At 50.6% G+C, this 88,056-nt stretch carries 84 protein-coding genes, 1 tRNA gene, 4 pseudogenes and 1 other annotated feature (1 of these 90 cut by a window edge); of the genes and pseudogenes, 56 read left to right on the top strand and 33 right to left on the bottom strand.

The window, feature by feature from the left end; translation table 11 throughout:
• Positions 1-216: 216 nt before the first annotated feature.
• The 3 genes and pseudogenes from HEN21_RS11565 to HEN21_RS23065 form a co-directional block, all read left to right on the top strand.
• Positions 217-909 (top strand): FadR/GntR family transcriptional regulator, encoded by a 693-nt coding sequence (locus HEN21_RS11565; protein WP_001131157.1) that lies wholly within the window; start codon positions 217-219, stop codon positions 907-909.
• A gap of 27 nt (positions 910-936) precedes the next feature.
• Positions 937-1,065 (top strand): annotated as a pseudogene (locus tag HEN21_RS23070) (hypothetical protein); the annotation flags it as partial.
• Between the two features lie 4 nt (positions 1,066-1,069).
• Positions 1,070-1,189: pseudogene (locus HEN21_RS23065) on the top strand (hypothetical protein); the annotation flags it as partial.
• Here HEN21_RS23065 and rbsR read toward each other — a convergent pair.
• The 7 genes from rbsR to kup form a co-directional block, all read right to left on the bottom strand.
• Entirely contained in the window at positions 1,155-2,147 is a 993-nt protein-coding gene (gene rbsR, locus HEN21_RS11560; RefSeq protein ID WP_000224459.1) for a ribose operon transcriptional repressor RbsR, read from the bottom strand. The pseudogene HEN21_RS23065 and the gene rbsR sit on opposite strands and share 35 nt — an antisense overlap.
• 3 nt (positions 2,148-2,150) lie before the next feature.
• Complete coding sequence (rbsK, locus tag HEN21_RS11555; RefSeq protein ID WP_016159914.1) at positions 2,151-3,080, bottom strand: ribokinase; 930 nt, start codon at positions 3,078-3,080, stop codon at positions 2,151-2,153.
• Positions 3,081-3,205: 125 nt separating this feature from the next.
• On the bottom strand, positions 3,206-4,096 hold the full coding sequence (gene rbsB, locus HEN21_RS11550; protein ID WP_001056273.1) for a ribose ABC transporter substrate-binding protein RbsB: 891 nt from the start codon (positions 4,094-4,096) through the stop codon (positions 3,206-3,208).
• 24 nt (positions 4,097-4,120) lie between these two features.
• Positions 4,121-5,086: a ribose ABC transporter permease gene (gene rbsC / locus HEN21_RS11545; protein ID WP_000211858.1), complete on the bottom strand. Its 966-nt coding sequence runs from the start codon at positions 5,084-5,086 to the stop codon at positions 4,121-4,123.
• Positions 5,087-5,090: 4 nt separating this feature from the next.
• The gene (rbsA, locus tag HEN21_RS11540) at positions 5,091-6,596 is read right to left on the bottom strand and encodes a ribose ABC transporter ATP-binding protein RbsA (RefSeq protein ID WP_000387777.1); all 1,506 of its coding nucleotides are present in this window, start codon (positions 6,594-6,596) and stop codon (positions 5,091-5,093) included.
• A 7-nt stretch (positions 6,597-6,603) separates the two neighbouring features.
• Positions 6,604-7,023, bottom strand: a complete 420-nt coding sequence (gene rbsD / locus HEN21_RS11535; protein WP_016159916.1) for a D-ribose pyranase — start codon at positions 7,021-7,023, stop codon at positions 6,604-6,606.
• Between the two features lie 166 nt (positions 7,024-7,189).
• Complete coding sequence (gene kup / locus HEN21_RS11530; protein WP_000102310.1) at positions 7,190-9,058, bottom strand: low affinity potassium transporter Kup; 1,869 nt, start codon at positions 9,056-9,058, stop codon at positions 7,190-7,192.
• A 222-nt stretch (positions 9,059-9,280) separates the two neighbouring features.
• Between kup and ravA the strand changes: the two genes are divergently transcribed.
• Both ravA and viaA read left to right on the top strand, forming a co-directional pair.
• Positions 9,281-10,777 (top strand): ATPase RavA, encoded by a 1,497-nt coding sequence (gene ravA, locus HEN21_RS11525; RefSeq protein WP_010350991.1) that lies wholly within the window; start codon positions 9,281-9,283, stop codon positions 10,775-10,777.
• A complete protein-coding gene (gene viaA / locus HEN21_RS11520; protein ID WP_176252195.1) occupies positions 10,771-12,222 on the top strand; it encodes an ATPase RavA stimulator ViaA in 1,452 nt (483 codons plus the stop codon). Before ravA ends, viaA begins: the two co-directional genes overlap by 7 nt.
• A 4-nt stretch (positions 12,223-12,226) precedes the next feature.
• Here viaA and asnA read toward each other — a convergent pair whose 3' ends face one another.
• A complete protein-coding gene (gene asnA, locus HEN21_RS11515; RefSeq protein ID WP_000845136.1) occupies positions 12,227-13,219 on the bottom strand; it encodes an aspartate--ammonia ligase in 993 nt (330 codons plus the stop codon).
• Positions 13,220-13,370: 151 nt separating this feature from the next.
• Between asnA and asnC the strand changes: the two genes are divergently transcribed.
• The 24 genes from asnC (at position 13,371) to phoU (ending at position 38,701) form a co-directional block, all read left to right on the top strand.
• On the top strand, positions 13,371-13,829 hold the full coding sequence (gene asnC, locus HEN21_RS11510) for a transcriptional regulator AsnC (RefSeq protein WP_000432970.1): 459 nt from the start codon (positions 13,371-13,373) through the stop codon (positions 13,827-13,829).
• Positions 13,830-13,918: 89 nt separating this feature from the next.
• A complete protein-coding gene (mioC, locus tag HEN21_RS11505) occupies positions 13,919-14,362 on the top strand; it encodes an FMN-binding protein MioC (protein ID WP_000763736.1) in 444 nt (147 codons plus the stop codon).
• A 378-nt stretch (positions 14,363-14,740) separates the two neighbouring features.
• Complete coding sequence (gene mnmG / locus HEN21_RS11500; protein ID WP_176252194.1) at positions 14,741-16,630, top strand: tRNA uridine-5-carboxymethylaminomethyl(34) synthesis enzyme MnmG; 1,890 nt, start codon at positions 14,741-14,743, stop codon at positions 16,628-16,630.
• A 63-nt stretch (positions 16,631-16,693) separates the two neighbouring features.
• Entirely contained in the window at positions 16,694-17,317 is a 624-nt protein-coding gene (gene rsmG, locus HEN21_RS11495) for a 16S rRNA (guanine(527)-N(7))-methyltransferase RsmG (RefSeq protein WP_176252193.1), read from the top strand.
• 616 nt (positions 17,318-17,933) lie between these two features.
• Positions 17,934-18,314, top strand: a complete 381-nt coding sequence (atpI, locus tag HEN21_RS11490; RefSeq protein WP_000116663.1) for a F0F1 ATP synthase subunit I — start codon at positions 17,934-17,936, stop codon at positions 18,312-18,314.
• A gap of 8 nt (positions 18,315-18,322) precedes the next feature.
• Positions 18,323-19,138 carry a F0F1 ATP synthase subunit A gene (gene atpB, locus HEN21_RS11485; RefSeq protein WP_000135622.1) on the top strand — a complete coding sequence of 272 codons (816 nt, stop codon included), beginning with the start codon at positions 18,323-18,325 and terminating at the stop codon, positions 19,136-19,138.
• A 46-nt stretch (positions 19,139-19,184) separates the two neighbouring features.
• Positions 19,185-19,424: a F0F1 ATP synthase subunit C gene (gene atpE, locus HEN21_RS11480; protein WP_000429386.1), complete on the top strand. Its 240-nt coding sequence runs from the start codon at positions 19,185-19,187 to the stop codon at positions 19,422-19,424.
• Between the two features lie 61 nt (positions 19,425-19,485).
• Positions 19,486-19,956, top strand: a complete 471-nt coding sequence (atpF, locus tag HEN21_RS11475; RefSeq protein ID WP_001052219.1) for a F0F1 ATP synthase subunit B — start codon at positions 19,486-19,488, stop codon at positions 19,954-19,956.
• A 14-nt stretch (positions 19,957-19,970) separates the two neighbouring features.
• Positions 19,971-20,504, top strand: a complete 534-nt coding sequence (gene atpH / locus HEN21_RS11470) for a F0F1 ATP synthase subunit delta (protein ID WP_001288587.1) — start codon at positions 19,971-19,973, stop codon at positions 20,502-20,504.
• Positions 20,505-20,516: 12 nt separating this feature from the next.
• On the top strand, positions 20,517-22,058 hold the full coding sequence (gene atpA / locus HEN21_RS11465; RefSeq protein WP_001176745.1) for a F0F1 ATP synthase subunit alpha: 1,542 nt from the start codon (positions 20,517-20,519) through the stop codon (positions 22,056-22,058).
• Between the two features lie 50 nt (positions 22,059-22,108).
• Complete coding sequence (atpG, locus tag HEN21_RS11460) at positions 22,109-22,972, top strand: F0F1 ATP synthase subunit gamma (RefSeq protein WP_000896498.1); 864 nt, start codon at positions 22,109-22,111, stop codon at positions 22,970-22,972.
• A 26-nt stretch (positions 22,973-22,998) separates the two neighbouring features.
• Entirely contained in the window at positions 22,999-24,381 is a 1,383-nt protein-coding gene (gene atpD / locus HEN21_RS11455; RefSeq protein ID WP_000190506.1) for a F0F1 ATP synthase subunit beta, read from the top strand.
• Between the two features lie 20 nt (positions 24,382-24,401).
• Complete coding sequence (locus HEN21_RS11450) at positions 24,402-24,821, top strand: F0F1 ATP synthase subunit epsilon (protein ID WP_001251965.1); 420 nt, start codon at positions 24,402-24,404, stop codon at positions 24,819-24,821.
• Positions 24,822-25,226: 405 nt separating this feature from the next.
• Positions 25,227-26,597 (top strand): bifunctional UDP-N-acetylglucosamine diphosphorylase/glucosamine-1-phosphate N-acetyltransferase GlmU, encoded by a 1,371-nt coding sequence (glmU, locus tag HEN21_RS11445; protein ID WP_000933710.1) that lies wholly within the window; start codon positions 25,227-25,229, stop codon positions 26,595-26,597.
• 161 nt (positions 26,598-26,758) lie between these two features.
• Positions 26,759-28,588 (top strand): glutamine--fructose-6-phosphate transaminase (isomerizing), encoded by a 1,830-nt coding sequence (gene glmS, locus HEN21_RS11440; protein WP_000334113.1) that lies wholly within the window; start codon positions 26,759-26,761, stop codon positions 28,586-28,588.
• A gap of 305 nt (positions 28,589-28,893) precedes the next feature.
• On the top strand, positions 28,894-29,466 hold the full coding sequence (lpfA-O113, locus tag HEN21_RS11435) for a long polar fimbria major subunit LpfA-O113 (protein ID WP_000827799.1): 573 nt from the start codon (positions 28,894-28,896) through the stop codon (positions 29,464-29,466).
• A 46-nt stretch (positions 29,467-29,512) separates the two neighbouring features.
• Positions 29,513-30,244 (top strand): long polar fimbrial chaperone LpfB-O113, encoded by a 732-nt coding sequence (lpfB-O113, locus tag HEN21_RS11430; protein WP_000088107.1) that lies wholly within the window; start codon positions 29,513-29,515, stop codon positions 30,242-30,244.
• Positions 30,245-30,268: 24 nt separating this feature from the next.
• Positions 30,269-32,791, top strand: coding sequence for a long polar fimbrial usher protein LpfC-O113 (lpfC-O113, locus tag HEN21_RS11425; RefSeq protein ID WP_176252192.1), 2,523 nt, complete (start codon positions 30,269-30,271; stop codon positions 32,789-32,791).
• Positions 32,792-32,801: 10 nt separating this feature from the next.
• The gene (locus HEN21_RS11420) at positions 32,802-33,869 is read left to right on the top strand and encodes a fimbrial protein (RefSeq protein WP_176252191.1); all 1,068 of its coding nucleotides are present in this window, start codon (positions 32,802-32,804) and stop codon (positions 33,867-33,869) included.
• 246 nt (positions 33,870-34,115) lie between these two features.
• Positions 34,116-35,156, top strand: coding sequence for a phosphate ABC transporter substrate-binding protein PstS (gene pstS, locus HEN21_RS11415; RefSeq protein ID WP_176252190.1), 1,041 nt, complete (start codon positions 34,116-34,118; stop codon positions 35,154-35,156).
• Positions 35,157-35,241: 85 nt separating this feature from the next.
• Complete coding sequence (gene pstC, locus HEN21_RS11410; protein WP_000741620.1) at positions 35,242-36,201, top strand: phosphate ABC transporter permease PstC; 960 nt, start codon at positions 35,242-35,244, stop codon at positions 36,199-36,201.
• Complete coding sequence (pstA, locus tag HEN21_RS11405) at positions 36,201-37,091, top strand: phosphate ABC transporter permease PstA (RefSeq protein WP_001251991.1); 891 nt, start codon at positions 36,201-36,203, stop codon at positions 37,089-37,091. The genes pstC and pstA overlap by 1 nt, the downstream gene beginning before the upstream one ends.
• 90 nt (positions 37,092-37,181) lie before the next feature.
• Positions 37,182-37,955 carry a phosphate ABC transporter ATP-binding protein PstB gene (pstB, locus tag HEN21_RS11400; protein ID WP_000063120.1) on the top strand — a complete coding sequence of 258 codons (774 nt, stop codon included), beginning with the start codon at positions 37,182-37,184 and terminating at the stop codon, positions 37,953-37,955.
• A gap of 14 nt (positions 37,956-37,969) precedes the next feature.
• Entirely contained in the window at positions 37,970-38,701 is a 732-nt protein-coding gene (gene phoU / locus HEN21_RS11395) for a phosphate signaling complex protein PhoU (protein ID WP_000377802.1), read from the top strand.
• A 69-nt stretch (positions 38,702-38,770) separates the two neighbouring features.
• Here the strand turns inward: phoU and yieH are convergent, their stop codons facing one another.
• On the bottom strand, positions 38,771-39,436 hold the full coding sequence (gene yieH, locus HEN21_RS11390; RefSeq protein WP_000078046.1) for a 6-phosphogluconate phosphatase: 666 nt from the start codon (positions 39,434-39,436) through the stop codon (positions 38,771-38,773).
• A 166-nt stretch (positions 39,437-39,602) separates the two neighbouring features.
• Here yieH and adeP point away from each other — a divergent pair, with 166 nt between their 5' ends.
• Entirely contained in the window at positions 39,603-40,940 is a 1,338-nt protein-coding gene (gene adeP, locus HEN21_RS11385) for an adenine permease AdeP (RefSeq protein ID WP_010354153.1), read from the top strand.
• Between the two features lie 56 nt (positions 40,941-40,996).
• Here the strand turns inward: adeP and yieF are convergent, their stop codons facing one another.
• From yieF to HEN21_RS23430, 13 genes are all read right to left on the bottom strand, one after another.
• Positions 40,997-41,563, bottom strand: a complete 567-nt coding sequence (gene yieF, locus HEN21_RS11380; protein WP_001291116.1) for a class I chromate reductase YieF — start codon at positions 41,561-41,563, stop codon at positions 40,997-40,999.
• Positions 41,564-41,584: 21 nt separating this feature from the next.
• Positions 41,585-42,334, bottom strand: a complete 750-nt coding sequence (locus tag HEN21_RS11375) for a 4'-phosphopantetheinyl transferase family protein (RefSeq protein WP_010347267.1) — start codon at positions 42,332-42,334, stop codon at positions 41,585-41,587.
• Between the two features lie 156 nt (positions 42,335-42,490).
• Entirely contained in the window at positions 42,491-43,450 is a 960-nt protein-coding gene (gene yidZ / locus HEN21_RS11370) for an HTH-type transcriptional regulator YidZ (protein WP_000748494.1), read from the bottom strand.
• Positions 43,425-44,600: a multidrug efflux MFS transporter MdtL gene (gene mdtL / locus HEN21_RS11365; RefSeq protein ID WP_000085976.1), complete on the bottom strand. Its 1,176-nt coding sequence runs from the start codon at positions 44,598-44,600 to the stop codon at positions 43,425-43,427. Before mdtL ends, yidZ begins: the two co-directional genes overlap by 26 nt.
• A 134-nt stretch (positions 44,601-44,734) precedes the next feature.
• Entirely contained in the window at positions 44,735-45,982 is a 1,248-nt protein-coding gene (gene tnaB / locus HEN21_RS11360) for a low affinity tryptophan permease TnaB (protein WP_000138821.1), read from the bottom strand.
• 90 nt (positions 45,983-46,072) lie between these two features.
• Positions 46,073-47,488 carry a tryptophanase gene (gene tnaA, locus HEN21_RS11355; protein ID WP_010347274.1) on the bottom strand — a complete coding sequence of 472 codons (1,416 nt, stop codon included), beginning with the start codon at positions 47,486-47,488 and terminating at the stop codon, positions 46,073-46,075.
• A 220-nt stretch (positions 47,489-47,708) separates the two neighbouring features.
• Positions 47,709-47,783, bottom strand: a complete 75-nt coding sequence (gene tnaC, locus HEN21_RS11350) for a tryptophanase leader peptide (protein ID WP_032147965.1) — start codon at positions 47,781-47,783, stop codon at positions 47,709-47,711.
• Between the two features lie 241 nt (positions 47,784-48,024).
• Complete coding sequence (gene mnmE / locus HEN21_RS11345; protein ID WP_000019085.1) at positions 48,025-49,389, bottom strand: tRNA uridine-5-carboxymethylaminomethyl(34) synthesis GTPase MnmE; 1,365 nt, start codon at positions 49,387-49,389, stop codon at positions 48,025-48,027.
• A gap of 71 nt (positions 49,390-49,460) precedes the next feature.
• Positions 49,461-51,107, bottom strand: coding sequence for a membrane protein insertase YidC (gene yidC / locus HEN21_RS11340; protein WP_000378258.1), 1,647 nt, complete (start codon positions 51,105-51,107; stop codon positions 49,461-49,463).
• A gap of 2 nt (positions 51,108-51,109) precedes the next feature.
• Complete coding sequence (gene yidD, locus HEN21_RS11335; protein WP_001307474.1) at positions 51,110-51,367, bottom strand: membrane protein insertion efficiency factor YidD; 258 nt, start codon at positions 51,365-51,367, stop codon at positions 51,110-51,112.
• Positions 51,331-51,690: a ribonuclease P protein component gene (gene rnpA, locus HEN21_RS11330; RefSeq protein WP_000239730.1), complete on the bottom strand. Its 360-nt coding sequence runs from the start codon at positions 51,688-51,690 to the stop codon at positions 51,331-51,333. The genes yidD and rnpA overlap by 37 nt, the downstream gene beginning before the upstream one ends.
• Before the next feature lie 16 nt (positions 51,691-51,706).
• Positions 51,707-51,847 (bottom strand): 50S ribosomal protein L34, encoded by a 141-nt coding sequence (rpmH, locus tag HEN21_RS11325; RefSeq protein WP_000831330.1) that lies wholly within the window; start codon positions 51,845-51,847, stop codon positions 51,707-51,709.
• A 238-nt stretch (positions 51,848-52,085) separates the two neighbouring features.
• Positions 52,086-52,157 carry a hypothetical protein gene (locus HEN21_RS23430; protein WP_176252199.1) on the bottom strand — a complete coding sequence of 24 codons (72 nt, stop codon included), beginning with the start codon at positions 52,155-52,157 and terminating at the stop codon, positions 52,086-52,088.
• A gap of 296 nt (positions 52,158-52,453) precedes the next feature.
• Between HEN21_RS23430 and dnaA the strand changes: the two genes are divergently transcribed.
• The 6 genes from dnaA to yidA all read left to right on the top strand — a co-directional run bounded on the left by dnaA (position 52,454) and on the right by yidA (position 60,045).
• Entirely contained in the window at positions 52,454-53,854 is a 1,401-nt protein-coding gene (dnaA, locus tag HEN21_RS11315; protein ID WP_000059098.1) for a chromosomal replication initiator protein DnaA, read from the top strand.
• Between the two features lie 4 nt (positions 53,855-53,858).
• The gene (dnaN, locus tag HEN21_RS11310) at positions 53,859-54,959 is read left to right on the top strand and encodes a DNA polymerase III subunit beta (protein WP_000673456.1); all 1,101 of its coding nucleotides are present in this window, start codon (positions 53,859-53,861) and stop codon (positions 54,957-54,959) included.
• A complete protein-coding gene (gene recF / locus HEN21_RS11305; RefSeq protein WP_000060089.1) occupies positions 54,959-56,032 on the top strand; it encodes a DNA replication/repair protein RecF in 1,074 nt (357 codons plus the stop codon). The genes dnaN and recF overlap by 1 nt, the downstream gene beginning before the upstream one ends.
• A 28-nt stretch (positions 56,033-56,060) precedes the next feature.
• A complete protein-coding gene (gyrB, locus tag HEN21_RS11300) occupies positions 56,061-58,475 on the top strand; it encodes a DNA topoisomerase (ATP-hydrolyzing) subunit B (RefSeq protein ID WP_000072052.1) in 2,415 nt (804 codons plus the stop codon).
• Between the two features lie 244 nt (positions 58,476-58,719).
• Complete coding sequence (locus HEN21_RS11295) at positions 58,720-59,118, top strand: YidB family protein (RefSeq protein WP_000522201.1); 399 nt, start codon at positions 58,720-58,722, stop codon at positions 59,116-59,118.
• 114 nt (positions 59,119-59,232) lie between these two features.
• Positions 59,233-60,045: a sugar-phosphatase gene (yidA, locus tag HEN21_RS11290; protein ID WP_000985554.1), complete on the top strand. Its 813-nt coding sequence runs from the start codon at positions 59,233-59,235 to the stop codon at positions 60,043-60,045.
• A gap of 43 nt (positions 60,046-60,088) precedes the next feature.
• On the opposite strand, the pseudogene HEN21_RS11285 reads toward yidA, so the two are convergent.
• Positions 60,089-60,745, bottom strand: a pseudogene (locus HEN21_RS11285) (YidX family protein).
• 53 nt (positions 60,746-60,798) lie between these two features.
• Complete coding sequence (gene cbrA, locus HEN21_RS11280; RefSeq protein ID WP_176252189.1) at positions 60,799-61,902, bottom strand: colicin M resistance lipid reductase CbrA; 1,104 nt, start codon at positions 61,900-61,902, stop codon at positions 60,799-60,801.
• A gap of 100 nt (positions 61,903-62,002) precedes the next feature.
• Here cbrA and HEN21_RS11275 point away from each other — a divergent pair, with 100 nt between their 5' ends.
• Complete coding sequence (locus tag HEN21_RS11275; protein WP_203218741.1) at positions 62,003-63,217, top strand: DUF3748 domain-containing protein; 1,215 nt, start codon at positions 62,003-62,005, stop codon at positions 63,215-63,217.
• Here HEN21_RS11275 and HEN21_RS11270 read toward each other — a convergent pair whose 3' ends face one another.
• Complete coding sequence (locus HEN21_RS11270) at positions 63,218-63,550, bottom strand: YceK/YidQ family lipoprotein (RefSeq protein ID WP_064732606.1); 333 nt, start codon at positions 63,548-63,550, stop codon at positions 63,218-63,220.
• Between the two features lie 238 nt (positions 63,551-63,788).
• Positions 63,789-63,861 (top strand) — a sequence feature (ROSE (Repression Of Heat Shock gene Expression) occurs in the 5'-region of heat shock genes and acts as an RNA thermometer to modulate expression.).
• On the opposite strand from HEN21_RS11270, the gene ibpA reads away from it, so the two are divergent.
• Both ibpA and ibpB read left to right on the top strand, forming a co-directional pair.
• The gene (ibpA, locus tag HEN21_RS11265; RefSeq protein ID WP_001243437.1) at positions 63,855-64,268 is read left to right on the top strand and encodes a small heat shock chaperone IbpA; all 414 of its coding nucleotides are present in this window, start codon (positions 63,855-63,857) and stop codon (positions 64,266-64,268) included. Its footprint overlaps the feature before it by 7 nt.
• Before the next feature lie 111 nt (positions 64,269-64,379).
• Positions 64,380-64,808: a small heat shock chaperone IbpB gene (gene ibpB / locus HEN21_RS11260; protein WP_001243431.1), complete on the top strand. Its 429-nt coding sequence runs from the start codon at positions 64,380-64,382 to the stop codon at positions 64,806-64,808.
• Positions 64,809-64,812: 4 nt separating this feature from the next.
• Here ibpB and HEN21_RS11255 read toward each other — a convergent pair whose 3' ends face one another.
• A complete protein-coding gene (locus HEN21_RS11255) occupies positions 64,813-64,962 on the bottom strand; it encodes a hypothetical protein (RefSeq protein WP_024191190.1) in 150 nt (49 codons plus the stop codon).
• A 41-nt stretch (positions 64,963-65,003) separates the two neighbouring features.
• Here HEN21_RS11255 and HEN21_RS11250 point away from each other — a divergent pair, with 41 nt between their 5' ends.
• Positions 65,004-66,665, top strand: coding sequence for a putative transporter (locus tag HEN21_RS11250; protein ID WP_176252188.1), 1,662 nt, complete (start codon positions 65,004-65,006; stop codon positions 66,663-66,665).
• Positions 66,666-66,731: 66 nt separating this feature from the next.
• Here HEN21_RS11250 and yidI read toward each other — a convergent pair whose 3' ends face one another.
• Complete coding sequence (gene yidI, locus HEN21_RS11245; protein WP_176252187.1) at positions 66,732-67,181, bottom strand: protein YidI; 450 nt, start codon at positions 67,179-67,181, stop codon at positions 66,732-66,734.
• Between the two features lie 107 nt (positions 67,182-67,288).
• On the opposite strand from yidI, the gene HEN21_RS11240 reads away from it, so the two are divergent.
• From HEN21_RS11240 to HEN21_RS11230, 3 genes are read left to right on the top strand one after another with little or no spacing between them, the layout of a single operon-like run.
• The gene (locus HEN21_RS11240; protein WP_000703955.1) at positions 67,289-67,636 is read left to right on the top strand and encodes a YidH family protein; all 348 of its coding nucleotides are present in this window, start codon (positions 67,289-67,291) and stop codon (positions 67,634-67,636) included.
• Entirely contained in the window at positions 67,626-67,988 is a 363-nt protein-coding gene (locus HEN21_RS11235) for a DUF202 domain-containing protein (protein ID WP_001113439.1), read from the top strand. Before HEN21_RS11240 ends, HEN21_RS11235 begins: the two co-directional genes overlap by 11 nt.
• On the top strand, positions 67,985-68,482 hold the full coding sequence (locus HEN21_RS11230; RefSeq protein WP_176252186.1) for a radical SAM protein: 498 nt from the start codon (positions 67,985-67,987) through the stop codon (positions 68,480-68,482). The genes HEN21_RS11235 and HEN21_RS11230 overlap by 4 nt, the downstream gene beginning before the upstream one ends.
• Positions 68,483-68,488: 6 nt before the next feature.
• On the opposite strand, the gene emrD is transcribed toward HEN21_RS11230, so the two are convergent.
• Together emrD and tisB are read right to left on the bottom strand one after the other, a co-directional pair.
• Positions 68,489-69,673 (bottom strand): multidrug efflux MFS transporter EmrD, encoded by a 1,185-nt coding sequence (gene emrD / locus HEN21_RS11225; RefSeq protein ID WP_176252185.1) that lies wholly within the window; start codon positions 69,671-69,673, stop codon positions 68,489-68,491.
• Positions 69,674-69,955: 282 nt separating this feature from the next.
• Positions 69,956-70,045: a type I toxin-antitoxin system toxin TisB gene (gene tisB, locus HEN21_RS11220; protein ID WP_000060506.1), complete on the bottom strand. Its 90-nt coding sequence runs from the start codon at positions 70,043-70,045 to the stop codon at positions 69,956-69,958.
• Positions 70,046-70,608: 563 nt separating this feature from the next.
• Between tisB and ivbL the strand changes: the two genes are divergently transcribed.
• The 7 genes from ivbL to uhpT all read left to right on the top strand — a co-directional run bounded on the left by ivbL (position 70,609) and on the right by uhpT (position 77,889).
• On the top strand, positions 70,609-70,707 hold the full coding sequence (gene ivbL, locus HEN21_RS11215) for an ilvB operon leader peptide IvbL (RefSeq protein WP_016159932.1): 99 nt from the start codon (positions 70,609-70,611) through the stop codon (positions 70,705-70,707).
• 104 nt (positions 70,708-70,811) lie between these two features.
• A complete protein-coding gene (gene ilvB, locus HEN21_RS11210) occupies positions 70,812-72,500 on the top strand; it encodes an acetolactate synthase large subunit (protein ID WP_000168415.1) in 1,689 nt (562 codons plus the stop codon).
• A gap of 3 nt (positions 72,501-72,503) precedes the next feature.
• The gene (gene ilvN, locus HEN21_RS11205; protein ID WP_001181709.1) at positions 72,504-72,794 is read left to right on the top strand and encodes an acetolactate synthase small subunit; all 291 of its coding nucleotides are present in this window, start codon (positions 72,504-72,506) and stop codon (positions 72,792-72,794) included.
• Positions 72,795-72,867: 73 nt separating this feature from the next.
• A complete protein-coding gene (gene uhpA / locus HEN21_RS11200) occupies positions 72,868-73,458 on the top strand; it encodes a transcriptional regulator UhpA (RefSeq protein ID WP_000633679.1) in 591 nt (196 codons plus the stop codon).
• Positions 73,458-74,966 (top strand): signal transduction histidine-protein kinase/phosphatase UhpB, encoded by a 1,509-nt coding sequence (gene uhpB, locus HEN21_RS11195; RefSeq protein WP_010350494.1) that lies wholly within the window; start codon positions 73,458-73,460, stop codon positions 74,964-74,966. Before uhpA ends, uhpB begins: the two co-directional genes overlap by 1 nt.
• A gap of 9 nt (positions 74,967-74,975) precedes the next feature.
• Complete coding sequence (gene uhpC / locus HEN21_RS11190) at positions 74,976-76,295, top strand: MFS transporter family glucose-6-phosphate receptor UhpC (protein ID WP_176252197.1); 1,320 nt, start codon at positions 74,976-74,978, stop codon at positions 76,293-76,295.
• 202 nt (positions 76,296-76,497) lie between these two features.
• Complete coding sequence (gene uhpT / locus HEN21_RS11185; protein ID WP_000879190.1) at positions 76,498-77,889, top strand: hexose-6-phosphate:phosphate antiporter; 1,392 nt, start codon at positions 76,498-76,500, stop codon at positions 77,887-77,889.
• Between the two features lie 43 nt (positions 77,890-77,932).
• On the opposite strand, the gene adeD is transcribed toward uhpT, so the two are convergent.
• Complete coding sequence (adeD, locus tag HEN21_RS11180; RefSeq protein WP_176252184.1) at positions 77,933-79,699, bottom strand: adenine deaminase; 1,767 nt, start codon at positions 79,697-79,699, stop codon at positions 77,933-77,935.
• A 174-nt stretch (positions 79,700-79,873) separates the two neighbouring features.
• Between adeD and adeQ the strand changes: the two genes are divergently transcribed.
• From adeQ to nepI, 3 genes are all read left to right on the top strand, one after another.
• Positions 79,874-81,208 carry an adenine permease AdeQ gene (gene adeQ, locus HEN21_RS11175; protein ID WP_016231519.1) on the top strand — a complete coding sequence of 445 codons (1,335 nt, stop codon included), beginning with the start codon at positions 79,874-79,876 and terminating at the stop codon, positions 81,206-81,208.
• Positions 81,209-81,260: 52 nt separating this feature from the next.
• Positions 81,261-81,713 carry a DUF1198 domain-containing protein gene (locus HEN21_RS11170; RefSeq protein ID WP_010350501.1) on the top strand — a complete coding sequence of 151 codons (453 nt, stop codon included), beginning with the start codon at positions 81,261-81,263 and terminating at the stop codon, positions 81,711-81,713.
• A 210-nt stretch (positions 81,714-81,923) separates the two neighbouring features.
• Positions 81,924-83,114, top strand: a complete 1,191-nt coding sequence (gene nepI, locus HEN21_RS11165; protein ID WP_001289203.1) for a purine ribonucleoside efflux pump NepI — start codon at positions 81,924-81,926, stop codon at positions 83,112-83,114.
• Positions 83,115-83,155: 41 nt separating this feature from the next.
• Here the strand turns inward: nepI and yicS are convergent, their stop codons facing one another.
• Positions 83,156-83,449 carry a protein YicS gene (gene yicS / locus HEN21_RS11160; RefSeq protein WP_010350505.1) on the bottom strand — a complete coding sequence of 98 codons (294 nt, stop codon included), beginning with the start codon at positions 83,447-83,449 and terminating at the stop codon, positions 83,156-83,158.
• Between the two features lie 219 nt (positions 83,450-83,668).
• Between yicS and nlpA the strand changes: the two genes are divergently transcribed.
• On the top strand, positions 83,669-84,487 hold the full coding sequence (gene nlpA / locus HEN21_RS11155; RefSeq protein ID WP_000779442.1) for a lipoprotein NlpA: 819 nt from the start codon (positions 83,669-83,671) through the stop codon (positions 84,485-84,487).
• Between the two features lie 3 nt (positions 84,488-84,490).
• Here the strand turns inward: nlpA and HEN21_RS11150 are convergent.
• Positions 84,491-85,415, bottom strand: a pseudogene (locus HEN21_RS11150) (carboxylate/amino acid/amine transporter).
• Positions 85,416-85,898: 483 nt separating this feature from the next.
• Between HEN21_RS11150 and fliB the strand changes: the two are divergent.
• Complete coding sequence (gene fliB, locus HEN21_RS11145; RefSeq protein WP_176252183.1) at positions 85,899-87,116, top strand: flagellin lysine-N-methylase; 1,218 nt, start codon at positions 85,899-85,901, stop codon at positions 87,114-87,116.
• 162 nt (positions 87,117-87,278) lie between these two features.
• Here the strand turns inward: fliB and HEN21_RS11140 are convergent.
• Positions 87,279-87,373, bottom strand: a tRNA-Sec gene (locus tag HEN21_RS11140).
• Between the two features lie 305 nt (positions 87,374-87,678).
• Here HEN21_RS11140 and yicI point away from each other — a divergent pair.
• Positions 87,679-88,056 carry the 5' end (the start) of an alpha-xylosidase gene (gene yicI, locus HEN21_RS11135; protein ID WP_176252182.1) on the top strand. Its footprint extends 1,941 nt past the window's final position, so 378 of the gene's 2,319 nt are visible here — the first part of the coding sequence; the start codon lies at positions 87,679-87,681; the stop codon falls past the right edge of the window.

Below are 88,056 nucleotides of genomic sequence, written 5' to 3'. Positions count from 1 at the left end.
GCGGCTTGTCTGCCGTTGTTCCGTGTCAGTGGTGGCGCATTATAGGGAGTTATTCTGAGCTGACAAGAGGAAATTTAAAATAATTTTCCGAATGCGCGTTTTTTCATCAAAACACCTGTTGGTGTGCCATAAAACAAGCAATTTGCCGTTTTTGCAACCGCAATCACACTTCCAGGTGGCATACTAAGGAGGAAAAAAAGAATAAGGAAGATGAGTATGCCATTAAGCGCACAACAGTTAGCTGCACAGAAAAACCTTTCGTATGTCCTGGCTGAGAAGCTGGCGCAACGGATCTTAAAAGGTGAATACGCACCTGGCACCATTCTGCCTGGTGAAATTGAGCTGGGTGAGCAATTTGGAGTGAGCCGTACTGCGGTACGCGAAGCGGTCAAGACGCTAACGGCAAAAGGAATGGTTTTGCCACGACCACGAATTGGTACGCGTGTCATGCCACAATCCAACTGGAATTTTCTTGATCAAGAGTTGCTCACCTGGTGGATGACTGAAGAGAACTTTCATCAAGTTATTGATCATTTTCTGGTTATGCGTATCTGTCTAGAGCCGCAAGCCTGCTTATTGGCAGCAACGGTAGGCACCGCAGAACAGAAGGCGCATCTCAATACATTAATGGCCGAAATGGTGGCGTTAAAAGAGCATTTCCGCCGGGAGCGTTGGATTGAGGTCGATATGGCCTGGCATGAACATATTTATGAAATGAGCGCCAATCCATTTTTGACATCTTTCGCTTCTCTATTTCATTCGGTTTATCACACTTACTTTACGTCAATAACCAGCGACACCGTGATAAAGCTGGATCTACACCAGGCTATTGTCGATGCAATAATCCAAAGCGATGGCGACGCTGCATTTAAAGCTTGTCAGGCGCTGCTACGCTCCCCTGATAAGTAACATAACAAACGGGGCGCTGAATACAGTATGGCGGGTTTGCCGTGCATTGCGGCAAGGGTCATCTTTATACAGACACTAAATCTCACCATCCTGAATACCACCTTATCCGCAACTACTGCCATCATCAGTCATACGCTGACGGTGGCAATGCTTATTCAGGGGAATTATTACTGTTGCTTCAGTAGCAGTGTTCATGCCTCTGAAAGCAACTGATGGTAATAATTTGATTAAAAGAAAGCGCAAATCTAAGCCGAGCCGCGCTCCATCAGAATCGGCGTAAGTTGTAGTCGTTGTTGCTGTAGATTTGGCTGTGCCATCCGGTGGATGAGTACATCAATCGCCAGCTCCCCCAGTTCATCTTTTGGTTGATGAATTGTAGTAAGCGGTGGCGTCATAAAGCTTGCCAGTTCAATATCGTCATAGCCAATCACCGCGATATCCTGCGGGACATATAACCCAGCCTGATATAGCGCCTGATAAACGCCGACTGCCATAGCGTCATTTCCAGTAAACACTGCCTGTGGGCGTAGCGGATGCGATAACAACTGCTGCATCGCGTCAAACCCGCCGTTAAATTCAAAATCGCCAGTGACTTCATAACCATCTGGAACGTCAAGGCCAGCACGCTTCATTGCCGCCCGATAACCTTCCAGCCGCAAACGTGCAGGCGTTTTATCCAACGGGCCGGTAATACAGGCAATTCGGGTATAACCTTTGTCGATTAGATATTGCGTCGCTAAATCACCGCCCAGCAACGAGTTATCCTGAATAAGATCGCTGTCGCCATCGAACGGCGCCCAGTCCATCATCACTGTAGGGATTGTTGGATAACGTTGCATTATTTCACGCGAAGGCTGGTGTGTTTCAGTACAGAGTAATAGCAAACCATCGACACGCTTTTGCATCAGCGTTTCCAGATTGCGATTCATTCGCTGCTCATCGCCTTCGGTATTACACAGAACAAGGCTATAACCGCGTTCGAAGCAACTGCGTTCAACGCCACGCACCAGTTCAGAATAGAAAGGATTGGTACTGGCAGTGATCAACATGCCAATGGTATGTGTTTGATTGAGCTTGAGGCTACGCGCCAGAGCTGATGGCGCGTAATTGAGTTCTTTAATCGCCGCTTCAACTTTGGCGGTAATCGCTTCACTGACGAAGCGATCTTTATTAATGACATGAGAAACTGTTGAGGTAGAAACGCCCGCCAGGCGGGCAACATCTTTCATTGTGGCCAAGCGTCACCTCTGCCTGTCTAAAAATGCTTCGATCTCTTCACGCCACGGTACTGACGGTTGTGCGCCTTTGCGCGTTACGGCAATCGCAGCGGCAGCATGGGCAAAACGAATCGCCTCAGGCAATGGTTTTTCTTCCAGCAACGCCGTGATTAACGCGCCGTTAAAGGTATCTCCGGCAGCAATGGTATCGACAGCCTGCACCCGGAATCCAGGAACGCGCTGACCTTCACCATTCACGCTAGCCCACACGCCACGACTCCCTAAGGTAATCAGCACGGTACGGATACCTTTCTCATGCAGTACCTGCGCAGCTTTCGCCGCATCTTCATCATTTGCAACACGAATACCGGTGAGCTTTTCTGCTTCCGTTTCGTTTGGCGTAATAATGTCCACCAGCGCCAGCAGTTCGTCAGGAAGTTCGCGAGCCGGAGCCGGGTTAAGCGCAACGATAGTCTTATTTTGATGGGCGATTTTCGCCGCTGCCATCACACTTTCGAGTGGTGATTCCAACTGCATTAATAATGCTGACGCGTTGGCAATACGCTCACGTTGCGCTTCCACCAGCGCCGGGGAAAGGGCAGCATTAGCGCCGGCATGAATACCGATGACATTCTCACCTTCGCCATTAACAAAAATCAGCGCCACACCTGTTGATTCGCCTTTGATCACGCTGACCGGAGAAATATCGATGTTATCAGTGGCGAGCTGCTGGCGAACACTCTCACCAATACTGTCATCCCCCGTGCAGGCAATAAACGCGATATTCGCACCGCTACGCCCTGCAGCCACAGCCTGATTCGCGCCTTTACCGCCGAATGCGACTTGATAGTGGTTACCGGTTACGGTTTCGCCTGGAGTAGGAAAAGATTGAAGATTAAGAATGTGGTCAGCATTAATGCTGCCAAGAACAACGAGGCTGCCTGCGTTTTGCATATTCGGGATGTCCATAAAATGCGCCACCGTGTTAGGGTGGCGCGTGCCCTGCTTTTCTTTATATTACACGTTCATCTGTCGATGACGTATTTATGTCACCATCAGGTCATACAACCTGATTAAAACTACTGCTTAACAACCAGTTTCAGATCAACCGGATACTTAGCCTGAACTTTCTCGCCTTTCAGCACTTTATCGGCGGTTTCGACGCCTTTAGCGCCAATCTGATCGGGTAGCTGAGCGATAGTCGCTGCTAGTTTGCCATCATTCACCGCTTTTTCGCCATCCGGTGTACCGTCAAATCCGACGACCATCACATCCGATTTACCGGCAGTTTGCAGCGCGCGCAGTGCGCCCAGCGCCATTTCATCATTCTGCGCGAACACAGCCTGCACATCCGGGTGAGCGGTCAGCAGGTTCTGCATGACGTTCAAACCTTTGGTGCGATCGAAGTCTGCCGGCTGGCTGGCGAGAACGTTAAACTTGTGAGCTGCAACGGCCTGCTGGAAACCTTCACCACGTTCACGAGCAGCGGATGTACCGGCAATGCCTTGCAGTTCGATAACTTTTGCACCTTCGCCAGCTTTCTTCGCGATGTAATCACCGGCAATTTTTCCGCCCAGTACGTTATCTGAAGCAATGTGGCTCACCACTTCACCTTTCGTTGCCTGGCGGTCAAGAGTGATAACCGGAATGTTCGCCTGGTTAGCCATCTTCACAGCATTACCTACTGCGTCGGAGTCCGTCGGGTTAATCAGCAGAATTTTGGTGCCGCGAACGGTTAAGTCCTGCACGTTCGCCAGCTCTTTCGCCGGGTTGTTCTGGGAGTCCAGCACCACCAGGTTATAACCGAGTTTATCCGCCTCTTTCTGCGCACCATCTTTCAGCGAAACAAAGAACGGGTTATTGAGCGTGGAAACCACCAGCGCAATGGTGTCTTTTGCCATCGCATTCGCACTGACGGTGGCGCTTAACGCAACAGCAGAAACCAGGGTAGCCAGTTTTTTCATGTTCATATTCAAGATGTCCTGTAGTCGTTATTACTGCTTTTTGTTGTCTACCAGCACCGCCAGCAAAATCACCACCGCTTTGACGATCATCTGGTAATAGGAGGAAACACCTAACAAATTCAAACCATTATTAAGGAAGCCAAGAATTAATGCGCCGATCAACGTCCCAACAATGCGACCTTTTCCGCCCGCCAGGCTCGTACCGCCCAGAACCACCGCAGCAATAGCATCCAGCTCATAGCCAGTACCCGCCGTGGGTTGTGCGGATGAGAGGCGCGCCACTTCAATGATCCCGGCCAGCGATGCCAGCAGACCACAAAGAGAATAGACGATGATTTTGATTTTATTGACGTTGATACCAGAAAGGCGCGTTGCCGCTTCGTTACCACCCAGCGCGTAGATGTAACGTCCCAGACGCGTGTGATGCAGCATGTACCAGGCCGCGAGGAAGACAATCCCCATGATCCAGACAGGCGTCGGAACACCCAGCGGACGACCAATACCAAACCAGCCGAACAGATCGGCGTTCTCAGTAAATCCGGTATTCACCGGGCTACCGTTGGTGTAAACCATGGTCACGCCGCGCAGTAAAAGCATCATAACCAGCGTAGCGATGAACGCCTGGACGCGACCTTTCGCCACAATTACCCCGGTTACCGCACCAATTGCGGCACCTAAGGCGAGAGCGGCTGCGACAGCCACCAGCGCATTGACTTCAATGCCGACGATAGATGCAGCAACTGCGCCGGTCAGCGCCAACAGAGAACCGACGGAAAGGTCGATGCCCGACGTCAGGATAACCAGCGTCATCCCAACCGCCATAATGGCGTTCACCGAGGTTTGCTGGAGAATATTGAATAAATTATTGATGGTGAAAAAGTTCGGGCTTAACGTCGAGACAATCGCGATCAGCACCAGCAGAGCGATAAGCGATTTCTGCTCCATCAGCCACGCTTTCGTGAAATAACGGCGACCAGAGACAGTCTGGGTTGTCATTTTTTTACTCCTGATTCACGCGATTAAGCTTGCCCACAGCGGCAGCCATTAACACTTCCTGGGTGGCCTGCTCACGAGTAAATTCCCCGCTGAGATGCCCTTCATGCATGACGATGATGCGATCACTCATGCCTAATACTTCTGGCATCTCCGATGACACCAGAATGATGCTCAAGCCATCGGCTTTGAACTGGTTAATCAGTTGATAGATCTCTTTTTTCGCGCCGACATCTACGCCACGGGTAGGCTCATCAAGGATCAACACTTTAGGGCGAGTCATCAGGCCACGAGCAATCGCCACTTTTTGCTGATTGCCACCGGAGAGCAAACCAATTGCCTGTTCCATCGACGGCGTCTTCACGTTGAACAGACGGATAAAATCACTGACCGCCTGCTGCTCATCCGCATGTTTCAGGCTACCACCAGTGCGACTGAAGTAGCGTAGCGCGGTCAGTGACATGTTCTCTTTTACTGACATCCCCAGCACTAAACCGTCGCGTTTACGGTCTTCAGAGATATACACAATGCCATTCGCCAGGCCATCCTGCGGCGAGCGGGTAACGACCTCATGCCCATCCAGGGTGACGTAACCGCTTGTGCGCGGCAGGGCGCCGTAGAGCACTTTCATCAGTTCGGTACGGCCTGCGCCCATCAAACCAGAGACGCCAAGAATTTCGCCTTTGCGTAAAGTAAAAGAGACATCGTTAACGCCGGGTCCGCAGAGATTATCGACTTTCAGTAAGACGTCCCCCGGCGCTTTGTCCAGGTGTGGATACTGATCTTCCAGCTTACGCCCCACCATCATCTCAATCAGTGAATCTTCAGTCAGTGATGCTACTTCGCGCTCGGCAATAAATTGCCCGTCACGAAAAACCGTAACGTCATCACAAATCTCGAAGATTTCTTTCATGCGGTGGGAAATATAAACAATGCCGCGCCCCTGCGATTTCAGTTCGCGGATAACGCGGAACAGGGATTCAGTTTCGGTATCGGTCAGCGCATCGGTCGGTTCATCCATAATGATGACTTTCGACTCAAAGCTCAGCACTTTGGCAATTTCCACCATCTGCTGGTCGCCAATAGAAAGATCGCCCACCAGCTTGTCGCTTTTAAAGCGCAGGTTAAGTTTGGCTAATAGTTTATCCGCTTCGGCATACATGGTTTTCCAGTCAATTTTGCCAAAGCGATTAACAAACTCACGACCGAGGAAAATGTTTTCTGCGATGGTCAACTGCGGGATCAGGTTCAGTTCCTGGTGGATAATCCCAATCCCGGCTTCCTGGGAGGATTTCGGCCCGGTAAAAGTAGTCTCTTTACCCAACCATAAAAGCGTACCAGCATCACGGGTATAGATACCGGTCAGCACTTTCATCATGGTGGATTTACCCGCGCCGTTTTCACCCACCAGTGCCATCACTCGACCGGGATAGACATTTAACGCGGCTCCCGAGAGAGCTTTTACGCCCGGGAACGCTTTATCGATGCCTTTAAGCTGTAGTAATGCTTCCATGGCGGCCTCAGAACGTCACGCCAGCACAGAGAATGATATTCGCATACGGAGAACATTCTCCGCTGCGAATTACCGCCTGACTTTCTGCGGTTTGTTGTTTGAATTGTTCATGCGTGGTGTAACGAATTTCAATGGTGTTTCCCTGGTGTTTTTGCAGCTGCTCAAGGTGAGTGAGCAACGTTTCGTGGAGTTGCGGATTATGTTGTTTGATCTCTTCCGCGATAATGGCTGCCTCGACCTGCATTTCACTTGTGACGACGCCCAGCACCTGCATAAAAGAAGGTACACCCTGGGTTAATGCCATATCGATACGCGTTGTCGTTTTAGGGATGGGTAAACCAGCATCACACACCACCAGCGTATCGGTATGCCCCAGGCGGGAGATCACCGACGAAATATCAGAATTAAGAACGGCGCCTTTTTTCATTTTTTTCTCCATCAGCGAAACGTTTCGCTGACCCGCAGTTTAATCCCGACTGATTAAGGAAAACCATCACGACGTTACGGAAATGTGATCAACATCGAAACGTTTTACATCGTGAGTAACCATGAAAACAAAAACGCCCCCTTATGGAGAAAGGAGGCGTCTGGAGTTAGATTTCGACCTGAGTACCCAGTTCGATAACCCTGTTTGGTGGAATTTCAAACTGATCTGGCGCGCGCAGCGCATTACGTTGCAACAGCAAGTATAGCTTGCCACGCAGACGCAAGTACCACGGGCGTTTGCCGAGGATTAACGACTCATGCGACATAAAGAAAGAGGTTTCCATCATCCGGCAACTTAACCCTTCCAGACCGCAACGGTGGAAAACTTCTTCCACGTTTGGCGTTTCTCGCCAACCATAACTTGCCACCACGCGCCAGAAAGTGGGCGACAATTGTTCAATCTGTACCCGACGGACGTTATGGACATATGGAGCGTCTTCAGTACGCAGAGTTAACAGAATAACCCGCTCATGCAACACCTTGTTATGTTTAAGGTTATGCATCAACGCAAAGGGAATGACATTAATTGCACGCGACATATACACAGCGGTTCCGGGAACGCGAACAGGCGGTGATTTCTCCAGTGAAGCAATCATCGCTTCCAGAGAGTTACCATGTTCGTGCATCCGACGCAGCAGGCGGAAACGCTCGCTCTTCCAGGTCGTCATCACGATAAACATCACCGTGCCGAGGCTCAGAGGCAACCAACCGCCGGAAAGCAGTTTATCGAGGTTAGCGGTAAACAGAGGGATATCGACACACAGGAAAGCAATCAGGATCAGCGCAACAAAATACTTATTCCAGTGCCAGTTCTGACGCGCCACGGTAGTTGAAAGAATAGACGTCAGTACCATCGTTCCGGTCACCGCAATCCCGTACGCCGCCGCCAGGTTGCTGGAGTGCTCAAAGCTGACAATGACAATCACGACTGCGACATAGAGCATCCAGTTCACAAACGGAATGTAGATTTGCCCTGACTCCATTTCTGAAGTGTGAATGATGCGCATCGGTGACAGATATCCCAGACGTACCGCCTGACGCGTCAATGAGAAGACACCTGAGATAACCGCCTGCGAGGCAATCACCGTTGCCAATGCGGCGATTATCAGTAGCGGGATCAGCGCCCAGTCCGGAGCCAACAGGAAAAACGGGTTCTTAATCGCTTCCGGGTGTTTTAACAGCAGCGCCCCCTGCCCAAAGTAGTTAAGGGTCAAAGACGGCAATACGACGGTGAACCACGCCAGGCGAATAGGGAACTTACCAAAGTGCCCCATATCGGCATACAGCGCCTCGACACCGGTAATCGACAGTACCACCGCGCCTAACGCAATAAAGGAAACGGTTTTATATTCAAGGAAGAAATGCACCGCCCACATCGGATTCAGCGCATGTAACACTTCCGGGTTGGCAATAATGCTACGTAACCCCAGCCCTGCCAGAATCAAAAACCAGGTAAGCATGATAGGCGCAAAAAGCTTACCGACCATAGCAGTGCCATGTTTTTGAATCATAAACAGTAAAGTGAGAACGATGATTGAGAGGGGAACTATCCAGGTGTCCAGCTGCGGAGCGACGATTTCCAGACCTTCTATAGCGGACATCACCGAAATGGCAGGCGTTATGACAACTTCACCATAGAAGAAACTGCCGCCGATTAGCCCCATAATCACCAGCATTGACGTCGTTCGCGCCGACGTATTGCGCCCGGCAAGCGACATCAACGTCAGGATCCCCCCTTCACCGGCGTTATCTGCACGCATGACGAAGGTGAGATATTTTATGGAAACCACAAAGATTAGCAGCCAGAAGATCAGCGATAAAAAACCAAACACGGCATCGCGTTCAACGCCAAAACCAAACTGGCCGGACAAACATTCACGAAGTGTATATAACGGGCTGGTACCAATATCGCCGTAGACAACTCCAATCGCCGCGAGGGTAATCGCGGGCAACGATTGCTTATTATCAGTGCTCATAGACTAGTCTTTCGTTGAAATATGAAATGTGTGCGTAGTCCCTTGGCCCACAAAAAAGCGCACAGTATGCACGATTAACGGCAAAATCGTACTCCTAAATGCGGCCACATTAACCTGGCTCAAAGAAAAATAGCCCTCCTTTGAGACTATTTTTGCCACCAGCAAGAAACGTCTATACTCGCAGTTTACGCAGAACTTTTGACGAAAGGACGCCACTTCATTATGGCTCACCCTCATTTATTAGCGGAAAGAATTTCCCGTCTGAGCAGTTCGCTGGAAAAAGGGCTTTATGAACGTAGCCACGCCATCCGCCTGTGTTTGTTAGCGGCATTAAGTGGTGAAAGCGTATTCCTGCTTGGCCCGCCAGGTATTGCTAAAAGTTTAATCGCCCGGCGCTTAAAATTCGCTTTCCAGAATGCGCGCGCGTTTGAATATCTGATGACCCGCTTCTCCACACCGGAAGAAGTTTTTGGCCCCCTTTCTATTCAGGCGTTAAAAGATGAAGGTCGTTATGAGCGTTTAACCAGCGGCTACCTGCCGGAAGCGGAAATCGTCTTTCTTGATGAGATCTGGAAAGCCGGGCCAGCGATTCTTAATACCCTACTAACCGCTATTAATGAACGCCACTTCCGCAACGGCGCACATGTTGAAAAAATCCCTATGCGTCTGCTGGTGGCAGCATCCAACGAACTGCCAGAAGCAGACAGCAGCCTGGAAGCGTTATATGACCGTATGCTGATTCGTCTGTGGTTAGATAAAGTGCAGGATAAAACGAATTTTCGCTCCATGCTGACCAGCCAACAGGATGAAAACGACAATCCCGTTCCGCCATCCTTGCAGGTCACGGATGAAGAATACGAACGCTGGCAGAAAGAGATTGGTGAAATTACGCTGCCCGATCATGTATTTGAGCTGATTTTTATGCTGCGTCAGCAACTGGATAAATTACCGGATGCGCCTTATGTCTCCGACCGTCGCTGGAAAAAAGCGATCCGCTTATTGCAGGCCAGCGCCTTTTTTAGCGGTCGCAGCGCGGTTGCCCCGATTGATCTCATCTTGCTGAAAGATTGCCTGTGGTATGACGCCCAAAGTCTGAATTTAATTCAACAACAAATTGACGTATTGATGACCAGTCATGCGTGGCAGCAACAGGAAATGCTGACGCGACTGAGCGCAATTGTGCAGCGTCGCCTGCAACTTCAGCAACAACAAAGCGATAAAACAGCCTTTACGGTGATTCGTCAGGGTGGCATGTTCAGCCGTCGCCCGCAGTATCAACTTCCAGCCAACATAACCGCCTCCACACTGACCCTGTTGCTGCAAAAACCATTAAAATTGCATGATATGGAAGTTGTTCATATCGCTTTTGAGCGTAGCGCGCTGGAACTGTGGCTGAACAAAGGCGGCGAGATTCGCGGCAAATTAAATGGTATCGGTTTTGCCCAGAAGCTAAATATGGAAGTTGATAGCGCCCAACATCTGGTGGTACGCGATGTGAGTTTGCAGGAGGCGACTCTGGCGCTGCCCGGCGCATCGGCAGAGGGGCTACCCAGCGAAATAAAACAACAACTAGAAGATCTTGAAAGCGACTGGCGCAAGCAACACGCCTTATTCAGCGAACAGCAAAAATGTCTGTTTATCCATAGCGACTGGTTAGGTCGCATTGAAGCCAGCCTACAGGATGTCGGCACCCAGATTCGCCAGGCGCAACAATGCTAACACTGGATACGCTCAATGTGATGCTGGCCGTCAGCGAAGAGGGATTGATCGAAGAGATGATCATCGCTCTGTTGGCCTCGCCGCAGTTGGCGGTCTTCTTTGAAAAATTCCCACGACTGAAGGCGGCAATCACTGATGATATTCCCCGCTGGCGCGAGGTGCTGCGCAGTCGGCTGAAAGATGCCAGAGTTCCGCAGGAGCTCACGGAAGAGGTCATGTGCTATCAGCAAAGCCAGCTTCTTTCCACGCCGCAATTTATTGTGCAACTACCGCAGATACTGGATTTACTGCATCGACTGAATTCCCCGTGGGCCGAACAAGCCCAGCAGTTGGTTGATGCCAACAGCACGATCACTCCAGCATTACACACGCTTTTTCTCCAGCGTTGGCGCTTAAGTCTGATAGTGCAAGCGACGACGTTAAATCAACAGTTATTAGAAGAAGAACGCGAACAACTGTTGAGTGAAGTTCAGGAACGCATGACGCTAAGTGGGCAGCTTGAACCGATTCTGGCAGAAAACAACACCGCAGCCGGTCGTCTGTGGGATATGAGCGCCGGTCAGCTTAAACGCGGCGACTATCAGTTAATTGTAAAATACGGTGAATTTCTTAACGAACAGCCGGAACTGAAGCGCCTGGCGGAACAGCTGGGGCGTTCGCGGGAAGCCAAATCAATACCCCGCAACGATGCGCAGATGGAAACCTTCCGCACCATGGTGCGCGAACCGGCGACCGTTCCTGAGCAGGTTGATGGTCTGCAACAAAGCGATGATATTTTACGCCTTCTACCGCCAGAACTGGCGACGCTTGGGATAACTGAACTGGAGTATGAATTTTACCGTCGGCTGGTGGAAAAGCAGTTACTCACCTATCGCCTGCACGGTGAGTCGTGGCGTGAAAAAGTTATCGAACGCCCGGTGGTACATAAAGATTACGACGAACAGCCGCGCGGACCGTTTATTATCTGCGTGGATACTTCTGGCTCAATGGGCGGCTTTAATGAACAGTGTGCGAAAGCGTTCTGCCTGGCATTAATGCGCATTGCCCTCGCTGAAAACCGGCGCTGCTTTATTATGTTATTTTCCACTGAGATCGTCCGTTATGAGCTTTCAGGCTCACAAGGCATCGAACAAGCGATTCGCTTTTTAAGTCAGCAGTTTCGTGGCGGCACCGATCTTGCCAGTTGTTTTCGCGCCACTATGGAACGCTTGCAAAGTCGGGAATGGTTTGACGCCGATGCGGTGGTGATTTCTGATTTTATCGCCCAGCGGTTGCCTGACGACGTGACGAGTAAAGTGAAAGAGTTGCAGCGGGTACATCAGCATCGTTTTCATGCCGTGGCGATGTCGGCACACGGCAAACCCGGCATCATGCGCATTTTCGATCATATCTGGCGCTTTGATACCGGGATGCGTAGCCGCCTGCTGAGACGCTGGCGGCGATAAATTATTACAGCAGAGAAGGGACGCTCTCACGAACTGCCGCAGGCCAAACGCCACACTGAACCTGGCCGATATGCGGCAGTTGCAGCAGCAGCATGGTCAAACGAGACTGGCCGATACCGCCGCCGATAGTCTGCGGCATTTCACCGCGCAGCAGCGCCTGATGCCACTCTAGTTGCAGACGATCTTCATCACCAGTTAGCGCCAGTTGGTGCTTCAGCGTATCGGCATCCACGCGGATCCCCATAGAAGAAAGTTCAAACGCATCTTCCAGCACCGGGTTCCACACCAGAATATCGCCGTTCAGACCTGCATGGCCCAGTTCTGACGGAGTGCTCCAGTCATCATAATCCGGTGCACGCACGTCGTGGCGATGACCATCACTCAGCTTGCCGCCAATCCCAACGAGGAATACCGCGCCAAGATCTTTCGCAATCGCCCGTTCACGCCCTTTGGCATCAAGATCCGGATAACGAGACAGTAATTCCTGGCTGTGTACGAAGTGGATCTGATCCGGCAGGAACGGTGCCAGGCCAAACTCCTCGCTAACAGCAGCTTCGGTTGCTTTAATTCCCGCCCAGATCGCCTCTACAGTACTTTTCAGAGTCGAGAATTGACGCTCGCCGTCGCCCATTACGCGTTCCCAGTCCCACTGGTCAACATAAACCGAGTGCAGCGGGGAAAGACGGTCTTCATCGGGGCGAAGGGCTTTCATGTGCGTGTACAGCCCTTCGCCCACGCTGAAGTCGTGTTGCCCTAACGTCTGACGTTTCCACTTCGCCAGTGAATGAACCACTTCGAACTGGGCATCAGGCAGAGCTTTCACTTTTACCTGCACCGCTTTTTCACAGCCCGACAAGTTATCCTGCGTGCCATCCCCCACACGACTAAGGATTGGCGCCTGGACTTCAATCAGTCCTAAGCGTTCTTCCAGTTGACGAGAAAAGTGAGATTTCACGAAGCTAATTTGACGTTGTTTGGCAATGTAAGCGGTTTTCATTTTTTATACTCCTGCGTCCTGTTGCTTATGATTAAGCAACAAAAACCAGCACACATGCAATAATCATTCAATAAAAAGCCTTACTCACTTTTGATTCATTAAAAAATAAGGCTAAAATAGAATGAATCATCAATATAAATAAGAAAATCCTATGGAAAATTATCTAATCGACAATCTGGACCGTGGCATCCTGGAAGCATTAATGGGCAATGCGCGCACCGCTTACGCTGAACTGGCGAAACAATTTGGCGTCAGCCCGGGGACGATTCACGTTCGTGTAGAGAAAATGAAGCAGGCGGGGATCATTACCGGTGCGCGTATCGACGTTAGCCCGAAACAGCTCGGTTATGATGTAGGTTGCTTTATCGGCATTATATTGAAGAGTGCCAAAGACTATCCTTCCGCTCTGGCAAAACTGGAAAGCCTCGACGAAGTCACCGAAGCCTACTACACCACCGGGCACTACAGCATCTTTATCAAAGTGATGTGCCGTTCGATCGATGCCCTCCAGCATGTACTTATCAACAAGATCCAAACAATTGATGAAATTCAGTCCACTGAAACACTGATCGTCCTGCAGAACCCGATCATGCGTACTATCAAGCCATGATCGGCTTTTTTAATCCCATACTTTTCCACAGGTAGATCCCAGCGCGTTCACAGCGTACAATACGCCACTCTTAATAAAGGTGGCGGTTTATGGCAGATATCACTCTTATCAGCGGCAGCACCCTCGGCGGTGCCGAATATGTAGCAGAACACCTGGCTGAAAAGCTGGAAGAGGCGGGTTTTACCACCGAAACGCTGCACGGTCCGCTGTTGGAAGATTTATCTGCTTCGGGGATCTGGCTGGTTATCAGTTCCACCCACGGTGCCGGAGACATTCCGGACAACCTTTCTCCTTTCTATGAAGCGTTGCTGGAACAAAAACCCGATCTTTCTGCGGTACGCTTTGGCGCAATCGGTATTGGCAGTCGTGAATACGACACTTTTTGTGGTGCGATCGATAAACTCGAGGCAGAACTCAAAAATTCCGGTGCGAAACAGATGGGCGAAACACTGAAGATCAACATCCTTGATCACGACATTCCGGAAGATCCGGCAGAAGAATGGCTGGGATCGTGGATTAATTTACTCAAATAAGTATACAGATCGTGCGATCTACTGTGGATAACTCTGTCAGGAAGCTTGGATCAACCGGTAGTTATCCAAAGAACAACTGTTGTTCAGTTTTTGAGTTGTGCATAACCCCTCATTCTGATCCCAGCTTATACGGCCCAGGATCACCGATCATTCACAGTTAATGATCCTTTCCAGGTTGTTGATCTTAAAAGTCGGATCCTTGTTATCCACAGGGCAGTGCGATCCTAATAAGAGATCACAATAGAACAGATCTCTAAATAAATAGATCTTCTTTTTAATACCCAGGATCCCAGGTCTTTCTCAAGCCGTCAAAGTTGAGTAGAATCCACGGCCCGGGCTTCAATCCATTTTCATACCGCGTTATGCGAGGCAATCACCATGTTTTATCCGGATCCTTTTGACGTCATCATCATTGGCGGGGGTCATGCAGGCACCGAGGCCGCGATGGCTGCGGCGCGTATGGGTCAACAGACTCTGCTTTTGACACACAATATCGACACCCTGGGGCAGATGAGCTGCAACCCGGCAATCGGCGGTATTGGGAAGGGACATCTGGTAAAAGAAGTGGATGCACTCGGCGGTCTGATGGCAAAAGCGATCGACCAGGCGGGTATTCAGTTTAGGATACTAAACGCCAGCAAAGGGCCGGCGGTTCGTGCAACCCGAGCACAGGCGGATCGTGTGCTCTACCGTCAGGCAGTACGCACTGCTCTTGAGAATCAACCGAACCTGATGATCTTCCAGCAGGCGGTTGAGGATCTTATTGTCGAAAACGATCGTGTGGTCGGTGCTGTCACCCAAATGGGGCTGAAATTCCGTGCTAAAGCAGTCGTGCTTACTGTCGGCACTTTTCTTGACGGTAAGATTCATATCGGCCTGGATAATTACAGTGGTGGTCGTGCTGGAGATCCGCCTTCCATTCCGCTCTCACGCCGTTTGCGTGAACTTCCACTGCGCGTTGGTCGTCTGAAAACCGGTACGCCGCCGCGTATTGACGCGCGCACCATCGATTTCAGTGTGCTGGCGCAACAGCATGGCGATAACCCAATGCCGGTGTTCTCGTTTATGGGCAACGCAGCGCAGCATCCACAGCAGGTGCCGTGCTATATCACCCATACCAACGAGAAAACGCATGATGTGATCCGCAGTAACCTCGATCGTAGTCCGATGTATGCCGGAGTGATCGAAGGTGTCGGCCCACGCTACTGTCCGTCGATCGAAGACAAGGTCATGCGCTTCGCTGACAGAAATCAGCATCAGATCTTCCTTGAGCCGGAAGGGCTAACCTCGAACGAAATTTATCCGAACGGCATATCCACCAGCCTGCCGTTCGATGTGCAGATGCAAATCGTCCGCTCCATGCAGGGGATGGAAAACGCGAAAATCGTGCGTCCGGGTTATGCCATTGAGTATGACTTTTTCGATCCGCGCGACCTGAAACCGACGCTGGAAAGCAAGTTTATTCAGGGGCTGTTCTTTGCTGGTCAGATTAACGGCACTACCGGTTACGAAGAAGCTGCAGCGCAAGGTTTGCTGGCCGGTCTTAACGCCGCTCGCCTGTCTGCTGACAAAGAAGGCTGGGCGCCTGCGCGATCCCAGGCTTACCTTGGCGTACTGGTCGATGACCTGTGCACTTTAGGAACCAAAGAACCGTACCGTATGTTTACCTCGCGCGCAGAATATCGACTGATGCTGCGTGAAGATAACGCAGACCTGCGTCTGACTGAAATTGGTCGTGAGCTGGGGCTGGTTGATGATGAACGTTGGGCGCGCTTTAACGAGAAGCTTGAGAACATCGAGCGTGAGCGTCAGCGTCTGAAATCGACCTGGGTAACGCCGTCTGCGGAAGCTGCAGCCGAAGTGAATGCTCACCTGACTGCACCGCTTTCCCGTGAAGCCAGTGGTGAAGATCTGCTGCGTCGTCCGGAAATGACCTATGACAAATTAACTACACTGACGCCGTTTTCTCCTGCGTTGACAGACGAACAGGCGGCGGAACAGGTTGAGATTCAGGTTAAATACGAAGGTTATATTGCGCGTCAGCAGGATGAGATCGAAAAGCAGCTGCGTAACGAGAATACCTTGCTGCCTGCGACGCTGGATTACCGCCAGGTATCCGGTCTTTCTAACGAAGTGATCGCCAAACTCAACGATCACAAACCGGCCTCTATCGGTCAGGCTTCGCGTATTTCTGGCGTCACGCCTGCGGCTATCTCCATTCTGCTGGTATGGCTGAAAAAACAGGGTATGCTGCGTCGTAGCGCATAACGCATTAAAAATGCCAGGTAAGCACCCGCTTACCTGGCAACGTATCAAGAACAGGTAATCACCGTGCTCAATAAACTCTCTTCACTGCTGAAAGACGCAGGAATTTCGCTTACCGATCACCAGAAAAATCAGCTCATTGCCTACGTAAATATGCTGCACAAATGGAACAAAGCGTACAACCTGACTTCGGTGCGCGATCCAAATGAGATGCTGGTACGCCATATTCTCGACAGCATTGTCGTTGCATCTTATCTGCAAGGTGAACGTTTTATTGATGTCGGCACCGGCCCGGGGCTGCCCGGCATTCCTCTCTCTATCGTACGCCCTGACGCTCACTTCACACTACTGGATAGCCTCGGTAAACGCGTGCGTTTCCTGCGTCAGGTTCAACATGAATTGAAACTTGAGAACATTGAGCCGGTACAGAGTAGGGTAGAAGAGTTTCCGTCAGAGCCACCGTTTGATGGTGTAATTAGCCGTGCTTTTGCCTCTCTGAACGATATGGTGAGCTGGTGCCACCATCTTCCAGGTGAGCAAGGCCGCTTCTATGCGCTGAAAGGACAAATGCCGGAAGATGAAATAGCCCTATTGCCTGCAGAATATCAGGTTGAATCAGTGGTTAAACTTCAGGTTCCGACTCTGGATGGCGAACGCCATTTGGTTGTGATTAAAGCAAATAAAATTTAATTTTTATCAAAAAAATCATAAAAAATTTATCGGTTTGACTGTTAACAACAACCAGGTTTTCTACTGATATAACTGGTTACATTTAACGCCACATTTACCATTTTGCATCAATGATCTAACGTGGCTTTTTTGGGTAAGCAGGAAATAAGTCATCGGTGAAAATATCAGTCTGCTAAAAATCGGCGCTAAGAACCATAATTCGCTGTTAAAATATTATTAAGAATGTCAATGCCTGGTTTTTGTTATGTAAATGCCATTTATGAAAACAGTATCTGTTTTTAGACTGAAATATCAGAAACTTGCAATGGCATCATTTGCCAAGTAAATAAATATGCTGTGCGCGAACATGCTCAATCTGTGATCTGAAGCACTCTTTACCACCAGTGTTTACGCGTTATTTACAGTTTTTCATGATCTGGCATGGTTAGCAGAAAAGTCGCAATTGTATGCACTGGAAAAATATTTAAACATTTATTCACCTTTTGGCTACTTATTGTTTGAAATCACGGGGGCGCACCGTATAATTTGACCGCTTTTTGATGCTTGACTCTAAGCCTTAAAGAAAGTTTTATACGACACGCGGCATACCTCGAAGGGAGCAGGAGTGAAAAACGTGATGTCTGTGTCGCTCTTGAGTCGAAACGTTGCTCGGAAGCTTCTGCTCGTTCAGTTACTGGCGGTGATAGCAAGTGGATTGCTGTTCAGCCTCAAAGACCCCTTCTGGGGCGTCTCTGCATTAAGCGGGGGCCTGGCAGTCTTTCTGCCTAACGTTTTGTTTATGATATTTGCCTGGCGTCACCAGGCGCATACACCAGCGAAAGGCCGGGTGGCCTGGACATTCGCATTTGGCGAAGCTTTCAAAGTTCTGGCGATGTTGGTGTTACTGGTGGTGGCGTTGGCGGTTTTAAAGGCGGTATTCTTGCCGCTGATCGTTACGTGGGTTTTGGTGCTGGTGGTTCAGATACTGGCACCGGCTGTAATTAACAACAAAGGGTAAAAGGCATCATGGCTTCAGAAAATATGACGCCGCAGGATTACATAGGACACCACCTGAATAACCTTCAGCTGGACCTGCGTACATTCTCGCTGGTGGATCCACAAAACCCCCCAGCCACCTTCTGGACAATCAATATTGACTCCATGTTCTTCTCGGTGGTGCTGGGTCTGTTGTTCCTGCTTATGTTCCGTAGCGTAGCCAAAAAGGCGACCAGCGGCGTACCAGGTAAGTTTCAGACCGCGATTGAGCTGGTAATCGGCTTTGTTAATGGTAGCGTGAAAGACATGTACCATGGCAAAAGCAAGCTGATTGCACCGCTGGCCCTGACGATCTTCGTTTGGGTATTCCTGATGAACCTGATGGACTTACTGCCTATCGATCTGCTGCCGTATATCGCAGAACACTGGATCGGTTTGCCGGCACTGCGTGTGGTTCCGTCTGCTGACGTGAACGTGACGCTGTCGATGGCACTGGGCGTATTTATCCTGATTCTGTTCTACAGCATCAAAATGAAAGGCATCGGCGGCTTCACGAAAGAGTTGACGCTGCAGCCGTTCAATCACTGGGCGTTCATCCCTGTCAACTTAATCCTTGAAGGGGTAAGCCTGCTGTCCAAACCAGTTTCACTCGGTTTGCGACTGTTCGGTAACATGTACGCAGGTGAGCTGATTTTCATTCTGATTGCTGGTCTGTTGCCGTGGTGGTCACAGTGGATCCTGAATGTGCCGTGGGCCATTTTCCACATCCTGATCATTACGCTGCAAGCCTTCATCTTCATGGTTCTGACGATCGTCTATCTGTCGATGGCGTCTGAAGAACATTAATTTACCAACACTACTACGTTTTAACTGAAACAAACTGGAGACTGTCATGGAAAACCTGAATATGGATCTGCTGTACATGGCTGCCGCTGTGATGATGGGTCTGGCGGCAATCGGTGCTGCGATCGGTATCGGCATCCTCGGGGGTAAATTCCTGGAAGGCGCAGCGCGTCAACCTGATCTGATTCCTCTGCTGCGTACTCAGTTCTTTATCGTTATGGGTCTGGTGGATGCTATCCCGATGATCGCTGTAGGTCTGGGTCTGTACGTGATGTTCGCTGTCGCGTAGTAAGCGTTGCTTTTATTTAAAGAGCAATATCAGAACGTTAACTAAATAGAGGCATTGTGCTGTGAATCTTAACGCAACAATCCTCGGCCAGGCCATCGCGTTTGTCCTGTTCGTTCTGTTCTGCATGAAGTACGTATGGCCGCCATTAATGGCAGCCATCGAAAAACGTCAAAAAGAAATTGCTGACGGCCTTGCTTCCGCAGAACGAGCACATAAGGACCTTGACCTTGCAAAGGCCAGCGCGACCGACCAGCTGAAAAAAGCGAAAGCGGAAGCCCAGGTAATCATCGAGCAGGCGAACAAACGCCGCTCGCAGATTCTGGACGAAGCGAAAGCTGAGGCAGAACAGGAACGTACTAAAATCGTGGCTCAGGCGCAGGCGGAAATTGAAGCCGAGCGTAAACGTGCCCGTGAAGAGCTGCGTAAGCAAGTTGCTATCCTGGCTGTTGCTGGCGCCGAGAAGATCATCGAACGTTCCGTGGATGAAGCTGCTAACAGCGACATCGTGGATAAACTTGTCGCTGAACTGTAAGGAGGGAGGGGCTGATGTCTGAATTTATTACGGTAGCTCGCCCCTACGCCAAAGCAGCTTTTGACTTTGCCGTCGAACACCAAAGTGTAGAACGCTGGCAGGACATGCTGGCGTTTGCCGCCGAGGTAACCAAAAACGAACAGATGGCAGAGCTTCTCTCTGGCGCGCTAGCGCCAGAAACGCTCGCCGAGTCGTTTATCGCAGTTTGTGGTGAGCAACTGGACGAAAATGGTCAGAACCTGATTCGGGTAATGGCTGAAAATGGTCGTCTTAACGCGCTCCCGGATGTTCTGGAGCAGTTTATTCACCTGCGTGCCGTGAGTGAGGCTACCGCTGAGGTAGACGTCATTTCCGCTGCTGCATTGAGTGAACAACAGCTCGCGAAAATTTCTGCTGCGATGGAAAAACGTCTGTCACGCAAAGTTAAGCTGAATTGCAAAATCGATAAGTCTGTAATGGCAGGCGTTATCATCCGAGCGGGTGATATGGTCATTGATGGCAGCGTACGCGGTCGTCTTGAGCGCCTTGCAGACGTCTTGCAGTCTTAAGGGGACTGGAGCATGCAACTGAATTCCACCGAAATCAGCGAACTGATCAAGCAGCGCATTGCTCAGTTCAATGTTGTGAGTGAAGCTCACAACGAAGGTACTATTGTTTCTGTAAGTGACGGTGTTATCCGCATCCACGGCCTGGCCGATTGTATGCAGGGTGAAATGATCTCCCTGCCGGGTAACCGTTACGCTATCGCACTGAACCTCGAGCGCGACTCTGTAGGTGCGGTAGTTATGGGTCCGTACGCTGACCTTGCCGAAGGCATGAAAGTTAAGTGTACTGGTCGTATCCTGGAAGTTCCGGTTGGCCGTGGCCTGCTGGGTCGTGTGGTTAACACTCTGGGTGCGCCAATCGACGGTAAAGGTCCTCTGGATCACGATGGCTTCTCTGCTGTAGAAGCAATCGCTCCGGGCGTTATCGAACGTCAGTCCGTAGATCAGCCGGTACAGACCGGTTATAAAGCCGTTGACTCCATGATCCCAATCGGTCGTGGTCAGCGTGAATTGATCATCGGTGACCGTCAGACCGGTAAAACCGCACTGGCTATCGATGCCATCATCAACCAGCGCGATTCCGGTATCAAATGTATCTATGTCGCTATCGGTCAGAAAGCGTCCACCATTTCTAACGTGGTACGTAAACTGGAAGAGCACGGCGCACTGGCTAACACCATCGTTGTGGTAGCAACCGCGTCTGAATCCGCAGCACTGCAATACCTGGCACCGTATGCCGGTTGCGCAATGGGCGAATACTTCCGTGACCGTGGCGAAGATGCGCTGATCATTTACGATGACCTGTCTAAACAGGCTGTTGCTTACCGTCAGATTTCCCTGCTGCTCCGTCGTCCGCCAGGACGTGAAGCATTCCCGGGCGACGTATTCTACCTCCACTCTCGTCTGCTGGAGCGTGCTGCGCGTGTTAACGCCGAATACGTTGAAGCCTTCACCAAAGGTGAAGTGAAAGGGAAAACCGGTTCTCTGACCGCGCTGCCGATTATCGAAACTCAGGCGGGTGACGTTTCTGCGTTCGTTCCGACCAACGTAATCTCCATTACCGATGGTCAGATCTTCCTGGAAACCAACCTGTTCAACGCCGGTATTCGTCCTGCGGTTAACCCGGGTATCTCCGTATCCCGTGTTGGTGGTGCAGCACAGACCAAGATCATGAAAAAACTGTCCGGTGGTATCCGTACCGCTCTGGCACAGTATCGTGAACTGGCAGCGTTCTCTCAGTTTGCATCCGACCTTGACGATGCAACACGTAAGCAGCTTGACCACGGTCAGAAAGTGACCGAACTGCTGAAACAGAAACAGTATGCGCCGATGTCTGTTGCGCAGCAGTCTCTGGTTCTGTTTGCAGCAGAACGTGGTTACCTGGCGGATGTTGAACTGTCGAAAATCGGCAGCTTCGAAGCCGCGCTGCTGGCTTACGTCGACCGTGATCACGCTCCGTTGATGCAAGAGATCAACCAGACCGGTGGCTACAACGACGAAATCGAAGGCAAGCTGAAAGGCATCCTCGATTCCTTCAAAGCAACCCAATCCTGGTAACGTCTGGCGGCTTGCCTTAGGGCAGGCCGCAAGGCATTGAGGAGAAGCTCATGGCCGGCGCAAAAGAGATACGTAGTAAGATCGCAAGCGTCCAGAACACGCAAAAGATCACTAAAGCGATGGAGATGGTCGCCGCTTCCAAAATGCGTAAATCGCAGGATCGCATGGCGGCCAGCCGTCCTTATGCAGAAACCATGCGCAAAGTGATTGGTCACCTTGCACACGGTAATCTGGAATATAAGCACCCTTACCTGGAAGACCGCGACGTTAAACGCGTGGGCTACCTGGTGGTGTCGACCGACCGTGGTTTGTGCGGTGGTTTGAACATTAACCTGTTCAAAAAACTGCTGGCGGAAATGAAGACCTGGACCGACAAAGGCGTTCAATGCGACCTCGCAATGATCGGCTCGAAAGGCGTGTCGTTCTTCAACTCCGTGGGCGGCAATGTAGTTGCCCAGGTCACCGGCATGGGGGATAACCCTTCCCTGTCCGAACTGATCGGTCCGGTAAAAGTGATGTTGCAGGCCTACGACGAAGGCCGTCTGGACAAGCTTTACATTGTCAGCAACAAATTTATTAACACCATGTCTCAGGTTCCGACCATCAGCCAGCTGCTGCCGTTACCGGCATCAGATGATGATGATCTGAAACATAAATCCTGGGATTACCTGTACGAACCCGATCCGAAGGCGTTGCTGGATACCCTGCTGCGTCGTTATGTCGAATCTCAGGTTTATCAGGGCGTGGTTGAAAACCTGGCCAGCGAGCAGGCCGCCCGTATGGTGGCGATGAAAGCCGCGACCGACAATGGCGGCAGCCTGATTAAAGAGCTGCAGTTGGTATACAACAAAGCTCGTCAGGCCAGCATTACTCAGGAACTCACCGAGATCGTCTCGGGGGCCGCCGCGGTTTAAACAGGTTATTTCGTAGAGGATTTAAGATGGCTACTGGAAAGATTGTCCAGGTAATCGGCGCCGTAGTTGACGTCGAATTCCCTCAGGATGCCGTACCGCGCGTGTACGATGCTCTTGAGGTGCAAAATGGTAATGAGCGTCTGGTGCTGGAAGTTCAGCAGCAGCTCGGCGGCGGTATCGTGCGTACCATCGCAATGGGTTCTTCCGACGGTCTGCGTCGCGGTCTGGATGTAAAAGACCTCGAACACCCGATCGAAGTCCCGGTAGGTAAAGCGACTCTGGGTCGTATCATGAACGTACTGGGTGAACCGGTCGACATGAAAGGCGAGATCGGTGAAGAAGAGCGTTGGGCGATTCACCGTGCAGCACCTTCCTACGAAGAGCTGTCAAACTCTCAGGAACTGCTGGAAACCGGTATCAAAGTTATCGACCTGATGTGTCCGTTTGCTAAGGGCGGTAAAGTTGGTCTGTTCGGTGGTGCGGGTGTAGGTAAAACCGTAAACATGATGGAGCTCATTCGTAACATCGCGATCGAGCACTCCGGTTACTCTGTGTTTGCGGGCGTAGGTGAACGTACTCGTGAGGGTAACGACTTCTACCACGAAATGACCGACTCCAACGTTATCGACAAAGTATCCCTGGTGTATGGCCAGATGAACGAGCCGCCGGGAAACCGTCTGCGCGTTGCTCTGACCGGTCTGACCATGGCTGAGAAATTCCGTGACGAAGGTCGTGACGTACTGCTGTTCGTTGACAACATCTATCGTTACACCCTGGCCGGTACGGAAGTATCCGCACTGCTGGGTCGTATGCCTTCAGCGGTAGGTTATCAGCCAACTCTGGCGGAAGAGATGGGCGTTCTGCAGGAACGTATCACCTCCACCAAAACCGGTTCTATCACCTCTGTACAGGCGGTATACGTACCTGCGGATGACTTGACTGACCCGTCTCCGGCAACCACCTTTGCGCACCTTGACGCAACCGTGGTACTGAGCCGTCAGATCGCGTCTCTGGGTATCTACCCGGCAGTTGACCCGCTGGACTCCACCAGCCGTCAGCTGGACCCGCTGGTGGTTGGTCAGGAACACTACGACACCGCTCGTGGCGTTCAGTCCATCCTGCAACGTTATCAGGAACTGAAAGACATCATCGCCATCCTGGGTATGGATGAACTGTCTGAAGAAGACAAACTGGTGGTAGCGCGCGCTCGTAAGATCCAGCGTTTCCTGTCCCAGCCGTTCTTCGTGGCAGAAGTATTCACCGGTTCTCCGGGTAAATACGTCTCCCTGAAAGACACCATCCGTGGCTTTAAAGGCATCATGGAAGGCGAATACGATCACCTGCCGGAGCAGGCGTTCTACATGGTCGGTTCCATCGAAGAAGCAGTGGAAAAAGCCAAAAAACTTTAACGCCTTAATCGGAGGGTGATATGGCAATGACTTACCACCTGGACGTCGTCAGCGCAGAGCAACAAATGTTCTCTGGTCTGGTCGAGAAAATCCAGGTAACGGGTAGCGAAGGTGAACTGGGGATCTACCCAGGGCACGCACCGCTGCTCACCGCCATTAAGCCTGGTATGATTCGCATCGTGAAACAGCACGGTCACGAAGAGTTTATCTATCTGTCTGGCGGCATTCTTGAAGTGCAGCCTGGCAACGTGACCGTTCTGGCCGACACCGCAATTCGCGGCCAGGATCTCGACGAAGCGCGAGCCATGGAAGCGAAACGTAAGGCTGAAGAGCACATTAGCAGCTCTCACGGCGACGTAGATTACGCTCAGGCGTCTGCGGAACTGGCCAAAGCGATCGCGCAGCTGCGCGTTATCGAGTTGACCAAAAAAGCGATGTAACACCGGCTTGAAAAGCACGAAAGCCAGTCTGGAAACAGGCTGGCTTTTTTATTGCGTGCGCCGCGCATATTTTCATCTGGATAGTAGTACAGCAGGATTTGTGCTGTGATCATTCATGTTCCGCGATTAACACTTTTTATATAAACCAGCGAAATTCTTTGCTGGTTTTCTCGTTTATTCATTGATCGAAATAAGAGCAAAAACATCATGTAGACACTTAAATGAAGGTGCTACCTTACTTTTATGCAGACAAAAGGCGCGCCAATGGTCGAAAATGGTGTTTTCGTCAGTAGGGATAATCCTTTATTGCACAATTTATCCTCTGTCCATTTCACGATGAAAAAAATGTAGTTTTTTCAAGGTGAAGCGGTTTAAATTCGTTCTCAAATCACAGTCAGGACGCGTATGTTGAATAATGCTATGAGCGTAGTGATCCTTGCAGCAGGCAAAGGCACTCGCATGTATTCCGATATTCCAAAAGTGCTGCATACCCTTGCCGGGAAAGCGATGGTTCAGCATGTCATTGATGCTGCGAATGAATTAGGCGCAGCGCACGTTCACCTGGTTTACGGTCACGGCGGCGATCTGCTTAAACAGTCGTTGAAAGATGACAATCTGAACTGGGTGCTTCAGGCTGAGCAGTTGGGTACTGGTCATGCAATGCAGCAGGCCGCACCTTTCTTTGCCGATGATGAAGACATTTTAATGCTCTACGGCGATGTACCGCTGATCTCGGTCGAAACACTCCAGCGCCTGCGTGATGCAAAACCGCAGGGTGGCATTGGTCTGCTGACAGTGAAACTGGATGACCCGACCGGTTATGGCCGCATTACCCGTGAGAATGGCAAAGTTACCGGCATTGTTGAGCATAAAGATGCTACCGACGAGCAGCGTCAAATCCAGGAGATCAACACCGGTATTCTGATCGCCAACGGTGCAGATATGAAACGCTGGCTGGCGAAGCTGACCAATAATAATGCACAGGGCGAGTACTACATTACCGATATTATTGCGCTGGCGTATCAGGAAGGGCGTGAAATTGTCGCTGTACATCCGCAGCGTTTAAGCGAAGTTGAAGGTGTAAATAACCGTCTGCAACTCTCCCGTCTGGAGCGCGTTTATCAGTCCGAACAGGCAGAAAAACTGCTGCTGGCGGGAGTTATGCTGCGCGATCCGGCGCGTTTTGATCTGCGCGGTACACTTACTCACGGGCGCGATGTTGAAATTGATACTAACGTTATCATCGAGGGTAATGTTACTCTCGGCAATCGCGTGAAAATTGGCACTGGTTGCGTGATTAAAAACAGCGTGATTGGTGATGATTGCGAAATCAGCCCATATACCGTGGTGGAAGACGCGAATCTGGCTGCGGCCTGTACCATTGGCCCGTTTGCCCGTCTGCGCCCCGGTGCAGAGCTGCTGGAAGGCGCACACGTCGGTAACTTCGTTGAGATGAAAAAAGCGCGTTTGGGTAAAGGCTCGAAAGCCGGTCATCTGACTTACCTGGGCGATGCGGAAATCGGCGATAACGTTAACATCGGCGCGGGAACCATTACCTGCAACTACGACGGTGCGAATAAATTTAAAACCATTATTGGCGACGATGTATTTGTCGGTTCTGACACCCAACTTGTTGCACCGGTAACGGTTGGTAAAGGCGCGACCATTGCTGCGGGTACTACTGTAACGCGCAATGTTGGTGAAAATGCCCTGGCAATCAGCCGTGTGCCGCAGGCACAAAAAGAAGGCTGGCGTCGTCCGGTTAAGAAAAAGTAATTCTGGCTGGGTAATCCGGCCATCAGGGATGAGGAGATAACATAATCTCCCGCCCACAAGCAGTAACTATAAAAATAACCCCACTCTCTACAAGGCTCGGGGCGCCCGAAAAATCGGGCATACAGGTTGACCGACAACGATATCAATCGGAATTAAAAACTATGTGTGGAATTGTTGGCGCGATCGCGCAACGTGATGTAGCTGAAATCCTTCTCGAAGGTTTACGTCGTCTGGAATACCGTGGTTATGACTCTGCCGGTCTGGCAGTTGTCGACGCAAACGGAAATATGACCCGCTTACGTCGTCTCGGTAAAGTCCAGATGCTGGCTCAGGCAGCGGAAGAACATCCTCTGCATGGCGGCACCGGTATTGCTCACACTCGCTGGGCAACCCACGGCGAACCTTCTGAAGCGAATGCGCATCCGCATGTTTCTGAACACATTGTGGTGGTGCATAACGGCATCATCGAAAACCATGAACCGCTGCGCGAAGCGTTAAAAGCGCGTGGCTATACCTTTGTTTCTGAAACTGACACCGAAGTTATTGCTCACCTGGTTAACTGGGAACTGAAACAGGGCGGCACCCTGCGTGAGGCCGTTCTGCGTGCTATCCCGCAACTGCGTGGCGCGTACGGTACGGTGATCATGGACACCCGCAACCCGGATACTTTGCTGGCGGCACGTTCCGGTAGCCCGCTGGTGATTGGCCTCGGTATGGGCGAAAACTTTATCGCTTCTGACCAGCTGGCGCTGTTGCCAGTGACTCGTCGCTTTATCTTCCTTGAAGAGGGCGATATTGCGGAAATCACTCGCCGTTCGGTAAACATCTTCGATAAATCTGGCGCGGAAGTAAAACGTCAGGATATCGAATCCAATCTGCAATATGACGCAGGCGATAAAGGTATTTACCGCCACTACATGCAGAAAGAGATCTACGAACAGCCAAACGCGATCAAAAACACTCTCGCCGGACGTATCAGCCACGGTCAGGTTGATCTAAGCGAGCTGGGCCCGAATGCCGATGAACTGCTGTCGAAGGTTGAGCATATTCAGATCCTCGCCTGTGGCACTTCTTACAACTCTGGTATGGTTTCCCGCTACTGGTTTGAATCGTTGGCAGGCATTCCGTGCGACGTCGAAATCGCCTCTGAATTCCGCTATCGCAAATCAGCCGTGCGTCGTAACAGTCTGATGATCACTCTGTCGCAGTCTGGTGAAACGGCAGATACTCTGGCTGGCCTGCGTCTGTCAAAAGAGCTGGGTTACCTTGGTTCGCTGGCGATCTGTAACGTTCCAGGCTCTTCTCTGGTGCGTGAATCCGATCTGGCGCTGATGACCAATGCCGGTACTGAAATTGGCGTGGCATCTACCAAAGCATTTACCACTCAGTTAACTGTGCTGTTGATGCTGGTGGCCAAACTGTCTCGCCTGAAAGGTCTGGATGCTTCCATTGAACATGACATCGTGCATGGTCTGCAGGCGCTGCCGAGCCGTATTGAGCAGATGCTGTCTCAGGACAAACGCATTGAAGCCCTGGCAGAAGATTTCTCTGACAAACATCACGCGCTGTTCCTGGGCCGTGGCGATCAGTACCCCATCGCGCTGGAAGGCGCATTGAAGCTGAAAGAGATCTCCTATATTCATGCTGAAGCCTACGCTGCGGGTGAACTGAAACACGGTCCGCTGGCGCTGATTGATGCAGATATGCCGGTTATCGTCGTTGCGCCAAACAACGAACTGTTGGAAAAACTGAAATCCAACATTGAAGAAGTTCGCGCGCGTGGCGGTCAGTTGTACGTTTTTGCCGATCAGGACGCTGGTTTTGTGAGCAGCGACAACATGCACATCATCGAGATGCCGCATGTGGAAGAGGTGATTGCACCAATCTTCTACACCGTTCCGCTGCAACTGCTGGCGTACCATGTCGCACTGATCAAAGGCACTGATGTTGACCAGCCGCGTAACCTGGCAAAATCGGTTACGGTTGAGTAATACTAACTGTTAAGTAAGCAAGGGCTGCCAGTGGGTGGCCCTTTTTCATATTTATTTTCAATAAACTTTCCATTTAGATAACTAAATAAATATATTCCTAATTTTTACCAATGTCCGCTTACGAACTTGATTTACTATTATTTTAATAATATTTATATAATAAATTTATATTCTCAGATTGATTTATAGATATTAATTTAGCTAAACCTGTGTCATTGATGTAATATGTGTGCGAATCATAAATACACTTATTAATATAAGTGTATGGTTCGGGTTGAAGGATATATTATATCAATGGAGTTTTTATGAAACGTAATATTATTGGTGGTGCATTCACGCTGGCATCTTTAATGCTGGCCGGACATGCGCTCGCAGAGGATGGTGTTGTTCACTTTGTTGGTGAAATTGTTGACAGTAGTTGTGAAGTTACCTCCGATACAGCGGATCAAACCGTTCCTCTTGGAAAAGTCAGTAAAAATGCATTTTCGGGTGTAGGCAGCATGGCATCGCCACAGCAGTTTAGTATTAAACTGGAGAAATGTCCGGCAACGTACACGCAGGCTGCGGTTCGTTTTGATGGTACAGAAGCACCTGGCGGCGATGGCGATCTGAAAGTGGGTACTCCGACTACAGCTGCCGATCCGGGTGATTATACCGGCACCGGGGCAGCGATTGTGGCCACTGGTGTTGGTATCCGTATCTTTAACCAGGCTGACAACTCTCAGGTCAAACTTTATAACGACTCAGCTTATACCACTATCGATGGTAACGGCGCTGCGGAAATGAAATTTATTGCACGCTATGTTGCAACAAATGCAGTCGTAACGGCGGGTACAGCGAACGCCGATTCACAATTTACTATCGAATATAAGAAATAATTTATCAGAGCCTTTTTATTCAGTTGGCTTTGGCCAGGGAGTTATTATGTCCAGAAAAAGTTGTTTAATCAGGCTCTTTAAAACAACCCTTTGGTACAAATTATTTATCGCGATTATATTAAGCCTTTTTTTAGGCCAGCCAGCATTAACCTATGCAGGCGTTGTCATTGGCGGTACGCGGGTTGTTTACATAAGTAATAATGCAGATAAATCTATTTCTGTATTCAGCAAGGAAGAAAAGATCCCTTATCTCATCCAGTCATGGGTGGATCCGTTTAATAAAGATGATAAAAGTAAAGCGCCCTTTACTGTTATACCTCCTGTATCCCGACTTGAACCCGGACAAGAAAAAGTATTACGTATTCTTCACATGAAGGGAATGTCATTACCCGACGACCGTGAATCCGTCTTCTGGCTGAATATCAAAAATATTCCGCCTGCAGCAACCAATAAAGCAGCGAACTCATTGGAAATTGCTGTTAAAACGCGTATCAAGCTGTTCTGGCGACCAGCAACTATTAGCCTTATTCCTGAAGATGCAGCGCCTAAGGTTAAGTGGCGTCGTGAAGGAAAAAATCTGATTGCTGAAAATCCAAACCCGATTCATATCAGTGTGATGGATGTCATTGTTGATGGCCATGATGTGCCTCTCAACATGATCCGTCCTTTCGAAACGCTCTCTTTACCGTTGCCTGCCAATTCTGCGGGTAACCAAATGACCTGGCGATTCATAAATGATTATGGCGCGATAAGCGAACCGCTAAAAAACGCGCTGTAAGCATGGCATAAGGATAGGCGTATTATGGTTACGACCAGAATAGCGGTTGGCCTGATGGCAGGGACGTGTCTGATATTCTCACATAGTCTGATGGCCCAGGTCAGCGTATTTAATCCGGCGCTACTGGAAATCGACCATCAATCCGGGGTCGACATTCGTCAGTTTAACCGGGCAAATATGATGCCTCCCGGCGTTTATAGCGTTGATATTTTTATCAACGGTAAAATGTTTGAACGTCAGGATGTGACATTTGTTCAGGATAATCCCGATGCTGATTTACACGCCTGCTTTGTCGCTATTAAAAAAACGCTGACCTCCTTTGGCGTAAAAGTTGATGCACTGAAATCGCTCAATGATGTGGATGAAACGGTCTGTATTGATCCTGAGCCACGCATTGAAGGCTCATCCTGGCAACTGGACAGCGATAAACTGCAACTGAATATCTCCATTCCCCAAATCTACATGGACGCGATGGCCTACGATTACATAAGCCCTACGCGTTGGGATGAAGGAATTAATGCACTCACCATCAACTACGATTTTTCCGGTTCACATACCCTGCGTTCGGATTATGGTTCTCAGGAGACGAATACCAGTTATCTCAACCTGCGCAACGGACTGAATATTGGGCCGTGGCGATTACGCAATTACAGTACCTTAAACACAACCGATGGTCGTGCGGATTACAACTCTATAAGCACCTGGATACAACGTAATATTGCCGCGTTACGAAGCCAGATTATGATCGGCGATACCTGGACGGCGAGCGATATTTTCGACAGTACGCAAATCCGTGGCGCACGTCTTTATACCGATAACGATATGTTGCCTGCCAGCCAGAATGGGTTTGCCCCTGTGGTACGTGGCATTGCCAAGTCCAACACCACGGTCATCATTCGTCAAAGTGGTTATGTGATTTACCAGTCTGCCGTTCCACAAGGTGCCTTTGAAATTACCGACCTGAACACTGCCAGTTCGGGGGGAGATTTGGACGTAACTATCAAGGAAGAAGATGGTAGCGAACAACGATTCACCCAACCTTACGCCACTTTGGCAATCCTTAAGCGTGAAGGTCAAACGGATGTCGATATCAGTGTGGGTGAATTACGTGATGAAGATGGATTTGCGCCAGATGTCATCCAGGCGCAGATCCTTCATGGCCTGCCGCACGGGGTTACGTTATATGGTGGTTTACAGGCTGCCGAGAATTATGGTTCAGCAGCGTTGGGGTTGGGTAAAGATCTTGGTTCTTTGGGCGCTATCTCGTTCGATGTGACTCATGCGCGTGCAAAATTTAGTCATGCTGATACGGAAACCGGACAGTCCTATCGCTTTCTGTATTCGAAACGTTTTGATGATACGGACACCAGTTTACGTCTGGTTGGCTATCGTTATTCCACCGAAGGCTACTATACCCTCAACGAATGGGCGTCACGGAGCAACAGTCCTGACGATTTCTGGCAAACAGGTAACCGCCGCAGTCGTGTGGAAGGAACGCTAACGCAGTCGCTGGGAAGAGATTACGGCAACGTATACCTGACACTAAGTCGTCAGCAGTACTGGCATACCGATGATGTTGAACGATTAATGCAATTTGGCTACAGCAGTAGCTGGAAGCGTCTCTCGTGGAATATATCCTGGAGTTATTCCAATACCGCTCGTCAGGGGACGAGTAATAATTATGCCAGTGATAACAGCAGTGAGCAGATCTACATGCTCTCTTTATCTGTGCCTTTATCTGGCTGGTGGGGAAATAGCTACGCTACGTATTCCGTTTCACAAAATGATAATTCCGGCAGTTCACATCAGATAGGAATAAGCGGAACAGCCCTGGAAAAAAATAATCTGTCCTGGAATTTAATGCAGTCTTATAACAGCCACGATGATGAAGTTGGCGGTAATATGTCGCTGTCTTATGACGGCACCTACGGTTCACTGAACGGCAGTTATAATTACAGCCAAAATTCCCAGCGACTCAATTATGGCATTAAGGGCGGTATTCTGGCACACAGCGAAGGGGTAACGTTAAGTCAGGAGTTAGGTGAAACCATCGCTCTGGTTAAAGCACCAGGCGCAGCCGGGCTGGAAATTGATAATATGCGCGGTGCCGCAACGGACTGGCGTGGCTACACGGTCAAGACACAACTAAATCCGTATGATGAAAACCGAGTGGCAATCAGTGATAACTATTTCTCGAAAGCAAATATCGAGCTTGATAATACCGTCGTGATGATGATTCCGACGCGTGGCGCAGTGGTTAAAGCAGAGTTTGTTACTCATGTGGGTTACCGTGTTTTATTCAGAGTCATGAATGTAAAAGGTAAGCCAGCACCATTTGGCGCGATGGCTTCAGTACAAAGTACGTCCTCTGCAAACTCAGGGATTGTGGGGGAGCATGGCGAGCTTTATCTCTCGGGACTTCCTGAAAAGGGGAAAGTAACATTATCCTGGGGCGAAAATGCGACCACAAAATGTACCTTCGATTACACACTCTCATTACCTGCAAGTGAAAGTGGATTAATTGAGCAAGACGTGACATGTCATTAAAAGGATTTTTATGAACAAGAATATTATACGATGGTGGCTGGCTGTTCTTATTATCACTTTTAGTGGCACAACTCTAGCTGCTCCTAAAGGTATCTGCACCCCAGATAATGGTGCTTTTCATAGTACGCTTGATTTTTCAGGCTACCTTATTACAGCAAACCAGAATAAGGTTGGGACGTTATTCAATACCACAGTGACTAATGGGGCTTCTTACCCGGGGCGCTGTCATTGTGATACAGGATCTATAGGTCGGTTTTCCTATATTTACTATACTGCCATAATTAATAATGCGTTAAGTTTCTCTGGTGTTCATTCAAATTTGAATTATTATAATCTTAATCCCAATCTTGATGTGGGGATTGCGATAGATATTCTCGGTGTAGGAATGGTTAATGCGCCATTTGAATATAAAGCTAATAAACCATCTTCTTATTATGATTGTGGTCGCGCAGCTCCTTTAAATATTTCCAGTGGTGCTAAAGCTCAAATTTATTTTTACATTAAAAAAACATTTGCAGGAAAGTTAATTATTCCTGAAACACATATATCTACGTTGTATGGAACTATAAGTCGTGATACTCCGGTTGATTATTCTCAACCGCTGGCAGACGTTTACATTCGTGGCGATATAACTGCGGCACAAACCTGCGAAATTAATAATTTACAGCCGATTTATTTTGATTTTAAAGAAATACCCGCCGCAGATTTTTCATCTGTTGCCGGGAATGCGGTAACAACGCATAAAATTACTAAAACCGTCACTATTGAGTGTGAAAACTTAGGATTACTGAATACAGACGATATCACCACATCATTTTATGCTACAGAATCCAGTACCGATAACTCAATGGTTGTAACGTCAAACCCCAACGTGGGGGTAAAAATCTACGATAAAAATAATAAGGAAATCAAAGTAAACGGAGGCGAATTGTCGACAGATATGGGTAAAACAACCGTCTATGGCGAGAAAGCTGGCAACGTCACTTTTTCTGCCGCACCTGCAAGCCTCACTGGAGCTCGCCCTGCGCCAGGAACATTTACCGCGACTGCAACCATAACAATTGAGATTGTTCGCTAACCGAACTGACAGCGGTGCTCCTCACACCGTTGTCATTTTACGTATTTTTGCCTGCATATTTTCATTCGACATGACAAAACGATGACATCGCCTTTCTTTTTTTATTCAAATAAATCAAATGTTTAAATAATAATTCTGATTTGTCATAAAACTGTCATAAACCTTACATATAACTGTCACCTGTTTGTCCTATTTTGCTTCTCGTAGCCAACAAACAATGCTTTATGAATCCTCCCAGGAGACATTATGAAAGTTATGCGTACCACCGTCGCAACTGTTGTCGCCGCGACCTTATCGATGAGTGCTTTCTCTGTGTTTGCAGAAGCAAGCCTGACAGGTGCAGGTGCAACCTTCCCTGCGCCGGTGTATGCCAAATGGGCTGACACTTACCAGAAAGAAACCGGTAATAAAGTTAACTACCAGGGTATCGGTTCTTCCGGTGGCGTAAAACAGATTATCGCTAACACCGTTGATTTCGGTGCTTCTGACGCGCCGCTGTCTGACGAAAAACTGGCTCAGGAAGGCCTGTTCCAGTTCCCGACCGTGATTGGCGGCGTGGTGCTGGCGGTTAACATTCCGGGGCTGAAGTCTGGCGAACTGGTGCTGGATGGTAAAACCCTCGGCGACATCTACTTGGGCAAAATTAAAAAGTGGGATGATGAAGCCATCGCCAAACTGAATCCGGGTCTGAAACTGCCTTCACAGAACATTGCTGTAGTACGCCGCGCAGATGGCTCCGGGACTTCCTTCGTCTTCACCAGCTACCTGGCGAAAGTGAACGAAGAGTGGAAAAACAACGTTGGTACTGGCTCTACCGTAAAATGGCCGATCGGTCTGGGCGGTAAAGGTAACGACGGTATCGCCGCGTTCGTTCAGCGTCTGCCGGGTGCAATTGGTTACGTTGAATATGCTTACGCGAAGCAGAACAACCTGGCGTATACCAAACTGATCTCCGCTGATGGCAAACCGGTTAGTCCGACCGAAGAAAATTTTGCCAATGCAGCAAAAGGCGCAGACTGGAGCAAAACCTTCGCTCAGGATCTGACCAACCAGAAAGGCGAAGATGCATGGCCGATCACCTCTACCACGTTCATACTGATCCACAAAGATCAGAAGAAACCTGAGCAGGGCACTGAAGTGCTGAAGTTCTTCGATTGGGCGTACAAAACCGGAGCGAAACAGGCTAATGACCTGGATTACGCCAGCCTGCCGGAGAGCGTTGTAGAACAGGTTCGCGCTGCGTGGAAGACCAATATTAAAGACAGTAGCGGTAAGCCGCTGTACTAATAAAACACCATGCCGGATAAGGCGCTAACGCCGCATCCGGCATTACAAAATGACTTTGTAAACGCGTTTAACTGAAGAGTAACTTATGGCTGCAACCAAGCCTGCTTTTAACCCACCGGGTAAAAAGGGCGACATAATTTTCAGCGTGCTGGTAAAACTGGCGGCGCTGATTGTGCTATTGATGTTGGGTGGCATTATTGTCTCTCTGATCATCTCCTCCTGGCCGAGCATTCAGAAATTTGGTCTGGCTTTCCTGTGGACCAAAGAGTGGGATGCGCCGAACGATATCTACGGGGCGCTGGTGCCGATCTACGGTACGCTGGTAACCTCGTTTATCGCGCTGCTGATCGCCGTTCCGGTGAGTTTCGGTATCGCCCTGTTCCTGACCGAGCTTGCGCCAGGCTGGCTGAAACGTCCGCTGGGGATCGCCATTGAGCTGCTGGCAGCCATTCCAAGTATCGTTTACGGCATGTGGGGCCTGTTTATCTTTGCGCCGCTGTTCGCCGTTTACTTCCAGGAGCCGGTCGGCAATATCATGTCGAATATCCCGATTGTTGGCGCGCTGTTCTCTGGCCCGGCATTTGGTATCGGTATCCTCGCGGCAGGCGTGATCCTCGCCATCATGATTATTCCGTACATTGCGGCGGTAATGCGCGATGTGTTCGAACAAACTCCGGTGATGATGAAAGAGTCGGCCTACGGTATCGGCTGCACCACCTGGGAAGTTATCTGGCGTATCGTTCTTCCGTTCACCAAAAATGGGGTTATCGGCGGCATTATGCTGGGACTGGGGCGCGCGCTCGGTGAAACCATGGCGGTGACCTTTATCATCGGTAACACCTACCAGCTCGACAGCGCCTCGCTGTACATGCCAGGTAACAGTATTACTTCCGCGCTGGCCAACGAATTTGCGGAAGCTGAATCTGGCCTGCACGTTGCCGCACTGATGGAACTGGGTCTCATCCTGTTTGTAATTACCTTCATCGTCCTGGCCGCATCGAAGTTTATGATTATGCGCCTGGCTAAGAATGAGGGGGCACGCTAATGGCTATGGTTGAAATGCAAACCACTGCGGCGCTGGCGGAATCCCGCCGCAAAATGCAGGCGCGTCGCCGCCTCAAAAACCGTATTGCGCTGACGCTCTCAATGGCGACGATGGCCTTCGGCCTGTTCTGGCTGATCTGGATTTTAATGTCCACCATCACTCGCGGTATCGACGGTATGTCGCTGGCGCTGTTCACTGAAATGACGCCACCGCCAAATACGGAAGGCGGTGGTCTGGCGAACGCCCTGGCAGGTAGTGGGCTGTTAATTTTGTGGGCCACGGTATTCGGTACGCCGCTGGGCATTATGGCGGGGATTTATCTGGCGGAATATGGTCGTAAATCCTGGCTGGCAGAAGTGATTCGCTTCATTAACGACATTCTGCTCTCCGCACCGTCGATTGTGGTTGGTCTGTTTGTTTACACCATCGTGGTGGCGCAGATGGAGCACTTCTCCGGCTGGGCGGGCGTAATTGCCCTGGCGCTGTTGCAGGTGCCGATTGTTATCCGTACCACCGAGAACATGCTGAAACTGGTGCCGGACAGCCTGCGTGAAGCGGCTTATGCGCTGGGTACGCCGAAGTGGAAGATGATCTCCGCGATTACGCTGAAAGCGTCGGTATCCGGGATCATGACCGGTATCCTGTTGGCGATTGCCCGTATTGCTGGTGAAACTGCGCCGCTGTTGTTTACCGCGCTCTCCAACCAGTTCTGGAGCACCGACATGATGCAGCCGATCGCCAACCTGCCGGTGACGATCTTTAAGTTTGCGATGAGCCCATTTGCGGAATGGCAGCAACTGGCCTGGGCCGGGGTATTGATCATCACCCTGTGCGTCCTGCTGCTGAACATTCTGGCGCGCGTTGTTTTTGCGAAGAATAAACACGGTTAACACTTTGCCGGATGCGGCGTGAGCGCCTTATCCGGCCTACGGTAAGCCTGATTAGCGAAGTGCATCAGGCACGATGAGGAAAAGATTGCAATGAGTATGGTTGAAACTGCCCCGAGTAAAATTCAGGTTCGTAATTTGAACTTCTACTACGGCAAATTCCATGCCCTGAAAAACATCAACCTGGATATCGCTAAAAACCAGGTTACGGCGTTTATCGGGCCGTCCGGCTGCGGTAAATCGACGCTGCTGCGTACCTTCAATAAAATGTTTGAACTGTACCCGGATCAGCGTGCGGAAGGTGAAATTCTGCTCGATGGCGACAACATCCTGACTAACACTCAGGATATCGCCCTACTTCGTGCGAAAGTGGGCATGGTGTTCCAGAAACCGACGCCGTTCCCGATGTCCATCTACGACAACATCGCTTTTGGTGTCCGTCTGTTTGAGAAGCTCTCTCGTGCCGACATGGACGAGCGCGTACAGTGGGCACTGACCAAGGCGGCATTGTGGAACGAAACCAAAGATAAATTGCACCAGAGCGGTTACTCTCTCTCTGGTGGTCAGCAACAGCGTCTGTGCATTGCACGTGGTATCGCCATTCGCCCGGAAGTGCTGCTGCTCGACGAACCGTGTTCGGCACTCGACCCTATCTCCACCGGGCGTATTGAAGAGCTGATCACCGAACTGAAGCAGGATTACACCGTGGTGATCGTCACCCACAACATGCAGCAGGCTGCGCGTTGTTCCGACCACACGGCATTTATGTATATGGGCGAATTGATTGAGTTCAGCAACACGGACGATCTGTTCACCAAGCCAGCGAAGAAACAAACAGAAGACTACATCACCGGTCGTTACGGTTGATTCAGGAGTGCGTTATGGACAGTCTCAATCTTAATAAACATATTTCCGGCCAGTTCAACGCCGAACTGGAAAGCATCCGCACGCAGGTGATGACCATGGGCGGCATGGTGGAGCAACAGCTTACTGATGCCATCACCGCCATGCACAACCAGGACAGCGATCTGGCGAAGCGCGTGATCGAAGGCGACAAAAACGTCAACATGATGGAAGTGGCAATCGATGAAGCCTGCGTGCGCATTATCGCTAAACGTCAGCCGACGGCGAGCGACCTGCGTCTGGTGATGGTAATTAGTAAAACCATTGCCGAGCTGGAGCGTATTGGTGACGTGGCGGATAAAATCTGCCGCACCGCGCTGGAGAAATTCTCCCAACAGCATCAGCCGTTGCTGGTAAGTCTGGAGTCTCTGGGGCGTCACACAATCCAGATGCTGCATGACGTGCTGGACGCGTTCGCGCGCATGGATATTGACGAAGCGGTACGAATTTATCGTGAAGATAAAAAAGTCGATCAGGAGTACGAAGGTATCGTGCGCCAGTTGATGACCTACATGATGGAAGATTCGCGCACCATTCCGAGCGTACTTACCGCGCTGTTTTGTGCGCGCTCCATTGAGCGTATCGGCGACCGTTGTCAGAATATCTGTGAATATATCTTCTACTACGTGAAAGGTCAGGATTTCCGTCACGTAGGTGGAGACGAGCTGGATAAACTGCTGGCAGAGAAAGATCCGAAAGCGTCACGCTAAGCGTATGCCGCATCCGGCAATCTGCGAGTACGTAATCTGACCGGTGAGATATATCACCGGTCTCTTTATTTACTGAGTGATATCCCAGCCACGCGCCTTCCACAGTTCCGGTAACTGCGAAAGATGGGTAAAGGTAGTGACTTTCGGATGAACGATCGGCTTATTGTGCGGGTCAGCGCAGAAGTAAAACACTTCCATACCGGCATCGATTCCTGACTGCGCACCGGCGCTGGAGTCATCAACCAGAATGCAGTTTTCAACGTTCACATTCATCGCTTTTGCAGCATGGAACATTAACGCCGGATCGGGCTTCCAGCGTTGGATGTCGTAACCGCTGAACAGTTTTTCCGGGAAATAGTGCAGCATATTGAGTTTGCCAAGCGAATGTTGCATTTTGCTGACCGGGCCGTTAGAGACGACGCACATCGGCACGTTAACGCTCGCCAGCAATTCGTTAGCACCAGCAATCACCTCCAGTTCGCTATCAAACAGACGCGCCACTTCCGCACGGTAAACGTGCTCGGCATCGGCACGAACTATTTCTACGCCCTGTTCTTTGCTAATGATGTCGATGATTTCGTAGAGTTTTACGCCTTTAAAACGGGTAAAAATTTCTTCCAGGTCAACGTGAATGCCAAATTCCCTGAACATTGTGACATAGGCGCGAGAGCAAATGACCTCGCTATCGACCAGCGTACCGTCACAGTCGAAAAATACCGCTTCTATCTGGGACATGTCTTTCCTTTATCGTTAGTTTAACGTTTTCGTCATGCAGATTGGCGTGACGCAATCGTTGCCGTATAAGCAAATACAATGAAAAAAAGTTATCTTCAGCCGTCCATATTGTCTCATTTTGGTATACGATAGCGACGGATTTTCCCTCCTTGTTCGGAAATAGATAATGAGTCAACAACACACAACCCAGGCTTCTGGCCAGGGGATGCTGGAACGCGTGTTTAAACTGCGCGAACATGGCACGACGGCACGGACCGAAGTGATCGCTGGTTTTACCACTTTCCTGACGATGGTTTACATCGTTTTTGTTAACCCGCAAATTCTCGGCGTCGCTGGCATGGATACCAGCGCCGTCTTCGTCACCACCTGTCTGATTGCTGCGTTCGGCAGTATTCTGATGGGGCTGTTTGCTAACCTGCCAGTCGCGCTGGCTCCCGCTATGGGTCTGAATGCGTTCTTCGCTTTTGTCGTTGTGCAGGCGATGGGCTTGCCATGGCAGGTCGGGATGGGCGCAATCTTCTGGGGCGCGATTGGTCTGCTGTTACTGACGATTTTCCGCGTTCGCTACTGGATGATTGCCAACATTCCGGTGAGTCTGCGTGTGGGGATCACCAGCGGTATCGGCCTGTTCATTGGTATGATGGGGCTGAAAAACGCAGGTGTTATTGTCGCTAACCCGGAAACGTTGGTTAGCATCGGTAACCTGACTTCTCACAGCGTGCTGCTAGGTATCCTCGGCTTCTTCATCATTGCTATTCTGGCCTCGCGCAACATTCACGCGGCGGTACTGGTTTCCATCGTGGTGACGACGCTTCTGGGCTGGATGCTGGGTGATGTGCACTACAACGGCATTGTCTCCGCACCGCCGAGCGTGATGACGGTAGTGGGTCATGTGGATTTGGCCGGGTCGTTTAACCTCGGACTGGCAGGGGTGATTTTCTCTTTCATGCTGGTCAACCTGTTTGACTCTTCCGGTACGTTGATTGGCGTGACCGATAAAGCGGGTCTGGCGGATGAGAAAGGTAAATTTCCGCGCATGAAGCAGGCGCTGTATGTCGACAGTATCTCTTCTGTTACCGGTTCATTTATCGGTACATCTTCCGTCACGGCGTACATTGAGTCTTCTTCCGGCGTTTCCGTTGGCGGTCGTACCGGTCTGACGGCAGTGGTTGTCGGCCTGCTATTCCTGCTGGTTATCTTCCTGTCACCGTTGGCGGGAATGGTGCCTGGCTATGCCGCTGCTGGCGCGCTGATCTACGTGGGCGTACTAATGACTTCAAGTCTTGCTCGCGTGAAATGGCAGGATCTTACTGAATCTGTTCCGGCGTTTATTACCGCCGTGATGATGCCGTTCAGCTTTTCTATTACCGAAGGTATCGCGCTGGGCTTCATTTCCTACTGCGTAATGAAAATCGGCACCGGACGTCTGCGTGATCTAAGTCCGTGCGTAATCATCGTTGCGCTGCTGTTTATCCTGAAGATTGTGTTTATCGACGCCCACTAAAATCGATAACTCGTTAAAAAAACCCGCCATGAGTTACCGCTGGCGGGTTTTTTTATTTAGAGTTTCACCCGCTGAATAAACTCGCCAAATGCGGTCAATTGCCCGGTCAGGTGATCCAGTGTTCCTTGATCAATCACTTCTCCGGTTTGCGGATCGACTTTGTTCTGAATCACACCGCCCATAAACTCTGGTTTGTTCATTACCATCGCGTCGAGAAAAACCAGAATCTGGCGCAGGTGATACTGACAGCGCGCGCCGCCAATCACGCCCATTGAGCTGGTCTGAATCAACACCGGTTTACCGGCCAGCGGTTGATCCGGCAGGCGAGATAGCCAGTCGATGGCATTTTTCAGTCCGCCCGGCACGGAGTAGTTATATTCCGGCGTGACGATCACTACGCCGTCAGCCTGACGGATCTGTTCCGCCAGAGCTTCAACTGTCGCTGGAAAACCTTCTTCCTGCTGTACGTCAGCGTCATACAGGGGAATGTCGGCAATGGAAGGTAACGCATTGACTTCCATACCCGCAGGGGCAATTTTCGGCAGTGTACGTGCAACCATGCCATTAAATGAGCCTTTGCGCAGGCTCCCCAGTAACGTAACCACCTTCAATTTTTCAGACATGATGACTCCTGTGGTTGTCTATCAATTTGGCGAAAAAGACTTCACGGTAGAGAGCTGGGCAAAACGCATCATCCGGCTGGTGGGGTTGTTGGCGCGACTGTGAATATCCGGCAGACTTTTCCAGCCTTGCTTACCATCTAACTCCCAGACACTGAGCTTCTCAATCGCTGGAGTGACCGCCACGGACCACACCAGCACGTCCTCTGCGTCGCATAACGCTTCTACATGATTTACATGGGCACATTTCAGGCGTCCGGCAATGGGCAGCAATTGCAGATCGCGCGGGTCGTCATTCAGTACATCACCGGTAAGTTTTAGCACGCTTCGGCGCAAAGTAATGAGTTGTGCTCGTGCTTCATTAGGATCGTTCTGCTTACTGATCCATAACGATTCATTGCTGGAAAAAATAGGGTTATCGGGGGCATGGGGACTATGAAACCCGCGTGTCGCGCGCTGTAGCTCCATATCGAGACCACACTCACCTTCGGTTGTTAACGCCACGCCGACCATATTTCCGGCATAGGATATTGAAAATGATGGCAAATTTTTATCGAGGAAAACCGGCTTTCCTTTAGCCTGGGTGACGATCTCTGGTAATTCGCTTATGCCATACAGCATAGACATCAGTTCTGCGAGTAAACCTCTGGACGCCAGAAAACGACTTTGACGATGAGGGGGTAGATTTCGGGCTTCTTGATGACACCGGGAGGGGAGACGAACAGATATCAGATGTCCTTCCGTTAAAATCCCTCGGGCAAAGTGAGTCGCCATTTTTCGCTCCATGCTTAATGGTCCATTATGAATACAAGAGTAATCATTTGCTGGAACTATGGACAGACTAAAGAGGCGAAAAGTTCGATTTGGATAAGTTTATTACATGTTTTTTACATTCCATCGTGAAATATGGTCGCGTTTTATACGATTTTATTATGCTATCGAGGCGTAAATATTTTTTATGGTTTCCCGTAACCAGACGATCTTTGGGTTATGGCTATTCCGTTTGTGCCACAGCAGAGTAAACGGTACTTCCAGCTTTTTTTGCTGGCTTTCGTCAAACGGGAGAGGAAGAGCAACCAACGGCAGTTGGTGGAGCTGATTGTAGTACTGACAGTAGCGCGGCGCGGTTGCCAGTAGCATATTGTCGGGCTGCGCCGCCATAAATAGCGCCTGCTCAAATTCTGGCAGACTCATGGCAATCGTACGTTCTCGGCCTAGCTCCTGTAACACATTGTCCAGCGCCCAGGTATCGCTCTGTTCCCAGCAAATACTGATATGCGGATAACGTAAAAAGGTATCCAGATCCCACGCTTCACGTAGTGCCGGATGATCTTTGCGTAGCCAGACGCAGGGTACATCACTAAACAGCACTTCATAATCAATGGATAACGGCAGTGAACTTAGTAGCTCCCGCGAACGGGGATGGCTTTCACGACCGGAAAAGCCGATATCCACTTCGCCACGGGTAATCGCATCCAGCGAATCGTAATCCCAGTTGCGTAATTTAATAGTCGCCTGCGGGTAACGTTGGTAGATCCGTTTCGACAGCGCATTAAGCATGATCATCATCAGCGGTGATTCTGCCGCCAGTTCAAACTTAAGACCGCGCGGCGTTTCGTGGTGTGGTTTATCCAGCAGCAGATTACTCATTTGCATCCATTCCGCCAGATTTTGCTCCATGCTGACCATTAGCGGTGTGGGCGATAGCCCCAGCGGTGAGTTCACAAAGAGCGGGTCGTCAAACCACGCTCTTAACTTTGCCAGCGACTTACTCACCGCCGAAGGCGTTACGTTCATCCGCTTCGCCGCTTTGGTTACGCTGCGCTCCTGCATCAGTAGTTGCAGGCAGAGCAGCAAATTAAGGTCAAGAGTGGTGATGGATTTCTTCATGAGCGGTAACGGGGCGTCCAGGAGTGACGAACATAATCAGCAACAGGCTCACTATGCTACAGGCAATCAGAATCCCGATCAGCATATTCCATGTACCGACACCGACCACCGCCGCCAGCCAAATCCACAGTGATGAACCGCAAACCTGCGCGATGCCTAAGGTCGAGCTGGCCACGCCTGCGCGCAACGAAAACGGGCCTAATGCCTGACTCATTGCCACGCCGAAGCCCACCGAAAAACCGGCGCAAATCAGCGTGATGCCAAACAGAGAAACCGCATGGGAAGGCGAAAATGCAAGGGTGATACCGGCTGCCAGGAATAATACTTGTGACGTGATCATCAGCGTTCGCGGCTTAAAAATTCCCAATGCAAACGGCGTGGAGAACGATACGGTCATGCTGACGCCTGCGGTCAGCGCCATAATGGTGGCGTATTCCCCGCGCTCAAAACCCATGATTTCCATCATCAATACAGGCGACGTATTCACGAAGGTGAGGATCACCGAAACGCTGAGGGTGGTGATAACAACACGGCTGAGGAAAAACCGATTAAGCAGCGACTCGCTATTTTCTCGTGGTTTGTCAGAAGCTGCGGGGGCGGCAGGGCACGTTTCTTTTAAGATAAACAAAGACAATATCAGTACCGCGATGCCCATCATTGCCATCGCCCAGAACAGACTCTGCCACGGGAATTTAAGCATAATCAGATGTCCGAGCACTGGCGCTAACACCGGAATGATGCAGGTAATGCCGTTGAGTAACGACAGCACTTTTGCCCGGCGTCGATCGTCCAGTGTGTCACGTAAAATGGCGAACGCCACCACGTAACAACAACCCGCGCCCAGCCCCTGCAGAAATCGCCCGGCAAGAAATAACGTGCTGGTTTCAGCCAGTGAACAGAACACCGAGGCGATAATAAATAGCGCCGCGCCGGGTATGGCGACCGGTTTTCTCCCTGAACGATCGGCCACTTTACCGGCAAATAACATCGCTGCCGCCATCCCCGCCAGATAAACGGAGAACGCAATATGCAACTGCGCTTCGCTGGCATTGAGGTCGGCGGCGATGCGCGGTAAACCAACGAGGTACATATCAATCCCTGCGGGATAAAGTAAAACCAGGGCAAAACTACAAATTAAGAAACGGGACATGAGCTAAAGCGTCCTGACGGAAAGGTGACGCAAAGCATACGTGGTGAAGGAAAATCAGGCGAGTTGCCATTTGGACATGAGTGATTTCCTGGCAGGCAAGAAGCCAGCGAATGTTCGCTGACTTCTTGAAGAGCTTAGCCAAATTTAGGTAACACGTTAAAGACGTTACCGAACCAGCACAAAATCACGGCTATGCCAAAGAGGATAACAATCGCTGGAATGAGATTGCCGCCCCAAACCGTGAACATCTGGTTGGGAAACTTCTTGCGGGCTTTGATTGCCAGTACCGCAGGGATAATGACCGCCCAGATGGTGGCGCACAGCCCGGCACCGCCGATCCCGTAAATAAAGCCGTTCGGGAAGACCAGATACAACAACGCTGGTGGCAGGAAGGTTAACAGCACGGTTTTGAAACGACCGGCGTGGGAGTTATCAATCTTAAACAGATCCGCCAGATAATCGAACAATCCCAGCGTGACGCCAAAGAACGAACTGGCGACAGCCAAGTTAGAGAACACCAGCAGGCAAAACTCGATAATGCCATGTTGTTTGGTGCCGAGGAACGATTTCACCAGTGAATCGACGTTGCCGCCGGAGGAGATAATCGCTTTAAAACTTTCACGCGGAATATTCCCCATCGTGCAATACAGCCAGAAGAGATAAATCACCAGTGCCAGCAGCGAACCGAAAACCACGCTTTTGATTAGCTTATCTTTGCGTTTGCCATAGCAAATAATCAGGCTGGGAATATTGCCGTGGAAACCAAATGACGCAAGGCACACTGGCAGAGCCATAAAAATGTACGGGAAGTAAGACGTCCCCGCAGTCGTGCTGGTGGCATCACGTAGAACGGAATAATCGACCTGGAAGAAGAAAGAGCCAAACACAATGACAAAGGAGATAATCTTCAGACCGAGGAACAATGAGGTAATACGGCTGGCGGCTAACGAACTTATCCATAATATGCTGGCGACGAAAATGGCCGTGCAGATCCCGACAATGCGAGGATTGGCATGGTAGCCCAAATTCATTGATATCGTTTCGCTAATGATCGCGCCGTTAGCAGAGATATAGGCGTAAGTGAGAATATAGAGAACGAAGGCAACGGTAATGCCGCTGATAATGTTCCAGGTGTTACCGATTAAATCTTTAGTGATGGTATTAAAACTGGAGCCGACGGGATAATTTAAATTTGCTTCTAATAATAGTAACCCAGAATGTAGCATTGAAAACCAGGCAATGATAAGGATAAAGGCACCCCAGAAAAACCAGGCGCCGGCAAGATCAACAGGTAAAGCAAACATACCTCCACCGATTACTGTACCTGCTATAACCATAACACCCCAAAATGCAGAGTGTTTTTTTTCTGCTTGTTCAGTCATGATGCCACCTTTAGAGGAAGGCTATTTTTGTTATTGAGGATGTAGGGAATGGAGTGGCTAACATCCTTATAGCCACTCTGAGTGTATTAATTAAACTTCTTTCAGTTTTGCGGTGAAGTGACGCAATACTTTCGGTTCGTAGGTAAAGGTCAATCCTTTAATATTGGCTGCATTTTCTTTCACATGTTTGAAGGCTTCAATAATAAAGTCCATATGTGTTTGAGTATAGGTTGCGCGTGGAATGGTTAAACGCAGCAATTCTGCCGGGCACGGCAGTTGTTTACCGGTTTTCGGATCGCGGCCTAACAGGAAAGACCCAATTTCTACCGCACGGATACCGGCGACTTTATACAGCTCGCACGCCAGCGCCTGTGCCGGGAACTGATCTGCCGGAATATGCGGCAACAGTTTACCGGCATCAACGAATGCCGCGTGACCGCCCGCTTGCTGGCAGACAACGCCAATCTCTTCCAGACCATCGACCAGATACTGCACCTGCGCAATACGATAAGCCAGCCAGTCATGATTCATGCCGTCATACAGACCTACCGCCAGACGCTCCATCGCGCCGCCTTCCAGCCCACCATAAGTCGGGAAGCCTTCCTGCACCACGCAAAGGGTTCTGCACTCGGTATAGACATCGAAGAAGCTGTCGTCTTTCACGCACAGCAGGCCGCCCATCGGCACCATCGCATCTTTCTTGGCGGACATTGCCAGCATATCGGCATATTTGTAGGTTTCGCGGGTAATCTGCTCGATAGTCCAGTCTTTGTATTCAGCTTCACGTTGCTTGATGAAATAGGCGTTTTCAGCAAAGCGCGCGGAGTCCATCACTACAGGAATGTCATATTTCTTCGCAATGCTGTACATCGCTTTCATATTTGCCAGAGATACCGGCTGACCGCCTGCGGAGTTACTGGTGATGGTAGCAACGATATACGGCACGTTATTCGGGCCAACTTCTTCAATACCGCGTTCTAAACCTTCGAGGTCAAAGTTACCTTTAAAGTCGTAACGCACGCCAGTATCGAAGGCTTCTTTGATATAGACGTTACGCACGGTACAGCCGTTAATCTGGCTATGGCCCTGAGTGGTGTCGAAGAAATAGTTAGAGAACGCCACCATTTTGCTGCGATCCAGACCTTTTTCCTGCTCGCGTTTTTTAATCAGTACCGGAATGTAGATTTGCTCTGCACCACGACCCTGGTGAGTTGGAATAGTGTATTGATAACCAAAGATATTCTTCACTGACTCGGCTAATGCGTAGTAGCTGCGGCTGCCGCTGTAGGCTTCGTCGCCGCGCATCATCGCTGCCTGCATACTTTGAGTTACCGCTCCGGTGCCACTGTCGGTCAGTAAGTCGATAAACACATCTTCGCTATCCAGCAGAAATGGGTTCATACCGGATTTAATAATCGCTTCTTCACGGTAAGCACGAGTGGTACGTTTTACTGGTTCAATAACACGAATGCGGAACGGTTCAGGGAGGTGTTTAAAGTTTTCCATTGCATAATCCTTCATTTATTTTAATTGCAGTGATCCCTGTGAATATTACATTTGCAATATCTATTAATTTTCCACATATATACAAGAACCGTTACTGCTTTAAGAAAGCAATTAAATCAGTAATAGCGTATATAAAAAAAGAAAATAAAGACGTAGCAAACTCATAGATCACATTGAATCTAATTCGGTTTGACTCTGATGATGGCTACAGAAGGGCAAATTAAGGGCGGTGATCGACAATTCTGTTGTCAATATTAAACCACTTTGAGGTCACACATATATGTAAGGTATTCATAATGTACTTATCCTCGAAAGACACAACGTTACAGTATAATACTCAAGATTTTTGTCTATTCTGAAATTGTTTAAATGTGAATCGAATCACAAACGGTTGCGAAACAATATTAAATGCTTTTTTAAGAAAATAAGTTACGTAAGAAGGCTAAGGTTTATAAAAAGGGTTGAGTAATAATAAGAGTGCTAACAAGAAAGCAAAGCCGCATCAGGCAATCTGGATGCGGCTTTGTAGGTATGGGTTACTTACCGATACAGAAGCTGGAGAAAATTCGCCCCAGCAGATCGTCAGAAGTAAATTCCCCGGTGATTTCGCTTAAGTTTTGCTGTGCCAGGCGTAGTTCTTCCGCAAGTAATTCACCCGCCCATGCACCTAACAGTTGCGCTTTGCCCTGTTGCAGATGCTCCGCCGCTTGTTCCAGCGACTGCAGGTGACGACGGCGCGCCAGGAAACCGCCTTCCATATTAGTGTCGAAACCCATGCTCTGTTTGAGATGGTTACGCAACACATCCACGCCTTCGCCAGTCCTTGCAGAGAGACGAATCAACGCGTGACCGTTCACTTCGCTCATTCCCAGCGTTTCGCCGGTGATATCAGCTTTATTGCGTACCACGGTGATCGGTAGTTTCGCAGGCAGACGGGCGATAAATTCCGGCCAGATTTCTGCCGGATCAACGGCGTCTGTCGTCGTGCCATCAACCATAAACAGCACGCGGTCGGCCTGTTCAATTTCCTGCCACGCTCGCTCGATACCAATACGTTCAACTTCATCGCTGGCTTCACGTAGCCCGGCGGTATCGATGATATGCAGTGGCATTCCGTCAATGTGGATATGCTCACGCAGCACGTCACGCGTGGTTCCGGCGATATCAGTCACTATCGCCGCTTCACGCCCTGCCAGCGCGTTTAACAGGCTCGATTTACCGGCGTTAGGACGCCCGGCAATCACCACCTTCATCCCTTCGCGCAGCAGACTGCCCTGACGTGCTTCTGCACGTACTGCATCGAGATCGGCAATCACGTCATTGAGCTGGGCTTCAATTTTACCGTCGGAGAGGAAATCGATCTCTTCATCGGGGAAATCAATCGCCGCTTCGACGTAAATGCGCAAGTGGGTGAGGGCTTCAACCAGATGATTGACCCGTGCGGAGAACGCGCCTTGCAGTGAGTTAAGCGCCGAACGAGCCGCCTGTTCTGAGCTGGCGTCGATAAGATCCGCAATCGCTTCGGCCTGGGCTAAATCGAGTTTATCGTTAAGAAACGCGCGTTCTGAAAACTCACCAGGGCGAGCAATCCGCAGTCCAGGAATGGTCAGAATACGTTTTAACAGCAGGTCGAGGATGACCGGACCGCCATGACCTTGCAGTTCCAGCACATCTTCACCGGTGAACGAGTTCGGGCCAGGGAACCATAGCGCGATGCCCTGATCCAGCACGCTGCCGTCGGCGTCTTTGAACGGAAGATAATCGGCGTAGCGCGGCTTAGGCAATTTACCCAGCACGGTTTCGGCAACTTCACGGGCTTTGAGGCCGGAGATGCGCAGGATGCCCACACCACCGCGTCCCGGTGGGGTTGCCTGGGCGACGATAGTGTCGTTATGGCTCATGGTTTATCTCATCAATACAAATAAAAAAGGCGGTCAACTGACCGCCCTTATTTTAGCGAAAACTCACCGAATCAGGATTTTTTCTTCTCGCGGCTATGCAGACCACGTTTTTCCAGACCACGGTAAATCAGCTGCTGCTGAATAATGGTTACCAGGTTGCTGACGATATAGTACAGCACCAGACCTGACGGGAACCACAGGAAGAACACGGTGAAGATGACCGGCATGAAGGTCATGATCTTCTGCTGCATCGGGTCGGTCACGGTGGTCGGCGACATCTTCTGAATGAAGAACATCGTTACGCCCATCAGGATCGGCAGGATGTAGTACGGGTCCTGTGCAGACAGGTCGTGGATCCACAGTGCAAACGGCGCCTGGCGCAGCTCAACGGAACCCATCAGCATGTAGTACAACGCCAGGAAGATTGGCATCTGGATCAGCAGCGGGAAGCAGCCGCCCAGCGGGTTAACCTTCTCAGCTTTATACAGCGCCATCATTTCCTGGCTGATACGCTGTTTGTCATCGCCCAGACGCTCACGCATTGCCTGAATCTTCGGCTGCAGCATACGCATCTTCGCCATGGAGGTGTACTGCGCTTTGGTCAGCGGGTACATGATGCCACGAACGATAAAGGTGATGATGATAATGGAGAAGCCCCAGTTACCCACAAAGCTATGTATCCATTTCAGCAGTTTGAACAGCGGCTGAGAGATGAACCACAACCAACCGTAATCAACGGTCAGATCCAGGTGCGGAGCAACGGCCGCCATTTTGTCCTGGATTTCCGGGCCAACCCACAGGGTGCTGTTCATCGCGCCAGTTTGACCTGGCTGAACCAGTACCGGCTGAGACTTATAGCCGATAGCGGCAATGCCGTTACCCAGATTAGCGGTATAGAAGTTGTTGGTGCCGTCGTTATGCGGGATCCATGCAGTTGCGAAATACTGTTGCAGCATCGCAACCCAACCACCTTTCGAAGAGATGTTCAGGTTTTCGTTGTCAGCAATAGTATCGAACTTGTATTTCTCGTACTTCTCGTCAGGCGTGGAGTACGCCGCGCCACGGAAGGTATGCAGCGCAAAGTTGCTGCTTCCGGTATCGAGATGCGGTGGCAGAGTGATGGATTGCTTCAACTGACCAAAAGTGGAGATCTCCAGCGGTTTTTCGCCAGCGTTCTGCACGTTGTAGTTGACGTTGACAGCGTAATCACCACGTTTCAGGACAAACGTTTTGGTAAACGTGTTGCCTGCCGCGTCGGTATACGTCATCGGCACCTGCAGTTCGTTTTGGCCTTCCGCCAGCACATAAGCGTCTTTTTCGACGTTATACAGCGGACGCGGGCCATTAGCCGGGTTATCCGGGCCATCACGACCGGTCAGACCGCTCTGTGCCTGATAAATAAACTGCGGTGAGGTTTCCAGCAGCTGGAACGGCTGGGTAGAGTTCAGTTCTTTCGGGTAAGCCGGCAGCAGGGCCTGCTCAACATCACCACCACGGGTGTTGATGGTCAGATCAAGCACGTCGGTTTTAACCGAAATCAGTTTCCCCTGGCCACTGGCCGGTACGCCCTGGTCGGCGGCGCTACCCGCTGCGGTGGTCGTTGTCTGCGTGGTCTGTTGAGCCTGAGGTTGCGGGTTTTTATCCTGCTCCCAGGCTTGCCAGATCATGAAAGACACGAACAGCAAAGCGATGACTAAAAGATTGCGTTGCGAATCCATCGTTAGTGTTCTCTGGTATCAAATGGTCCGGGCGGGACGGGATCGTCACCACCAGGGTGTAAAGGGTGGCATTTTAATACGCGTTTCACCGTCAACCAACTGCCTTTTATCACTCCAAACCTGCGCAATGCCTCAATTCCGTAGCTTGAACAGGTTGGAGTGAAACGACAATGCGGCCCGAGTAGCGGACTAATCAGGCGTTGGTAGACCCGAATGAGGGCTATCAGGACCCGCGAGCCAGGCGACAGTGGCGGCGCCATAATTTTTCCAACGCTTCCGAGAGAGCACGGTTATCGAGGTCGGCAACCCCTTTTTTCGCCACCACCACGAAATCCATAGCCGGGAGTTCATGTTGGCGTAGACGGAAGCTTTCACGCGTCAGACGTTTAATCCGATTGCGTTCATGCGCTCGTCGAACGTTTTTCTTGGCGACTGTAAGACCGATACGGGGATGCCCCAGCGAATTCAGGCGGCCGAGGATGGTGATTTGCGGCGTGCCAGCCCGTTGTGGCTGCTGGAAGACGAATGTGAATTGACTGGGAGTTAACAAGCGTAACTCCCTGGGAAATGCGAGCTTAACCACTCAGGGGTTAGCTTTATTACTTAGAAACGGTCAGACGAGCACGGCCTTTAGCACGACGACGTGCCAGTACCTGACGACCATTTTTAGTAGCCATACGAGCACGGAAGCCGTGAGAACGGTTGCGCTTCAGTACAGACGGTTGAAAAGTGCGTTTCATGGCGATTTCTACCTAAACTTGAATAAATTCAATGGCTTTATTGGATATCCGTCCGAAAATCGAACGATGGACACCGAAGCCATGGGTGATTAAAGAGGCCGGATTGTAATAATTGTACACTCCGGAGTCAATTCTCTTTCCTTATTTACCGCGCTTTTCCGCACCTTTTCACAGGGAAAAAGTGCAACTGTATACCGGTGAAAACCAGCATTGCGCGCCGGGTGGAGGATTATACGGGCTACCAGGTAAAGCGCAAGGATCGATCAGGATCTTTATTAGATCGATTAAGACTAATTTTGTTTATGGTCATTAAATTTTCCAATATGCGGCCTAAATCGTGCCCGCCTTGTGCCTGGATCGTTTACACTTAACGGGTTCTGGAAAGCCCTGTGGATAAATCGGGAAAATCTGTGAGAAACAGAAGATCTCTTGCGCAGTTTAGGCTATGATCCTCGGTCCCGATCGTTTTGCAGGATCTTGATCGGGCATATAACCGCAGACAGCGGTTCGTGCGTCACCCTCATGCAGGGTCTTTTCGACGTGCGTCAACAATCATGAATGTTTCAGCCTTAGTCATAATCGACTTTTGTTCGAGTGGAGTCCGCCGTGTCACTTTCGCTTTGGCAGCAGTGTCTTGCCCGATTGCAGGATGAGTTACCAGCCACAGAATTTAGTATGTGGATACGCCCATTGCAGGCGGAACTGAGCGATAACACGCTGGCCTTGTACGCGCCAAACCGTTTTGTCCTCGACTGGGTACGGGACAAGTACCTCAATAATATCAATGGACTGCTAACCAGTTTCTGCGGAGCGGATGCCCCACAGCTGCGTTTTGAAGTGGGCACAAAGCCCGTGACACAAACGCTGAAAGTCCCTGCCAGTAACACCGTTGCACCAGCTCAGGCCGCTCAGGTGCAACCGCAACGTGCTGCACCTGCGGCGCGCTCGGGTTGGGATAACGTTCCGGCTCCGGCAGAACCGACCTATCGTTCCAACGTTAACGTTAAACATACATTTGATAACTTCGTCGAAGGTAAATCTAACCAACTGGCGCGCGCGGCGGCTCGCCAGGTGGCAGACAATCCTGGCGGTGCCTATAACCCGCTGTTCCTTTATGGCGGCACGGGGCTGGGTAAAACTCACCTGCTCCATGCGGTGGGTAATGGCATTATGGCGCGCAAGCCCAATGCCAAAGTGGTTTATATGCACTCCGAACGTTTTGTGCAGGACATGGTAAAAGCTCTGCAAAACAACGCGATTGAAGAGTTTAAACGCTACTACCGTTCCGTAGATGCGCTGCTGATCGACGATATTCAGTTTTTTGCTAATAAAGAACGATCCCAGGAAGAGTTTTTCCACACCTTCAACGCCCTGCTTGAAGGTAATCAGCAGATCATTCTCACCTCGGATCGCTATCCGAAAGAGATCAACGGCGTTGAGGATCGTTTGAAATCCCGCTTTGGCTGGGGACTGACTGTGGCGATCGAACCGCCAGAGCTGGAAACTCGCGTGGCGATCCTGATGAAAAAGGCTGACGAAAACGACATTCGTTTGCCGGGCGAAGTGGCGTTCTTTATCGCCAAGCGTCTACGATCTAACGTACGTGAGCTGGAAGGGGCGCTGAACCGCGTCATTGCTAACGCTAACTTTACCGGACGGGCGATCACCATCGACTTCGTGCGTGAGGCGCTGCGCGACTTGCTGGCATTGCAGGAAAAACTGGTCACCATCGACAATATTCAGAAGACGGTGGCAGAGTACTACAAGATCAAAGTCGCAGATCTCCTTTCCAAGCGTCGATCTCGCTCGGTGGCGCGTCCGCGCCAGATGGCGATGGCGCTGGCGAAAGAGCTGACTAACCACAGTCTGCCAGAGATCGGCGATGCGTTTGGCGGTCGTGACCACACGACGGTGCTTCATGCCTGCCGTAAGATCGAGCAGTTGCGTGAAGAGAGCCATGATATCAAAGAAGATTTTTCAAATTTAATCAGAACATTGTCATCTTAATCCTATGAAATTTACCGTAGAACGTGAGCATTTATTAAAACCGCTACAACAGGTGAGCGGTCCGTTAGGTGGTCGTCCTACGCTGCCGATTCTCGGTAATCTGCTGTTACAGGTTGCTGACGGTACGTTGTCGCTGACCGGTACTGATCTCGAGATGGAAATGGTGGCACGTGTTGCGCTGATTCAGCCGCACGAACCAGGGGCGACGACCGTTCCGGCGCGCAAATTCTTTGATATCTGCCGTGGTCTGCCTGAAGGCGCGGAAATCGCCGTGCAACTGGAAGGTGAGCGGATGCTGGTACGCTCCGGGCGTAGCCGCTTTTCACTCTCTACCCTGCCAGCGGCGGATTTCCCGAACCTTGATGACTGGCAGAGCGAAGTTGAATTTACCCTGCCGCAGGCGACGATGAAGCGTCTGATTGAAGCGACCCAGTTTTCCATGGCCCATCAGGACGTTCGCTATTATTTAAACGGTATGCTGTTCGAAACCGAAGGCGAAGAGCTGCGCACCGTGGCGACCGACGGTCACCGTCTGGCGGTCTGCTCAATGCCGATTGGTCAGTCTTTGCCGAGTCATTCGGTGATTGTGCCGCGTAAAGGTGTGATTGAACTGATGCGTATGCTCGACGGCGGCGACAATCCGCTGCGCGTGCAAATTGGCAGCAACAACATTCGCGCTCACGTTGGCGACTTTATTTTCACCTCCAAACTGGTGGATGGTCGCTTCCCGGATTACCGTCGCGTTCTGCCGAAGAACCCGGACAAACATCTGGAAGCAGGCTGCGATCTCCTCAAGCAGGCTTTTGCTCGTGCGGCGATTCTCTCTAACGAGAAATTCCGTGGCGTGCGTCTGTATGTCAGTGAAAATCAGCTGAAAATCACCGCTAATAACCCAGAACAGGAAGAAGCGGAAGAGATCCTCGACGTCACCTACAGCGGCGCAGAGATGGAAATCGGCTTTAATGTCAGCTATGTGCTGGATGTTCTGAACGCGCTGAAATGCGAAAACGTGCGCATGATGCTGACTGATTCGGTTTCCAGTGTGCAGATTGAAGATGCCGCCAGCCAGAGCGCGGCTTATGTTGTCATGCCAATGAGACTGTAATGTCCCTCACCCGCTTGTTGATCCGCGATTTCCGCAATATCGAAAACGCGGATCTCGCTTTATCTCCCGGCTTTAACTTTCTGGTGGGTGCCAACGGCAGTGGCAAAACCAGCGTGCTGGAAGCCATCTATACGCTCGGTCACGGTCGGGCGTTTCGTAGTTTGCAGATTGGTCGCGTCATTCGCCATGAGCAGGAGGCGTTTATTCTCCACGGGCGATTACAGGGTGAAGAGCGTGAGACGGCAATTGGCTTAACCAAAGATAAACAGGGCGACAGCAAAGTCCGTATCGATGGTACTGACGGGCATAAAGTTGCGGAGCTGGCGCACCTGATGCCGATGCAACTGATAACGCCAGAAGGGTTTACTTTACTCAACGGCGGCCCCAAATACAGAAGAGCATTCCTCGACTGGGGATGCTTTCACAACGAACCCGGATTTTTCACCGCCTGGAGCAATCTCAAGCGTTTGCTCAAGCAGCGCAATGCGGCGCTGCGCCAGGTGACACGTTACGAACAGCTACGCCCGTGGGATAAAGAACTGATCCCGCTGGCGGAGCAAATCAGCACCTGGCGCGCGGAGTATAGCGCCGGTATCGCTGCCGATATGGCTGATACCTGTAAGCAATTTCTTCCTGAGTTTTCTCTGACTTTCTCTTTCCAGCGCGGCTGGGAGAAAGAGACAGAGTACGCTGAGGTGCTGGAACGTAATTTTGAACGCGATCGCCAGCTAACCTACACCGCGCACGGCCCGCACAAAGCGGACTTACGCATTCGCGCCGACGGTGCGCCGGTGGAAGATACCTTATCGCGTGGGCAGCTAAAGCTGCTGATGTGCGCCTTACGTCTGGCGCAAGGAGAGTTCCTCACCCGTGAAAGCGGGCGGCGGTGTCTCTACCTGATAGATGATTTTGCCTCTGAGCTTGATGATGAGCGTCGCGGACTGCTTGCCAGCCGCTTAAAAGCGACGCAATCACAGGTCTTTGTCAGTGCGATCAGTGCTGAACACGTTATAGACATGTCGGACGAAAATTCGAAGATGTTTACCGTGGAAAAGGGTAAAATAACGGATTAACCCAAGTATAAATGAGCGAGAAACGTTGATGTCGAATTCTTATGACTCCTCCAGTATCAAAGTCCTGAAAGGGCTGGATGCGGTGCGTAAGCGCCCTGGTATGTATATCGGCGACACGGATGACGGCACCGGTCTGCACCACATGGTATTCGAGGTGGTAGATAACGCTATCGACGAAGCGCTCGCGGGTCACTGTAAAGAAATTATCGTCACCATTCACGCCGATAACTCTGTCTCCGTACAGGATGACGGGCGCGGTATTCCGACCGGTATTCACCCGGAAGAGGGCGTATCGGCGGCGGAAGTGATCATGACCGTCCTGCACGCAGGCGGTAAATTTGACGATAACTCCTATAAAGTGTCCGGCGGTCTGCACGGCGTTGGTGTTTCGGTAGTAAACGCCCTGTCGCAAAAACTGGAGCTGGTTATCCAGCGTGAAGGTAAAATTCACCGTCAGATCTACGAGCACGGTGTACCGCAGGCACCGCTGGCGGTTACCGGCGATACCGATAAAACCGGCACTATGGTACGTTTCTGGCCAAGCCTCGAAACCTTCACCAATGTGACCGAGTTCGAATATGAAATCCTGGCGAAACGTCTGCGTGAGTTGTCGTTCCTCAACTCCGGCGTTTCCATTCGCCTGAAAGACAAGCGTGATGGTAAAGAAGACCACTTCCACTATGAAGGTGGTATCAAGGCGTTTGTCGAGTATCTGAACAAGAACAAAACGCCAATCCACCCGAATATCTTCTACTTCTCCACCGAAAAAGACGGTATCGGCGTCGAAGTGGCATTGCAGTGGAACGATGGCTTCCAGGAAAACATCTACTGCTTTACTAACAACATTCCGCAGCGTGACGGTGGTACTCACCTGGCAGGTTTCCGTGCGGCGATGACCCGTACCCTGAACGCCTACATGGACAAAGAAGGCTACAGCAAAAAAGCCAAAGTCAGCGCCACCGGCGACGATGCGCGTGAAGGGCTGATTGCGGTTGTGTCTGTGAAAGTACCAGACCCGAAATTCTCCTCCCAGACCAAAGACAAACTGGTTTCTTCTGAGGTGAAATCGGCGGTAGAACAGCAGATGAACGAACTGCTGGCAGAATACCTGCTGGAAAACCCAACTGACGCGAAAATCGTGGTCGGCAAAATCATTGATGCTGCCCGTGCGCGTGAAGCTGCGCGTCGCGCCCGTGAAATGACTCGTCGTAAAGGCGCGCTGGACTTAGCTGGCCTGCCGGGCAAACTGGCGGACTGCCAGGAGCGCGACCCGGCGCTTTCTGAACTGTACCTTGTGGAAGGGGACTCTGCGGGCGGCTCTGCGAAGCAGGGGCGTAACCGCAAGAACCAGGCGATTCTGCCGCTGAAGGGTAAAATCCTCAACGTTGAGAAAGCCCGTTTCGATAAGATGCTTGCTTCCCAGGAAGTGGCGACGCTTATCACCGCGCTTGGTTGTGGTATCGGTCGTGACGAATACAATCCTGACAAACTGCGTTATCACAGCATCATCATCATGACCGATGCGGACGTCGACGGCTCGCACATTCGTACATTGCTGTTGACCTTCTTCTATCGTCAGATGCCGGAAATCATCGAACGCGGTCATGTCTACATTGCTCAACCGCCGCTGTACAAAGTGAAGAAAGGCAAGCAAGAGCAGTACATTAAAGACGATGAAGCGATGGATCAGTACCAAATTTCTATCGCTCTGGATGGTGCATCTTTGCATACCAACGCCAGTGCACCAGCTTTAGCTGGCGAAGCGTTAGAAAAACTGGTGTCGGAGTACAATGCGGCGCAGAAAATGATCGTTCGCATGGAACGTCGCTATCCGAAAGCAATGCTGAAAGAGCTTATCTATCAGCCGACGCTGACGGAAGCGGATCTCTCTGACGAGCAGATTGTGACCCGCTGGGTGAACGCGCTGGTCAGCGAACTGAACGACAAAGAACAGCACGGCAGCCAGTGGAAGTTTGATGTCCACACCAATGCCGAGAAAAACCTGTTCGAGCCGATTGTTCGCGTGCGTACCCACGGCGTGGATACTGACTATCCGCTGGATCACGAGTTTATCACCGGCGGCGAATATCGTCGTATCTGCACGCTGGGCGAGAAACTGCGTGGCTTGCTGGAAGAAGATGCGTTTATTGAACGTGGTGAACGTCGTCAGCCGGTAGCCAGCTTCGAGCAGGCGCTGGACTGGCTGGTGAAAGAGTCCCGTCGCGGCCTCTCCATCCAGCGTTATAAAGGTCTGGGCGAGATGAACCCGGAACAGCTGTGGGAAACCACTATGGATCCGGAAAGCCGTCGTATGCTGCGCGTTACCGTTAAGGATGCGATTGCCGCCGACCAGCTGTTCACCACGCTGATGGGCGACGCCGTAGAACCGCGCCGTGCGTTTATCGAAGAAAACGCCCTGAAGGCGGCGAATATCGATATTTAATGGCATTAACAATGCGCGCGTGCCTGATGCGCTACGGTTATCAGGCCTACAGGATTTCTGCAATATATTGAATTTGCAATTTTTTGTAGGTCGGATAAGGCATTTACGCCACATCCGGTAAGAAGCTATAAGTAATAAAAAGGGTGGAGATAATCTCCGCTCTTTTTATTTCTGCAATCCGCAATTATCATCCCGCAGAACTATACTTTTTGAGTCAACACGTAACGCTTTACAGGTGAATATCATGGGGCTTTTTGATGAAGTTGTCGGTGCCTTTCTGAAAGGCGATGCGGGAAAATATCAGGCGATTTTAAGTTGGGTTGAGGAACAGGGAGGCATCCAGGTGCTGCTGGAAAAACTGCAAAGTGGCGGTTTAGGTGCCATTCTCTCAACCTGGTTGAGTAATCAACAAGGCAATCAGCCGGTGAGCGGCGAGCAACTGGAGTCGGCGCTCGGCACAAACGCGGTGTCCGATCTCGGGCAAAAACTCGGCGTAGATACCAGTGTTGCTTCCAACATGCTGGCGGAACAATTGCCGAAGATTATTGATGCCCTCTCGCCGCAGGGTGAAGTGTCACCACAAGCCAATAACGATCTGCTTTCCGCAGGTATGGAGTTACTGAAAGGGAAACTCTTCCGCTAAGCAAAAGGGGAGCACGCAACGCGCGTTGCATCCCCCTTTTCCCTCGGGTGTTGTACTGATTTTTGAGCGGAATCGCGTTAGCATGGGTCAGGAACCAATCTACCTGGGGAACTCATGGCTATCAAACTCATTGCTATCGATATGGATGGCACCCTTCTGCTGCCCGATCACACCATTTCTCCCGCTGTTAAAAACGCGATTGCCGCCGCTCGCGCCCGTGGCGTGAATGTTGTGCTGACAACAGGGCGTCCTTATGCTGGCGTTCACAACTACCTGAAAGAACTGCATATGGAACAGCCGGGCGACTACTGCATTACTTACAATGGCGCGCTGGTGCAGAAGGCCGCTGATGGTAGCACCGTAGCGCAAACCGCTCTCAGCTATGACGACTACCGTTTCCTGGAAAAACTCTCTCGTGAAGTCGGTTCTCACTTCCACGCGCTGGATCGCACCACGCTGTACACCGCCAACCGCGATATCAGTTACTACACGGTGCATGAGTCGTTTGTGGCCACCATTCCGCTGGTATTCTGCGAAGCGGAGAAAATGAACCCTGATACCCAGTTCCTGAAAGTGATGATGATTGATGAACCCGCCATCCTCGACCAGGCCATCGCGCGCATTCCGCAGGAAGTAAAAGAGAAATACACCGTGCTGAAAAGTGCACCGTACTTCCTCGAAATCCTCGATAAACGCGTCAATAAAGGCACCGGCGTGAAATCGCTGGCTGATGTGTTGGGCATTAAGCCGGAAGAAATTATGGCGATTGGCGATCAGGAAAACGACATCGCGATGATTGAATATGCAGGCATCGGTGTGGCGATGGATAACGCTATTCCTTCGGTGAAAGAAGCGGCGAACTTTGTCACCAAATCCAACCTGGAAGATGGCGTGGCGTTTGCAATAGAAAAGTATGTGCTGAATTAATCAATGGGCGGGCAAACAGCATAAATGTGTTTGCCCGCAGCGATTAACAATTTCTGGTCGTGCATAAAATCAGGAACTGGAGTGGTGAAGTCACAATATCCAGCGTAATGGTGACTGGCAGCAGCACATTAGCGAGTCCGCGCGGGACGCCATTTGTTGTTTTGTACTCATAAAATCCCACCGTAAAGGGCTGATGGAAAACCATCACGTTTGAGTAATCCGCTTTTTTATTTTTCTGGTGGATAGAGCCTTTCAGGCCGTCCAGCATCCATGTACAACGCTGAGAATCACACACAAAGCCATATTGTGTCGCCAGTGCTTTATCTTCCTCGTTATCCCAGTCGTAATAGAGCGTTATTGCACCAGAAAAATTCGTATCACTACTGCTTAAAATAAATTTCGCATTATCGGAAACGGTGATTCTTTCGCCATAAATTGCCGGATCGTTCAGCATTTTAACCACTTCACCGCCGCCGGTGGTCAACAGGTAGTCCAGCGATTCGCCAACAAAAACATAGCCTTTCGTTCCGTTACTGTCTTCAGCCAGCGATAACCCCTTAATCGTGTCTGACCGCCATTGCTGGGCATGTGGACGGCTTGCGGTATTGGAAACCACCCCCCAGGTGATACATCCGGTCAACGCAAATGCCAAAAAACACAAACCGGCAGCCTTAAAAAATCACTTAAAATTCAAACTCATGATTAATCCTTTAAACAACAATGAAACAGCTGAAAGCATACCTTTCTTTTCACTTATTTAGGATAAAGCATCCTGCTTTCAGAATAGTGCCCGGCGCAATTCATCTGCGGAATATGCGCCACACCACTGCGCATAATCCACTTTCTTAAGGCAGGTGCAGTCAGGCATCGGCTTTTTAATATCTTGCCGTAGAGTTTTAAACGCAATTTGCGGGTGGCGCACCAGTAGGCGGTATTGATCTTCTCTGGCTGCTTCAGTAATACCGAACGAAGAATGTCTGCGCTATCGAGCGCATAGCTAATCCCCTCCAGCGAGCTGGCGCTGATGAATCCCGCCGCTTCACCAATAAGAAAGGCGTTGTCCTTACCGCAGACAAAATCCTGCCAGCGTGAGGGAAATAACACCGTGCATTTTTCGCTTTTCACCGCTTTGCCAAACTGGAACTGAAAGGCGTTCATTTTTTCTTTCAGCGCCGCGAAACGCGCCTGACCGTCTTTCATCGGATAGGCTCCGCCAAAGATAAAATAACCGTCTTTGCTAATACTCCATGAATAACAGTCCGTTATCGCATTATCAAAGATACAGGAGTAGAACGGCACCGGATGTTTCTCTGCGAACCACTGCTGGATAGCGACATATTTACGAATCTGATGATCCGGGTAGAGATGTCGCCGCACCATCGAGTTGGCACCATCGGCACCGATCAGATAGCGGGCGGTAATATGCTGCTCCCAGCCGTCTGCGCGAAAAATGACATGCCATTTATCATCCTCACGCCAGATTTTTCGACACAGGCTGTCGTGGTAAACCTCAACGCTGGCGGGGATCAGTGACTTCATCCACAAGTCGAAAGCATGGCGATTAATATTGATATAGCTTCGCTGGTAGTTACGCGTGAGCGATGCGGCGACGTCGACGGTTTTGACGCTGAAAATCTGCGGATTGGCGATCACATCGACAGGAAGCGTCAGTCCATCGCGAATAAAAGAACGCTGTGCGTCCGGTGCCAACAGACCGCCACAAGGCTTGCTGAAACCTTCAGTACCGCACTGGTGCTTTTTATCCAGCGCGATGACCTGCATTTTGCCTGCTAACTGCCGCGCCAGCGCCGAACCTGCCGGGCCGAGGCCAATAATCGCCACGTCGAAATGTTCCATCTTTTTACTCACATTCATCACGATGGCAAAAGACTATTGTCTGAAAGTGAAGTCCTTGTGAAGTATGATGGCGGGAACCGTTTTGTATCAGGATCACGCCATGAAACAACTCACCAACGCTTCACGAAATCACTTGCTCACCAATACCAATACCTGGACACCCGACAGCCAGTGGCTGGTGTTTGATGTGCGCCCTTCTGGCGCGTCGTTTACCGGCGAGACCATTGAGCGCGTGAATATCCATACCGGCGAGGTCGAGGTTATCTACCGGGCGTCACAGGGCGCACACGTCGGCGTGGTGACCGTTCATCCGAAGTCAGAGAAATATGTCTTCATCCACGGCCCTGAAAATCCTGATGAAACATGGTATTACGATTTCCATCACCGTCGAGGTGTGATTGCTGAAGGCGGCAAAGTGAGTAATCTCGATGCAATGGATATTACCGTTCCGTACACTCCAGGGGCGCTACGCGGCGGCAGCCATGTGCATGTTTTTAGCCCGAACGGTGAAATGGTGAGTTTTACCTATAACGACCATGTAATGCATGAACTCAATCCGGCGCTGGATTTGCGAAACGTCGGGGTTGCCGTATCGTTTGGCCCGGTCAACGTACAAAAGCAGCATCCGCGTGAATACAGCGGTAGCCACTGGTGCGTGCTGGTGAGTAAAACTACGCCCACGCCGCAGCCTGGCAGTGATGAAATCAATCGCGCTTATGAAGAAGGATGGGTAGGAAACCACGCACTGGCGTTTATTGGCGACACGCTTTCGCAAAAGGGCGAGAAAGTGCCGGAGCTGTTTATTGTTGAGCTGCCGCAAGATGAAACAGGCTGGAAAGCAACAAGTGATGCGCCGTTAAGCGGAACGGAAACAACCCTGCCTGCGCCACCGCGCGGCGTCGTGCAGCGACGTTTAACCTTTACACACCATCGGACTTATCCGGGGTTAGTCAACGTCCCGCGCCACTGGGTACGCTGTAACCCGCAGGGAACGCAAATCGCGTTTTTAATGCGCGATGATTACGGCATTGTGCAACTGTGGCTTATCTCGCCAAAGGGCGGTGAGCCGCGCCAGTTAACTCATAACAAAACGGATATTCAGTCTGCATTTAACTGGCATCCGTCAGGAGAATGGTTGGGCTTTGTGCTGGATAATCGGATTGCTTGTGCCCATGCGCAAAGTGGCGAGGTTGAGTATTTAACTGATAATCACGCCAACCCACCTTCGGCAGACGCCGTGGTCTTCTCGCCGGACGGTAAATGGCTGGCGTGGATGGAAGCAGGTCAGCTGTGGATCACCGAAACGGGTCGCTAGTCAGTTCGCTGGCATTCTGGCTGGTGGAATGACGGCATTGATGGCTTGCGCATCGGCTTCGCTTTTTTCCACGCGCGAGCGCACCGAACTGTCTTTGCGGAACGCATCCCACGGCAGCAAAAGTGTGTCCATGACTGCGGTAAATGGCATATCGAGAATCGCCAGCGATTTGGTTCCCCAGTTTGTCGTGTCATCGCCAATCATGGTGACACTAGCGCGGGTGCCGGGATACGTTCCCTCCTTACCTCCGGTATGGGACATTACGCTGGAGCATCCTCCGAGTAATGTCATTCCGCTGCATATCATGGACGCTAACAACACATTTCTTATCATAATAAATTCATCTGTTAATCGTGGGTGTTGGCATGATGTGTTATAGCGATCCCTTGCCGAAAATAACATCATCATCATGTCGCACTGTGGCGGCTATCGCACTTTAACGTTTCGTGCTGTCCTCCAGTCTATGCAATAGACCACAAACTGCAAAAAAAAGTCCGTTGGAAAGGCTTGAAAAGTGCATATCCAGACCCATTTTTATACCGTAGCTGATGAGAACGCGCCTGATGGGTGTTCTGGCTACCCGACCTGTCCATTGTGGAAGGTCTTATATTCTCGCTGATTTCAGGAGCTATTGATTATGCGTAACTTTGATTTATCCCCGCTTTACCGTTCTGCTATTGGATTTGACCGTTTGTTTAACCACTTAGAAAACAACCAGAGCCAGAGTAATGGTGGCTACCCTCCGTATAACGTTGAACTGGTAGACGAAAACCATTACCGCATTGCTATCGCAGTCGCGGGTTTTGCTGAGAGTGAACTGGAAATTACCGCCCAGGACAATCTGCTGGTGGTGAAAGGTGCTCATGCTGACGAACAAAAAGAGCGCACCTATCTGTACCAGGGCATCGCTGAACGCAACTTTGAACGCAAATTCCAGTTAGCCGAGAACATTCATGTTCGTGGTGCTAACCTGGTAAATGGTCTGCTGTATATCGATCTCGAACGAGTAATCCCGGAAGCGAAAAAACCGCGCCGTATCGAAATCAACTAATTCCCTAAGGCCGCCAGGCGCGGCCTGACATTTCCATGCTCGCCGTCAGGGAGCATATGCGAATCTTCGGATTTGCAGGTACTTACTCGCTTCTTAGAAGGAGAAATGACTATGCGTAACTTCGATTTATCCCCACTGATGCGTCAATGGATCGGTTTTGACAAACTGGCCAACGCATTGCAAAACGCCGGTGAAAGCCAGAGCTTCCCGCCGTACAACATTGAGAAAAGCGACGATAACCACTACCGCATTACTCTGGCGTTGGCTGGTTTCCGTCAGGAAGATTTAGAGATTCAACTGGAAGGTACGCGCCTGAGCGTAAAAGGCACGCCTGAGCAGCCAAAAGAAGAGAAAAAATGGTTGCATCAAGGGCTTATGAATCAGCCATTTAGTCTGAGTTTTACGCTGGCTGAAAATATGGAAGTCTCTGGCGCAACCTTCGTTAATGGTTTGCTGCATATTGATTTAATTCGTAATGAGCCTGAACCCATCGCAGCGCAGCGTATCGCTATCAGCGAACGTCCCGCGTTAAATAGCTAATTAGCTATTCTTTTTGCCCCGCCAGTCTGGTGGGGCTTTTTTTATCTACCATCTCCAACTCTGTATTAATTTTCGCCAGGTTAAGATGTTCCGGCACTCTCTTTCCCGTGATAATGTGCGCCATAAGGCAAATCTGCTTCACCGATTCAGCCATAATCCCTGGTAATTAAAATGTTATTTCAAGAGAAATGGACGATGAGTGATATAGCATTAACAGTCAGTATTCTGGCTTTGGTGGCGGTTGTCGGTTTGTTTATCGGCAACGTCAAGTTTCGCGGCATAGGATTAGGCATTGGCGGCGTGCTGTTTGGTGGGATCATCGTCGGCCATTTCGTTTCTCAGGCTGGGATGACATTAAGTAGCGATATGCTGCATGTTATCCAGGAATTTGGCCTGATCCTGTTTGTTTATACCATCGGGATTCAGGTGGGGCCGGGCTTCTTTGCCTCATTGCGCGTCTCCGGGTTACGCCTCAACTTGTTTGCTGTTCTGATAGTCATTATCGGCGGTCTGGTTACCGCTATCCTGCATAAACTTTTCGATATTCCACTGCCTGTGGTGCTGGGGATTTTCTCTGGCGCGGTCACCAATACGCCAGCATTGGGGGCAGGTCAGCAAATCTTACGCGATCTCGGCACACCGATGGAGATGGTCGATCAGATGGGGATGAGTTACGCGATGGCGTATCCATTCGGCATTTGTGGGATTTTGTTCACCATGTGGATGCTGCGAGTTATTTTCCGCGTCAATGTTGAGACTGAGGCCCAGCAGCACGAGTCCACGCGAACCAACGGCGGTGCGCTAATCAGGACGATTAACATCCGTGTTGAGAACCCTAATTTGCATAATTTAGCCATTAAAGATGTGCCGATTCTTAATGGCAATAAAGTTATCTGCTCACGATTGAAACGAGAAGAAACCCTAAAAGTGCCTTCGCCAGAGACCGTTATTCAACTTGGCGATTTGCTGCATCTGGTGGGACAGCCTGCGGATTTGCATAATGCACAACTGGTGATTGGTCAGGAGGTGGATACTTCGCTATCAACGAAAGGCACCGATTTGCGCGTCGAACGCGTGGTGGTCACCAATGAAAATGTGCTCGGTAAACGTATTCGCGACCTGCACTTTAAAGAACGCTATGACGTTGTTATCTCGCGCCTGAACCGTGCCGGGGTTGAACTGGTCGCCAGTGGCGATATTAGCCTGCAATTTGGCGATATCCTCAACCTGGTGGGGCGGCCTTCTGCTATTGATGCCGTTGCCAATGTATTAGGTAATGCGCAGCAAAAACTGCAACAGGTTCAGATGTTACCGGTGTTTATTGGTATCGGTCTTGGCGTGTTGTTAGGCTCCATTCCCGTGTTTGTGCCTGGATTCCCGGCGGCATTGAAGCTGGGGCTGGCGGGGGGGCCGCTGATTATGGCGCTGATCCTTGGGCGTATCGGCAGTATCGGCAAGCTTTACTGGTTTATGCCACCAAGCGCCAACCTCGCGCTGCGGGAGCTGGGGATCGTACTGTTCCTCTCGGTAGTGGGTCTGAAATCCGGCGGCGATTTTGTCGATACCCTGGTCAATGGCGAGGGGCTAAGCTGGATTGGTTATGGTGCCCTGATCACCGCAATTCCGCTGATTACAGTCGGCATTCTGGCGCGGATGTTAGCCAAAATGAATTACCTGACCATGTGCGGGATGTTGGCTGGCTCTATGACCGATCCTCCGGCGCTGGCGTTTGCCAATAATCTTCATCCTACCAGCGGTGCGGCGGCACTCTCTTACGCCACGGTGTATCCGTTAGTCATGTTCCTGCGCATTATCACACCACAGTTACTTGCGGTGCTTTTCTGGAGTATCGGTTAATTCTTTTGCGGGTGGAGTTGCCGTAAACGGCACTCCACCCAGCATTTCAGAACATCACCGAGCCGCTTAAACCAGTGAACCGCCGGTCAGGAAGGAAAAGATCAGGAATATCAGCAGAAGACCGCAGATGATGCCGATACCAAAAAGCAAGGTATGGAAAGCCAGCGTCCCGCCGCCAAAAACCAGAGCGCCGCGAATGCCCCAGCGATTTTCCTTACGCATACCGCCAACAAATGCGCAGAGTAGCGCGGCAATGGCCAATGCGATGCCGCCTTGATCGAGGATTTTATCGATATCAGTCGTCTCTTTTTTCTCCACTGTCGTAATTTTTTCACCTTTTATTCCAGCGAGAAGACCTCTTTTAATTTCAGCCGTTTTGTCCGCCACGATGCTTTCAAGCGTTGGCGGCGGTGCGGAAAAAGGGCCGAAGGAAAAGTGGATAATGCCCATCATTAAAGCGATGGCACCGAACAGCATACCCAGTGAACTGATTTTATTTTGCGCTAAGATATCCATCTGACCTCCTTGTAGCGGATGGCAAAGCATATCAAGAAAACATCGACCGAAATTCCTAAAAATAGACGGATAAAACACCGCTATTGTGAAATTGCAAAGGAGCCACAATGAAAATATCCCGCCTCGGTGAAGCACCCGATTACCGCTTCTCGTTGGCTAATGAGCGTACATTTTTGGCGTGGATCCGTACTGCATTAGGGTTTCTGGCAGCAGGTGTGGGGCTGGATCAGCTTGCGCCGGATTTCGCCACGCCAGTCATTCGCGAGCTGCTGGCGTTATTGCTATGCTTATTTTCTGGCGGACTGGCAATGTATGGTTACTTGCGCTGGTTACGCAATGAAAAAGCGATGCGTCTGAAAGAAGATTTACCCTACACCAACAGCTTATTAATCATCAGCTTAATATTGATGATCGTGGCGGTGATCGTTATGGGACTGGTATTGTATGCCGGATAGCCGCAAAGCCAGACGGATTGCCGACCCTGGCCTTCAGCCGGAACGCACATCGCTGGCATGGTTTCGCACCATGCTGGGCTACGGCGCGTTGATGGCGCTGGCCATCAAACACAACTGGCATCAGTCAGGCATATTGTTCTGGATTTCTATTGGCATCCTCGCCTTTGTGGCACTAATCCTCTGGCGCTATACACGAAATCGTAATTTAATGGATGTGGCTAATAGCGATTTTTCCCAAATTTGCGTAATCCGTGACAAATTTATGATCTCCCTCGCGGTGTTATCTCTCGCAATACTGTTTGCTGTTACGCATATACACCAACTTATCGTATTAATTGAGAGAATCACATGACAGGAAGTCAGGTTATAGATGCTAAAGAGGACAGGCATAAACTGGTTGTAGAGTATAAAGATGCATTACAACCAGGTGATTTTTATCAGAATTTCAAACAGAGGGGCATCCGCGCCGTGCAACTCATTCCCCATATAGAATTTGATGACCGGGGCGAGCTGACGGCAGCGTCGGTGACAACCGAGTTATGGGGACAATTTTTAATCGCCCTGTTCGAGTGTTGGGTGCGGACAGATATCAGTCGTATATCAATCGAGCTTTTTGATGTCACGCTGCAAAAATGGTGCGGGAACGACAGCCAACAACCACGGCGGGGCTGTCAGGAGTGTGACTGGTATCTCCTGTGCCCTCATGCCAGGGATGGTCAGTCGGGCAAGGTACTTTGTGCTGGCTATCAGGCTTTTTATTCCCACTCCGCGCCGCACATGCGGGTAATGCGCGACTTGATAAAGCAGCATCGTTCTCCAGTGGAGTTGATGACGATGTTGTGGTGAGGTGAGTTAAACGGGCTGTCCCTGCTGCGACATCCGCGTCGCCAGCGGCAGCCAACACAGCACGATCAACAATCCCATTAAGGTCATCAATAACCCCAGGCTGCCCTGACCGGTTTGCGGCAACATCGCGGAGAGCGACGCCAGCACGCCGGAACCAATGTTTTGCAGACCACCGACCAGTGCGCCAGCCGTGCCCGCCAGGAAGGGGAAAGGCTCCATCGCGCCGCTGGTTGCCAGCGGAAATAGCATCCCGGCACCGAAAAAGAACAGTGCTGCGGGAACGAGCAGTGTCCAGACACTCATTACGCCAAACCAGCTAGGGATCCACATCATCAGTCCTGCCAGCAGGCAACAGATAACGGACTGCCACATCAACGAAGCGAACCGTTTATTCGGGCGTCCGGCAAACCATGCACCGAAAAATGCCGCCGGAATTGGCAGAATAAACAAAATACTGACCGTCATACTGCTCAGTCCTAATACTGCGCCCATCAGCACCCCAGAACAGGCTTCGAAGGCGGCAATCCCTGCCAGACCGCCAATCAGCATCAGTAAATAGCAGTTAAAACCGCCATTTCCAAAGAGCGTTTTGTAGCTGGTGAGCAGACGCGTACGCGGCGCATCGACAGGGCGCGTTTCTGGCATCCAGCGCGCCATACTGAAGGTCACGCCAGCACAAAGCACCAGTAAAAACAGGTAACAGGCTCGCCAGCTCCACATGGTATCCAGCAGGCCGCCAATTAATGGTGCGAGCAAAGGGCTGACCAGAATGCCCATATTTAACATGCTATTAGCGTGGCGTAGCTGTGTCCGTTCATACAAATCACGCGGCAATGTACGCGCCATCACACCACCGACACCGGTTCCCATCCCCTGCATTGCGCTGGCAGTAATCAATACCGTCAGGCTGGAGGTGGTGACCGCAACCAGCGTCGCTAACATAAAAATGGACATTCCGACGAGGATCACCGGCCGACGACCAACCCTGTCGGAAATTGGGCCATAAAATAGTTGTGAGACACCGTAGGTCAGCAGATAAGCGCCCATTACGCTCTGCACCGCCCCTTCACGGACGTTGAGATCGCGCGCCATATCGGCAATAGCAGGAATATAAATAGTTTGCGCCATCTGACCGACGGCCACGAGTAATACCAACATCAATAATAAATTGACGTTTCTATGCCTTTTCATTATCACAGACGCTTATAAAAATATATTTAGAATAAGTTACTACGCATTCGAATAAATGCGGGAGAGAAATCTATCACATTGATAAATGTTAGCCAGATATATATGAGGAATAGTAATAAGAAAAACGGCAGAATATATAAACAAAAGCGGCAATAAATGTTGCCGGAATAGGGATAAAACCTTAACGCCACATCCGCCAGCATCGCATCTGACACTCATTCGCAAGCAAAATATGAAAGGGGAGCGGTTTCCCGCCCCCCTTTAGTGCGGCTTGAATCTGAATTACTTAAGGTATTTCAGAACAGCATCAAGCAGTTGCAGTGCTGCAACAATGAGTTTGAGGATAAGAATGGCGATATCCACCAGGCTCATACGCGTCTCCTGTGGTTCAGGAGCACTACCAGCCGACGTACCTTTCCGCTGCCTGTGGTCGGCTGTTGTGCACGCGGTATCTCAAGGAGAAACGTTGTGCTGTTGACATAACACAGTGTGCTCACGCGGGGTTAAGGCACTGACGGCACCACCCGTTTCAGCCAGGACTTAGTGCGCCGGGTAACGATGCGGCCCCGCATAACACATTGCGTACAGTGATATTATAGAATTGCACTGTATAAATAAACAGTAATTTTTGGACAAAACGCAAACTGTGATCGATACTCAACTATGCGCTAAATAAGTCAAAATTCGTGCCGAAATTGCGTGTTCTACGCGGAACACGTATACTTTCAGTGTTGACATAATACAGTGTGCTTTGCGGTTACCAGCCGCGAGCGGCTGACGAAACCTCGCTCCGGCGGGGTTTTTTGTTACCCGCGACTTCAGTACAAAACGTGATCAATCCCTCAATTTTCCCTTGATGAAAAATTTTCCATTGTCTCCCCTGTAAACCTGTGCTTGTATAAATATTGTTAAACACAAAACCAACAAGGTCCCCAATGACTATTTCCATGCTCAACGCAAAACTACTACCAACTGCGCCATCCGCCGCAGTGGTCGTCGTGCGTGTGGTGGTGGTCGTCGGCAATGCGCCGTAGGGACTGGAACAACACACGATTCCAAAACCCCGCCGGCGCAAACCGGGCGGGGTTTTTCGTTTAAGCACCCCCGGAAAGTCGGCTCAAAAGAAAAGGACTGGAGCATGGCAAGTTCGGGCATAACATCGACACGCAAGCGTTTTACCGGCGCAGAATTTATCGTTCATTTTCTGGAACAGCAGGGCATTAAGATTGTGACGGGGATACCGGGCGGCTCGATTCTCCCTGTCTATGACGCCTTAAGCCAAAGCACGCAAATCCGCCATATTCTGGCTCGTCACGAACAGGGCGCGGGATTTATCGCCCAGGGGATGGCGCGTACCGACGGCAAACCAGCGGTTTGCATGGCCTGTAGTGGGCCGGGGGCGACTAATCTGGTGACCGCCATTGCCGATGCGCGGCTGGACTCCATCCCGCTGATTTGCATCACCGGTCAGGTTCCGGCCTCGATGATTGGCACCGACGCCTTTCAGGAAGTTGATACCTACGGCATCTCTATCCCCATCACCAAACATAACTATCTGGTCAGGCATATCGAAGAACTCCCGCAGGTCATGAGCGATGCCTTCCGCATTGCGCAATCAGGCCGTCCTGGCCCGGTGTGGATAGACATTCCTAAGGATGTGCAAACAGCGGTTTTTGAGATTGAAGAACAGCCGGCTATGGCAGAAAAAGCCGCCGCACCCGCCTTTAGCGAAGAGAGTATTTGTGATGCGGCAGCGATGATTAACGCTGCCAAACGTCCGATACTTTATCTGGGCGGCGGTGTGATCAACGCACCTGAGCGGGTGCGTGAACTGGCAGAGAAAGCGCAATTGCCCACCACTATGACCTTAATGGCGCTGGGCATGTTGCCAAAAGCGCATCCACTGTCGCTGGGTATGCTGGGGATGCACGGCGTGCGCAGCACCAACTATATCTTGCAGGAGGCGGATCTGCTGATTGTTCTCGGAGCACGTTTTGATGACCGGGCGATTGGCAAAACCGAGGAGTTCTGTCCGAACGCCAAAATCATCCATGTGGATATCGACCGCGCAGAGCTGGGTAAAGTGAAGCAACCGCATGTAGCGATTCAGGCGGATGTCGATGACGTGCTGGCGCAACTGATCCCGCAGGTGGAAGCCCAGCCGCGAGAAGAGTGGCATCAACTGGTGGCTGATTTACAGCGCGAATACCCGTGTCCAATTCCAAAAGCGTGCGATCCCTTAACACATTACGGCCTGATTAATGCCGTTGCCGCCTGCGTGGATGACAACGCGATTATTACCACCGATGTTGGTCAACATCAGATGTGGACGGCGCAGGCTTATCCGCTCAATCGTCCACGTCAGTGGCTGACCTCTGGCGGGCTGGGAACGATGGGCTTTGGTCTGCCTGCGGCGATTGGCGCGGCGCTGGCGAACCCTGATCGCAAAGTGTTGTGTTTTTCCGGTGACGGCAGTCTGATGATGAATATTCAGGAGATGGCCACCGCCAGCGAAAACCAGCTTGATGTCAAAATCATTCTGATGAACAACGAAGCTCTGGGGCTGGTGCATCAGCAACAAAGTCTGTTCTACAAGCAGGGTGTTTTTGCCGCTACCTATCCGGGCAAAATCAATTTTATGCAGATTGCCGCCGGATTCGGCCTCGAAACGTGTGATTTGAATAATGAAGCCGATCCGCAGGCCGCGTTGCAAGAAATTATTAATCGCCCTGGTCCGGCACTGATTCATGTACGGATTGATGCGGAAGAAAAAGTTTACCCGATGGTGCCGCCAGGTGCGGCGAATACTGAAATGGTGGGGGAATAAACCATGCAAAATACAACTCATGACAATGTGATTCTGGAACTCACCGTTCGCAACCATCCTGGTGTAATGACGCATGTTTGTGGGCTTTTTGCCCGCCGCGCCTTTAACGTTGAAGGCATTCTCTGTCTGCCTGTTCAGGACAGCGACAAAAGCCATATCTGGCTACTGGTGAATGATGATCAGCGGCTGGAGCAGATGATAAGCCAGATCGACAAACTGGAAGATGTGGTAAAAGTGCAGCGTAATCAGTCCGACCCGACCATGTTTAACAAGATTGCTGTGTTCTTTCAGTAACCGCTCAAGGCTTGAACAGCGGCGCGCTTATCGTTAAGGTAAGCGCGTTTTTTTTACCCGCCAGGACAAGACCATGATAACCGTTGCCCTTATAGACGATCACCTTATCGTCCGCTCCGGCTTTGCGCAGTTGCTGGGGCTGGAACCTGATTTGCAGGTAGTTGCCGAGTTTGGTTCGGGGCGCGAGGCGCTGACCGGGTTGCCAGGGCGCGGTGTGCAGGTGTGTATTTGCGACATCTCCATGCCGGATATTTCCGGACTGGAGTTATTAAGCCAGCTTCCAAAAGGTATGGCGACGATTATGCTCTCCGTTCATGACAGTCCGGCGCTGGTTGAACAGGCGCTCAATGCGGGCGCACGCGGCTTTCTCTCCAAACGCTGTAGCCCGGACGAACTGATCGCTGCGGTGCATACCGTTGCCACGGGCGGCTGTTATCTGACGCCAGATATCGCCATTAAACTGGCATCCGGTCGCCAGGATCCGCTGACCAAACGCGAACGTCAGGTGGCGGAAAAGCTGGCGCAAGGGATGGCGGTGAAAGAGATTGCCGCTGAACTGGGCTTGTCGCCGAAAACTGTGCACGTACATCGCGCTAATCTGATGGACAAACTGGGCGTCAGTAACGATGTTGAACTGGCTCGCCGCATGTTTGATGGCTGGTGATGAAGACATTTTTCTCCCGCTTAAATACTGTAATTTCCTGCTTTTTTATCTTCTCTGCAGCATGGTTTTGCCTGTGGAGTATTAGCCTGCATCTGGTTGAACGACCGGATCTGGCGGTATTGCTGTTTCCGTTTGGTCTGCGACTGGGGCTGATGTTGCAATGCCCGCGCGGATACTGGCCCGTGTTGCTGGGCGCGGAATGGCTGCTGATTTACTGGCTGACGCAGGCTGTCGGGTTAACGCATTTTCCGTTATTGATGATCGGTAGTTTATTGACGTTACTGCCCGTGGCGTTGATTTCCCGCTTTCGCCATCAGCGCGACTGGCGCACATTGTTGTTACAGGGGGCTGCGTTGACGGCGGCAGCGTTGTTACAGTCGCTGCCCTGGCTTTGGCACGGGTATGGTAACGAATCGTGGAACGCGCTGTTATTAACCTTAACTGGTGGTCTGACGCTGGCTCCTGTTTGCCTTGTGTTCTGGCACTACCTGGCGAATAACACCTGGCTGCCGCTGGGGCCGTCGCTGGTTTCTCAGCCGATAAACTGGCGCGGGCGGCATCTGATTTGGTACTTGCTGCTGTTTGTTATCAGCCTCTGGCTGCAACTGGGGTTGCCGAACGAACTGTCGCGTTTTACGCCATTCTGCCTGGCGCTGCCGATTATCGCTCTGGCCTGGCACTATGGTTGGCAAGGGGCGCTGATTGCGACGTTGATGAATGCCATTGCGCTGATTGCCAGCCAGACATGGCGCGATCATCCGGTAGATTTATTGCTCTCGCTTCTGGTGCAAAGTTTGACGGGGCTGTTACTTGGCGCAGGTATTCAGCGACTGCGTGAGCTTAACCAGTCGCTACAAAAGGAGCTGGCACGCAATCAGCATCTTGCCGAACGTTTGCTGGAAACCGAAGAGAGCGTGCGCCGCGATGTGGCGCGTGAACTGCACGACGATATCGGTCAGACCATCACTGCCATTCGTACTCAGGCGGGCATTGTTCAGCGGCTGGCGGCAGATAACGCCAGCGTGAAGCAGAGCGGGCAGTTAATCGAACAACTGTCGCTGGGAGTTTACGACGCGGTGCGCCGCTTGTTAGGGCGGTTACGTCCGCGCCAGTTGGATGATCTCACCCTGGAGCAGGCTATCCGTTCACTGATGCGAGAAATGGAGCTGGAAGGTCGCGGCATTGTCAGTCATCTCGAATGGCGGATAGATGAATCAGCATTAAGTGAAAACCAGCGTGTGACGCTGTTTCGAGTCTGCCAGGAAGGGCTGAACAATATTGTGAAACATGCCGATGCCAGTGCGGTCACGCTGCAAGGCTGGCAGCAGGATGAGCGATTGATGCTGGTGATTGACGACGATGGTAGCGGTTTGCCGCCAGATTCAGGTCAACACGGTTTTGGTCTCACCGGAATGCGCGAGCGCGTAACGGCGTTGGGCGGCACCTTGACCATATCCTGTCTGCACGGCACGCGCGTCAGTGTCTCTCTACCCCAACGTTATGTGTAAGGCTTGATGATGTTGCAGTTCCTGAAAGCGCCTGCCGACGCGCCGCTGATAAGCGATAAACGTGAAATTGATGCCCGCTATCGCTACTGGCGTCGGCATATTTTGCTGACAATCTGGTTGGGCTATGCGCTGTTTTATTTCACGCGTAAGAGTTTTAACGCCGCGATGCCGGAAATCCTCGCCACTGGCGTGCTAAGTCGTAGCGATATCGGCCTGTTAGCAACTCTGTTTTACATCACCTACGGCTTGTCGAAGTTTGTTTCCGGCATTGTCAGCGACCGCTCAAATGCGCGTTATTTTATGGGGATGGGGCTTATTGCGACTGGCATCATCAACATTCTGTTTGGATTTTCCACTTCGCTATGGGCGTTTGCCGTGCTCTGGGTGTTGAACGCTTTTTTCCAGGGCTGGGGTTCGCCAGTTTGTGCGCGGCTGTTAACCGCCTGGTATTCACGTACCGAGCGCGGCGGTTGGTGGGCGTTATGGAACACGGCGCACAACGTTGGCGGCGCGTTAATCCCTATTGTGATGGCGGCAGCCGCGCTGCATTACAGTTGGCGTATCGGGATGATGGTTGCCGGCTGTATGGCGATAGTTGTGGGGATTTTTCTCTGCTGGCGATTGCGCGATCGCCCGCAGGCATTAGGTTTACCGGCGGTCGGCGAATGGCGGCACGACGCGCTGGAGGTTGCCCAGCAGCAGGAAGGAGCAGGGCTGACGCGTAAAGAGATCCTCACCAAATATGTGTTGCTGAATCCGTATATCTGGTTGCTTTCGTTCTGCTACGTGCTGGTCTACGTGGTTCGCGCAGCGATCAACGACTGGGGCAACTTGTACATGTCCGAGACGCTTGGCGTCGATCTGGTCACGGCGAATACAGCAGTGACGATGTTTGAACTGGGCGGATTTATCGGTGCGCTGGTTGCCGGTTGGGGTTCGGACAAACTATTTAATGGTAATCGTGGGCCGATGAATTTGATTTTCGCCGCCGGGATTTTGCTTTCAGTCGGCTCGCTGTGGCTGATGCCTTTTGCCAGCTACGTGATGCAGGCGACTTGCTTCTTCACCATTGGTTTTTTTGTTTTTGGCCCACAGATGTTAATCGGTATGGCGGCGGCAGAGTGTTCCCACAAAGAAGCGGCAGGGGCGGCGACGGGGTTTGTCGGCTTGTTTGCTTACCTGGGGGCGTCGCTTGCTGGTTGGCCGCTGGCGAAAGTGCTCGATACCTGGCACTGGAGTGGTTTTTTTGTGGTTATCTCTATTGCCGCCGGGATTTCGGCCTTGCTATTACTGCCCTTTTTGAATGCTCAGGCACCCCGCGAAGCGTGATACATCTCACCTTTTTACCTCATATCCGGCAAAACTAAGAAATTTTCCAGGTTTTGCCTGGACACTATCTCAGGCCTGATTGGCTGCTGATTTTTACAATGCCATCATTCATTAATTCTTTCCCCAATTAATTCAAGTTGCAGGAATACATGCAGCTAAAGCACCTGCGGCTTGAAGAATGATGGGAAATCAGGAGTAACCCATGCTGGCTTTCCTCAACCAGGTTCGCAAGCCGACTCTGGATCTTCCGCTCGAAGTGCGGCGCAAAATGTGGTTCAAACCGTTCATGCAATCCTACCTGGTGGTCTTTATTGGCTACCTGACGATGTATCTGATTCGCAAGAACTTTAACATTGCGCAGAACGACATGATCTCCACTTACGGGTTGAGCATGACGCAGCTGGGGATGATTGGCCTGGGCTTCTCCATCACTTACGGCGTGGGTAAAACGCTGGTTTCCTACTATGCCGACGGCAAAAACACTAAACAGTTCCTGCCGTTCATGCTGATTCTCTCCGCCATTTGTATGCTGGGCTTCAGCGCCAGCATGGGCAGCGGCTCGGTTAGCCTGTTCCTGATGATTGCCTTCTACGCCTTAAGCGGCTTTTTCCAGAGTACCGGCGGCTCATGCAGTTACTCCACCATCACCAAATGGACGCCACGTCGTAAGCGCGGGACGTTCCTCGGTTTCTGGAACATTTCCCACAACCTCGGTGGCGCGGGCGCGGCGGGTGTGGCGCTGTTCGGTGCAAATTACCTGTTCGACGGTCATGTGATCGGCATGTTTATCTTCCCGTCGATTATCGCGCTGATTGTCGGTTTTATCGGCCTGCGTTACGGCAGTGACTCCCCTGAAGCTTATGGCCTCGGTAAAGCCGAAGAACTGTTTGGTGAAGAGATCAGCGAAGAGGACAAAGAGACTGAGTCCACGGATATGACCAAGTGGCAGATCTTTGTTGAGTATGTGCTGAAAAACAAAGTGATCTGGCTGCTGTGCTTCGCCAACATCTTCCTGTACGTGGTACGTATTGGTATCGACCAGTGGTCAACCGTGTACGCGTTCCAGGAACTGAAACTCTCTAAAGCGGTGGCGATTCAGGGCTTTACGCTGTTTGAAGCAGGCGCACTGGTCGGTACGCTGCTGTGGGGCTGGCTCTCTGACCTGGCGAACGGTCGCCGTGGCCTGGTCGCCTGCATCGCGCTGGCGCTGATTATCGCGACACTCGGTGTGTATCAGCACGCCAGCAATCAATATATCTACCTGGCTTCTCTCTTTGCATTAGGTTTCCTGGTATTTGGTCCGCAACTGTTGATTGGCGTGGCGGCTGTTGGCTTTGTACCGAAAAAAGCGATCGGCGCAGCCGACGGGATTAAAGGCACCTTCGCCTACCTGATTGGCGACAGCTTTGCCAAGCTAGGTCTGGGGATGATTGCCGATGGTACTCCGGTATTCGGCCTCACCGGCTGGGCTGGAACCTTCGCCGCGCTGGATATCGCCGCAATTGGCTGTATCTGCCTGATGGCGATAGTCGCGGTAATGGAAGAACGCAAAATCCGCCGCGAGAAAAAAATTCAGCAGTTGACAGTGGCATAAACGTAACTGGTGACTTTTGCCCGGCATGACGCCGGGCATTTTTTTATTCTGCAATTTCCAGCGTAGTGAAGGCAAACTTCTCGCCATCAAACAACCCCTGGCTGGTCAGTTTCAACGCGGGGATCACTGGCAGGGAAAGAAACGCCATCTGAATAAACGGTTCATCCGGTAACGGACCACATTCGCGGGCGGCGACTTTCAGGGCGTCAATTTGTTCCGCCAGAGACTGCGCCGTGTCGGTGCTCATCAGCCCGGCAATAGGCAACGGTAGATGGCTCTGCACCTGACCGTCACGTACAACACACAGCCCGCCGCCATCCTGAATCACCTGATTGACCGCCAGCGCCATCTCTTCTGCACTACGACCGATCACCACAATATTATGGCTGTCATGGCTGACCGTCGCAGCCAGCGCGCCTTCATTCAAACCAAAGCCGCAGAGCAAGCCACAGGCCGGAGCCAGCCGTTGCCCGTAACGCTCAAGCACGGCAATAAAGCACACATCATCGCGATCAAAACCGTTTTCACTGTAAACACTGGAGCGGGAGTGCGTAATCAGCTCATTATGGATAACGTCAATGACCCGATAGCGTTTTCCGGGCGTAAATTGCAGGGCAAAGTCGCTGGCGGAAACCGGCTGGCGAGCAATAGTATTGCCATACGGTGGGGCGGATTGCGCCAGTCTCGCCGACTCTTGTGCCTGCAAGGTTTGCGCGTCAATCGGTTCGCCTTTCACCAGTACCTGCTGCACCGTGACCTTCCGCGCATCACTTAGCAGGACGATATCGGCCTGCTTGCCGGGCGCCAGTAAACCGAGATGATTAAGACCAAAATGGCGCGCTGTTGACCAACTGGCTACGCGATATGCCACATGCAGCGGCACATTGTGCTGTTCGATCAGGCGGCGAATTAAGGCATCGATATGCCCTTCATGGGCGATTTCCCACGGGTTACGGTCATCGGTACAGAGCATACATTGCGGGCTGTTAAATTCGTTGATCAACGGTGCCAGCGCGTTAAGGTTGCGGGCAGCGGACCCTTCACGGATCATCAACGACATGCCGAGTTGTAATTTCCGACGGCCTTCTTCCAGCAAATAGCTCTCATGGCAGTTTTCAATACCGGCAGCAATATAGGCGTTAAGTTCTTTACCGCCTAAACCGGGGCAGTGACCGTCCAGCGTCAGATGGCGAAATGCGTCCAGTTTATCGAGCAGCGCATCCTGCCCGCTAATTACGCCTGGGTAGTCCATCATCTCCGCGAGGCCAGTAACCTGCGGGTGATCTCGCCAGGCGAGCATCTGTTCGAGAGTAAAACTGGCGCCGTTTACATCGCAGCCTTCCAGTGCGGGTACGCAAGAGCTGACTTGCAAATACTGATTCTGCTTTGCCTGTTCGGCGCAGCGGGCAAACCAGGCGAATCCGGCTTCGCCCATGACATTGACGATTTCATGGGGATCGCAAATAACAGTTGTCAGGCCGCGTGGCAGGGTGGCTGTTTCAAAGGTGACCGGCGTCATCATGCTGGATTCAATATGCAGGTGAGCATCAATAAATCCTGGTACTGCCGTTGCGCCGTTAGCATCAATTCGGTGTAAAGCTGGAGCGTTGACGTATTCTGCGCCAACACCAGCAATGTAACGCCCTTTAATCACAATCGGGCCGGAAATTTCTCCGCCATTGATCAGATCCAGAATAGAGACATTATCAATAATATAATCGGCAACGGCTTCGCCACGGGAAACGGCTAACAATTCCTGGTATTCGCTCCGACTAATGTAATGAAATTTATGGTTAATAGAATTATTCATGTTTTTCTCATTTTGATTTTATCAAATTGATTATTATTTATCATAAAGAAACGTCGCGAGATTATTAAAGAATATCCATTAATGTGCAATTGAAATGTGATAATTATCACTGAACCAGTGTTGTCATTTGTTTTACAAAAGCAAGGATTTAAAATTCCTTCAATGGACAAAAAAATGAATAATGACAATACCGATTACGTGAGTAATGAATCAGGGACGCTTTCGCGATTATTTAAACTTCCTCAACATGGAACCACCGTCCGCACAGAATTGATTGCGGGGATGACCACTTTTTTAACCATGGTGTACATCGTTTTTGTTAACCCGCAAATCCTTGGCGCGGCACAAATGGATCCGAAAGTGGTATTTGTCACCACCTGTTTAATTGCCGGTATTGGCAGCATTGCGATGGGGATATTTGCTAACTTACCCGTGGCGCTGGCACCGGCAATGGGGCTGAACGCCTTCTTCGCATTCGTGGTCGTGGGGGCGATGGGGATCTCCTGGCAGACCGGGATGGGAGCCATATTTTGGGGCGCAATCGGACTGTTTTTGCTCACGCTTTTTCGTATCCGTTACTGGATGATTTCCAACATTCCGTTAAGTTTACGTATTGGTATCACCAGTGGGATCGGGTTATTTATTGCCTTGATGGGATTAAAAAATACCGGTGTTATTGTCGCCAATAAAGATACGCTGGTTATGATTGGCGATTTAAGTTCTCACGGCGTGTTGTTAGGTATTTTAGGTTTTTTTATTATAACCGTGTTGTCATCACGTAATTTTCATGCGGCGGTGTTGGTTTCTATAGTTGTTACTTCCTGCTGTGGATTATTTTTCGGTGATGTTCATTTTAGCGGCATCTATTCCATTCCACCCGATATTAGCGGTGTCATTGGTGAAGTCGATTTGAGCGGCGCGTTGTCGCTTGAACTTGCCAGTATCATTTTCTCCTTTATGCTGATCAACTTATTTGATTCATCAGGAACATTAATTGGTGTAACTGATAAAGCTGGCTTAATAGATAGTAACGGTAAATTCCCCAATATGAATAAGGCGCTGTATGTCGATAGCGTCAGTTCGGTGGCGGGTGCGTTTATCGGCACCTCGTCTGTTACCGCCTATATTGAAAGTACTTCAGGTGTGGCGGTCGGTGGCCGCACGGGGCTGACTGCGGTTGTGGTCGGCGTTATGTTCCTGTTGGTTATGTTCTTCTCACCGCTGGTGGCAATGGTTCCCCCCTATGCGACTGCCGGGGCGCTCATCTTCGTGGGCGTGTTAATGACCTCAAGTCTGGCGCGCGTTAACTGGGATGATTTTACCGAATCGGTGCCCGCATTTATTACTACTGTGATGATGCCCTTTACTTTCTCGATCACCGAAGGTATCGCGCTGGGCTTTATGTCGTACTGCATTATGAAAGTCTGTACCGGGCGCTGGCGTGATCTGAACCTGTGTGTGGTGGTTGTAGCGGCGCTGTTTGCGCTGAAAATCATCCTGGTGGATTAGTATCTGATAAGTGTTTCCAGATATCATGAGTGTCAGTTACGCAGGAGAACTCATGATCTGGATAATGCTCGCTACGCTGGCGGTGGTGTTTGTGGTTGGTTTTCGGGTGCTGACATCCGGAGCCAGAAAGGCGATTCGCCGCCTGAGCGATCGGCTGAATATTGATGTCGTACCCATCGAATCGATGGTCGATCAGATGGGAAAGTCAGCGGGTGACGAATTTTTACGTTATCTGCATCGCCCGGATGAGTCGCACCTGCAAAATGCTGCGCAGGTGTTGCTCATCTGGCAAATTGTCATTGTCGATGGCAGCGAACAGAATCTGTTGCAATGGCATCGGATTTTACAAAAAGCCCGCCTCGCAGCTCCCATTACCGACGCTCAGGTCAGGCTGGCGCTGGGTTTTCTGCACGAAACCGAACCTGAAATGCAGGATATTAATGCTTTTCAGATGCGCTATAACGCATTCTTTCAGCCTGCCGAGGGCGTTCACTGGCTGCATTAAAACCGCTTCGTCTTATCAGCCTACAGACCGCGCCTGACCTGTAGGGGGGATAAGGCGTTCATGCCGCATTCGGTAATCTTTGCCCTGTTCCGTTTCGATCTTAACTCCAGCTCAAGCAACACCGTAAAAGTTGCAAAAACGTTAAATGCGTCACACATTTCAATGCTAAACTGACCGGCTTTTCCCCTGAAACATGCCACGGGTAACACCATGAGTGAACATATCGAAGAAAACTGTGGCGCGGATGCCATCACCCGACCGAACTGGTCAGCCGTTTTCTCGGTGGCGTTTTGCGTCGCCTGCCTGATTATCGTTGAGTTTTTGCCTGTTAGTTTGCTGACGCCGATGGCGCAGGATTTAGGGATTTCGGAAGGGCTTGCCGGGCAATCGGTGACTGTGACCGCCATTGTGGCGATGTTTGCCAGTTTGTTTATTACCCAGACAATTCAGTCCACCGACCGCCGCTACGTTGTCATTCTGTTCGCCGTCTTGCTGACGCTCTCTTGCTTGCTGGTTTCCTTTGCCAGCTCGTTCAGAATGTTATTAATCGGTCGAGCCTGTCTCGGGCTGGCGCTGGGCGGATTCTGGGCGATGTCAGCGTCGCTGACCATGCGTCTGGTGCCGCCTCGTACGGTGCCGAAGGCGCTGTCGGTGATCTTCGGCGCGGTTTCTATTGCGCTGGTGATTGCCGCGCCGTTAGGCAGCTTTTTAGGCGAGCTTATCGGCTGGCGCAATGTCTTTAATGCGGCAGCGGTGATGGGCGTGCTGTGTATTATCTGGATTATCAAATCATTGCCTTCGCTACCTGGCGAACCGTCACATCAGAAGCAAAATACCTTCCGCCTGTTGCAGCGTCCGGGGGTGATGGCCGGGATGATTGCTATCTTTATGTCCTTTGCGGGGCAGTTCGCTTTCTTCACGTATATTCGTCCTGTGTATATGAATCTGGCGGGATTCGGCGTGGATGGCTTAACACTGGTACTGCTGAGTTTTGGTATCGCCAGTTTTGTCGGTACGTCGCTTTCGTCGATCATTCTTAAACGTTCAGTAAAACTGGCCTTAGCGGGAGCACCGTTAGTGCTTGCTCTTAGTGCGCTGGTACTGACGTTGTGGGGAAGCGATAAAATTGTTGCTACCGGTGTGGCGATTATCTGGGGGCTGACCTTTGCTTTAATTCCCGTGGGCTGGTCAACGTGGATCACCCGCTCATTAGCCGACCAGGCAGAAAAGGCGGGATCTATTCAGGTGGCTGTTATTCAGCTTGCCAATACCTGCGGCGCGGCAATTGGCGGTTATGCACTGGATAACATTGGCCTGACTTCGCCGTTAATATTGTCCGGCACGTTGATGTTGCTTACCGCGCTGTTGGTTACTGCAAAGGTGAAAATGAAGAAATCCTGATATCAGGTTAAAGAAGTGTTGGTCAGTGGCTGTTGCCGCTCTTACATATCCGGGCATTCTACCCTGCCCAACGCTTCCCAGTAGTTACTCTGATTATTACGCTCCATCGCCACGATGGCTTCGCGTATGTGTTGTTTATTGCTTTCATCAGACAACATTAACTTTTCCCACGCTTCATCTGATAACGATGCCTGCGGGGTACAAATTTTTCGCAAATCCTGTAATACCGTATTTTTCTCTTTCGCCGATTGTAACGAGCTAAAAGGCGACTCGGCATACACGATACCCGGCATCGCGAAAACAGCGAAAATAAGAAGCAGCGTCGTTGGTTTCATGAGTTCTACCTTTTTACAAATGGCATCGAATGAAGCATAAGTGTAGTTTGTTTTCATCGCTCTAATCATGCTGTACGAAACGCGTTTTTGTATTCAGTAAGAAGTGCCAGACCTTATATTCCTCTTTTATTCCTTTTTCTTCTTATCGATAGCATTTCGTTTTTTAACCGCAGCGACCTTACCGCTATAGTCAGGTAATCATTAATAAAAGGATAAAAAATGAAACTGACAACACATCATCTACGAACAGGAGTAGCGTTATTACTGGCAGGAATACTACTGGCAGGCTGCGACCAGCAAAGTAGCGATACAAAACACATTAAAGTTGGGGTCATAAACGGTGCCGAACAGGATGTGGCGGAAGTCGCTAAAAAAGTGGCTAAAGAGAAGTATGGCCTTGAGGTTGAACTGATTGGATTTAGTGGTTCATTGCTGCCGAACGATGCAACAAATCATGGTGAACTGGATGCCAATGTATTCCAGCATCGCCCTTTCCTTGAACAGGATAATCAGGCGCACGGTTATAAACTGGTGGCGGTGGGGAATACCTTTGTCTTCCCCATGGCGGGCTATTCGAAAAAAATCAAAACGGTAGATCAGCTAGAAGATGGGGCGACAGTGGCGATTCCGAATGATCCGACCAACCTTGGGCGGGCGCTGTTACTGTTGCAAAAAGAGAAACTGATTACGTTGCAAGAGGGGAAAGGTTTACTGCCAACGGCGTTGGATATTACCGATAACCCGCGTCATTTACAGATTATGGAACTGGAAGGGGCACAGTTGCCGCGCGTACTGGACGACCCGAAAGTGGATGTGGCGATTATCAGCACGACTTATATTCAGCAAACCGGGCTTTCCCCGGTGCATGACAGCGTATTTATTGAAGATAAAAATTCGCCGTATGTGAACATTCTGGTAGCGCGGGAAGATAACAAGGATGCAGAAAACGTGAAGGAATTTTTGCAATCTTATCAATCACCGGAAGTTGCTAAAGCGGCAGAAACTATCTTTAACGGTGGCGCGGTGCCGGGCTGGTAATTATCAACCGCGCCGCGCCGGACGATTACATTTTTCTGGCGCGGCGGCGGGAATCCATTGAAATCAAAATCACCGATGACAGAATCAGCAGCGTTCCCAGCCAGTCAGGTAATGTGAAAGTGATCCCCAGCAGCAGTAAAGAGAGCAGCGCGCTACTTAATGGTTCTGCACAGCTCAAAATGCTGGCTTTTGGCCCGCCAATTAACTGTGCGCCTTTCAGATACAGACTAAAAGTCAGCGAAGTTCCGATTACCACCAGATAGAAAAACGCCAGAATCAGGCTGCCATTAACCACGAAATTTGTTCCTTGTCCGGCATAAAAGGGCAGCAGGATCAGACCACCAATGAGCATACTCCAGCCGACCACGGGCAGCGTGCCGTAACGGGCAATGAGCGTTGAGGGGTATGTCGTATAGAATGCGGCAGCAAATGCCGAGGCGATACCCCAGAATAACGCAGCAGGAGAGATCGATAATGACGTCGGATTACCGTGTGTCACCAATAAAAACGTACCAATCAGCGATGTCAGAATGGCGCAAAAAACCAGGATGCCGGGGCGTGATTTACGTACCAGTGAGAACCATGCCACGATAATCGTTGGTGATAAAAATTGCAGCACCGTTGCTGTAGCGGCATTGGATTTTTCAATTGTCAGTAAGAAAGTCAGCTGGACGGTCAGTGCGCCAACAACGGAAAAAATCAGCAGGCTGATGGCATCTTTATGATTTTTAATGATTGAGAAGACTTTATCGCCGTGGACAAAGGAGAGCGTTAGCAGAATAAAACCGGCAAATATCAGTCGCGTCATGGTAAGAAACTGCGATGACATCTGGCTTTGCTCCATGATGTATTGTGCGCAGACACCTGAACTTCCCCACAATACGGCGGCAATTAGAACGTTCAGCATCCCCTTTCTGGTGGAACCCATTTTTCCCTCTGCATACGGTTTTGTTGTTTATGTATGCAGGCATGATAGCAAAAATGGCAAGGATGGCTCTGTTCATATAAAGCATATTTATGTTGCCTTTCAGCAATAGTTACGCATCTTTATCAATAACAGGCAGGTCGTTGATACGTCTGACATTATTATCGCCAGCCAGAAACAGTCTAAAAATAAAATCGACCGTGAGGCTTTTATATTATTCTCGTCGGAACCATGAATATTCTTCTCATAAGTATTCTTCATGGTTTGCGTAGGTCGTTATTCAAAAGCATCGAAATTTCTTATCACGTCGCAATGAAATATTTTGCATTAGCGTCGCTGACAAATAGCGTGGGTAATTTGATGAGGTCGAGCATTATTCTTTATCTTTATGAAACGCGTGAAATGCTTATTAAACCGTCATGTTATGGCGTTATCATTTTTTTCTGACAACATGCTACTGTTCGCTTTTTAAACGCGAAGAATGTTATGCAAATCCATAAAGTGATCAAACCCGAGTTTGTGAAGAAGTTTTCCTGTGTCGGTCCTGACTGCCTGATTTCCTGTTGTCAGGGATGGCAAATAGATATCGACAAGAAAACTCATCATGATTACCTCAACGCACACCATCCGGAAATCTCCAGCCTGGCGAAAGAGAATTTGATGCTGGTGCGAAAAGGTAAACAAAGATATTCGAGAATTAAGCTGGACGCGCAGGGGCAGTGTCCGTTTCTCGACGAAAATAAACTCTGCCTGGTTCATCGCGAGCTGGGAGGCAACGCGCTTTCAGTTACCTGTTCTACTTATCCACGTTGTAAAAAGCACTACGCGGATACAACTCGTTATTCGATGACGCTTTCATGTCCAGAAGTAGCCCGGCTGGTATTGTTCGATGCCGACAGCATGTTAGTGCATGAACAAGATGAGCTGCTGGCGAAGGCGAAAAACAATATCATCGCCCGGCAGCAGCCGGTTAATCAGATCCAACAGATTGTGCATCTCTTTGCCTGGCACCTTCTACAGGCGCCATCGTTGAACGTTGAAGAGAACCTGATGGCGCTGGCACAGTTTATGGTTTACCTGCAGCGCATTGAGTTCGATCTGCATCGCCATTTTGCGCAGGCCGAACAGTATCATCAGGAACTATTAAGCGAGCTGGCGGCAGGTATAAGTTTGATTCATCGTTCAACGTCAACGGAGTCGGTTGGATTGAAGGTGCGCGCGCTGTCGGCATTGGGTTCACTTATCGCGAATGAAGGCGCCAGGGATAACATTATCGCTGGGGTGCATCGGAAGATGGCGGCGTATTTAAACATTACAGCCAGCACGGATAAGCAGGATCTGGTCGACAAGTTTGCAGTTCTGGATAAGCAATGGCAGCAGCTTTGCCAGGATTCTATCCTTAGCGCCCCGCATGTATTGCGCAATTTACTGACCTACAAAATTTACCACTGTCATTTTCCGGATGCTGATTTCTCAACGATCATGCGCCAGGTTTACCGTTTAATCCTCGATTATTTCTATATTAAGCATTTGTTGAGTGTGACATCGCTGGAAGTCACTCCTGATGAGGCAACGGTGTTAAAGATTGTGGCGAGCCTTGCCGAGAAAACCTTGCATTCACCAATTATCAATCAGCGGATGGATAAAGCGATTGGCATGATCAATGCCGGGGATGATCTCTCCTGCCTGCTGTTGATTTGTTAAATTCGCCTGCCGGAGACTGGGTTAAGTCTTTGTCTGACATGTCGCCGCCATTGCAATAAATGTTAAGAAAGAACTCGGTTAAGCCGATTGAATCATGAACAGAAGAAAATGTCTGGTTTTAATCGTATTACAAGGGATTGGTGAACGTCAGTAGAGGCATTTTGGCGGAAGATCACAGGAGTCGAACCTGCCCGGGACCGCTGGCGGCCCCAACTGGATTTGAAGTCCAGCCGCCTCACCGGAGACGACGATCTTCCGCGCCTCGATTGCTACATGGAGGCGGGGCGCATTATAGCTACTTCCTCGCCTTATCACATCCCCCATCACACTTTTTTCCGTATCGTTTCGTCTTGCCATGATCCCTTTCACAGAAACCTTCAGCAAATCCATAAGTTACATTTTGGCGCTACCGCGATCACAGAAAACAAGAAACGTAAGTTGATAACAAAAAATAGCAATATCCGCACTCTTAAGGATGGTTTACTTTCGGGCTGTCTGACTGGCGCCTTCTTCACTTGTCATGCTTGCGGTAACAAAAATTTCAGAACGAAAGGAACGGATTATGAAAATCAGCGATGGAAACTGGCTTATTCAACCTGGTCTTAATTTGATTCACCCCATCCAGGTTTTTGATGTTGAGCTGCGGGGAAAGGAGATGGTGGTTTACGCCGCGCCGCGTGATGTGCGGGAGCGTACCTGGCAGTTGGATACGCCACTGTTTACGCTGCGCTTTTTTTCACCTCAGGAAGGTGTGGTTGGCGTGCGGATTGAGCATTTTCAAGGGGCGCTGGATAACGGTCCGCACTACCCGCTTAATGTGTTGCATGACGTTCCGGTGGAGATGCAAAACACAATTGAATATGCCGAGCTGAAGAGCGGTAATTTGAGTGTTCGTGTTACCAAAGGTGAATTCTGGTCGCTCGATTTTCTGCGCAATGGT

Origin of the sequence: Escherichia sp. 93.1518, from assembly GCF_013368915.2 — a bacterium.
Lineage (GTDB): Bacteria > Pseudomonadota > Gammaproteobacteria > Enterobacterales > Enterobacteriaceae > Escherichia > Escherichia ruysiae.
Note: the sequence above shows the minus strand (reverse complement) of the source record. Positions and strands in the feature narration are given on the sequence as shown.

Bases quoted from the DNA above. Each gene is read 5' to 3' on its own strand.
- HEN21_RS11565 (WP_001131157.1), top strand. From the start codon at position 217: ATGCCATTAAGCGCACAACAGTTAGCTGCACAGAAAAACCTTTCGTAT.
- rbsK (WP_016159914.1), bottom strand. From the start codon at position 3,080: ATGCAAAACGCAGGCAGCCTCGTTGTTCTTGGCAGCATTAATGCTGAC.
- rbsB (WP_001056273.1), bottom strand. From the start codon at position 4,096: ATGAACATGAAAAAACTGGCTACCCTGGTTTCTGCTGTTGCGTTAAGC.
- rbsC (WP_000211858.1), bottom strand. From the start codon at position 5,086: ATGACAACCCAGACTGTCTCTGGTCGCCGTTATTTCACGAAAGCGTGG.
- rbsA (WP_000387777.1), bottom strand. From the start codon at position 6,596: ATGGAAGCATTACTACAGCTTAAAGGCATCGATAAAGCGTTCCCGGGC.
- rbsD (WP_016159916.1), bottom strand. From the start codon at position 7,023: ATGAAAAAAGGCGCCGTTCTTAATTCTGATATTTCGTCGGTGATCTCC.
- kup (WP_000102310.1), bottom strand. From the start codon at position 9,058: ATGAGCACTGATAATAAGCAATCGTTGCCCGCGATTACCCTCGCGGCG.
- ravA (WP_010350991.1), top strand. From the start codon at position 9,281: ATGGCTCACCCTCATTTATTAGCGGAAAGAATTTCCCGTCTGAGCAGT.
- viaA (WP_176252195.1), top strand. From the start codon at position 10,771: ATGCTAACACTGGATACGCTCAATGTGATGCTGGCCGTCAGCGAAGAG.
- asnA (WP_000845136.1), bottom strand. From the start codon at position 13,219: ATGAAAACCGCTTACATTGCCAAACAACGTCAAATTAGCTTCGTGAAA.
- asnC (WP_000432970.1), top strand. From the start codon at position 13,371: ATGGAAAATTATCTAATCGACAATCTGGACCGTGGCATCCTGGAAGCA.
- mioC (WP_000763736.1), top strand. From the start codon at position 13,919: ATGGCAGATATCACTCTTATCAGCGGCAGCACCCTCGGCGGTGCCGAA.
- mnmG (WP_176252194.1), top strand. From the start codon at position 14,741: ATGTTTTATCCGGATCCTTTTGACGTCATCATCATTGGCGGGGGTCAT.
- atpI (WP_000116663.1), top strand. From the start codon at position 17,934: ATGTCTGTGTCGCTCTTGAGTCGAAACGTTGCTCGGAAGCTTCTGCTC.
- atpB (WP_000135622.1), top strand. From the start codon at position 18,323: ATGGCTTCAGAAAATATGACGCCGCAGGATTACATAGGACACCACCTG.
- atpE (WP_000429386.1), top strand. From the start codon at position 19,185: ATGGAAAACCTGAATATGGATCTGCTGTACATGGCTGCCGCTGTGATG.
- atpH (WP_001288587.1), top strand. From the start codon at position 19,971: ATGTCTGAATTTATTACGGTAGCTCGCCCCTACGCCAAAGCAGCTTTT.
- atpA (WP_001176745.1), top strand. From the start codon at position 20,517: ATGCAACTGAATTCCACCGAAATCAGCGAACTGATCAAGCAGCGCATT.
- atpG (WP_000896498.1), top strand. From the start codon at position 22,109: ATGGCCGGCGCAAAAGAGATACGTAGTAAGATCGCAAGCGTCCAGAAC.
- atpD (WP_000190506.1), top strand. From the start codon at position 22,999: ATGGCTACTGGAAAGATTGTCCAGGTAATCGGCGCCGTAGTTGACGTC.
- HEN21_RS11450 (WP_001251965.1), top strand. From the start codon at position 24,402: ATGGCAATGACTTACCACCTGGACGTCGTCAGCGCAGAGCAACAAATG.
- glmU (WP_000933710.1), top strand. From the start codon at position 25,227: ATGTTGAATAATGCTATGAGCGTAGTGATCCTTGCAGCAGGCAAAGGC.
- glmS (WP_000334113.1), top strand. From the start codon at position 26,759: ATGTGTGGAATTGTTGGCGCGATCGCGCAACGTGATGTAGCTGAAATC.
- lpfA-O113 (WP_000827799.1), top strand. From the start codon at position 28,894: ATGAAACGTAATATTATTGGTGGTGCATTCACGCTGGCATCTTTAATG.
- lpfB-O113 (WP_000088107.1), top strand. From the start codon at position 29,513: ATGTCCAGAAAAAGTTGTTTAATCAGGCTCTTTAAAACAACCCTTTGG.
- lpfC-O113 (WP_176252192.1), top strand. From the start codon at position 30,269: ATGGTTACGACCAGAATAGCGGTTGGCCTGATGGCAGGGACGTGTCTG.
- HEN21_RS11420 (WP_176252191.1), top strand. From the start codon at position 32,802: ATGAACAAGAATATTATACGATGGTGGCTGGCTGTTCTTATTATCACT.
- pstS (WP_176252190.1), top strand. From the start codon at position 34,116: ATGAAAGTTATGCGTACCACCGTCGCAACTGTTGTCGCCGCGACCTTA.
- pstC (WP_000741620.1), top strand. From the start codon at position 35,242: ATGGCTGCAACCAAGCCTGCTTTTAACCCACCGGGTAAAAAGGGCGAC.
- pstA (WP_001251991.1), top strand. From the start codon at position 36,201: ATGGCTATGGTTGAAATGCAAACCACTGCGGCGCTGGCGGAATCCCGC.
- pstB (WP_000063120.1), top strand. From the start codon at position 37,182: ATGAGTATGGTTGAAACTGCCCCGAGTAAAATTCAGGTTCGTAATTTG.
- phoU (WP_000377802.1), top strand. From the start codon at position 37,970: ATGGACAGTCTCAATCTTAATAAACATATTTCCGGCCAGTTCAACGCC.
- yieH (WP_000078046.1), bottom strand. From the start codon at position 39,436: ATGTCCCAGATAGAAGCGGTATTTTTCGACTGTGACGGTACGCTGGTC.
- adeP (WP_010354153.1), top strand. From the start codon at position 39,603: ATGAGTCAACAACACACAACCCAGGCTTCTGGCCAGGGGATGCTGGAA.
- yieF (WP_001291116.1), bottom strand. From the start codon at position 41,563: ATGTCTGAAAAATTGAAGGTGGTTACGTTACTGGGGAGCCTGCGCAAA.
- HEN21_RS11375 (WP_010347267.1), bottom strand. From the start codon at position 42,334: ATGGCGACTCACTTTGCCCGAGGGATTTTAACGGAAGGACATCTGATA.
- yidZ (WP_000748494.1), bottom strand. From the start codon at position 43,450: ATGAAGAAATCCATCACCACTCTTGACCTTAATTTGCTGCTCTGCCTG.
- mdtL (WP_000085976.1), bottom strand. From the start codon at position 44,600: ATGTCCCGTTTCTTAATTTGTAGTTTTGCCCTGGTTTTACTTTATCCC.
- tnaB (WP_000138821.1), bottom strand. From the start codon at position 45,982: ATGACTGAACAAGCAGAAAAAAAACACTCTGCATTTTGGGGTGTTATG.
- tnaA (WP_010347274.1), bottom strand. From the start codon at position 47,488: ATGGAAAACTTTAAACACCTCCCTGAACCGTTCCGCATTCGTGTTATT.
- mnmE (WP_000019085.1), bottom strand. From the start codon at position 49,389: ATGAGCCATAACGACACTATCGTCGCCCAGGCAACCCCACCGGGACGC.
- yidC (WP_000378258.1), bottom strand. From the start codon at position 51,107: ATGGATTCGCAACGCAATCTTTTAGTCATCGCTTTGCTGTTCGTGTCT.
- yidD (WP_001307474.1), bottom strand. From the start codon at position 51,367: ATGGCGCCGCCACTGTCGCCTGGCTCGCGGGTCCTGATAGCCCTCATT.
- rpmH (WP_000831330.1), bottom strand. From the start codon at position 51,847: ATGAAACGCACTTTTCAACCGTCTGTACTGAAGCGCAACCGTTCTCAC.
- dnaN (WP_000673456.1), top strand. From the start codon at position 53,859: ATGAAATTTACCGTAGAACGTGAGCATTTATTAAAACCGCTACAACAG.
- recF (WP_000060089.1), top strand. From the start codon at position 54,959: ATGTCCCTCACCCGCTTGTTGATCCGCGATTTCCGCAATATCGAAAAC.
- gyrB (WP_000072052.1), top strand. From the start codon at position 56,061: ATGTCGAATTCTTATGACTCCTCCAGTATCAAAGTCCTGAAAGGGCTG.
- HEN21_RS11295 (WP_000522201.1), top strand. From the start codon at position 58,720: ATGGGGCTTTTTGATGAAGTTGTCGGTGCCTTTCTGAAAGGCGATGCG.
- yidA (WP_000985554.1), top strand. From the start codon at position 59,233: ATGGCTATCAAACTCATTGCTATCGATATGGATGGCACCCTTCTGCTG.
- cbrA (WP_176252189.1), bottom strand. From the start codon at position 61,902: ATGGAACATTTCGACGTGGCGATTATTGGCCTCGGCCCGGCAGGTTCG.
- HEN21_RS11275 (WP_203218741.1), top strand. From the start codon at position 62,003: ATGAAACAACTCACCAACGCTTCACGAAATCACTTGCTCACCAATACC.
- HEN21_RS11270 (WP_064732606.1), bottom strand. From the start codon at position 63,550: ATGATAAGAAATGTGTTGTTAGCGTCCATGATATGCAGCGGAATGACA.
- ibpA (WP_001243437.1), top strand. From the start codon at position 63,855: ATGCGTAACTTTGATTTATCCCCGCTTTACCGTTCTGCTATTGGATTT.
- ibpB (WP_001243431.1), top strand. From the start codon at position 64,380: ATGCGTAACTTCGATTTATCCCCACTGATGCGTCAATGGATCGGTTTT.
- HEN21_RS11255 (WP_024191190.1), bottom strand. From the start codon at position 64,962: ATGGCTGAATCGGTGAAGCAGATTTGCCTTATGGCGCACATTATCACG.
- HEN21_RS11250 (WP_176252188.1), top strand. From the start codon at position 65,004: ATGAGTGATATAGCATTAACAGTCAGTATTCTGGCTTTGGTGGCGGTT.
- yidI (WP_176252187.1), bottom strand. From the start codon at position 67,181: ATGGATATCTTAGCGCAAAATAAAATCAGTTCACTGGGTATGCTGTTC.
- HEN21_RS11240 (WP_000703955.1), top strand. From the start codon at position 67,289: ATGAAAATATCCCGCCTCGGTGAAGCACCCGATTACCGCTTCTCGTTG.
- HEN21_RS11235 (WP_001113439.1), top strand. From the start codon at position 67,626: ATGCCGGATAGCCGCAAAGCCAGACGGATTGCCGACCCTGGCCTTCAG.
- HEN21_RS11230 (WP_176252186.1), top strand. From the start codon at position 67,985: ATGACAGGAAGTCAGGTTATAGATGCTAAAGAGGACAGGCATAAACTG.
- emrD (WP_176252185.1), bottom strand. From the start codon at position 69,673: ATGAAAAGGCATAGAAACGTCAATTTATTATTGATGTTGGTATTACTC.
- tisB (WP_000060506.1), bottom strand. From the start codon at position 70,045: ATGAGCCTGGTGGATATCGCCATTCTTATCCTCAAACTCATTGTTGCA.
- ivbL (WP_016159932.1), top strand. From the start codon at position 70,609: ATGACTATTTCCATGCTCAACGCAAAACTACTACCAACTGCGCCATCC.
- ilvB (WP_000168415.1), top strand. From the start codon at position 70,812: ATGGCAAGTTCGGGCATAACATCGACACGCAAGCGTTTTACCGGCGCA.
- ilvN (WP_001181709.1), top strand. From the start codon at position 72,504: ATGCAAAATACAACTCATGACAATGTGATTCTGGAACTCACCGTTCGC.
- uhpA (WP_000633679.1), top strand. From the start codon at position 72,868: ATGATAACCGTTGCCCTTATAGACGATCACCTTATCGTCCGCTCCGGC.
- uhpB (WP_010350494.1), top strand. From the start codon at position 73,458: ATGAAGACATTTTTCTCCCGCTTAAATACTGTAATTTCCTGCTTTTTT.
- uhpC (WP_176252197.1), top strand. From the start codon at position 74,976: ATGTTGCAGTTCCTGAAAGCGCCTGCCGACGCGCCGCTGATAAGCGAT.
- uhpT (WP_000879190.1), top strand. From the start codon at position 76,498: ATGCTGGCTTTCCTCAACCAGGTTCGCAAGCCGACTCTGGATCTTCCG.
- adeD (WP_176252184.1), bottom strand. From the start codon at position 79,699: ATGAATAATTCTATTAACCATAAATTTCATTACATTAGTCGGAGCGAA.
- adeQ (WP_016231519.1), top strand. From the start codon at position 79,874: ATGAATAATGACAATACCGATTACGTGAGTAATGAATCAGGGACGCTT.
- HEN21_RS11170 (WP_010350501.1), top strand. From the start codon at position 81,261: ATGATCTGGATAATGCTCGCTACGCTGGCGGTGGTGTTTGTGGTTGGT.
- nepI (WP_001289203.1), top strand. From the start codon at position 81,924: ATGAGTGAACATATCGAAGAAAACTGTGGCGCGGATGCCATCACCCGA.
- yicS (WP_010350505.1), bottom strand. From the start codon at position 83,449: ATGAAACCAACGACGCTGCTTCTTATTTTCGCTGTTTTCGCGATGCCG.
- nlpA (WP_000779442.1), top strand. From the start codon at position 83,669: ATGAAACTGACAACACATCATCTACGAACAGGAGTAGCGTTATTACTG.
- fliB (WP_176252183.1), top strand. From the start codon at position 85,899: ATGCAAATCCATAAAGTGATCAAACCCGAGTTTGTGAAGAAGTTTTCC.